The 115,343-nt window shown below is 41.9% G+C and carries 98 protein-coding genes and 1 pseudogene (1 of these 99 running past the window's edge); 20 read left to right on the top strand and 79 right to left on the bottom strand.

All coding sequences use genetic code 11. The features are described 5' to 3' along the window. Window positions 1-650, top strand: the 3' portion of a protein-coding gene (locus EG2_RS09180) for a DUF421 domain-containing protein (protein ID WP_060814458.1). 19 nt of this gene lie to the left of the window's left edge; only the last 650 of its 669 coding nucleotides appear in the window; its start codon lies off the left edge, out of view; it ends in the stop codon at window positions 648-650. A gap of 807 nt (window positions 651-1,457) precedes the next feature. On the opposite strand, the gene EG2_RS09170 is transcribed toward EG2_RS09180, so the two are convergent. Continuing rightward, window positions 1,458-1,976, bottom strand: coding sequence for a helix-turn-helix domain-containing protein (locus EG2_RS09170; protein WP_003125666.1), 519 nt, complete (start codon window positions 1,974-1,976; stop codon window positions 1,458-1,460). A 21-nt stretch (window positions 1,977-1,997) separates the two neighbouring features. Further along, window positions 1,998-2,456: a DUF5626 family protein gene (locus tag EG2_RS09165; protein WP_060814456.1), complete on the bottom strand. Its 459-nt coding sequence runs from the start codon at window positions 2,454-2,456 to the stop codon at window positions 1,998-2,000. Between the two features lie 190 nt (window positions 2,457-2,646). Between EG2_RS09165 and EG2_RS09160 the strand changes: the two genes are divergently transcribed. After that, entirely contained in the window at window positions 2,647-2,967 is a 321-nt protein-coding gene (locus EG2_RS09160; protein WP_060814455.1) for a hypothetical protein, read from the top strand. 297 nt (window positions 2,968-3,264) lie between these two features. Here EG2_RS09160 and EG2_RS09155 read toward each other — a convergent pair whose 3' ends face one another. After that, window positions 3,265-3,576 (bottom strand): YxeA family protein, encoded by a 312-nt coding sequence (locus EG2_RS09155; protein ID WP_369914311.1) that lies wholly within the window; start codon window positions 3,574-3,576, stop codon window positions 3,265-3,267. A 267-nt stretch (window positions 3,577-3,843) separates the two neighbouring features. On the opposite strand from EG2_RS09155, the gene EG2_RS09150 reads away from it, so the two are divergent. After that, on the top strand, window positions 3,844-4,284 hold the full coding sequence (locus EG2_RS09150) for a DUF1761 domain-containing protein (RefSeq protein WP_060814454.1): 441 nt from the start codon (window positions 3,844-3,846) through the stop codon (window positions 4,282-4,284). Window positions 4,285-4,513: 229 nt separating this feature from the next. Continuing rightward, window positions 4,514-5,104 (top strand): CDP-alcohol phosphatidyltransferase family protein, encoded by a 591-nt coding sequence (locus EG2_RS09145; RefSeq protein ID WP_060814453.1) that lies wholly within the window; start codon window positions 4,514-4,516, stop codon window positions 5,102-5,104. 85 nt (window positions 5,105-5,189) lie between these two features. Here EG2_RS09145 and EG2_RS09140 read toward each other — a convergent pair whose 3' ends face one another. From EG2_RS09140 to EG2_RS09130, 3 genes are all read right to left on the bottom strand, one after another. Beyond that, complete coding sequence (locus tag EG2_RS09140) at window positions 5,190-6,710, bottom strand: flavocytochrome c (RefSeq protein WP_060814452.1); 1,521 nt, start codon at window positions 6,708-6,710, stop codon at window positions 5,190-5,192. 377 nt (window positions 6,711-7,087) lie between these two features. Beyond that, the gene (locus EG2_RS09135; RefSeq protein ID WP_060814451.1) at window positions 7,088-8,611 is read right to left on the bottom strand and encodes a helix-turn-helix domain-containing protein; all 1,524 of its coding nucleotides are present in this window, start codon (window positions 8,609-8,611) and stop codon (window positions 7,088-7,090) included. 646 nt (window positions 8,612-9,257) lie between these two features. Beyond that, entirely contained in the window at window positions 9,258-9,959 is a 702-nt protein-coding gene (locus tag EG2_RS09130) for a YcjF family protein (RefSeq protein ID WP_060814450.1), read from the bottom strand. Window positions 9,960-10,320: 361 nt separating this feature from the next. Between EG2_RS09130 and EG2_RS09125 the strand changes: the two genes are divergently transcribed. Together EG2_RS09125 and EG2_RS09120 are read left to right on the top strand one after the other, a co-directional pair. Then, window positions 10,321-11,256 carry an ABC transporter ATP-binding protein gene (locus EG2_RS09125; RefSeq protein ID WP_060814449.1) on the top strand — a complete coding sequence of 312 codons (936 nt, stop codon included), beginning with the start codon at window positions 10,321-10,323 and terminating at the stop codon, window positions 11,254-11,256. After that, window positions 11,249-12,019 (top strand): ABC transporter permease, encoded by a 771-nt coding sequence (locus EG2_RS09120; protein ID WP_003125655.1) that lies wholly within the window; start codon window positions 11,249-11,251, stop codon window positions 12,017-12,019. Before EG2_RS09125 ends, EG2_RS09120 begins: the two co-directional genes overlap by 8 nt. A 76-nt stretch (window positions 12,020-12,095) precedes the next feature. Here the strand turns inward: EG2_RS09120 and EG2_RS09115 are convergent, their stop codons facing one another. The 6 genes from EG2_RS09115 to EG2_RS09090 form a co-directional block, all read right to left on the bottom strand. Next, window positions 12,096-13,406, bottom strand: a complete 1,311-nt coding sequence (locus EG2_RS09115; RefSeq protein ID WP_060814448.1) for a glycosyltransferase family 2 protein — start codon at window positions 13,404-13,406, stop codon at window positions 12,096-12,098. Beyond that, complete coding sequence (locus EG2_RS09110; RefSeq protein WP_060814447.1) at window positions 13,403-13,912, bottom strand: hypothetical protein; 510 nt, start codon at window positions 13,910-13,912, stop codon at window positions 13,403-13,405. The genes EG2_RS09115 and EG2_RS09110 overlap by 4 nt, the downstream gene beginning before the upstream one ends. A gap of 316 nt (window positions 13,913-14,228) precedes the next feature. Then, a complete protein-coding gene (locus EG2_RS09105; protein ID WP_003125651.1) occupies window positions 14,229-14,630 on the bottom strand; it encodes a VOC family protein in 402 nt (133 codons plus the stop codon). Between the two features lie 128 nt (window positions 14,631-14,758). Beyond that, window positions 14,759-15,058: an MGMT family protein gene (locus EG2_RS09100; RefSeq protein ID WP_060814446.1), complete on the bottom strand. Its 300-nt coding sequence runs from the start codon at window positions 15,056-15,058 to the stop codon at window positions 14,759-14,761. A 47-nt stretch (window positions 15,059-15,105) separates the two neighbouring features. Continuing rightward, complete coding sequence (locus EG2_RS09095; protein ID WP_060814445.1) at window positions 15,106-15,798, bottom strand: L,D-transpeptidase; 693 nt, start codon at window positions 15,796-15,798, stop codon at window positions 15,106-15,108. Window positions 15,799-16,063: 265 nt separating this feature from the next. Then, a complete protein-coding gene (locus tag EG2_RS09090) occupies window positions 16,064-16,900 on the bottom strand; it encodes a YitT family protein (protein WP_060814444.1) in 837 nt (278 codons plus the stop codon). Between the two features lie 396 nt (window positions 16,901-17,296). Between EG2_RS09090 and EG2_RS09085 the strand changes: the two genes are divergently transcribed. Continuing rightward, window positions 17,297-18,085, top strand: a complete 789-nt coding sequence (locus EG2_RS09085) for an L-threonylcarbamoyladenylate synthase (RefSeq protein ID WP_060814443.1) — start codon at window positions 17,297-17,299, stop codon at window positions 18,083-18,085. A gap of 277 nt (window positions 18,086-18,362) precedes the next feature. Here the strand turns inward: EG2_RS09085 and EG2_RS09080 are convergent, their stop codons facing one another. Continuing rightward, entirely contained in the window at window positions 18,363-18,632 is a 270-nt protein-coding gene (locus EG2_RS09080; protein WP_021150309.1) for a metal-sensitive transcriptional regulator, read from the bottom strand. Window positions 18,633-18,784: 152 nt separating this feature from the next. Here EG2_RS09080 and EG2_RS09075 point away from each other — a divergent pair, with 152 nt between their 5' ends. Genes EG2_RS09075 through EG2_RS09065 form a run of 3 tightly spaced genes read left to right on the top strand, consistent with a single transcriptional unit; the run spans window position 18,785 to window position 21,027 of the window. Beyond that, complete coding sequence (locus tag EG2_RS09075; RefSeq protein ID WP_060814442.1) at window positions 18,785-19,096, top strand: rhodanese-like domain-containing protein; 312 nt, start codon at window positions 18,785-18,787, stop codon at window positions 19,094-19,096. A 1-nt stretch (window position 19,097) separates the two neighbouring features. Beyond that, window positions 19,098-20,762, top strand: a complete 1,665-nt coding sequence (locus tag EG2_RS09070; protein WP_060814441.1) for an FAD-dependent oxidoreductase — start codon at window positions 19,098-19,100, stop codon at window positions 20,760-20,762. Continuing rightward, window positions 20,737-21,027 (top strand): rhodanese-like domain-containing protein, encoded by a 291-nt coding sequence (locus tag EG2_RS09065; RefSeq protein ID WP_060814440.1) that lies wholly within the window; start codon window positions 20,737-20,739, stop codon window positions 21,025-21,027. Before EG2_RS09070 ends, EG2_RS09065 begins: the two co-directional genes overlap by 26 nt. Before the next feature lie 85 nt (window positions 21,028-21,112). On the opposite strand, the gene EG2_RS09060 is transcribed toward EG2_RS09065, so the two are convergent. Together EG2_RS09060 and EG2_RS09055 are read right to left on the bottom strand one after the other, a co-directional pair. Next, window positions 21,113-22,882 (bottom strand): ABC transporter ATP-binding protein, encoded by a 1,770-nt coding sequence (locus tag EG2_RS09060; protein ID WP_060814439.1) that lies wholly within the window; start codon window positions 22,880-22,882, stop codon window positions 21,113-21,115. 2 nt (window positions 22,883-22,884) lie between these two features. After that, window positions 22,885-24,594: an ABC transporter ATP-binding protein gene (locus EG2_RS09055; protein ID WP_060814438.1), complete on the bottom strand. Its 1,710-nt coding sequence runs from the start codon at window positions 24,592-24,594 to the stop codon at window positions 22,885-22,887. Between the two features lie 116 nt (window positions 24,595-24,710). Between EG2_RS09055 and EG2_RS09050 the strand changes: the two genes are divergently transcribed. After that, window positions 24,711-25,367, top strand: coding sequence for a TetR/AcrR family transcriptional regulator C-terminal domain-containing protein (locus tag EG2_RS09050; RefSeq protein WP_060814437.1), 657 nt, complete (start codon window positions 24,711-24,713; stop codon window positions 25,365-25,367). Window positions 25,368-25,453: 86 nt separating this feature from the next. Here EG2_RS09050 and EG2_RS09045 read toward each other — a convergent pair whose 3' ends face one another. The 8 genes from EG2_RS09045 to ptcA all read right to left on the bottom strand — a co-directional run bounded on the left by EG2_RS09045 (window position 25,454) and on the right by ptcA (window position 34,532). Continuing rightward, the gene (locus EG2_RS09045; RefSeq protein ID WP_060814436.1) at window positions 25,454-25,837 is read right to left on the bottom strand and encodes an MmcQ/YjbR family DNA-binding protein; all 384 of its coding nucleotides are present in this window, start codon (window positions 25,835-25,837) and stop codon (window positions 25,454-25,456) included. Window positions 25,838-25,977: 140 nt separating this feature from the next. Beyond that, window positions 25,978-26,589, bottom strand: coding sequence for an aggregation-promoting factor (apf, locus tag EG2_RS09040; protein WP_060814435.1), 612 nt, complete (start codon window positions 26,587-26,589; stop codon window positions 25,978-25,980). Window positions 26,590-26,972: 383 nt separating this feature from the next. Further along, window positions 26,973-28,262, bottom strand: a complete 1,290-nt coding sequence (locus EG2_RS09035) for a uracil-xanthine permease family protein (protein ID WP_172461439.1) — start codon at window positions 28,260-28,262, stop codon at window positions 26,973-26,975. 46 nt (window positions 28,263-28,308) lie between these two features. After that, complete coding sequence (gene guaD, locus EG2_RS09030) at window positions 28,309-29,667, bottom strand: guanine deaminase (RefSeq protein ID WP_060814433.1); 1,359 nt, start codon at window positions 29,665-29,667, stop codon at window positions 28,309-28,311. A 204-nt stretch (window positions 29,668-29,871) separates the two neighbouring features. Further along, entirely contained in the window at window positions 29,872-30,801 is a 930-nt protein-coding gene (gene arcC / locus EG2_RS09025) for a carbamate kinase (RefSeq protein WP_060814432.1), read from the bottom strand. Between the two features lie 10 nt (window positions 30,802-30,811). Then, complete coding sequence (gene aguA, locus EG2_RS09020; RefSeq protein WP_060814431.1) at window positions 30,812-31,909, bottom strand: agmatine deiminase; 1,098 nt, start codon at window positions 31,907-31,909, stop codon at window positions 30,812-30,814. Next, on the bottom strand, window positions 31,863-33,281 hold the full coding sequence (locus tag EG2_RS09015) for an APC family permease (RefSeq protein WP_060814430.1): 1,419 nt from the start codon (window positions 33,279-33,281) through the stop codon (window positions 31,863-31,865). The genes aguA and EG2_RS09015 overlap by 47 nt, the downstream gene beginning before the upstream one ends. 222 nt (window positions 33,282-33,503) lie before the next feature. Continuing rightward, window positions 33,504-34,532: a putrescine carbamoyltransferase gene (ptcA, locus tag EG2_RS09010; RefSeq protein WP_060814429.1), complete on the bottom strand. Its 1,029-nt coding sequence runs from the start codon at window positions 34,530-34,532 to the stop codon at window positions 33,504-33,506. Window positions 34,533-34,802: 270 nt separating this feature from the next. Here ptcA and EG2_RS09005 point away from each other — a divergent pair, with 270 nt between their 5' ends. Next, a complete protein-coding gene (locus tag EG2_RS09005) occupies window positions 34,803-35,738 on the top strand; it encodes a response regulator transcription factor (RefSeq protein ID WP_060814428.1) in 936 nt (311 codons plus the stop codon). Between the two features lie 548 nt (window positions 35,739-36,286). On the opposite strand, the gene EG2_RS09000 is transcribed toward EG2_RS09005, so the two are convergent. The 8 genes from EG2_RS09000 to EG2_RS08970 all read right to left on the bottom strand — a co-directional run bounded on the left by EG2_RS09000 (window position 36,287) and on the right by EG2_RS08970 (window position 45,618). Further along, window positions 36,287-37,930, bottom strand: coding sequence for a peptide ABC transporter substrate-binding protein (locus EG2_RS09000; protein WP_060814427.1), 1,644 nt, complete (start codon window positions 37,928-37,930; stop codon window positions 36,287-36,289). A 32-nt stretch (window positions 37,931-37,962) separates the two neighbouring features. Continuing rightward, complete coding sequence (locus EG2_RS08995) at window positions 37,963-39,381, bottom strand: transglutaminase-like domain-containing protein (RefSeq protein ID WP_060814426.1); 1,419 nt, start codon at window positions 39,379-39,381, stop codon at window positions 37,963-37,965. 2 nt (window positions 39,382-39,383) lie between these two features. Further along, a complete protein-coding gene (locus EG2_RS08990) occupies window positions 39,384-40,466 on the bottom strand; it encodes a dipeptide epimerase (RefSeq protein ID WP_060814425.1) in 1,083 nt (360 codons plus the stop codon). A gap of 171 nt (window positions 40,467-40,637) precedes the next feature. Next, entirely contained in the window at window positions 40,638-42,431 is a 1,794-nt protein-coding gene (locus EG2_RS08985; RefSeq protein WP_060814424.1) for a glycoside hydrolase family 2 protein, read from the bottom strand. A 45-nt stretch (window positions 42,432-42,476) separates the two neighbouring features. Continuing rightward, complete coding sequence (locus EG2_RS08980) at window positions 42,477-43,121, bottom strand: carbohydrate ABC transporter permease (RefSeq protein ID WP_255210075.1); 645 nt, start codon at window positions 43,119-43,121, stop codon at window positions 42,477-42,479. Further along, entirely contained in the window at window positions 43,112-43,306 is a 195-nt protein-coding gene (locus tag EG2_RS19575; protein ID WP_249024281.1) for a hypothetical protein, read from the bottom strand. Before EG2_RS19575 ends, EG2_RS08980 begins: the two co-directional genes overlap by 10 nt. Further along, complete coding sequence (locus tag EG2_RS08975; RefSeq protein WP_060814423.1) at window positions 43,303-44,232, bottom strand: carbohydrate ABC transporter permease; 930 nt, start codon at window positions 44,230-44,232, stop codon at window positions 43,303-43,305. Before EG2_RS08975 ends, EG2_RS19575 begins: the two co-directional genes overlap by 4 nt. 12 nt (window positions 44,233-44,244) lie before the next feature. Next, window positions 44,245-45,618: an ABC transporter substrate-binding protein gene (locus EG2_RS08970; protein WP_060814422.1), complete on the bottom strand. Its 1,374-nt coding sequence runs from the start codon at window positions 45,616-45,618 to the stop codon at window positions 44,245-44,247. Window positions 45,619-45,934: 316 nt separating this feature from the next. On the opposite strand from EG2_RS08970, the gene EG2_RS08965 reads away from it, so the two are divergent. Next, window positions 45,935-46,807 carry an AraC family transcriptional regulator gene (locus EG2_RS08965; protein WP_060814421.1) on the top strand — a complete coding sequence of 291 codons (873 nt, stop codon included), beginning with the start codon at window positions 45,935-45,937 and terminating at the stop codon, window positions 46,805-46,807. A 264-nt stretch (window positions 46,808-47,071) separates the two neighbouring features. Here the strand turns inward: EG2_RS08965 and EG2_RS08960 are convergent, their stop codons facing one another. From EG2_RS08960 to EG2_RS08945, 4 genes are all read right to left on the bottom strand, one after another. Further along, complete coding sequence (locus EG2_RS08960) at window positions 47,072-48,907, bottom strand: beta-glucoside-specific PTS transporter subunit IIABC (protein WP_060814420.1); 1,836 nt, start codon at window positions 48,905-48,907, stop codon at window positions 47,072-47,074. A gap of 235 nt (window positions 48,908-49,142) precedes the next feature. Continuing rightward, entirely contained in the window at window positions 49,143-50,585 is a 1,443-nt protein-coding gene (locus tag EG2_RS08955) for a glycoside hydrolase family 1 protein (RefSeq protein ID WP_060814419.1), read from the bottom strand. A 4-nt stretch (window positions 50,586-50,589) separates the two neighbouring features. Further along, window positions 50,590-51,381, bottom strand: coding sequence for a MurR/RpiR family transcriptional regulator (locus tag EG2_RS08950; protein WP_060814418.1), 792 nt, complete (start codon window positions 51,379-51,381; stop codon window positions 50,590-50,592). Window positions 51,382-51,773: 392 nt separating this feature from the next. Continuing rightward, window positions 51,774-53,897, bottom strand: coding sequence for a glycoside hydrolase family 65 protein (locus tag EG2_RS08945; RefSeq protein WP_060814417.1), 2,124 nt, complete (start codon window positions 53,895-53,897; stop codon window positions 51,774-51,776). A 153-nt stretch (window positions 53,898-54,050) separates the two neighbouring features. On the opposite strand from EG2_RS08945, the gene EG2_RS08940 reads away from it, so the two are divergent. After that, the gene (locus tag EG2_RS08940; protein WP_060814465.1) at window positions 54,051-55,265 is read left to right on the top strand and encodes an amidohydrolase family protein; all 1,215 of its coding nucleotides are present in this window, start codon (window positions 54,051-54,053) and stop codon (window positions 55,263-55,265) included. Between the two features lie 177 nt (window positions 55,266-55,442). Further along, window positions 55,443-56,441, top strand: coding sequence for an L-glyceraldehyde 3-phosphate reductase (mgrA, locus tag EG2_RS08935; protein ID WP_060814416.1), 999 nt, complete (start codon window positions 55,443-55,445; stop codon window positions 56,439-56,441). 171 nt (window positions 56,442-56,612) lie between these two features. Here mgrA and EG2_RS08930 read toward each other — a convergent pair whose 3' ends face one another. The 6 genes from EG2_RS08930 to EG2_RS08905 form a co-directional block, all read right to left on the bottom strand. Beyond that, on the bottom strand, window positions 56,613-57,482 hold the full coding sequence (locus tag EG2_RS08930) for an ROK family protein (RefSeq protein ID WP_060814464.1): 870 nt from the start codon (window positions 57,480-57,482) through the stop codon (window positions 56,613-56,615). Between the two features lie 12 nt (window positions 57,483-57,494). After that, complete coding sequence (locus tag EG2_RS08925) at window positions 57,495-58,784, bottom strand: glycoside hydrolase family 125 protein (protein WP_060814415.1); 1,290 nt, start codon at window positions 58,782-58,784, stop codon at window positions 57,495-57,497. 208 nt (window positions 58,785-58,992) lie between these two features. Then, the gene (locus tag EG2_RS08920; RefSeq protein WP_060814414.1) at window positions 58,993-60,036 is read right to left on the bottom strand and encodes a glycoside hydrolase family 76 protein; all 1,044 of its coding nucleotides are present in this window, start codon (window positions 60,034-60,036) and stop codon (window positions 58,993-58,995) included. Continuing rightward, window positions 60,033-61,292, bottom strand: coding sequence for an ABC transporter substrate-binding protein (locus tag EG2_RS08915; RefSeq protein ID WP_060814413.1), 1,260 nt, complete (start codon window positions 61,290-61,292; stop codon window positions 60,033-60,035). The genes EG2_RS08920 and EG2_RS08915 overlap by 4 nt, the downstream gene beginning before the upstream one ends. An 18-nt stretch (window positions 61,293-61,310) precedes the next feature. Continuing rightward, window positions 61,311-62,177: a carbohydrate ABC transporter permease gene (locus EG2_RS08910; protein WP_060814412.1), complete on the bottom strand. Its 867-nt coding sequence runs from the start codon at window positions 62,175-62,177 to the stop codon at window positions 61,311-61,313. A 13-nt stretch (window positions 62,178-62,190) separates the two neighbouring features. After that, on the bottom strand, window positions 62,191-63,081 hold the full coding sequence (locus EG2_RS08905; protein WP_060814411.1) for a carbohydrate ABC transporter permease: 891 nt from the start codon (window positions 63,079-63,081) through the stop codon (window positions 62,191-62,193). 201 nt (window positions 63,082-63,282) lie between these two features. Between EG2_RS08905 and EG2_RS08900 the strand changes: the two genes are divergently transcribed. Continuing rightward, entirely contained in the window at window positions 63,283-64,377 is a 1,095-nt protein-coding gene (locus EG2_RS08900; RefSeq protein WP_060814410.1) for a GntR family transcriptional regulator, read from the top strand. A 128-nt stretch (window positions 64,378-64,505) separates the two neighbouring features. Here the strand turns inward: EG2_RS08900 and rbsK are convergent, their stop codons facing one another. The 11 genes from rbsK to EG2_RS08845 all read right to left on the bottom strand — a co-directional run bounded on the left by rbsK (window position 64,506) and on the right by EG2_RS08845 (window position 76,433). Then, on the bottom strand, window positions 64,506-65,414 hold the full coding sequence (gene rbsK, locus EG2_RS08895; protein ID WP_071870129.1) for a ribokinase: 909 nt from the start codon (window positions 65,412-65,414) through the stop codon (window positions 64,506-64,508). A gap of 4 nt (window positions 65,415-65,418) precedes the next feature. After that, on the bottom strand, window positions 65,419-65,919 hold the full coding sequence (locus tag EG2_RS08890) for a GNAT family N-acetyltransferase (protein WP_060814409.1): 501 nt from the start codon (window positions 65,917-65,919) through the stop codon (window positions 65,419-65,421). Window positions 65,920-65,923: 4 nt separating this feature from the next. Next, the gene (dcuC, locus tag EG2_RS08885) at window positions 65,924-67,294 is read right to left on the bottom strand and encodes a C4-dicarboxylate transporter DcuC (protein WP_060814408.1); all 1,371 of its coding nucleotides are present in this window, start codon (window positions 67,292-67,294) and stop codon (window positions 65,924-65,926) included. A gap of 11 nt (window positions 67,295-67,305) precedes the next feature. Continuing rightward, entirely contained in the window at window positions 67,306-68,223 is a 918-nt protein-coding gene (rihC, locus tag EG2_RS08880) for a ribonucleoside hydrolase RihC (protein WP_060814407.1), read from the bottom strand. Between the two features lie 236 nt (window positions 68,224-68,459). Further along, window positions 68,460-69,482, bottom strand: a complete 1,023-nt coding sequence (locus EG2_RS08875; protein WP_060814406.1) for a LacI family DNA-binding transcriptional regulator — start codon at window positions 69,480-69,482, stop codon at window positions 68,460-68,462. 233 nt (window positions 69,483-69,715) lie between these two features. After that, complete coding sequence (locus EG2_RS08870) at window positions 69,716-70,522, bottom strand: alpha/beta hydrolase (protein ID WP_060814405.1); 807 nt, start codon at window positions 70,520-70,522, stop codon at window positions 69,716-69,718. Between the two features lie 10 nt (window positions 70,523-70,532). After that, window positions 70,533-71,996 (bottom strand): alpha-L-fucosidase, encoded by a 1,464-nt coding sequence (locus EG2_RS08865; RefSeq protein WP_060814404.1) that lies wholly within the window; start codon window positions 71,994-71,996, stop codon window positions 70,533-70,535. Then, on the bottom strand, window positions 71,993-72,646 hold the full coding sequence (locus tag EG2_RS08860) for an SGNH/GDSL hydrolase family protein (protein ID WP_060814403.1): 654 nt from the start codon (window positions 72,644-72,646) through the stop codon (window positions 71,993-71,995). The genes EG2_RS08865 and EG2_RS08860 overlap by 4 nt, the downstream gene beginning before the upstream one ends. A gap of 125 nt (window positions 72,647-72,771) precedes the next feature. Next, the gene (locus EG2_RS08855; RefSeq protein ID WP_060814402.1) at window positions 72,772-74,523 is read right to left on the bottom strand and encodes a type 2 periplasmic-binding domain-containing protein; all 1,752 of its coding nucleotides are present in this window, start codon (window positions 74,521-74,523) and stop codon (window positions 72,772-72,774) included. Between the two features lie 20 nt (window positions 74,524-74,543). Next, on the bottom strand, window positions 74,544-75,476 hold the full coding sequence (locus EG2_RS08850; RefSeq protein WP_060814401.1) for a carbohydrate ABC transporter permease: 933 nt from the start codon (window positions 75,474-75,476) through the stop codon (window positions 74,544-74,546). 15 nt (window positions 75,477-75,491) lie between these two features. Next, window positions 75,492-76,433, bottom strand: a complete 942-nt coding sequence (locus EG2_RS08845) for an ABC transporter permease (protein WP_060814400.1) — start codon at window positions 76,431-76,433, stop codon at window positions 75,492-75,494. Between the two features lie 234 nt (window positions 76,434-76,667). Between EG2_RS08845 and EG2_RS08840 the strand changes: the two genes are divergently transcribed. Together EG2_RS08840 and EG2_RS08835 are read left to right on the top strand one after the other, a co-directional pair. After that, window positions 76,668-77,273, top strand: a complete 606-nt coding sequence (locus EG2_RS08840; RefSeq protein ID WP_060814399.1) for a YesL family protein — start codon at window positions 76,668-76,670, stop codon at window positions 77,271-77,273. Continuing rightward, entirely contained in the window at window positions 77,270-79,048 is a 1,779-nt protein-coding gene (locus EG2_RS08835; RefSeq protein WP_060814398.1) for a sensor histidine kinase, read from the top strand. The genes EG2_RS08840 and EG2_RS08835 overlap by 4 nt, the downstream gene beginning before the upstream one ends. A 151-nt stretch (window positions 79,049-79,199) precedes the next feature. On the opposite strand, the gene EG2_RS08830 is transcribed toward EG2_RS08835, so the two are convergent. The 7 genes from EG2_RS08830 to xylB all read right to left on the bottom strand — a co-directional run bounded on the left by EG2_RS08830 (window position 79,200) and on the right by xylB (window position 90,622). Beyond that, complete coding sequence (locus EG2_RS08830; protein WP_060814397.1) at window positions 79,200-80,654, bottom strand: glycoside hydrolase family 43 protein; 1,455 nt, start codon at window positions 80,652-80,654, stop codon at window positions 79,200-79,202. A 3-nt stretch (window positions 80,655-80,657) separates the two neighbouring features. Next, on the bottom strand, window positions 80,658-82,925 hold the full coding sequence (gene yicI, locus EG2_RS08825) for an alpha-xylosidase (protein ID WP_060814396.1): 2,268 nt from the start codon (window positions 82,923-82,925) through the stop codon (window positions 80,658-80,660). Then, entirely contained in the window at window positions 82,922-83,818 is an 897-nt protein-coding gene (locus tag EG2_RS08820) for an ROK family protein (protein WP_060814395.1), read from the bottom strand. Before EG2_RS08820 ends, yicI begins: the two co-directional genes overlap by 4 nt. A 784-nt stretch (window positions 83,819-84,602) precedes the next feature. Beyond that, on the bottom strand, window positions 84,603-86,006 hold the full coding sequence (locus tag EG2_RS08815) for a response regulator (RefSeq protein WP_060814394.1): 1,404 nt from the start codon (window positions 86,004-86,006) through the stop codon (window positions 84,603-84,605). A gap of 19 nt (window positions 86,007-86,025) precedes the next feature. Then, window positions 86,026-87,492: a glycoside hydrolase family 1 protein gene (locus tag EG2_RS08810; RefSeq protein ID WP_060814393.1), complete on the bottom strand. Its 1,467-nt coding sequence runs from the start codon at window positions 87,490-87,492 to the stop codon at window positions 86,026-86,028. Window positions 87,493-87,732: 240 nt separating this feature from the next. Then, window positions 87,733-89,040 (bottom strand): xylose isomerase, encoded by a 1,308-nt coding sequence (gene xylA / locus EG2_RS08805; protein WP_060814392.1) that lies wholly within the window; start codon window positions 89,038-89,040, stop codon window positions 87,733-87,735. An 85-nt stretch (window positions 89,041-89,125) separates the two neighbouring features. After that, window positions 89,126-90,622 (bottom strand): xylulokinase, encoded by a 1,497-nt coding sequence (xylB, locus tag EG2_RS08800; protein ID WP_060814391.1) that lies wholly within the window; start codon window positions 90,620-90,622, stop codon window positions 89,126-89,128. Window positions 90,623-90,872: 250 nt separating this feature from the next. On the opposite strand from xylB, the gene EG2_RS08795 reads away from it, so the two are divergent. Then, window positions 90,873-92,042 carry an ROK family transcriptional regulator gene (locus tag EG2_RS08795; protein ID WP_060814390.1) on the top strand — a complete coding sequence of 390 codons (1,170 nt, stop codon included), beginning with the start codon at window positions 90,873-90,875 and terminating at the stop codon, window positions 92,040-92,042. A 196-nt stretch (window positions 92,043-92,238) separates the two neighbouring features. Here EG2_RS08795 and EG2_RS08790 read toward each other — a convergent pair whose 3' ends face one another. From EG2_RS08790 to gnd, 15 genes are all read right to left on the bottom strand, one after another. Then, window positions 92,239-93,147, bottom strand: a complete 909-nt coding sequence (locus EG2_RS08790) for a DMT family transporter (protein ID WP_060814389.1) — start codon at window positions 93,145-93,147, stop codon at window positions 92,239-92,241. Continuing rightward, window positions 93,144-93,947, bottom strand: a complete 804-nt coding sequence (locus tag EG2_RS08785) for an AraC family transcriptional regulator (protein WP_060814388.1) — start codon at window positions 93,945-93,947, stop codon at window positions 93,144-93,146. Before EG2_RS08785 ends, EG2_RS08790 begins: the two co-directional genes overlap by 4 nt. Window positions 93,948-94,225: 278 nt before the next feature. After that, on the bottom strand, window positions 94,226-95,620 hold the full coding sequence (locus tag EG2_RS08780) for a glycoside hydrolase family 1 protein (RefSeq protein WP_060814387.1): 1,395 nt from the start codon (window positions 95,618-95,620) through the stop codon (window positions 94,226-94,228). After that, a complete protein-coding gene (locus tag EG2_RS08775) occupies window positions 95,617-96,600 on the bottom strand; it encodes a LacI family DNA-binding transcriptional regulator (RefSeq protein ID WP_060814386.1) in 984 nt (327 codons plus the stop codon). Before EG2_RS08775 ends, EG2_RS08780 begins: the two co-directional genes overlap by 4 nt. A 317-nt stretch (window positions 96,601-96,917) precedes the next feature. Further along, the gene (locus EG2_RS08770) at window positions 96,918-97,634 is read right to left on the bottom strand and encodes an HAD family hydrolase (protein ID WP_060814385.1); all 717 of its coding nucleotides are present in this window, start codon (window positions 97,632-97,634) and stop codon (window positions 96,918-96,920) included. 74 nt (window positions 97,635-97,708) lie between these two features. Further along, on the bottom strand, window positions 97,709-98,341 hold the full coding sequence (locus tag EG2_RS08765) for a bifunctional 4-hydroxy-2-oxoglutarate aldolase/2-dehydro-3-deoxy-phosphogluconate aldolase (protein ID WP_060814384.1): 633 nt from the start codon (window positions 98,339-98,341) through the stop codon (window positions 97,709-97,711). A gap of 1 nt (window position 98,342) precedes the next feature. Beyond that, entirely contained in the window at window positions 98,343-99,437 is a 1,095-nt protein-coding gene (gene uxuA, locus EG2_RS08760) for a mannonate dehydratase (RefSeq protein WP_060814383.1), read from the bottom strand. Window positions 99,438-99,452: 15 nt separating this feature from the next. After that, entirely contained in the window at window positions 99,453-99,908 is a 456-nt protein-coding gene (locus EG2_RS08755; RefSeq protein ID WP_060814382.1) for a PTS sugar transporter subunit IIA, read from the bottom strand. Between the two features lie 46 nt (window positions 99,909-99,954). Continuing rightward, a complete protein-coding gene (locus EG2_RS08750; protein WP_071870130.1) occupies window positions 99,955-100,836 on the bottom strand; it encodes a hypothetical protein in 882 nt (293 codons plus the stop codon). Between the two features lie 114 nt (window positions 100,837-100,950). Next, entirely contained in the window at window positions 100,951-101,457 is a 507-nt protein-coding gene (locus tag EG2_RS08745; RefSeq protein ID WP_003125581.1) for a PTS system mannose/fructose/N-acetylgalactosamine-transporter subunit IIB, read from the bottom strand. Window positions 101,458-101,475: 18 nt separating this feature from the next. Then, on the bottom strand, window positions 101,476-102,333 hold the full coding sequence (locus EG2_RS08740) for a PTS system mannose/fructose/sorbose family transporter subunit IID (RefSeq protein ID WP_060814380.1): 858 nt from the start codon (window positions 102,331-102,333) through the stop codon (window positions 101,476-101,478). A gap of 21 nt (window positions 102,334-102,354) precedes the next feature. Further along, window positions 102,355-103,185 carry a PTS mannose/fructose/sorbose/N-acetylgalactosamine transporter subunit IIC gene (locus EG2_RS08735; protein WP_060814379.1) on the bottom strand — a complete coding sequence of 277 codons (831 nt, stop codon included), beginning with the start codon at window positions 103,183-103,185 and terminating at the stop codon, window positions 102,355-102,357. Between the two features lie 11 nt (window positions 103,186-103,196). Continuing rightward, window positions 103,197-104,300: an iron-containing alcohol dehydrogenase family protein gene (locus tag EG2_RS08730; RefSeq protein WP_060814378.1), complete on the bottom strand. Its 1,104-nt coding sequence runs from the start codon at window positions 104,298-104,300 to the stop codon at window positions 103,197-103,199. Window positions 104,301-104,312: 12 nt separating this feature from the next. Continuing rightward, window positions 104,313-105,317 carry a D-isomer specific 2-hydroxyacid dehydrogenase family protein gene (locus EG2_RS08725; protein ID WP_060814377.1) on the bottom strand — a complete coding sequence of 335 codons (1,005 nt, stop codon included), beginning with the start codon at window positions 105,315-105,317 and terminating at the stop codon, window positions 104,313-104,315. A 16-nt stretch (window positions 105,318-105,333) separates the two neighbouring features. After that, a complete protein-coding gene (gnd, locus tag EG2_RS08720; RefSeq protein ID WP_060814376.1) occupies window positions 105,334-106,236 on the bottom strand; it encodes a phosphogluconate dehydrogenase (NAD(+)-dependent, decarboxylating) in 903 nt (300 codons plus the stop codon). A gap of 151 nt (window positions 106,237-106,387) precedes the next feature. Here gnd and EG2_RS08715 point away from each other — a divergent pair, with 151 nt between their 5' ends. Continuing rightward, a complete protein-coding gene (locus EG2_RS08715) occupies window positions 106,388-107,236 on the top strand; it encodes a MurR/RpiR family transcriptional regulator (protein ID WP_003125570.1) in 849 nt (282 codons plus the stop codon). Between the two features lie 270 nt (window positions 107,237-107,506). Here the strand turns inward: EG2_RS08715 and EG2_RS08710 are convergent, their stop codons facing one another. The 5 genes and pseudogenes from EG2_RS08710 to kdpA form a co-directional block, all read right to left on the bottom strand. Next, on the bottom strand, window positions 107,507-108,193 hold the full coding sequence (locus EG2_RS08710; RefSeq protein WP_060814375.1) for a response regulator transcription factor: 687 nt from the start codon (window positions 108,191-108,193) through the stop codon (window positions 107,507-107,509). A 15-nt stretch (window positions 108,194-108,208) separates the two neighbouring features. Continuing rightward, on the bottom strand, window positions 108,209-110,785 hold the full coding sequence (locus EG2_RS08705) for a sensor histidine kinase (RefSeq protein WP_060814374.1): 2,577 nt from the start codon (window positions 110,783-110,785) through the stop codon (window positions 108,209-108,211). A gap of 25 nt (window positions 110,786-110,810) precedes the next feature. Next, window positions 110,811-111,332: a potassium-transporting ATPase subunit C gene (locus EG2_RS08700; protein WP_060814373.1), complete on the bottom strand. Its 522-nt coding sequence runs from the start codon at window positions 111,330-111,332 to the stop codon at window positions 110,811-110,813. Between the two features lie 24 nt (window positions 111,333-111,356). Next, window positions 111,357-113,393, bottom strand: a pseudogene (gene kdpB, locus EG2_RS08695) (potassium-transporting ATPase subunit KdpB); the annotation flags it as partial. 10 nt (window positions 113,394-113,403) lie between these two features. Next, window positions 113,404-115,080 (bottom strand): potassium-transporting ATPase subunit KdpA, encoded by a 1,677-nt coding sequence (gene kdpA, locus EG2_RS08690; RefSeq protein ID WP_060814371.1) that lies wholly within the window; start codon window positions 115,078-115,080, stop codon window positions 113,404-113,406. Window positions 115,081-115,343 lie beyond the last annotated feature (263 nt).

Here is a 115,343-nt window from a genome sequence, read left to right as displayed (position 1 = left end):
TAAAATTATTCTTTGGGTTATTTGGCTTATTGTTGGTGGCAAGACTGTTAGGGAAAAAGACACTGTCGGAAATCACACCTTTTGACTTGATTTATACTCTCGTTTTAGGCGGAATCTTAGAAGAATCGATCTACGATGACAACGTTTCGGTCTTTCATGTCCTTTTCGCTATCGCTTTGTGGGCACTGTTGATTTACTTTATTGAAGAATTTGTTCAAAAAAATGAGACGATCAATCGCTGGTTGAAAGGCGAACCAGCAGTCTTGATTCACAATGGTCAGCTCAATATACAAGAGATTTCCCGCAATCATATCGAAATGGAGCAGTTGCGAACCATGTTACGGCAACAACAATGTTTCTCCCTTGCAAATGCCAAGTATGTTGTACTGGAAAACGCGGGGCAAATCAGTGTTTTAACACATTCAGAGGATGAGCAAACATTGGCAATCATGCTGGTTGACCAAGGAAATATTCAATATCCTGTCCTGCAATCCCATCATTTGAGCGAAACTTGGCTACGAGAAGAATTACAGAAACAAGGCTATTCTTCATTCAAAAATCTTATTTATGTAGAGTGGTCCCAAGACAATGGTTTTTATATCATCACCAAGGCAGAGACGATCCAGGCTCGCTACCGAATCGATGGCTAAAACAACCATTCGATTTTAAGATACTTTCCTCTTTGGGAAGAAGATACCATCCATCAAACAACTATTTTCTACGAGTAATCACTTAGCAATCAGTATGAGCAAAAAAAGGCTTACTTTAAAAACGTTATTTTTTCCTCACTGCCTCTTCATAGAGATTTCTTTGTTTTCTTGGAATTTTTTCAGATGAAAGAAGTATTCTACTGAATTAGATGGAGGTGAAGGGATATAGAGGTAATTGGTGGATTGATTTTTTGGATTCCTGTTTTATTGTTTCTTATTATCGGATCGATATTTATTACATGGCGAAAGAATGTCGTTGTACTACTCTTTCTTTTGATACCATTTTTGTTTTTTTTACTAAATGTTTTTGATCATCATCATTATGAACCCACGTCTGATTTGATGTACAACCTTTTAGGGCTAGCTCTTTCAACGATTGCTATCATCCTTTATTTGCTTTTTCAAAGCAAAAAGAAATAGAGTCTATGCCATAAGATCTTCGACAAACGGATATCCAACGGTAACGATGTCCTGCTGCACTCCAGGCGGATCTTATAACAAAAGAGCGATGATTCAACGATCAATCAGATGTTTTTTATTTTTACTAAGATTAAATAAGTGAACGAATACTCACTCAAATAAAAGATATCCCAGCACTGAGAAATAGTTAGCCCGTATTCACGATTTTATCGCGAGTATTGGCTAGCTACTCTCAGGCGGGATATCTTTCTTCGCTTGTATCTTCTCATACAAAGCAGAACTCAATTTTTTCACTAGGACCTTAGCTATTGCTATGATTGCAGGCAACTAGTCCACTTGTTCGATAGTCGTTGTCCCCCAGTTCATGACATTTGCAACATGGACATACCCATCGTAAAGATTTAACAGCAAAGCGATTGCACAGACAATATAAACAAGTCGATAAAAAGAATTTGTCTTCTTGTTGCGCCAAATGGCAAAACCGCTTAGGAGGATGCCTAAAGGAAAGATGAATGAGGATACGCCCGCTAAAAGCAGCAAAATCAATCCTTCATCTTTATCAGAAGACATTTGTTGGGTGATAAAACTCAACTTCTTCTTTTTATCTTCAATTTCCACATTATTCTTTTGAATTTGTTCTTTCAATTGTTCATTTTCCTGCAGCAATTCATCAATCGATACTTGATAAAGTTTGCTTAGTAAAACTAAATTATCAATATCTGGATAGCCACGCCCATTCTCCCATTTAGAGATCGACTGACGAGAAATCTTTAATTCTTCTGCTACGGAAGCTTGCGACAATCCGCTTTTCTCACGATATAATTTTAGTTGTTCCGCTAAGGCCACTAATTTCATCTCCTACACCTATTACTTTACAACTAGTTTACCATTAGAAATGGTTGCGGTCACGCTTGCATTTGTTGTAATCGTTCCAGCTTTTTGTTTAAAGCTGCAAGTAGCCTTAGTAGTCGTATGGGTTAATGAACTCGAAAGAATACTTCCTTTCAATGCTGTGATGCTCAAATTTGTCGCCGCTGTGATCTGTTCTTTTGAATTGATCTTTACATTATAAGAAGCAGTCCAACTTCCTTTGACTGTCTTAGACACCTTATAAGTTCCTTGAGCAATTCGTGCAAAGGGTTGAACATATTCAACAGATAGTACGACTTCATCACCCGCTTCATCAATATAAGACATCTCTTGAGAACCGACGCCAGCGGTCATTTCATAAACAAGCTCATCTGTATTCTTTTCATCCGCTGCAGCTGTGACAGACACCCCCAAAAAACCTAAAAAACAGGCTACTAAAATAACTAATTTCTTCATAAAAACACTCCTCTCTTATTTGTCTTCACTTTATCGCTTTTCTTGAAATATAAGGAGAAACTATGGGTTTACAGGGGGAAACCATTGGTTTACATCCTTCATTTCCCTTTCATTGTAAACAAAAGGTTGCTTCTTTTCTATAACAATTACTGTAATAATGGAAAAGTACGATCTGTGGGGAGGTGTCAGAATGAAAAGGCAAAATAAAATCCTATTATTCAGTTTTAGTCTGCCGCTTTTTAGTGTTTTTTTTGGTCCAGTATCTAGCCAACAATTTGGTCCCTTGTACGAATATGCTTTTGGCTTCCCGCTAAGATTCATCTGGTATAGGAGTATCAATGAACCTCTTGAAAGTCATTGGTCACTCTTTTCCTTTGAAAAGATCGCTCACTTGCAAGTTGATTTACTTGGCTACTTTCTTGCAGTGCTGCTGACTTATCTCGTTTCCCGATTTTTATTCGAACAACTCTCACAATGGCTGCATAAGTATGTGCAAAGCGGACTATTATAAAAAAAGGAATGTATTCGTTAAGAGGATAAACCCTTTCACGATCCACAAAGACAACACAACCTCAAGATGTCGTAGGCGAAAACAAGTTCCCACTATATGTTGTGGATAAAGCTGTTAATATGTGCATAACTCGGTCCTTTGACACGCTATTTTTACGAATAAAACGGCCCAACAAGTATCCTTTTCGCAGATAAATGTTGGGCTGGTATCTTAACTCATTCTCATTTTCCAGCAGATCTTCGCAAAAAAATTTTTGCCTTGCTGCTAAACTTATTTCTGTTATTCGTCATTCTCGTGCTATCCATCGATCTCTTTCAGTGCTGCTGACGGCACGTCTTCTTTGGCAATTTCTTCATATGTCTCAACATGTGCCCCTTTATTCGTCAATTTCAAAAAGCGCTCTGTCTTCAACACTTGTAAGCCTTCAAATTCTATCATTCGAGTCTGGCCATCTGCCGTGGCAGCTACTTGTTTGTAATGAGCAGTGCCATAGCCGTTGACCGATTCAGGCGCTTGCGTTTTTACATACATTTCGCTTTTTGGAACAAGTGGATTCAATTGATCTAAAATTCCTGCCACCTCTCCCGATGCTCGGTTAGTGTACAACATGATTCCCCCACACAGAAGTAAGAAAAACAAGCCAATGGATAAGATTGCTCGTACGATTTTTTTCATAATAATCTCCTTTCGTCTCTCTTTCTATCTTAGCAAAATAAAAACAGGGGAAATCGGCCTTAGGTCCCAATCCAAAATAACAAAATTGAAAGGTTGCTGTAAGAAAACTTCTACAACTTATTGATATTTGCTTAATACTGCTTATTCAGCTAGGCAACAAAGGCAAAAAAGATTACAATAATTAAAAAAAGGAGTACCTATATGCTTACACATTTCAATCTTATCGCTATTCTTTTGGCAACACTTGCTTTTATGATCAGTGGGAGCTTACTTTATAATCCGATCCATGCTTGGGGGCGCTTTTGGGCAAAAGAGTCTGGCATGCTAAATAAAGAAAGTCATCATATGTCTGCTGGCGATATCGTTTTTACTTTTGGCGGGACAGCTGTGGGCGGACTATTATTGGCATTTACACTAGGACAAGTCACCTATTGGTTCAATAAGTTTGACCATGACGGTTGGATGATGACGAGCTTGCAAGTGGCCTTTTTGCTATGGCTGGGCGTATTTGCTGTGGCAACTTTCGTAAATGCAGCCTATGCTGGACAAAGCAAAAAATTGATTGGTCTGCATTTATTAAATGGTGCAATCGAATTAGTCATTATGGGAATCATCATTGGCTTGTTTCCAGTGGTAGGTTAACAAGGCTGATACGCAATCATAAGCAAGTGTTTCTCAAGCTATCGGGGGCAGAAAAAAACAGGTGATGTAAACCAATCAGCGAAAACCTGTCGTAAGGTATGAGTGGGCTAGCATGTCTTACAACAATCCTAGTAGTACTTTATTCATCCACGACCTTCTTTCTATCTCTTTCGCTGATGTAGTTGAACTCTCGGGATTGCTTTTCCCCCTCTAGCAAGCTTGTCGTTTTTTGATTATTTTTGGGCCAAAAAAGAAAGAAGGGATCACCATCAGCTACCTACCCAATCTCTTGTCCATTGCACGGATCGCGTTAGCTGGTCTTCTATTGATCAATCAGCAGCCTTTGTTTTCAGTCTGCTACCTCATTTGCGGATTGACGGATGTTTTAGACGGATTTATCGCACGAAACTATCGATTGCAAACGACCTTGGGCTCAAAACTAGATAGTTTAGGTGATTTTGTTTTTTGGTCCATTGTCCTATTTCTTTACATTAAAACTAAGATCTATCCAGATTGGCTCATTTATGGCATTGTCTTAGTCGCTAGCATTCGATTTCTTAATTTGATTTTGACTAAAGTTAAGTTTGCTCAGTGGGGTATGCTGCACACATTGAGCAACAAGATGACAGGTCTTGCCTTGTTTCTCCTGTGTTTCGTGGCATTTACTTTTGGTGACGTATCAGGATATATTTGGGTCGTGACATTCCTGCTCGCTTTGTTTTCATCTATAGAGGAAACACTGATTGTCTGGCGTAGCACTTATTACGAACCGAATCCCAAAGGCTTTTTCACTGTTTCTCATCGATCCAGTAACTTTTAGCAACAAGAGTATCAAAAAAAACGTCCAGCTTTTATTACAGCTGGACGTTTTTTGCGTACTATCTATTATGAAAACTGATGCTTATTTATTTTTTAGCGTAGTCTGAAGCTTGGACCCCTGCTTGACGACCAAAGACCATGATATCAGCAACTGCATTTCCGCCGATACGGTTTTGTCCGTGAATACCACCAGTTACTTCTCCAGCAGCGTATAAACCATCAATAACAGAACCGTCTTTTTTCAAGACTTGTGTATTGGTATTGATTTTTACACCACCCATTGTGTGGTGGATTCCTGGTGCGATTTTGATCGCATAGTATGGACCAGTTGTTAAGTCATAATCCATTGCTGTTTCTCGACCAAATGCTTCGTCTTTTTTATCTTTAACAGATTGATTCCATGTATCCAGTGTTTTTGCCAATGTATCAGCGTCCATGTCGATTTTCTTCGCTAAGGCTTCGATCGTATCTGCTTCAACGACTACACCTTGTTCTTTGTAGAAATCAACTTGTTTTGCTCGACCAGCTAATGCATCGTCAAAGATCAAGTAAGCATAGCTTTCTGGAAGAGCGGTAATCGCTGCAGAAACATTGTCGCGGGTTTCCAATTCGTTGTAGAAACGTTCACCTTGTTGGTTGACTAAAATCGCACCTTCTCCACGGACTGTCTCACTGACTAACATCCCTGTATCTTGAACAACTGTTGGGTGAACTTGAATTTGATCCATATCGACTGTTGCACCGCCAAGAGATTCAATCATCTTGATGCCGTCACCTGTACTGCCTTCAGATGTTGTGCTGACATACCCTTTTAAATCCGGACGATATTTTTCAATCATTTCTTTGTTTGAGCCAAAACCACCAGTGGTAACGACAACTGCATTCCCATTGATCGTTTTTTCTTCATCACCGATTTTTACAGAAACGCCAGTGACTTTTCCGTCTTTTTCGTTGATTTTCTTCACATCAGCATTCACAAACAAAGGAATTTCCTTTTCATGGATATTTCTCAATAGTCCATCTACCAAGTAGGTTCCTACAGCAGAGCCGTCATGTGGACGGTGGATACGTTTGACACTTGCACCACCACTGTAGCTGATGTTGTCTAATGTGATTCCCATGCCGTCTAACCAGTCAATGGCTGAAGCTGAGTTATCGACTAAGTAGTGTAAAAGTTCTTGGTCATTCGTACCTTTACCACCTTTTAGTGTGTCGTCAAAGAACTGTTGGTTGCTGTCTTCGATTCCTTGTTCTTTTTGGAATTTTGTTTCAGAAGCATTCATCCCACCAGAAGATTTCAATGTGTTTCCGCCTGCGATTGGCATTTTTTCCAAGATGACTGGATTCATCCCAGCTTCTTTGGCAGATAAAGCAGCTGCCATTCCGGCACCACCAGCACCAACAATGACAATGTCATATTGATCTTTTAGTTCAGAAGGATCGGTATATTCTTGTTCAGATGCACCTGAAGCCACTTCTGTTTCGCTTGATGACGCTGAACTTTTTGCTGTTTCACTATCTTTTGTCGCCCCGTTACTACCACAAGCACTGAGCAATAATAAACTTGCAGCGCCAATGACCAATTTCTTTAATCCACTTGTTTTCACTTTTTTCCCCCAACTTTCTTTCTTTTGTTTGATTGTTTTTTGATTCTTCTACTGAAAAAGCAGCACTCTAGCACTATCAATTGTTACCTTGTTAACAAACAAAAATAAAAAAATATTTTGACTATTAACAATTTCAATCGCTTTAAAATCAGCGTTATCATCTAAAAAACAAACCCAACATATTTATATAAACATAAGAAAAATAGAAAATAATAAAATCCCGCTTATATTTTGTGTAAATTTTCATTAGTTGTTCTAATCGAAATTTCATTTAATGTATATATATCCCCATTGATCGGCGGTGCATACATAGAATTATATACACACCGCAGTCAAAACCTCAGGCTTTTTTGGAACGATAATTTTCTACATCTTTATTACACAGAAATATCCTTAGCGCTTTCATGATTTTCGAAAACGGCACTGACTACTTGTTGCGAAAAAACAATCACATTCTCCTGCAAGATGTGTTCTCTTCTGATGGATTCGATTTTCTTTGTCAGACGTTCGATCTCTAAACTGTCGATCGCTCCACTCATGTAGATTGCCGAACGATTCTGGTAGGTGTTTGAGATAATGATGTCTGGCTCTTCAACGAGTGATTCCGCAGCAATAAAATCAATATTATAAAGAGCGGAGAATATCTTTTTCAGCTGCATAATGAAGAACTGCTCAAATGAGAAAGGAAAATCTGTTTCTACAGAAACAACGATCTTTTTCTCAAATAAAGTAGGTGTGATCAGAGACGTGTAGGCAAGAACATATCGTAAGAGTAGAAACTCCTGTTTTTCTGTAAGTTGCCCTGTTGTGTTGCCAAAACAAATGGTACGTATTTTATTCACAAGCACTGGGTAGTAGTGTCTGTAATAGCGGATGATATCTGAATCGGAACCTACTTCCAAGAATCCTTCAAAAGCGTCATAGAAAGAATGCGCCGCCAATAAAATGCCGAAGACATTTTTCTCATTTCCGCCATTTAACGGCAGTGTCAATTTTTCTGAGAGACTGACTGCTTCTAAATACACCTCTGCTTTTTCTCTTTCCCAAAAATCGATGATTTGCTTATAGGTCGCCTTTTTAGCGTAAAACTGCGTGGAAGTTTGCATCATCAAAAATAGAAAATAAATGCTTTCATCTCTAAAAAAGCTATACTGAAAGAAAGAATCTTTGATATTTTGAAACTCTTTTTCAAATAGATCTTGAGTCATATTGATTGACCATTGAGGCATTTCCTCCATTTTCAAGCGGTTGCCTTTTTTATCTCTGAGGATATTGATCGCAATCAAGTAGCACCATTTATCCACGATCGATTGCTTCAGTTGAAAATCAAAATTAGGTAAGATTCGTTGAACGAATAATTCTCTGATATGGGCATAATTCAATTCGGGGTAGGGCCACTGACCGCCTTTACAAATCGTCCAAAAAAAGGAATGTCCAAAGTAACGAATTTGGCTTTCGGACCCTTCAATCACGATCCGTCTATTTTTGGTGCCTATCTTTAATTCAAAGCGTTGCAGACTACGGTTGATACAATGAAATTTTTTTCTTAGGTTTGAAAGGCTTATGTAATTCAATTCACAAAACTCTTCAATCTTAATTCTTTTAGACAATAGACAGTTCTCGATCACTTGATATATGACTGACTGATTATAAATTTCATGTTGTATATCAAAATAAATGTTTTTATTGCCACTAAAAGAGCACCCTAATGCTTTTTTGATTTTGATTGCTTGCGGATTGATTTTTTGCAATTCATTAAGAATACTATCCGTTGTTTTTCGATTCACATTCAGTCTTTCTGATAAATTAACGATTGTTACAAAACTATTTGACTGATAAATATAACGCAAGCAATTGACCATTAATTGGGTGCGCTTTTCAAAAAGATCCTGAATAATCATGTCTTCCTCCTTCATTAAATAGAAGTTCGTTCATAAGTTGCTTTCTTTCATACTCATATAAACTTATAAAACGATTAAATATATATATTAATTTTTAAGCTAATTTTAAACATTTGTCGAATAAGTCGCTCATTCTTCATCTGTTCTATGTAGTGCATCTCAATAAAGGAAGAACGCTCAACTTTTTACTGTTATAAAAAAAGGCATCTGACTGCCTTCTCTGACCTTAATTTTGTAGTTGATCCTCCCTACTACTTAAGTGCTTCCTTTCAGCCATCAATTTTTAATGAGAATTTAACTCCACTAACTAAAAATTATAAAGTTAATCTGTATCCTGAGAAACCCAATTCGGGAAAATGAACTCACTTTTTTTTACATTATCACTAGAAATGTTTTGGCAGGATCTCCTATAAATGCAGGAAAATTTTCGTTAATAAAGACCTTTTATCGCTACTTTCGGTTAGCCATTTACTAACGATAATTATCCATGTAACGCTTTTATACTTTTTCAGGAAAAACAAATCCCCCTATTTTATCTTACACAAGCAAAAGAGACCTTCGAGAATAGCCAAAGGTCTCTTGAAAAAATTATTGTTGATGTTTCTGAACTCATCCAATACAAACGTTCTTGCGAGCAGTATATGCTTTAAGAAGATTTGCTTCGTGTTTTTTTTAATGCTTTAAATAAGGTGTGATATTGGCCTTTAAAGGACATTGCTTGTTCAAAAATATCTTCACCATCATTCAGCATCTTAACAGTAACCCAACCTAAAGATTCAGTAATAGCACTGGCTACTCCCGCGTTAATGGAAGCGCCGGCGATCGTACCGACCCCCGGTACGAACTTGATAATATTCCCCACAGCACTTCTACCTAAACTAACAACAACTAATTCTTTAGAAATGCTTTTTGCGATTCCCTCGACCCACGATTGACCAAACAACTTGTGGAGTCTAGCCATCATCGTCATTTGAACAGGTACAAGGAGTATCGCATCTGAAAACGGAATAGGTGAACAGCCAATGATGGCCGCCGTCAGAGAAGCGGCATGGATGATTCGATGCGCTTTCTTCTTCGTAGCATCATCCACACCCATTAAAAATTCAGAGAAGACGGCATCAAATTGGGTACGGCTTTTTGCTTGGATCTTTTCTGCCGTATGTTTTGACTTCTCAAAAGATCGACGAATGATCCCTGCCGTTTTGTTTGGTAGTTTGGTTAAAACTTCTGCAAAGAATGACTGAAACTCTTCTTGTTCTGCCGATTCTTTCACTGGTTCATCCACTTGTTGCAGCAAAATCTCTTTTTGAGATTTTTTATTTTGGGGAGTGTTTTTCTTTAATTTCATAAAAACCACCTTTAATGATTAGTTGTCACAGATTGAGTTGCTTTCTCAACCTCTTATTTTCATCATACACTAACAAACAAAAATCACCTAAAGCCGCGCTTCAGGTGTTATAATTCTTAACGGAAGCGCAAGAAGTCAACTTCTTTCTATCAGAAAAGTTAACATGACCGATCCAAGGATACCCCCTTTAAACGAGAGCCACTCCCGTGGTATAATGACTACTTGTTTCTTGGGTATTATGAAAGTGTCATAACCTCTATTCAGAGAAGCATGTCTAATCGAGCGTGTTTTATTCATATAGGCAGCTGTTGCTGCCAATCCCCCACAACAAATCATCAATTGATAAGGAGAAAACAAATCAATGACCTATGCACTTGAAATAAAAGATCTAAAAAAAGTCTATGCGACCGGCGTCGAAGCATTACGCGGTATCAACTTGACAGTTGAAGAAGGTGACTTCTATGCGCTTTTAGGGCCGAACGGTGCTGGTAAATCAACAACCATCGGGATCATTACTTCACTAGTAAACAAATCTTCTGGCAGTGTCAAAGTTTTCGGCTATGATTTGGACAAAGAATTGGTTCAAGTCAAGCAACAAATCGGCTTAGTTCCACAAGAATTCAATTTCAATCCTTTCGAAACAGTACAGCAAATCGTCGTCAATCAAGCGGGCTACTACGGCGTTCCTCGCAAAGAAGCGATCGCTCGCAGTGAAAAATACTTGAAGCAATCCAATTTATGGGAGAAACGCGATGTTCGGGCCAGAATGCTTTCGGGAGGAATGAAGCGACGGTTGATGATTGCCCGGGCTCTGATGCATGAGCCGCGACTCTTGATCCTCGATGAACCAACAGCTGGTGTAGATATCGAACTGCGCCGGGAAATGTGGGCCTTCTTGCAAGAATTAAATAAAAACGGTACGACGATCATTCTAACCACTCACTATTTAGAAGAAGCAGAAATGCTCTGCCGCAACATCGGAATCATTCAATCCGGTGAATTGATCGAAGATACCAGCATGAAGACCCTTTTGTCCAAATTACAATTCGAGACATTCCTTTTTGATTTGGATACTTATGAGAAACCACCAGTGATCACAGGATACACAAGCACCTTTGAAGATGATCAGACGATCGCTGTCGAAGTTGAACGAAATCAAGGAGTCAATGATTTATTTGAGCAATTTAGCAAGCAAGGAATCAAAGTTCTTTCCATGCGCAACAAATCGAATCGTTTAGAGGAACTCTTTTTGAAATTAACTGAAGAAAAGCATGAAGCGGGGGAAAAAAATGTTTAGTCTTTATTTTACAGCATTAAAAAGTCTAGCGGTCAAAGAAACCAACCGCTATTTACGGATTTGGGTTCAAACACTCGTACCACCAGTGATAACGACTTCGTTGTACTTTATTATTTTTGGGAAAATGATTGGCGGCCGTATTGGCGAAATGGGCGGCTTCTCCTACATGGAATTTATCGTTCCCGGGCTGATCATGATGTCAACGATCACCAGTTCTTATGCGAACGTTTCGTCTTCTTTCTTTTCTCAGAAGTTTCAAAAGAATATTGAGGAACTATTAGTTGCACCCGTACCTACTCATGTGATTATTTGGGGATTTGTTTTCGGTGGTTTGGGCAGAAGTATTTTAGTTGGTATGCTGGTCACAGTGATTTCCCTCTTTTTTGTTCCTTTGCATGTTTTTTCTTGGGTAATGGTTATTCTGACATTAGTGATGACCGCAATTCTTTTCTCATTAGCTGGTTTGCTTAATGGTATCTTTGCTCAATCATTTGACGATGTATCGATCGTGCCAACGTTTGTCCTACAGCCATTGACTTATTTAGGAGGTGTCTTCTACTCCATTTCGATGCTGCCTCCTATTTGGCAAGCTATTTCTAAAGTGAATCCAATCGTCTATATGATCTCTGGATTCCGTTATGGCTTTTTGGGCACAACTGATGTGCCGATTTTAGTCTCTGTTCTGATTCTAGTTTTATTCATAATTGTTTTGTACGGTATCTGTTGGAAATTAATTGAAAAAGGCCGCGGTCTACGTAGCTAAGAAACTGACGGCTATCTTACAATAAAAAGAGGAAGGCTGTGCCGAGAACTAAGAGGGTTCTTGGCACAGCCTTTTTCTAATTCTTTTTGCCTTGTCTTTCAGGACTGACCCAAACACCGCTGCCGTGTCCCAGAATTGTTTTGACCGCTGGTATGAAGGTCGTTACGATCGTTAAAGCATTGACCATCCAATAAATCAGCATATAAAATGGTGCAAAAATGAAATACTTGATTTTTCTGCCAGCATCGTCCACCAATAAACTAGTCAACAACTGCATGATCCCAGCAACCATTTCAAAACAAACGAATAAGAAGGCCATTGTCACCATATGATACATTCGTTCAATGTTTCCTTCGAATGCAAAACGAAGAAAAGAAAAGATGAACAGTGCTGAAGAGATCCAAAAGAAGATCGACCAAATAATACTCAATGTTTGATCCACAAACATGACGGACCGACCAATATTTTGAAATGGATGAGTGAATACTTTTTTGAAATTTGTCAACCAGACCTCTGTACCGCCTTTTGCCCAACGTTTCCGTTGGCGATAAAGCATCTTCATGGTCTCAGGAACTTCCATGAAAAACATGATCCGCGGAGCAAACAAGGACAACCAGCCTTGGAATTGGTGATCCCAGGCAATACTGATATCCTCGGTGGCACGATTTTGGCGGAAGAGTCCCACATCGATCAAAGCATTTTTTCGATACATCGTGTTGGCACCGCTGTATGCATAGATAACACCTAGCACGCCTTGTTGAGTCCGCTTGATAATACCTACGATACTTGAAAATTCAACAGTTTGTGACTTGCTGACAATCGTCGTCCGATTCTGAACGTCCATGTTTGCAGTGATCGCTGAAATATTTACCGCATCTTGGCGAATAAAATAATTCACATATTTCCAGAGTGCATCAGGTTCCGGTACAGTATCTGCATCGTTACTCAAAATCAGTTCTCCATTAGCAAAACCGATCCCGATATTAAAGGCATGGGCTTTTCCTTGGTTTTTTTGGATGCGTACCACTCGTAGATTGGGGTAGGTTTGCTGCAACCGCTTAAGGATTTCTGGAGTCTGATCCGTTGAGCCATCATCTGTCACTAACACTTCGTAACGGGTATAATTCAGTTTATTCATTAAGTAATGAATGGTATCTTCAATGACTACTTCTTCATTATGAGCAGGGACCATGATCGTGATCATTGGCTCTACTTCTTCGGGAATGGAGATCCATTCAATCTGTTGATGCTTAAACAAATACGTATGACAAAGGACGCCAATGAACCAAGCAAAGCCGCCTAAGATTGGATAAGTAAATAAAATGGCCACCAATAGAAAAAGGAAGAAATCTACTATCGGGTATCCCGTATCGATTTGTTCAATCATAGAGAAACCCCCTTATCTTTATACAACTTTACTATTTCTGTTTCCGTTAGATTTTGTTCCGGTTTCACTTCATAATAACAAACAGAATGCCGCATCTCTTCAGGGCCAAAACGGTCATCAAAAAATTCTTCCAACACTTCTTTGCGCTGTTCAAGTTTTCTTTCATCATGCAAGACTTCTTTCCGCAATGTATGGCGAAAACGCCGATTGTTCCTCACGGTCAACAGAACAAAAAGAATAACTAAAAGAACGAAGGAAATTCCTAAAAATAATGCTAACAATCTAAAAATAGTGGCTTCCTCCACATAGATCCTAAATCGTATTTGAGCGGCTGTTTGCGGAAAGAAAACCGGGAAAGCGACCCAAACGAATGGTACGATCACGGCAATCCACGCAAGCAGTGTCAAAAATGATTGCCACAACGTTAACTTTAAATGTCCTTTTTCAAAAAACAAGTCTGAAACCAGCTGTTCACTGACTTCTTCTCTGGTGATTCTTTTTTTCATCCCACATCCTCCTTTTGACTGTAACTCTCTTCTCCATCCATACATCGCTTATTACTAAAAAGAAGCATCAACCCTGGTAGCGTTCACAAAAACACTTATTCAAAAAAGGGCTATATTTGACCTCTTGTAGGACTAGGCCTAAGCGAGTATACCTACATTTTAGTTGAATCGATTCGAAAGAAAAAGAAACTAGCTTGCGCCAGTTTCCTTGTGATCCTATTCTTTTAGTTTGACTTCCTTAGAAGAAAACCGCTAACAACAAGTTCAAAAGTTATCAGGCAAGTCCATTTTTTTGAATACCCACGAATCTTGCTTTTTAGTACCCTTTCATCCAGACAGATTCTAATTGATTTCCGTCCGGATCAAGCACTTCAAAACCAAGCATTTCTTCCTCTGGAATCCCCATCTCTACTTGAAATGATTGTCCCCCATTGGCTTCAGCCGCTTTAGCAAAGTCTCGAGCTCCTTCAGGTGTATCAAAGCTAAATGCGATCAAGGCAGCATTAGTCTTTTGCGTATCCGCAATCTTTCTACCATTTAAAAACTGTTCATAAAACGCATATTCTGACAGCATTACCCAAATCGTCTCATTCCACATCATTCCACTTGACGTTTCATTCGAAAATTCTTCATTCTTGCTAAAGCCCAACGCTTCATAAAAACTAGTAGCTCGCTTGATATCTTGAACAGGCAAATTGATAAAAACCATCTTTCCCATGCTGTTTCCTCCTTTGACAAACCCGAGCGACATGTCATTGCTCCTTTATTATAAAGGGCCGATCCAGATATACAAAACAATCAATTTGAAGCTATTTTCACAAAAAAAATGCAGCGGCATTTTCAGGATTACTCCTTTTCTCCATGCCAGCTGCATTGTTTCATATCGATTTTTCCGTTTGTTTTAAAGACGATCCCTTCTGCTAGCAGCCGCTGCTTTCGTTCTACGGCGGTAAAGCCCACGATCTCGCCGTCTGCTCGTACTACCCGATGGGCTGGTAATGACTCTGGACAATATTTCATGGCGCGTCCTACAGCTCGTGCACCATTCAGGCGACCTAAAGCCCAAGCTATTTGGCTGTAAGAAGCCACTTTGCCATACGGAATCTTCTTTACGAAACGATACACCTCTTCATAAAATGGATTCATACCTATCAAGCAGCTCCTTTCAATCGTTAGCGAATTTGCTTGTTCGCTCAATGCACAACAACTTGCATGCCATAAAGGGCATGTTCATAAAACCATTTTGCATCTGCAACAGTCAAACGGATACACCCATGAGAATTGGCTTTTTGTCCTAGTTCTTCTGCTTCTTCTTCAATATAATTTCCCGAAGCGTCAATCGGCACCGAATGAAACAAGTAGACGCCATGATCTTTCCAAGACACCCAATAGTTCGCTCCCTCGCCAGAAGATTCATTAAAAAAAGTTTCTCCTCTTTCAGCTTGAATGGAATAAGTTCCTGTAGGCGTTCTTCGGTCTCCTCCTGATCCGGTAGAGCAAATCATCGTATAAAGCACTCGATTCTTCCGCATGATCTTCACCCGCTGGTTTGCCAATGAGACATCGACCCAATCACCTTCTTGTAAAACAGGATAGGCTTTCTTCTCAGATGGATGACGCCAATCTGCGACAGCTACTTCTGTCGAAGAAGAATTCTCTGAGGATTTAGACGTTCCTGATCCCTCCTTTTTAGTAGTTGCATTTTTTTTCGTAGGGATCGTTGCTTCTTTATGAATGGTCTGTTTGGTGGTCTGTTTGGTGGTCTGTTCTGTAGACTGGTTCGTCTGACCGGCGGCTACGGTACGTGATAGGCTGGCACTAACGATGAATAACAGCACAGCAATCACAAACATGCCAATAGTTCTTTTAGGGTATCTTTCTTTCATTATTTCTATCCTTACTAAGCCGTCGAAAAATCTCTCAGGCATAATTTCCAGATCATTTTACCAAAGCTGCTTCTAAAACGTGATTTTAATCAGCAGTGACAAAACAAGTTAACAGCAGACTTCGTTTCAGAGTCTCTTAAAAAAACTCTTAATCAAATGATCCATTAGCAGTTTAACGCCTTTGTAACTAAAAAGCCAGTTAAAAATGAAAGAGTAGAACCAGCCTACAACATCGTACAGCGCTCCAAACGGATGCGGACAGGCCTCATTCAATCGGGTGATAACTAAACCCTCGTCCTAAAACTTCAGCTACATTGCTGGCAATTACAAATGCCTGTGGATCAATGCTTTCAATCAATTGTTTGATATGAGCAAATTCTTGATCATTGACAACGATCAATAAAACTTGTTTCTCACTTCTTCGGTGAACACCTTGTGCTTCTAACAAGGTTGCCCCTCTAGAAATTGCCGTTGCAATGGCCGCTTGAATCTCGTCAAGATGTTCCTCACTCATGATCATCACAGACTTCTTGCGGTCCATCCCGGTTTCGATATAATTCATCACGATCGAAGTAATCACAATCGAAAGAATCGCAAACAAAAATTCTTCAAACCCAAAAACCAGTAAACTCATTGTTACCACAACCGCATCTGTGGCTAAAAGCCCGATGGAAGGATTGATATGGAAATATTTCTGGAAGATCAGCGGCGGAATCGTAGTTCCGCCACTAGAAGAATTATTTTTATATAAAATAGCAACCCCAGCAGCAAAAATCGCACTCCCAAAAATAACAGACAGCAGACGATCACTGGCCAACATATATTCAGGTACTACGGCAATTGCTAACGGAAAAACTATGCTGCCGAACAGCACCTTGAAGAAAGGCGCTTTCCCCAAGAAAACATAGGCCAGAACCAACATCACACTGTTCAGAACCATGATCACAAGCGCACGGTCCCAGCCCAAAGCAGATTCCATCAAAATTCCAATGCCACTGACCCCTCCAGCTGCAATATGATGAGGACCTAAAAACATGTTGATACTCACCGCTAGAATCACCAATGCAGAGAGTATTTTACTATAAGTTATCAATTGCTTCATTGTCTTCCTCTTTTCTTTGATCATCCGAATAGAAGCTGTCATTTTTTCCGAGAACTTGTGCTTTTACTATACCCTCATCTCTTTGTTGAGACAAAATTTCTGTTCAGAAGACTGAAAATTTTTTTCTTATAGGATCAAGTACAAGTAAGAAAAATTTGCTCAAAGCTTGCTTGTTCAGGAATCTTTTGACTTGCGTTCTGACGTTCATTTTCTCACAGAATCGTTGGAAAAGAGAAGCATTTTTTTCAGCCTTCTCTGAAAATGATCATCCAGACTGTTGCTGCATTTCCACCTTTTGGCACTTGACTCTCTTTAGAGATTCCCTTATTATCAAGGTTAACGATTTTAAATCAGAATTTTCTGAATTTTTAGGCGAAATAAACAAAATGAGGAAGGATGAACCATTTGAAGACAAAAAAACAAACCACTTGGTCTGGCGAACCCAACGAAGCAGCAATCCAACTGCTCCAGCAAGAAGGCAAAGTCATCGTTTGCCCCACTAAAGTAGGCTATATTATTGCTGTCTCCGACAAGAAAGGACTAGAACGCAAGTTTTCTGCCAAAAATCGCAAACGTAATAAGCCAGGAGTTGTATTATGCAGCTCATTGGAACAATTACAAGAATTAGCGGAATGGAACGATGAAATTGCGGCAGTTTACCAAAAATGTTGGGACAACGATGTTCTTTTTGGCGCGATCCTACCATGGAAAAAATCTGGAAAAGCATATATTCCTGACGGATCGCAAGAATTGATGATGGATACCAGGGAAACGAGTTGTTTCGTCATCAAATTCGGCGTTCCTGGAGAACAAATCGCTAAAGCTCTTTGGGAGGAAAAGCAACAGCTATTGTTTGCCAGCTCAGCAAATCCTTCTGGTAAAGGCAATCGTGGTCTGGTGGAAGGAATTGGTGAACAAATCGCTAACGAAGCAGACCTCATCATTGAAAGCAATGACTATGTCGCTTCGATCCAACCAGATAAAACGACAGAGACCCGCTACGAACAAGGAGTCATGGTTTCTTTCGTAGATTCTGCTGGCAAATTGATTCCTCATCAAGGCTCTCAGCGATCGATCACCCCGGCGCCTGTGTTGATTCGGAAGGGTTTAGCTGTAGATAAAATCCAACTGTTTTTGTCCGATCACTTCAATTCCTGGGACTATCGCCACGGTGAATACTACTAAGCAATTCATAGATTAGGACATCAGTCCAAGCATTCGCTAACCTTAGCTACGGCGCTTCGACCGTAGCTGAGACTTTAGATTGAACTGCTTACAGCTGATGTCCTAATTTTTTGAGGGTAATTCTTGCATACAACAGCATTTTCCTTTCAACACTACTCTTCACAGATCAAATCATTTCTTTGATCGTCATGATAGCGTTCCAGATTTAATGATTCAGCTTACTGGTTACAACAGTCAGTCCCCTATGAAAACAGCCTCTTCCTAAAGAATAGAGCTACTATTTCTTGATGATCATCTGAATCGCTTGTTCCAGCTTCTGTGCTTGTTCTTGAGGATCTTTTTCTGGATTCTCAAAACAATCTTTCAAGTTCTCTGCAACAATCATGCCCATCACACGATCGATACTTGAACGTACCGCACTTAACTGAGTGATGATATCGATACATTCCTTCTCTTCTTCGATCATTTTTTGAACCCCACGAATCTGCCCTTCGGCACGTTTCAAACGATTCAGCACATTTTTTTGTTCACTTCTTGTCTTATCCATCGTCTCACTCCTTTTCCATTAAAATATACCCTACAACGGTATAACGGTCAAACATTCTTTTTTCACCCGCCATGTTAATCAAATTAAATCATTGACAAATATAGAAAAACGGGGTTTAATATACCCCATACCGTATATAAAGGAGAATGTCTATGTTTTCATTGTTTCGTTCTGTCCCTTCCATCTCTACTGGTGAGTTATTCGCAGCACTAACCGCAAAAACGAAAGTCATTGATGTCCGAACGCCCTCTGAATACCGGGGCGGGCATATTCGAAATGCCACCAATGTCCCATTAAATAAAATTGCCCACTATTCAGGAAAAAAAGAACCGTTATATGTGATCTGTCAATCAGGCGTCCGCAGCAAGCAAGCAGCCAAATTATTGATTAAAATGGGCTATGATGCTACAACGATTCGCGGTGGCATGAATCAATGGCAAGGACCAATTCAAGGAGGAAAATAAAATGAAAATACTGATTGTCGGTGGGGTCGCCGGAGGCATGTCTGCTGCAACTCGATTACGCCGTTTAATGGAAGATGCTGAAATCATTGTTTTAGAGAAAGGTCCTTATGTGTCCTTTGCGAACTGCGGCCTTCCTTACTTTATCGCAGGTGAAATTACTACTCGCGATCAATTACTACTGCAAACACCAGAGTCCTTAAAGGCACGTTTTGGTTTGGATGTTCGTCCAAATCAAGAAGTACTGGCTATTCACCCAGAACAAAAGACTGTGACTATCCATCGAGATTCTGAGACTTATGAAGAATCATATGACAAGTTGATTCTAGCACCGGGAGCAAAAGCAATCATACCAAAAATCCCAGGATTAGACCGTGCCACAAACTGCCGTCAGTTACGAAACGTGCCGGATATGGATGCTATTTTGCAGAAAATCGATCAACATACCCGCCAAGCCGTCGTCGTCGGTGCCGGCTTTATTGGATTGGAAATGGCAGAAAGTCTGAAAAACCGTGGCTTAGAGGTCACCGTCGTTGAGAAAGCACCGCAGGTTTTACCTTCGATGGATGAAGAAATGGCTGCCTATGTCAAAAATGAATTGATAGCGAAGGGAATCAAGGTCATTACGGGCCAATCCGCAGTTTCTTTTGAAGAAGAAGGGAAAAAAATTCGGTTAGAAGATGACACTGTACTGGACTCAGACCTGACATTATTGTCTATCGGGGTCCAACCAGAATCAAGATTAGCAGCGGAAGCTGGGATCACTACTGGTATTCGAGGAGGAATCCTGGTAGACGAAAACTACCAAACGTCGCAAAAAGACATTTACGCTGTCGGAGATGCGATTGTCACGAAACAACAATTAACTGGAGAAGATGCGTTGATTTCTTTAGCCTCACCAGCTAACCGTCAAGGCCGGCAAGTCGCAGACGTGATCGCTGGTCTGCCAAGGAAAAACCGTGGCAATATTGGAACAGCTATCCTGCGAGTCTTTGGGCTTACAGCAGCCATGACCGGATTAAGCGAGAAAGCAGCAGTATCTGCGGGTTTGCAGCCAGCTGTGATTCATGTCAGCGGAAAAGATCATGCTGGCTATTACCCTAATGCTAAAGATCTGCTATTGAAATTGATCTTTAATAAAGAGACAGGTACTCTCTATGGTGCTCAGGCCGTTGGAGAGAGTGGCGTCGATAAACGAATGGATGTATTAGCCACAGCCATCAAAAGTGGATTGACGGTGGCAGATTTAACAGAACTGGAACTGAGTTATGCACCGCCTTTTGGTTCCGCCAAAGATCCAGTGAACCTGATCGGCTATGCGGCATTGAATCTAATCGAAGGGATCAGTGAATCAATCCAGTGGCATGAACTTTCTGCAGAATTAGCTGCCGGCAAACAATTACTAGATGTCCGCAATACAACGGAAATGACTGGCCGCTTCAAAAACGCCCTGCATATTCCGCTGAATGAATTACGAGACCGACTGACTGAACTTGATCCGACTGCTTCTTATATCGTCAGCTGTCATAGCGGACTGCGAAGCTATTTAGCCGAACGGATTCTCAAACAATCTGGCTACAAGGCAAAAAATCTAGACGGGGCTTTTGCGCTTTATCAAACCGTCAGACCGGAGGAAATCATTCATGTATCGCTCGATCACAATGCCTGAATTTTATCAAGCAAGCAAAAAACAGAAGCTACACCTGATTGATGTCAGAGAAGTCGATGAATTTATCAACGGCCATGTACCAAATGCGCAAAATAATCCGTTGTCTCACTTCACTACCGCCAATTTGGTGAAAGACCTTGACTACTACGTGATTTGTCACTCAGGTGCTCGGTCAGAGCAAGCCTGTCACTATATGGACCAGCAGGGATTCAAGGCGGTCAATGTATTAGGCGGCACTTCTGCTTGGCCAGGGGAACTCGTTTAAAACACGTTACACTAAATAAAACCCAATGACTGCTACTTTGATCCAAGTAGCAGTCATTGGGTTTTGGTTTAAACTCGTCAGCTAACTATTCAAAAACAAATTGATTGTGGTAAAGTTCGGCATAAAACCCGTTTTCTGTCAGTAATTCTTGATGGCTTCCTTCTTCGATGACTTGCCCCTCTCGCAAGACAACGATTCGATCGGCATTCAAAATCGTCTTTAGACGATGGGCGATCACAAAACTAGTCCGCCCTTTGATGGCTTCATCCATTGCTTGCTGGATCTTCGCTTCCGTCACCGTATCAACATTACTGGTGGCTTCATCCAAAATCAGTAGGGATGGATTGGTCAAAATCGTGCGAGCGATACTCATCAACTGCTTTTGCCCGGTACTGAATAGATTGTTTTCTTCCGTGATCGGTGTATCATACCCTTGTTCTAACGTCATGATAAATTCATGGATGTTGGCCTGTTTTGCTGCTGCAATAATCGCTTTCTCGCTGGCATCCGGCTTACCAAAAGCAATATTTTCCCGAATCGTCCCAGAAAACAGTACCGAATCTTGCAACACGATTCCCACATGCTCCCGCAATGCATCTAAATCTAGCTGTCGAATGTCCTGACCATCAAATGTTACTGAGCCATTCGTCACATCATAGAAGCGATTCAAAAGATTCATGATGGTTGTCTTTCCGGAGCCAGTTGGTCCTACCAATGCCACCATTTCACCCTTTTTGACATGGATGGTCACATCTTTAAGGATCAAACGATCACTATCATAACCGAAATCAACATGATTCAATGCCACTTCTTGTTTGATACCAGTGATTTTTTCACCATTTGCCGGTTTTTCTTCATCCGGTTCATCAAACATCTCATTCAAACGGCGGGCGCCAGTGATTGCCAATTGTATCATGCTATAACCAGAAGAAATCTGCATCAGCGGTTGATAGTATTGTTGAGAATATTGAACGAAAGTTACCACAAGACCTAAAGCAACTGAACGTTCCAAATCCCCATTCAATGCTAACCAACCACCAAAGAAAATCACGATCGCTGTATTGACCAGCGACATTCCTTGCATCATTGGGAAAAGCAATCCGGAGTAAACTTGTCCTTTGTAAGTGGCTTCCCGAACACTTTGGTTGTGCTGCAAAAATCCATCAATCGTTTCTTCTTGAAGACCGTTGGTGATGATGATCCGTTGGCCACTGATTTTTTCATCAATGTACCCGTTTAGTTTTCCTACTTCATCTTGCTGCAGATCGACATATTTGCGAGCTTTTTGGATCACAATGACTGCAATCAGGATGGCAATTGGTGTAGACGCAATCGTCGCCCAAGCTAATGTGACATTTTGTCGGAACATCATGATTAAAATCCCAATCATCAATACCACATTGGTCAATACTTGCAACAATGCTTGATTCAAGCTGTTTTGAATGTTATCCAAATCGCTGGTAAAACGACTCAAAATTTCACCATCTTGATGGGAATCAAAAAATTTGATCGTCAATTTTTCCAATTTATTGAATAACCCGATTCGCATCCGATTGGTGGATTTCCCCACCACTTGCGTGAACAAGATACTATAAATAAAGTTTGCTCCACTTGCCAATACGTAAAACAGCAATAACTTCCAGATGACAGATACGAATTTTGACTTGTCATCTACGCCTTGCATCAAGCCACCAACATAATTTGCTAATTCCTGAAAGGCTTGCCCCACATAGACCGGTGCTTGGACTTGCAGATAAGTGGCTGCAATCACGGTAATGAAAATGAAAAAGAAAGAGAGTTTGTATCGTTTTAAATAGTGATAAAAAAACTTGCTTGCTTTGATCAAATCCGTCATGGTTATTCAGCTCCTTTCTGAGTCTCAAAAATTTCCTGATAAATTGGATTGTTGGCAGCTAACTCTTTATGGGTACCTACTCCAACCAGACGACCTTTATCCAACACCAGAATACGGTCCGCATTCACAACAGAAGCAATTTTCTGTGCAATGATGATCGTGGTAGTAGCTTGCAGTTCTTTTTCAAAGGCTTCACGAACCAGTTTTTCCGAACGAGCATCCAATGCACTCGTACTATCATCTAAAATCAAGATTTTCGGTTCCCCGATGACACCTCGTGAAATAGACAGCCGTTGCTTTTGACCACCAGAAAAATTACTGCTACGTTCCGCTACAGGTGCTTCAAAACGGTTCGTCAATTTTTGAATGAATTCACTTGCCTGCGCGATTTCTGTTGCATGGGTCATTTCAGAGACAGTGGCGTTCTTTTTGCCGTGGCGCAGATTTTGGGCAATGGTTCCGGAGAAAAGAATCGCTTTTTGTAGAACAAAGGAAACGGTTTGACGTAAACTTTGCTCATTTACTTCTCGTAAATCGACGCCTCCAACTCGCACGGTTCCTTCCGTTGGATCAAACAATCGCGGAATCAATTGAGCTAATGTCGATTTCCCTGCACCAGTTGCCCCGACGATTCCAATCATTTCACCAGGAGCGATCGAAAAACTGATGTCGGTCAAAGCATTTTTCTCATCCCCAGGATAACGGAAAGAAACGTGCTCGAATGCCACACTGCCTGCTAATTCTTGCTGTGGAACATCTTTGTAGGACAAGTCTGGTTCGGTAGCCAGAATTTCTTTCAATCGTTTGAGAGAAACTGCTGCCCGAGAAGTCATCATCATCATCATGCCGCCGATAATGATCGCCATCATGATCTGCATCAAATAATTCATGAAAGAAGCGATTCCCCCGATCAATGTCGGATCGTCTTTTGCAAGGTCGCTGACAAAGAAGATTGCGCCTACGACTGCTAAGTTGGCTGCCAGCATAAAGGACGGAATCATCACAGAAAATAGCGTACCAACGATGATGTTGTGTTTTGTTAGCTCGTCGCTGACTTTCGTGAAACTGTTCAATTGATTTTTTTCTTGAACAAATGATTTCACCACACGAATCCCTAAAAGATTTTCTTTTGCTGCACTATTGATTTTGTCGATCAAATTTTGAATGATCATGAAATGTTTGCCCATCTGTGTAAAAGAAAGACCAGTAATGATCACTACCGCAACGATCAATGCGACGATTACCCACCAAAGTTGAGGCATCGTGGTCATGGCTAAGATAAAGGCACCAATAAATAAGAAAGGAATCCGAAACAATGACTGCAAGGAGATCATCACTAAATTTTGAATTTGGGTGATGTCATTGGTCAGTCGAACCACCAGATTTCCTGCTGAGAATTTCTCAATATTACCAAACGAGAAAGTTTGGATTTTACGAAAGGCTTCTTCACGAATATCCGCACTGACTCCTTGCGCTACTTTGGCAGAGAAAATAGTATTGATGACCCCAGCCACCAGCCCAAACACGGCTAGACCGATCAATTGGACCCCAATCGATTTCATTTCATTGTCGTCTTCTTTAATGATTGCTTCCAATACTTGTTGTAGCAGCTTCGGCTGCCATAACGTAGCCAGTACCATGACAGCTACAGAAACCAGCGCAATGAAGACAGCGCCTTTGTATTTCTTTACATGGCGTAAAACAAGATCCATCTTAAAACACACTCCTTTACAGTTTGACAGGCATTATTTAACACTGTAAAATAAAGCCGGACAATAATTTACCATTTTTAGAAAAATGTTGCAAGCGAACAAAGGATGATTTTTTTATGGAACAAAAGTTATCAAAAGAATCAATTATTCATGCGGCTTTTGCCTACCTAAAGGAAACACCTGACCTTTCTCAGTTAACCATGCGCAAATTGGCAAAAGTACTTTCTGTTCAAGCACCGGCATTGTATTGGTATTTCACGAACAAACAAGAGCTGTTGCAAGGGATGGCTGAAATGATGGAAAATGATCTGCCGGATGTCCCTGCGGGTAGCTGGCAAGAACAGTTGCAAACCTTTATGGCCAATTACTACGATCTCTATCTCCAATATCCCTGTGGTGCAGAACTAGAGATTCATACGATTCCTTCCTATCCTAGCCGACTGCTGCATTTAGAGCAAATGATCACTATATTGATCGAAGCCGGCTTCACTCCTGCCCAAAGCAGTCAAACCGTTCAGGCATTGCATCATCTCTTATTGGGACACTTACTCGATCGTCAACAAGAAGAACAATTACGAGCAAAAATTGTAACTGGCGATGAAAAATTGCGGGCACATGTCTCTGCTATGCGCAGCTATGTTGTTGAGAATCATTTAAATGGGATGGCAGAAGGCATCCAACAGCGCAAACAAATCGACGAACGTCAAGTTTTTCTGGAGAGTATCGCGATTTATCTGGCTGGTTTACACAAGCGAAACACCTCTCTAAAATAAAAAAACACCAACAAACCTCACTAGGTTTCCTTAAATCGCTTTCCGATTTCGAGGCACGAGGTTCGTTGGTGTTTTTGTTGCGTTTTTTAAAGCGTTGTTAGTTCTTCTTTTTGTTTTTTCGTCAATTTCTGATAAACCAGTTCATAAGAGGTCAAAATCAACTGTTCAATTTGTTCGTCTGTTACCTCATCCGCTGCTAGACGAATAGAATTCCAGTGGGTTTTATTGGCATAATATCCGGGAATAATCGCCTCAGGGTATTGTTCACGTAATTCTTCATTGACTTCCGGTTTATTTTTCAACGTGATGATCGCATCATCATTCGCTTCAGGACTCATCATACCAAACTGTTTGCCGATTAGACCAAAATAAATCGTCCCCCAATCCTCACGATAGGCCACATTAGCACCTGCCAATGACTGACCGTAACTTTTCAGGCGATCGATGCGTTGTTGGATATGATTATTCATTGTCATCCCTCCGGTTTGAAACTGATTTTTTCTTTAGTGTACCATATCTTAGAGGGTTTCTTTCATAAGCAAACTGTTGATTTAGATAAAAAAACAGACCCGCTAAGCGAGTCTGTGATACGTATGAATGTTTGGCTTGATTAATACCAACCGTTGGCTTCCCAGAATGCTTTTGCTGCAGACCATGAACCATAACGTGAAGCAACATAATTATCGGCTACTTTTTCTTGATTGGCCGCTGAATAGTCCCCATTCAAGTAAGAGTTAGTCAACTGATAGCGTCCATAGTATTGGCCATTTGTTGCTGTATAAGAACCGCCAGATTCTTTGTTCGCGATCCATTCTTTAGCTGAAGCTTCTGAGCCTGTTGCTGCAGAACTGCTTGATGCAGATGAGCTCGGGCTTGTTTGTTGGCTGCTAGCAGGTTGTGAAGCTGGTTGTGAAGCTGGTTCTTCATAAGTAACTGATGATTCTGCAGCTGCTGAAGAACGTTCATTTGTATAGCTGGCATCATCTGTTGGTAAGACCAGTGTTTCACCAACATAGATCAAGTTTTTGTTCGTAATGCCGTTTGCTTCAGCAATTTTATCAACGGCTTCTGAGGTGCCAAAATAGTTATAGGCAATCGTAGATAGTGTATCCCCAGATTGCACCGTGTATTCTTCATCAGCAAACGCATCTTGTCCACCTAGAAACACACCCAGACCTGCAAGGACAGCTGTACTAAGCAAAACAGTTTTCAATGACTTCATAAAATAATTCTCCTCATCTTGTAGCGTTTATAGTCTGTCGCAGGAGAAATCTCCAACGCATAGACTAGTCTAACACCGGAGAATATTTCATAGGTGAAAATCTCGTTACAGATGATTACGAATGCGTCGAGATCCTTACGTTTCGTAAGCGGCGCGTAATTCCTTTCGAATCAACAACTATTATCAACTTAAAAATATAAATTAGTTATTTTATTTCAATAAAAGTGAATCCCCTCTTTTTTATTTGTGAATTGTTACAAATTGGATGAATTTACACACAGTCGTAACAAAAAAAGCTGCAGCTGAACAGCGTGTTTCCATGAATGCTTGTTGCATCGATTGGAAGCAGGCGTTCACTTGCTGCAGCATCTTTCGCTGACACTTTATCTAACCGTTTTTTTCACTGGAATCAACTTATTCATCACAATAGCAGCAATCGCACTTAATGCAATCGGTGAATCCAATAAGTATTGTAGAAATTGCGGCGTTTCTTGTTTGATCTCAGCCGGCATGAACAAAAGACCGATCGCTAAGATTAGCGGAACACCAATAATATAGAGTTCACGTTCAGAAAACTCTTCATTCTTGATCACTCGAAAGCCGCTAAGTAAAATGATCACACAGACAACTGCGAAGACACCACCGATTACCGCTGAAGGTACGGCATGGATCAATGCTGATAACTTGCCGACAAATGACAAGAGGATGAACCAGCAGGAAGCCATTACAAAGACTTTTTTACTGGCAACTCCGGTAATGGAAATGATACCGGCATTTGTTGAATACCCCGTCACTGGTGTCGTCCCTACTAAAGCAGCCACCAGACAACCGATTCCTTCACCAATGACACCTTTATTGATTTGTTCATCGGTCACAGCTTCCTCAGTGACAGAGCTGACTGCATACCAAGTTCCTGTTGTTTCTGCTAGTAATACCATATAAATCACCAGCATCGTCAAAATAGCTGAAACATCAAAATGAAGACCATAATTGACGAAAATAAGTTTGGGCAAACTGAAAAATGAAGCATCTGCAACAGACTGGAAGTCTACGCCGCCCATAAACCAAGCAATCAGCGTCCCGATCATTAAGGCAATAATCACCGAGCTAATCCGGAAATATTTACCTAAACGAGGGAAGTAATCACCTAGCATCGAGAATAAAATCAAAATCGCTGCTGTCACTGCAGCCAAAAACATGTTCTGATTAGCCGATAATGTCTCAGTAGCTGGATAAATGTTGCTGGTAAAAGCTGTAGGCAACAATGTCAGTCCTACGATCATGATAATCGTGCCACTGACGATCGTGGGAATAAAGTTGCGGACAATATACTTATAGATCCCTGTCATCCCTAAAAGAATAACAGCCAATGCCCCGACAATACTAGCTCCTAAGACAGTATCCATACCTTGCGCTCCAAAATAGATACCAATGATTGCTCCTACTGGTACAAAAGACGGTCCTTGACAGACGGGCAATTTCAAGAAAAAGAGAACTTGGATCAGCGAAGCAATCCCAGCACCTAAAAAGGTGGATTGGATCAGTCCGGCTGCATCCGACGAGCTCATGGCAACAGCAGTTGCAATAATAAAGGGTGGGACATACACATCCATTGCCAACACGTGTTGTAAGCCAAGAACAATGGCTTGTCCTAAAGGTATATCTTCATTCATTCCGATCGTTAAACGATTACTTCTGGTTTCCACAGTATCAATCTCCTCATTTTTCATGTACTTTTTTTCCTTGCACCCAGACCTGACGAATGTTTTCAGCCGTTGCTAGATACAAAATCTTTTGTAATTGTTCTTTCGGTTGGTTCAATACACCAAAAGCTGGCAATGGATTCCCAGAATAACAAGTATCGATCACTTGAAGGTCGCAAGCGTAGCCTTCCTTGATAAGACCAATCGGTAGTCGTAGCGCTTCGCCTCCTCCTTTTGTTGCCAATGAAAAAGCGTCGATGACTGAGATACGCGCATTTGCAACACCTCGGTTCGTTTGGGGCAATGTAACATCCACACCATCTTCTAACATGCGAGAAGACATAACAGCTTGCTTGATATTGTCATACAGGCTTGGAGAAAAGCCGCCGGAGATATCTGTGCCTAGTCCAATCGTTACGCCTTGTTCTTTAAGCCGTTTGATAGGGATCACACCATTGGCAAAGTACGCATTGGAAATCGGGCAGTGGGCAACAGCAGTCCCTGTTTCCACAAAGATCTCACCATCTTTTTCATCGATAAAATTACAATGAGCCATCACAGCTTTTTCTCCCAGTAAGCCAAAATCCCGCAAGACTTCTGTGTCGGTTTTACCAAATCGTTCCAAGACGTGATCGTGTTCCCATTGACCTTCACTGCAGTGGGATTGTATATGGACATCGTATTTTTGTGCGAGTTGTCCTAACCCAGCCAGACCTTCATCCGTGCAGCTTGGGACGAATCGTGGTGTCACTACTGGATAGACCCCTTGATGTGTCGTTTTTGCCAACTTTTGGACTTCTTTAATGAAGGTTTCGGTCTCTGCTAGTGCCGTAGCAGTTGAGGCATCTCGATAAAAATCAGGGTTCGCGTCGAAATCATCCATGACTACTTTCCCCACTAACCCTCGTTGACCCTTCTCAGCACAAATCTTGGCTAATTGTAAACTTGCTTCCAAATGCACGGTCGCAAAATAAAGAACCGTCGTTGTTCCTCGAGCCAGTAGTTGCGCAACTAAATCTTGGTACACTTCTGAAGCAAAACTTGCGTCCGCGTATTTTGCTTCCAACGGGAAGGTACACTCATCTAGCCATACATTCAACGGCTCATCCAATGCAACCCCTGCTTGCGGCCATTGGGGTGCATGAACGTGCAAGTCGACAAATCCCGGCAAAAAATACTGTCCCTTCTGCAATTCAACTAGCGTTCCTTGCTTGGCAACTGCCAGCATTTCTGGATAGTCTGATTGTTCTGTTGTGACGACTCTTTCGATCATCCCTTCAGCATCCACGCAAATGAGGACATCCTCTAAGTATTCCAGCACGCCATCTGTGGGTGTATGAAATACAGAACCTTTAAAATATTTTGTTATTGACATAAGTTTTCTCCTTTAACAAACTGCCTCAAACTGCTGCTTTGACATTAGCAATTTTCATTAAAATAAGCATCAATGGTTTTATTTTACATTCATTCGGAATTTTTTCAATAAAAACCGTACATTAATCCCAACAAAAAGAATCTAATGTTCGTTTTTAAGGCAAAAAAAGACATTTGGTGTGTTCACCAAATGTCTTTCCTTCACTTAAAGTTGAATTGTCGTACCACTCTTGCCAGCTAAAGTTTCCGCCGCTTTTTCCAATGAAGCGATCACTGCTTGTCGCCCATCCTTGGAAGCAGCAAATGCGATCGCTGCTTCCACTTTTGGCAACATACTACCAGGTGCAAATTGATTTTGGTCAATGTACGCTTGCATTTCAGCGACAGTGACTGTTGTCAATCCTCGTTGATCAGGTTGACCATAGTTGACAAAGACTTGGTCAACAGCGGTTAAGATAATGAAGATATCCGCATCGATCAGCGCCGCCATCTTGGCTGCAGCAAAGTCTTTGTCAATCACCGCGTCAACTCCTTTGTAGCGAGTGCCTTCATAAACCACTGGTATGCCGCCTCCGCCACATGCAATCACCACTTGACCTGCATCTACTAATGTTTTTAGACTGATTTTTTCATAAATGTCCACGGGTTTTGGAGAAGGAACGACCCGACGCCAGCCTCGGCCTGCATCTTCTATATAAGTGTCGCCGCTTTCAGTCATTAATTGCTGAGCCTTAGCTTCACTATAGTAACCACCGATTGGTTTCGTTGGATTCGTAAAAGCTGGATCAGCTGGATCGACCACCACTTGTGTCAACATGGAAACGACCGGAATATTTTCCAACCCGCGAGCAACAAGCTCTTCATCAATCGCTTGTTGCAAATGGTAACCGATGTACCCTTGACTCATAGCTGTGCATTCAGGAAATGGCATAACGTCTTCTTGCGTTTTGCTGGTTTCCTCAAATGCTAAGCGAATTTTGCCAACTTGAGGACCATTCCCGTGAGCAATCACCACGTGATGGCCGTCACTGATCAGATCAGCAATCGATTTTGCTGCCACTTGGGCTTTAGTCAATTGTTCGTGCGCAGAGTCGCCTAAAGCATTTCCACCTAATGCGATGACAATTTTTGACATAAGTCTCCTCCTATCTTTGCGGTTGTTGTTGCGTGATACAGTGAATATTCCCACCACCGTATACGATCTCAACCGTATTTACCCCGACAACTTCTTTTTCTGGGAAGATTTCTGCAATTTCCTCAAGTGCCAGCGCATCATTTTTATCTCCATACTGAGGAACGATCACACCGTTGTTTGTAATCAGAAAGTTCATATAAGAAGCAATACAAATGTCGCCATCTTCTCGCGGCATCGTTCCTTCTACGTAATCGATCTTGAAATCCCCATTGATCGTGACATTTTCTACTGGGCAACAAAGCTTATGAACTTTTAATTTGCGGCCTTTGGCATCGGTCATTTCATTCAAACGCTTGTATGCAGCTTGAGCCGCTTCATAAAATGGGCTGCTTGTATCTTCAGTATAGATACAAGCCACTTCTCCGGGACGAACAAAACATGCTACATCATCCACATGTCCATTGGTTTCTTCCGGATCGATTCCGTCACCTAACCAAAGTACCTTCTCACAGTTCAAGTAGTCACATAATTTTTGTTCGATTTCTGCTTTTGTCATATGGGGATTTCGACCTTCACTCAACAAACACATCTCCGTCGTTAACACAGTGCCTTCTCCATCGACATGGAAGGACCCCCCTTCTAAAATAAACCCCTCCGTCCGATAAGAATCCACATGCTCGATCTCACAGATCTTTTGAGCAACTAAATCATCTTGATCCCAAGGAAAATACAAGCCATCGACTAATCCACCCCAAGCATTAAATCCCCAGTCATTGCCTCGTAATTCGCCTTTGTCGTTGATGACAAAGCTAGGACCACAGTCACGAATCCATGCATCGTTATTGGACATTTCATAGACAGTGATGTCTGCAGGCAATTGACGACGGCAGTTTTGATATTGTTGTTGCGACACGACCACATTCATTGGCGTAAATTTGCTGATTGCTTTTGCGACTTCAGCAAATGCTTCTTGAGCTGGTTTGCCCCCATCACGCCAGTTATCCGGGCGCTCTGGCCAAATCATCCATACTTTCTCTTGTGGTTCAAACTCTCCGGGCATTCTAAACCCGTCTTGTTTCGGTGTGGTCTTTTCGATTCGTTTTGCCATGATACAGCACTCCTTCTTTTTTGATTTTTTTGATCCAGATAATGGCTTCACCAACGAGGGCAAATACAATTGCTCCAATCGTGATTGGTAATTGCTGACTCAGTGATTCAGCATCAAATTGCAAAGGAATCGCTGTAAAAATCAATGAGATCACGATCATGATCATCGGTAGTGCGACTAATACCTTCAAGAACAAGTCGCTGCCGCTCACTTTGAAAGGTCGAGGTGTTTCTGGATCGATTTTGCGCAATTTATAAAACGCAGGAAACACAGGTACATACGATAGTAGGAACATTACTAGGTTCAGTGAGAAAAATGCCCAGAATAAATCTTGATTTGGTAAAATTGGTGCGATGACGACGACGATAGAAGCAACGATGCCATTCATAATTGCCGCACCAGTAGGCATGCCATTTTTTTTGCTGCGTTTGGCAAATACTTTCGGCATATCGCCATTTTCGGCCGCATAGCAAGCAGTATTATTGACCCCTAACGACCAAGAAATCATGTTGCCAAACAATGTCAGCAAGAACAAAAAGGCCATCGAAATAATGAACCAGCCGCCTGTTGATCCTGTCAATAATTTAAAACTATCCATCAATCCACTGCCGGTACTGATTTGATCCGTAGGAATCGCTACACCGATCCCGAATGCAGAAAAAATGTAAATGGCGGCAATCACCAGTCCGCCGGCAATGATCGATTGAGGAATTTGCTTCTTAGGATTTTCCATGTCACTTGCAAATGTACAAATCACTTCAAATCCTAATAAGTTAAAAATGATTACCGAAATAAAGGACAAACTATTCAAATTGAAACTTGGCAGCATCGAAGAAAGAGTGAACTCATTCGCTACCCCTTTAGTAAGGGCAGTATAAAGACCCAAGCCACCGATCAAGATTGCCAACAGCATTTTGATAACAGCTGCTCCATTCAAGATCCATACGCTGTCACTGACCGGATAAAAGCTGATCCAAACGATGATCCATATAAAGATCAGTTCGATCACGATAGCAGACGCCGTTGAAAATTCGCTGCCTGTGATAGTCGTCAATAAATCAGGACAGACTACCGCTAGAGAAGCTAACCATAGTGGATAATTGATCCAATAGTACCAAGAAACGCGAGATCCCCAGCGATGGCCGAAGGCTTGTGTCACCCAATCATAGATGCCGCCATCACCGATATAAGTTGTTCCTAACTCTGATGAGATCAATCCGTAGGGCAAAAGGAAGGCAATCAATAGAAAGATCCACCAAAAAAACTGTGAATTCCCGATTGCTGCTACCGGCGCAGCCGCTTCTGCCACAAATACAACACAAATAACAGATAAGATGGCACTCATCAAACTAAATTTTTTCTTTTCTCCCATTGTTTTCTTCCTTTCTGGTACAAGGGAATAAGGATTGACCAACGATTGAATGATCTTGTAGCTAGCGGACTCAGCTCATATGAATCCTGGTGCAGGATAAAAGCTACATTGATGTCTGATCAAGCTTCTGCTAGAAAAAAACGTTTATCAAATCGTTGGCCCCTCCTCTAGTACAGAAACAATCCTCACGCATCGTCATGATACGCAGACTCTTTCCCTTCCTCATCTCTTGCGTCTAGTTTCGCCTAGCAAAGCTTCCAAGTCTTTTTTAGCCGCTGCTTTTTTGGTCTCGTCGATTGGATTCTTTTCTTCATAATCTCGCATCAAGTACACTAAGAGACCGCGAATCGAAGTCAAGCGATTTTCTGCTTCATCAAAACAGATCGAATTCGGTCCATCCATGACTTCATCCGTGACCTCTTCGCCACGAGTAGCAGGCAAGCAGTGCATAAATTTCGCTTGTTCACCAGCGCGTTTCATCAAGTCGGCATTCACTTGGTATTTAGGGTAAAAAATACGCATGCGTTCCTCTTCTGATAGTTCCGCTTCATACAGTCCATACCAAACGTCCGTATAAACAAAATCCGAACCTTCGATCACGTCGATTTGATCTGATATCGTATAGGAACCGCCAGACTCTTTGCAAATCGTATCTAATCGTGCGCGATGATCTTCGTTTAACTGGAACCCTTCTGGACCAAATTGAACAAATTCCATCCCCATTTTTGTTGCGATCAATCCTAAAGAGAAACAAACTTGGGTGGCATCCCCAATAAAGGAAACCTTGCAGTCTTCAATGTTTTTGCCTGTCGGAAGATGTTCGATCATGGTGCAAAGATCGCCAAGTTCTTGCGTTGGATGATTGAAGTCAGACATCCCGTTAATAACTGGAATCGTGGCATTCGTTGCTAAGTCATACACACTATGATGCCGTTCCACGCGAGCCATCAAAATATCAACTAGACGAGAAAGAACACGGCTCGTGTCTTCTATCGTTTCATGACCACCCAATTGAATTTGTCCTGGTGCTAGATATTCTGCATGTCCCCCTAATTGTGTCATTGCTGTTTCAAAAGAAACCCGCGTTCTGGTAGAAGACTGTTGGAAGATCATCCCTAATACTTTGTTCTTTAGTAATGGGGGATAAAAACCATTCTTGATAGCCGCTTTGATTTTCAATGACAGGTCAACGATTTGTTGGATCTCCTCCTTCGTGTAATTTTCCGTTGTAATAAAATCTCTTTTTTCCATAATGAAACCTCCTAAGTGATTTGTTTGCTTTTGCATCTTCACTTTAGGTAAAAAAGGGAGAGTTTACGATAAGCTAATAGTTGTAAACGTTATCATTGGCAATTTATACGTGATAGCGGCTGGTTTATTTTTAGATATAAACCAGTTATTTTCCAAGGGTTTACAAAAGTTTAGAGGGAAGTTTAGCGGAATTAAAAGTAAAGAGAAAACAATTGATGTTATAATTAGGATGATAAATCTGGTGTGAGAAAAAATGAAAGGGGATTCAATATGATAGCTATTTTTGTTTACAATATTCTATTGATCATTCTATATTCAATCACGATGACTTTTGCTATTTATGCTTATTTAAAAGAAAAAAAACACTTATTTCTCTGGATCAGTTTGTATTTGGCATTCTTCATTTTTGATAACACGATTATTTATATGACGGAGTTCCTCAATTCCTTTGCCCAAAGTTATGATCAAGCATTTATGAGTGCACCAGCAGTTAAAACCATTATTTTTATGGGAAACGCCTTTTTTTCCATTTCTATTCTTGCCGAACTACAAAAAGAAAAACTCTTCCCTCTCCATTATGCTTTACTGATTGCTTTGGCTGTTTGGATGATTACCACCCCACTGATGGATAATTCAGCATTTAAAGTCTGGCTCTATTACCTTGGCAATCAACTCTTCCTGTTTTATCTAGGAATTTATTGTTGGCAAGGGACCAAAAAGAAGCTCCCTTTACTGAACAAACACTATTTAAAGCAGTTGATGATCATCAATCTCTTCTTTAGTATTTTGATTATTATTGAAGATAGTTTCGTGATTTTCAATGTCGATCAATATAGCTCCTTGGCAACAAAGATTTATAATCGCAGCATCTCAGAGGATATTTTTTCGATTGTTGTCTGTATCTTATTGCTGCACTTCTTTATCAAAGAACGCCAACCACAGGAAGAAAAGCCGCAAGAGCATGACGCCTCTCTCTTGGTTCAAAACTTTTGCCGGCTTCACCAGTTTACCCAACGAGAAACAGAAATCTTTGTATTGCTGTTGTCACATCGAACCAATCAGGAAATCGCCGATCAGCTCTTTCTTTCCTTAGGAACGGTCAAAACCCATGTTCATAATATTTTTATCAAACTTGATATTAAAAAACGCACACAAATTATGATCCTTTTTGAAGAGTACAAAGAAGCCAGTGAAGCAGCCGCCTAAAAAAGGGACTGTGCCATAAGTCTCCTACAAGTAAAAATATCCGAACATTAACTAGTATTGCTTCTGCGGTGCAGAGGCTCCTCGTCGCAAAAGTCCGAGGAATCTGTAGCAATAGCATATGATTCGGTTTAGCTTGTTGGATGATGACTTATGTCACAGTCCCTAGTATTGCTCCTGCGGTGCAGTGGCTCCTCGTCGCAAAAGTCCGAGGAATCTGTAGCAATAACATATGATTCGGTTTAGCTTGTTGGATGATGACTTATGTCACAGTCCCTAGTATTGCTTCTGCGGTGCAGGGACTCCTCGTCGCAAAAGTCCGACGAATCTGTAGCAATAGCATATGATTCGATTTCACTTGTTGGATGATGACTTATGTCACAGTCCCTAAATACGTCTAGACGGCGGGAGCAGAAGCAACTCCTTCGGAAATAAGTCGAAATACCCCAAAACTTAAAAAGCAATTTCTATGTATTTCTCCTTATTTCTTGGAATTTAACACTTCTGTCCCAGCTTCTTTTTAAAGGATAAAAGCCGTCATTGCTACCAGCTTATTCTTCCATATAAGCATACTTGATGATCGTTGACGGTCCGAAAGTTGGATAGTACACACCTTTCAGAGAAGGATTGACCATAATACTACGAGCTCTTTGGTAGATTGGGACGATCCCGGCGGTTTCTTCTACTAATAGTTTTTCTGCTTTGATCATCGTATCCCAACGTGTCGCTAAATCATTGGCATAGGTCGTATTGCTATCAGCAATCAACTGGTCATAGTCTTTATTTTCATAATTCGTGTTATTCGGTGAAACGAGATTGTAAAGGTACGTCATCGGGTCTTGATAATCTGGTCCCCATGTTCCGATAGCTAACTCGTAATCGCTTTTTCGTGTCAATTCAATCGAATTATTCAATGGGACTGACTTGATTTCAACGGTCAAGCCCGGTAAGACTGTCTGTAACTGATCCTGGATGAATTCAGCCACTTTTTTATCTGCATCAGTGTCTTTGGTTAACATCTCGATGGAGATCTTATCCCCAATATCAGCAGTGGCTTTTTGCCAGTAAGCGAGTGCAGTGGCTTTATCCGGTCCTTCGAGAGGCGCATCTTCTCGAAAATCTTTGCCAGTTTCCGGATTGAAGACAAAGTTATTCGGAATAAACCCATTGATTGCTTCTGATCCATCCGATAAGACATCTTTGACTAAAGCTTCTTTATCAATCGCATAATAAACGGCTTTTCGTACATTTTCATTGGCAAAGATCGTATCTTTACCATCTCTTTTCTGATTCATCTTGAAATAGTGGATATAAGAGGTCAGCACCGTCTGTAGTTCTTCGTTAGCGGCATTTTGCTTCACGTATTCCCCATAAATATCCGCCATATCCAACTGTCCTTCGTTGAAAAGATTATACCCTGTAACAGCCTCTTTGATCACTTCATAATGGATATTCTCCAGTTTGATGGCATCACGATTGTAGTAATCTTCATTTTTTTCCAGATCCCACGTAGAGGAAGCTTGATCCCAATTTTTCATCAAAAAGGGGCCATTAGTTAAAATATTTTCACTTGATGTGCCATAAGCATCCCCTTTTTCGGTGACAAAAGCTTCATTTTGTGGAAAAAATGGAGTGAAGGCCAATATCGAAGTCAAATAAGGAACTGGTTGTTCCAATTGAATCTCGATCGTGTACTCATCCGTAGCTTTCGCACCTAGTTCCGAAGGGTCTTTTTCCCCATTGATGATTTCGGTGCCATTTTTAAATGTACCGTCCAATAAAAACATATAGTTTGCTTGATTGGCTGGCGTGGCTAGTCGTTTCCAAGCATAAATAAAATCTTTAGCCGTCACTGGCTCCCCATTACTCCAAGTAGCATCTTCTCTCAACGTGATCGTGTAAGTCAGACCATCGTCGGATATGTTGGGGAAATCTTTGGCAATAGCCGGTGCGACTTTATTGGTGTCATCGATTTGATACAATCCATCAAAGACATTGACTTGGGCATTGATACTTGCCGTATCTTGTGTAGAGAGCGTATCCATCGATCCAATTTCGCTTTGTTCCATCAAATTGACCACACTGCTCGCTTGGGCAGTAGCTTTAGATTCTTTCTGATAACTACAACCTGAAAAACCGATGACGCTAGCAACAACCAACAAAAACAGCATTCTTTTTTTCCCTTTATTCCTCATTTACGTCCTCCTTTTACATGCGTCCCAACCGCTTATCGAAGCGCTTTTTCTAAAATCGTCATCTCGATCAATTCAGCTTGCCAATCCAACTCATCATATCGATAGCCTTTCTTGGCAGACTCAAATTCTCCTCGCTGATTGTCGATGGGGTCTGCTCGTAAGAATTGCTTCGCTACGGTAAATCTCCCTTGAATACAGTTATTAGCAGGTAAGCGAAAAATATCTAGGTTTCCAAAATAATAACGCCAGCGCTCTTCATTTCCCCCTCGAAATGCGCTGCCCCCAAACGAAACATCTACATAAAGCCAACCGTACTCTGGTAGATAGAAGCGCGCCCAGTCATGAGGGCCCACAAAAAATTCTGAAACATATAAACCCGACTCCCATTCAGCTGGGATATTCGCCATACGACACAAAGTGATAAATAAAAGTGCTTGAACCCCGCAGTCTCCTTTCTGATTGACTGCGCAGTACTCACTGATATTCGGAATCGCATAATATTCTCGCATAAACGAATAGGTCACTTTGGTGGTCACAAAATGATAAATCGCATACGCACGTTCCAAGGGATTTTTTGCTTCCGGCAAAATTTCCTGCAATAATTGCTGTAGAAAAGGCGTAAATTGAATATGGGGAGCGAATTCATTGAGCGCTGATGCAAATGCGGTTTTTTCCGACTCAGTCAACTCACGAATCATGGTTTGCTCATCCAACAACTGGAATAAATCCGTATAAATAGCCGTCAACTCATAGCTGTGTTCCACAGTCGCTTCAATTGAAGAAGGCTCGTTGGTTTCAAATGCGATCGTTCGCTGTGGTGCAGTGAAGGGATCAATCTGCTTGACCTCTCCTTTTGTCTGAAGAATCTTGGCATTTGCTACCTTTCCAGTGTCTCGAGGCAAAGGAATATGCGTCAAGAAAGGACCGTCTTCTTTATTAAGCGTTAGTGGTCTAAGTGATTGTTTCAAAACGATTCGAGCAGTCCTTTGTCCGAGTTGTTTCATTTTTTCTACATTCTCATCCAGTTCTATTTGTCGGGCACTGTCAATTCCGTTTTCTTCCTCAAATAAATAGCGCGTATAATAGTCTGAGCGCGTCTTAACGAGATTAGCAATAAAGCGTTCATGGAAAACTTTTTTGCCATTCCAGTAGATCCACTCAACCTCTCCTGCTTCCACTAAACGATCCAGTTCTTCTTGCTGAAAATCGACAAAGGACTGTTGCATCATCTCCAGAGCTTTGGTTTCTTCATAGGGATATTGCTTTGCTTCAAAAACAGTCAAAACCTTTAATTCCGTTTGCAAACGATCTTTTAAGACTTCACTGATACGGGCATTGTTCAGCTTCTGATGAATGAGTCTACGTGTTAAAGAAAAATCACCAAAATCTTTGGCTCGTTGAATGTCTTCTGGTAAAGGAACCACTAGATTGGATAGATCATTAGGATCCATACTCACAGCGCCACCTCCTCTTTTTGTTTAACCCCTAATCCAGCCGTTTCATTAAGTTGAATCACCGGTGTTTTTTCTGTACCAACAACCCCTTCATACGCAAGAACTGCTAAATCAAACGTCGCATCAAGGTCAGCGAAACGAACATTTTTTTGTGCAGCAACAAAGTGAGCTGCCGCTGCGATGCTAATATTGGTCTCCCCTGCCATACAACCTACCATACAAGGGATATTCGCAGCTTCGCAAATACTATTGATCTGTAACGCTGGATAGATGCCGCCACATTTCATCAATTTGATATTGACAGCATCTACTGCATCTTTTTTGATCAATGATAACGCATCTTGAGGTACAAATGCCGCTTCATCTGCCATGATCTGTTGGGTAACCTGAGTTCTGATAAAGGCTAATCCATCAATGTCACTAGCAGGTGTTGGTTGCTCAAAAAAAGCGATATCATATTTCTGCAACTGTTCAATCATTTTTATTGCCTGCTTTGCCCGCCAACCTTGGTTGGCATCAATTCTCAGTTCGATGGCTGGACCGACAGCTGCCCGAATTTGTTTTACTCGTTCAATATCGTCTTTCTCATCCAATCCCACTTTGATCTTCAGTGCAGTAAATCCTTGTTCCACAAACAATTGAGCATTCTCTGCCATCACTTCTGGAGTATCGATGGAAATCGTCATATCTGTCTCTACTTGGTTATCCTGACCGCCTAAAAGCTGATACAAAGGAAGTCCTGTACTTTTTCCCAATAGATCATAACAAGCCATATCGAGAGCTGCTTTGGCAGACCCATTGCCTTTCATGCACTGGTTCATGATGCTATGGATCCGGCTTAATTGCCGTGGATCTTCTCCAGTTAATGCATCAGCCAATAACTTTAGAGCAGCTTCACAGCCTTCAAGTGTTTCCCCTGTCACTAAGGGTTCAGGTGTTGCCTCACCGATCCCAAAGTTCCCTGTGTCAGTGATCACTTTAATGGTCAAATTGCTGACCTCAGTAATAACGCCTAATGCAATTTTAAATGGCTTGCGCAACATTATTTTATTTGCAGCAATTTCCACACGTTCAATTTTCATATTCATTCCCCCCTCTAACTTAAAATTGACTATATCACTCCGTTTTTTTCTTTTCAACACTTTTTCTGAATTTTCTGAATTTTATTTTTATACAGATTATGCATAACACTACCAACTTATCTCCTTTGAGCAGTGGATTTAATAACAAAAAAAGAGCAAAAATTTGCTCTTTTAATCAGATAATTGTATTTTATTAACAATCATCGGATGCCAACGGACATTGATTTGTTTGATTGTATCAAGCGAACATTTTGGTTGTCGATCAGCTGTTAACAAACCGTTTTTTTCTTGTTCAACATCCGTCAACTGCGTATAACAAAAGCCGTGAAGAATTTCTGACTGATAGACAGCATCAATCACCCGCTGATAGTCCTGAATAAACTCTGCTTCATTAGCTGCATTGGTATATCCCCAGCCTTGAGCCCCGGTATCATAGCCGATCCCGCCAAATTCTGTTAATAAGATAGGAACATTTTGATGTTGAAATCCTGGACAATAAATTTTTCTGCGATTGGGTTCAGAAGCTAAAATCGTATCTTTTGTTCGCAAACTCGCCACAAAATGCTCGTATTTCTCCAGTTCTTCTTTCGTTCCATGAACATAGCTGTGAATCCCACAAATATCACTTTCTGTCATCTCCCAGCCATCATTTGAGATAACCAATCGAGTAGGATCTAAAGAATGGATCAAGTGATAAATCGCCTGCGAAAAATGCTGTTGCTGACGATCGACACTAATGTTCGGTACCCCCCAGCTTTCATTGATCGGTACCCAAGTTGTGATACAAGGATGATTGTAGTCACGGTCGATGATCTCTTGCCATTCAGCCATCACTTTCCCCCCGCTAGCTCGTGTATAAACACTTGGTGAGGCACATTCTCCCCAAACAATGAATCCTAACTGATCTGCCCAAAACAAAAAACGGGGGTCCTCTACTTTTTGATGTTTGCGACAGCCGTTGAAGCCCATTGCTTTGGCTAATTCGATATCTTTCTTGTAATCTTCATCTGTAGGAGCTGTCATGAGACTTGTGGGCCAGTAGCCCTGATCCAACACTAATTTCTGGTAATACGGACGGTTATTTAAGTGGACCATGCCATCTTGAATATGAATTTTTCGCATGCCAAAATAGCTTTTAACGGTATCGATACACTTTCCTTGTGACCAAACATCAAAGACAACATCAAAGAGATTCGGGGTCTCTGGAGTCCAAGTCCATCCGCGACCGTGAAAGTCACTGCGGTCGATCTTTTGATTAAACAGACTGTAAGAGCGTGTGAACTGGTGCTCTGTCAACTGCTGGCGATCAGAAACGATCAGCTCTGCGCCGTAATAAATTCTGGTACACAATTCTTTATCTGTCAAATCACCAGCATAATGATAGGCGATCTCTACGGATCCCCGATCAAACTCACTGGTATAAAAGACCTTTTCTAAATAGCCATTTCTGTCAACTGCCTCCAACCAGACTGTCTGCCAGATACCCGTTGTTCGGGTATACCAGATAGCAGCAGAATGTTCCTGCCAATATTGCTTGCCTCTTGGTATTTCTTCATCTGTTGATGGATCAAAGACCTTCAGTGTGAGCAGATCTTTGTCAAAGGTCAAATAGTGAGTCACATCAAAAGAAAATGAGGTGTGTCCGCCAATATGTTCCCCTACTAACTGATGGTTGATGTAGACCCAGCAATGGTAATCGACAGCGCCAAAATGTAACAATAAACGTTTGTCTTGCCAAGTATCTGGCACCACCAGCTCTCGCTGATACCAAACACCGTCATGAAAGCTTTTAATCTCAATTCCACTTTGCTTGGACTGAAAGACATAAGGAACTTCGATCATTTGTGTCAATGCTTGTGGCTGTTGTTCCTCTAGGTTGTCGGTAAAATCAAATTGCCACTTGCCGTTTAAATTCAGCCATTCCCTTCGTTCAAATTGCGGGCGCGGATATTCTGGTCTGTTCATAGTCGTCCTTTCCTTTTCAAACTATTTTTTTATCTAGCAGGCAAACTAGCCTTTGCTTCCAGAAGTAAGACTGATTCCTTGAATGAAATACTTTTGACCGAAGAAAAATAAAACTAACGCAGGAATCGTCATTAATGTAGAAGCCGCCATCATGATATTCCATTGAGAAGAAAATTGCCCTTTTAGTTGCAATAATCCGAGAGCTAATGTTTGTTTGCTAGGATCATTCAAGTAAATCAAGGGGCCAAAAAAATCATTCCAAGTATTCATAAACGTAAAAAATCCTACAACCATCATGGCAGGTTTAACTAACGGAAGCATGATCTTATAAAAAATCTGCCAGTGGGTTGCACCATCCAGGATCGCCGCTTCATCTAATTCTTTTGGGATACCAGCAAAAAATTGTCGCATCAAAAAGACATTGAAACCACCACCGCCAAAAAAGGCTGGGGCGATCAAAGGTACAAAGGAATTTACAAATCCTAATTTATTCCACATCATAAATGTGGGAATCAACGTCACTGCACCTGGAAGCATCATTGTCGCAATGACCATCGCAAACCACATATTCTTGTATTTAAAATTCAAGCGGCCAAATGCGTAACCGCATAAGCAAGAAGTAAAGACATTCCCGATAATACAGGGAATAATAATCAAAAACGTGTTAACGAGATAGGTCTTTAGATCCAAAACTTGAAAGACATCTGCGTAGTTAGAAAACAATAATTGATCAGGCAGCCACTTAGGGGGAACTCAAATATTTCATAGGAATCCATAAACGAGCTGCGTACTAGCCATAAAAATGGAACCAATGAGACCAGTCCAATCACCACTAATGGAATATACATCATGTATTTTGCTTTTCTCATGGTCATTTTTCTTGTCCTCCATAATACACCCAATTTTTTGCCGTACCAAAAACCAGCATAGTAAACAAACCAATAATCACAAATAGGATCCATGCCAATGCGGATGCATAACCAAACTGATTTTCTTGGAATGCTTTGCGGTAGATCAACAATGCGTAAAACAAGGTCGCATTATTGGGGCCGCCTCCAGTCATAATGTATGCTTGCGAGAACGTCTGGAAAGACCCAATCAACCCCATCACCAAGTTAAAGAAAATGATGGGCGAGATGGCTGGCAATGTCACATACAAAAATTTATGGCGCCAATTGCCGCCATCTACTTCCACAGCCTCCATCAGGTCTTGGGGAACATCCTGCAGCCCAGCTAAGAAAACCAGAGCGGTACCACCACATCCCCATACGGCCATTAAAATCAAAGATGGGATCGCTGTTTGTTCATCAAAAATCCAGTTAGACGGCGGCAAATGGAAAAATTGCAAAACAGAATTCAGCAAGCCAAAATCCGGGTTGAATAACCACATCCATAAAATGTTTGAAGCCACCGCTGGAACTACCACCGGCAAGTAGAACAATGTTCGAAAAAATGCCTGCCCTTTGACTTTGACATTCATCAGTAATGCGATCACTAGTGCAGCGATCAAACTACTTAGCGTACTGCCAAAAGCAAATGTGAATGTCACAACCACCGATTTTTTGAAAAACAGGTCATCCATAAAAATCGTACGGTAGTTATCGATGCCGGTAAATTTGAATGCACCGATGACATTATAATCCGTAAAACTAAGAATCAGACTAACGATCATGGGGATGATAGTAAAAATCAATAATCCGAGAATCGCAGGAGCTGCAAAAGCATACCCTGCACGATTCTCTTCTTTGTGTAAATCATATCGTTTCTTTTTAGATTGTTCATCTGTTTTAAGTGTGATCATTCCTTCGTCCACCTACTTCACATACTCGTATTTGTCCCCGAACTGTTTCTCTAGTTTTGGCAAAATGTCTTCCTCAACTACTTCTCTTGGAGCTTTCTTGCCAGTCCAGACCTGTTCTAACGCGGGGTTCACGATTTGCTCGATCGAAGCAGCATCTTCGCTGTAGAAGGCCTTGTTTTTTGTCAACGCGTGTTCTTTTGCTTCAACCAGTGCTTCTTTTTTATATTCTGGTGAACGATCGCTTACGGCCCATTTTTGGAGATACTTTTCTTCGGAAAACCAATTGTCTTGGTTAGGCAGCCAGAGTCCTGAATCGATGACATCTAAGCTGTTCTCAGGATCTAAAAGATACTCTAAAAATGTTTTGGTTTCTTCCCAATGTTCTTGTGTGTTTTCATTATCAAAAACCACGATTGGCGGACCAAAATTCATTTGAACGACTTTTCCCATTTTTGGTAAAACACCCATACCTAACGCTAACCCTTTTTGTTCGATAGCGTCCCCCAGAGAACGTAAGTCCCAAGATCCTGTGATCGTCATCGCTACCCTATCTGTCAGCATTGCGGTATCAGTTGAAGGAATCGTACTTGCCTGTGAGGGTTTCGGCATCACATAATCTTTGTACATCAAATCCTGAATTTTCTCTAACGCTTCAATCGAAGCATCTGTTCCAATCAGGATCTGTTTGCCGTCCTGACTAAGCACCCCACCGCCATTGCTGATTAAGAAAGATTCATAGCCTAGACCAGTAAAATTGGAGATCCCATAGGTTTTGATATTTTTTTCGTCAAAACCAGCATCGCCTGGATGATTGCCATTTCGGTCGACTGTCAGTTCTTTCAGAATGGATACAAATTTGTCCCAATCCCACGCTTGATTGACATCATGAGGTGGAACTTCAACCCCATTTTCTTCAAAATATTTCGTACTGTAGAACAGTGTAAGCATACCTGGCCCTGCAGGCGATCCAAAGACTTTCCCGTTGTACTCCGAGCGTGTCTCTGCGATTTTGTTCTCAAATGGTCCTCCTGATTCATACAGCTCTGTCAGATCCCTTAAATTGCCGCTCTTCCCCCATTCTGCCGTGCTTGTTTCAACCATATAGCCGACATCTGGAAGTGTTTTGGTACTAGCCTGTGTGTTTAGCTTCTCCATATAATTGTCATAAGGAATCTGCTGCGCTTTTACTTGGATCTCGTCTTGTGATTCATTAAAGTTTTTGATCAATTTATCGATCGAATCTTTCTCCAATGTATCGCCCCAAAAAGAAAAATTGAGGGTAACTTTACTCGCTTGATCACCAGCATCATCATTGCTCCCACATCCCGATAATAAAAAACTTCCGCCTATAACCAATGTGGAAATGAGTAGACCAATTTTTTTCATCTTCTTTGCTCCTGCCTTTTTATATTCCATTTGTATGCGCATACAATAGTTCAAAAAGAAAATCAGACGGATTATTTTTTACAAAATGATTGCTTCATGTTGCCAAAATAATGCTGTCTGTTTCTCTTTACAATTTATACTATACAAAACGAAAATACATATTTCTTCCCGAGTTATGTGTTCCTTATTCCCGATTTTTGTTTGTCTCTATTTTCTAAATTAGAAATCGATTACATTTATTCTATCAGGCACATCACACAGTAAAATGAAGAGAGCAACACCGCATCACTATCTATAGAACAAAGGAGTAGAATACATGAGCTTATACTTGGAAATTCCTGAAATCAATCCGCTGTTCCCTTTCAAAACCTTTACAAATGAAGGGTGGTCGATCACTTATCCTCACTGGCACAAAGAAATTGAATTTATTTATTGTTTGGAAGGAACTGTCAGATTAGGGGTGGATGACGAGATCATTCAAATGCATGAAGACGAGATCTATTTTTTTTCTAGTGGTGAACCGCACTTCTTCTTGTCTTCGCCAAATAGTGAACGAATCGTTTATCAATTTGATATCAAACTGTTTCAAGGGCATGACAATATCTCGCCAAATGATCGTCCATTGGCCAAAGTATTTGAGACCGTCGTCAATTACAGTAAAGATTGGCCTACCCCGATCCAAAAAGAGATTCAGACTATCTTGCTTTCTATTTATCATGAAAACCAGAAACAGCGTGAAGGGTATCAATACAGTATTTTGAGCAGTTTGTATAAATTAGCGAATCTCTTGTACCAACTGCCATTGAAGAACAAAAAAACAGAAAAAGCCGCTTTAGATAGTACATTAAAAAATCGCGAGACATTGTTCCAGATCGACACCATCCTCGACTATATTGAGTCCAATTATTTAAATGCGATCACGATTCAGGATGTTGCTGATCATGTGGGGTTTAGTCCTAGTTATTTCTCGCGCTTCTTCAAAAAAAATATTGGGATGTCTTTTACCAGTTATCTGGCGGAATACCGCATCCATCGGGCAAAGTATATTTTAGGAACAGAGCTGGTTCCCATGGCAGAAGTAGCTGCCCGCTCAGGCTTTTCTAGCGTCAAAACCTTTCATCACGTCTTTAAATCAATGGTTGGCACTTCTCCTATGAAATTTCAAAAAAATATTTTCGGCTTTCACTAAATAACTACGCAAGAAACCTATATAGTCACCAAATCGGCGAATTCTGCATTTATAACATTTTGTCCAAATTAAGCAACGCCCAACCATAAAAAAGAGATCTGGAAGCGTCAGATCTCTTTTTTATTCACTCTAAATTGAAGTTCTCAAAAAAGAATCAATTGGTTTTTTTACCAATTGATTCTGACAGAAGAATTACTGATTATCAGAGTGCCTAATCTACACGGAACTTACTTGTACTTAGTGAATAGAAAAAACAGCCCTCAATTAATTGATAGAAAATAAGTAGTCCCCCATTTTTACTTGCTCTTGAATGGTTTTAGCAAAACTATCATGTTCAGGAGTATTTGTGACAATGACTGGAATCGTTACATCATATCCCGCTTCTTTGATTCGTTGTCTGTCAAAAGAGATCAGCGGTTCACCAGCTTTCACGTATTGATTTTCTTCCACATGAAGTGTAAATCCATCCCCCTCCAAACGTACTGTATCGATACCAATATGGATCAAAAGTTCCACGCCATTCTCTCCTCTTAATCCGATAGCATGTTTTGTCGGTGTAGTCATAATGATGTAGCCATCGAATGGAGCAGAAACTACATCATCATCAGGAATAATCGCAATGCCATCGCCCATCATTTTCTCCGCAAACATGGGATCATTCACTGATTCCAAAGTAACAACGGTTCCTTTTATTGGGCTATTGATTTTTATGGCTGCTTTAGCCTGATTGATGTTGTTCTCTTTGATACGCTTTTTTTCTAAGAAAATAGTTAGTGTAAATGAGACACAAATCGCAAGCAGAATAACAATGATCGAAAACCAGAAGTTTGAGTTAAAGCCAGAGCCATCTGTTGGGATGAATGTCGGAATGGCAATTAATCCTGGTGACACGACTGCGTACTGCTTCAGTTGAACAAATCCTGCTAAAATACCGCCAACTGCTCCACCCGTGATTGCCCCGATAAAGGCACTGCGGTAATTGATTAAGACGCCGAAGATAGCAGGTTCAGTGATTCCCATCACACCTGTTAATCCAGAAGAAAGTGCCAAGGCCCTCTTCTCGGTATTCTTTTCACTATAAGCAATGGCCAACGCTGACGCGCCAACAGCCACATTCGCTGCTAGCATTGCTGGCATGACAAATGAGTCATAGCCATAATCTCCTAGCATTGCAAAAACAAGTGGAAACAATGCTTGGTTTGTTCCCGTCATCACAAGCAACGGGGTAGCTGCCCCCAACAAGCCTACGGAAAACCAGCCTAATTTATCATACAAAAAGCTCAAGCCATTAGCGATATATCCTCCCACTTCATTTCCGATAGGACCTAATAGAATCAAGGTTACCGGTACTGTGATCAAAATGACAAGCAATGGTTTAACAAAGTATTTGATAGACTGGGGAATCAATTTATCTGCGATTCGATCAATCACTGCCATAAATAATACCCCGAATATCACTGGGATCGTTGTGGTATTATAACTCATTGTCGGCACTGAGAGACCTAAGAAAGTAAGTCCTTCTACACCATTGATCAGTGAATGAACAAGAATTGCGCCTAAGAACATCCCCATCATTCCATTGATACCTAATTTACGCGCAGCACTAAATCCGATATAAATGGGTAGAAAATAAAAGCCTGCATCATTAACAGCATTTAAAATCGTATAAGTTCCACTTTCAGCAGACAATCCGAAAAAGGTCACACCAATAGTTAAAACAGAGGATACCAACCCAGCTGCTACAAGAATAGGCAATACTGGAACAAAGGTGCCACTGATAAAGTCAACGACTAATGCCCCATAATCTTTTATCCTTCTTTTTTTTCGATCAGTGGATGTGTTTTCACTTTTATGCTCTAATTTCTCCATAAACATTGTATATACTTTAGGGACATCTGGTCCAATGATCAATTGAACATCGTGATCTCTTTTTACTGTACCTAAGATCAGTTTATTTTTCTTCAGCTGATCATCATCGAAGACGGATGGGTCATTCAATTGGAGTCGTAATCGAGTAGCACAATGGTTCGCTGTTTGTACGTTTTCGATTCCGCCGATGTGATCGATGATATACTCAACTAGTTCACTATAATTTGTCATAGCCGATTCATCCTCATTTCATTTTATAAATCGCTTTCATTTCATTTGATAATTAAAACCGGATCATCTGTTTCTTAGCAAACTGCCTATCCGAACGATACTGATTTTGCTCCTAGGAACCGCAAGATCAGTGTCATAAAAATACGAATACTCGCACCGTTCAGTGACTATCGTTCGGATAGTATAGTGTCTACTGTTTTATGTTACAAATCTATAGTTGTCCCCCGTTTCCTTCTCACTCTGGACGTTTCAGGGACTGCCCATTTGAATGAATCACTTCTTTGTACCAATAATAGGAGTCTTTAGGAATTCTTCGTAGGTCTAGCAAGGCTTCATCGGTTGTATTGATATAGACAAGTCCGTAGCGTTTTGCCATCCCATTTCCTGTACTCAATAAATCGGTAAAGGACCATGGATTGTAGCCAAATACTTTTGCGCCATCTTCAATGGCTAATCCAACTTGATAGATTTGATCATTCAAGAAAGCAATTCGTTCTTGATCATGAACTTTGCCGTCTTCTCCTAACGTTTCATGGGCACCGTAGCCATTTTCCGTGATGACCATCGGCAAATGATAATGATCTTCCATATACCGTAATAAGTAACGCATGGCAACGGGATCAATTTCCCAATCCCAGTCTGTGGTCTCAACAAACCGATTCACTGTTTGAGCAAAAATTCCCGGATAATTTGGATAAACGAATTCACCTTTCTTCCCAGACTTATTCAACCCAATCTCCTGACGTTGCGAGTCGACTGGTGATTCTTTTGCAACATTGCTGCGATAACAATTGATACCAAAAAAGTCAATTTTTGCTTGGGCAACTAATTCCATGTCTCCAGGGCGAATATCTGGATCAATGTCGTGTTCTTTCCAGTATCGTTTGATGAATCCATTGTATTCACGATTGGCATTGAAATCATTCCAAATTTTTTCGGTTAATTCTTCTGCATTCATTGCTGCAATCTGATCTTCTGGTTTAGCAGATTCGGGATAAAACGGAACCATCCCAGGAACGGGCCCAATTTTCCCATCCTCAACTAACTCATGACAAGCAATCACTGCTTTAGCATGACAGAGATTCATAATATGGTTGACTCTCCATTTGTCTTCGAACCACGTCTCTGGATACTTGCAGACACCTAACCAATCACCATAGACGATCTGCATATTTTGTTCATTGATTGCTAGCCAGTACTTTACTCGGTCTCCAAAGGCATTGAAGCAAGTTCTGACATACTGATCGAAGGCATCGATGATCCCACGATCATACCAACCATTAAACTCTTCATCTACCCACACCGGCATGTCATAGTGATACAAGGTAACGATTGGTGTAATCCCATGAGCAACGAGTTCATCAATCAACTGATTATAAAAATCAATGCCTAATTGATTCTGAACACCAGAATTATCTGGATAAATTCTAGGCCAAGCAATAGAGAAACGATAAGAGGTAAATCCTGCGTCAGCCATCAATTGAACGTCTTCTTTGTATTTGTGATAATGATCAGCTGCAATCGAATTATCGGTATAGGGCTTTTTTTTCTTACTATTCAAGTCAATGATCGCTGTAGAACGACCATCCTCTGCCACTGCGCCTTCTACTTGCCAAGCAGCGCTTGATGCTCCCCACAAAAAATTATCTGGAAATGTTGGTTGATCCTTAAAATGCATGACCTTAGCCTTCTCTCTTATATTTAAGTAAATAACCATTGAATAATAAATCAAGGACAAAATCAATGCCATAGGTATAGTAAAGCAACTCATTGATTTCTTTCTCATGTGTTTGTGAACTTAAATGATACAATTTGTCAAAGTAACGATTGTAAATTGGGTTGCGGTTGTTGGTAAACAAGATTGCTGTTGCTGGAATCTCTTTAAATACATCTAGCATGGAAGAAACAAATAGACCCGAAAGTGAAAAAACAATGATCAGTGGCTTTTTATAAGCAGTTAATGCGACAGTTAGATCATCTTTTGAGGTTAGTAATGTGATTCGTTTGCCAAAAATAACCATCCGTTGCTGAAAAGTTTTGACGCTCCCTGCGATATTGCTGGAGCATAAAATCATTACCTCCTGATTGCTATTGATCAGTCGAACCAAGCGATCGACTTCTTGTGTATTAAAGCGTAAGCTAAGTTCTTCCATTAAAGAAACAATGTTGCTTTGAAGCTTCGACAAGAAATCCTCATACCCATAAAATTTCTGAAATTCACTGATGCCATCATCAAATGTTTCCGCGTTTCTTTTCATTTCCAAAAAATTTTCGTACCCTAATTGTTTGGCAAACCTTCTAATTGAAGCTCGCGAGACATGCTTTTCTTCAGCAATTTGATAAATGTTCCATCGTGCCACACTCTTAAAGTTATCCAAGAAAAATTTTGCCAACTCAAATTCCACTGTTCCTACTTCATTTTCGTTCACAATATGATTCAGCTTATAAATAAAATTCAATCGATTATTATCCATTTTTTTAATCTCCCTTGGCCAAGTTTGATTGTATCCATAGTATAGCGTATCCGTTTACAAAAATGGGGTGCATATCTTGCACCCACGAGGAATATCCTAGGAAATCAACTAAGTTTGTTGCCCTTCCCTTCCAGTTTATCAATCACGACTCCTTGATTAGAAGATTCATTGCATGTCACCTGAAGATAGCTTTTAGACAGTTCGTATTGATGGGGCATAGAGTTTGAATAAAATGGGGCCTTTTACGAACAAAAAAAGAATCAATTGGTTTTTTTACCAATTGATTCTTGCGAATGATCCAGCAAACAGTTGCTCACGGCTTACAACCTCGGAGCGGTTGCTGGCATCTGCTCATTATGGAATGTTGTCATGCTCTATTTACAGACCTTCTTTCAGATCTTCTTTGCTATCTTTCTCACCCAGATGCCTTTGGCAGTTTGTTCAATGAATAATCCAGATTCAGGAGCCAGCTGACACTCTACTGATCCTTCCCTTAAGATAATTCGCAATTCTTCCCCTTGATAAGAAAGCTTAAAGGCAAGTTCGTCTATTTCTGTCGGGAGGTGATTGGACAATCGGATTCCTTCATCATAATAAAGACCAGCAAAACCATAAATCAAACTTAGCCAGCTGCCCCCCATATTTGCCGCATGGATGCCATCAACGACGTTTTTTTGCAGATCCGTCAGATCCATCAGTGCGGTATCCATGAAATAGCGATACGCTTTTGCTGTTTCTCCGATACGACTAGCCATCACACTGAAAATCGAACGAGACAGCGAAGAATCATGGGTGGTGACTTTTTCATAATACTGATAATCTTGTTTTAGTTGTTCTAGGGTAAAATCACCCATAAAAAGCATTTGCGCTAATACAGTATCCGCTTGTTTGCAGACTTGATGTTTGTAAATTATCATCGGATGATAATGCAACAATAAGGGATAGTTAGCAGCTGGTGTCTCTTCAAAAGGCCAGACAGATTGTTCAAGAAACTCATCATCTTGCTTGGTAAGTCCACGAGACGCATCATAACCGAAGTACATGAGGTCTGCGGCTTGCTGCCATTGATCGATCAGTTCCATATTCTTTTCGTATCGTTTCGCCAGTTCAATGGCATAATACAAATTGTTTTGGGCCATTTTGTTGGTATAAAAGTTATTGTTGACCAATGCACTGTATTCATCCGGTCCGGTGACACCATTGATACAAAAAGAAAGTTTGCCGTCTTTTTCGATGAAATCACCATAACTCAACCAAAATTTTGCCGTTTCAAAAACGACTTCACTGCCGACTTCTTCAATAAAGCGGACATCTCCTGTGACCCGTTCATAGAGTTGAAATGCATAAACGATATCGGCATTGATATGCAGTTGTGCGGTTCCGGCAGGATAATAGGCACTCGTTTCTTGACCATCAATGGTGCGCCATGCAAACAGTGCACCGTCTTGGCTCAGCTCTTGTGCCCGTTTTTGCGCTTGCGGTAAAATAGTTGCTCGATAGGTAAGCAATGCTTTTGCAATGTCTGGATTGGTGTAAGTAAAAAAAGGCAACAAATACATTTCAGTATCCCAGAAATAATGACCTTCATAGCCTTCACCTGTCAACCCCTTGGCAGCAAAATTGGTTCTGCCATCTCGTCCTGCCCCCTGATTCAAGTGAAACAGATTGAAGCGGATCCCCATTTGTAGTTCTTGATCACCCGTGATCTCGATATCACTCGCTGCCCAAAACTGCTGATAGCTTTCCCGCTGTTCGGCAACGAACGTTTCAAAATCAACCGCGTCTTGATAAAAGGGTGCGCCCTCTGCTTCTTGTAATCGCAGTTGAAAAACCGTCGTCAGGGATTCTCCAGATTGGATTTGCCCATCGCCGCCTATCACCCGAATCGCCAGTTTTTTTTGACTATGAGGGGCTGTCCAAATGGCATAGTCGCCATGCTCTTCTTTCAGAAGCTGATGCTCTTTATTCGCAACACGAGGATCATCTGTTTGATTGACTGTGAAGCGCTGGTCCAATGGATGGGAAACAGTGATCGGCTCTGTGAAATTTGCATTTTTGATTGTGTAACGACAAACATAAAATTCACTGCGCGTCATGGAGGCAAAAGATTGCATCTCAAGATCAAAAGCTTTTCCTAATGGGGTTTCTACATGGTAAAACTCATGAAGGATGCCTTCTGCCATATTTAATGTCAGCTGGATTTGTTCCGTCTGCCAAACGCTGTCCGTCGACTGCTCTTGTCCGATACTTAAAGAAAGCCCCCGCAGGTTGGGTAACTTGCAGATGGTCTGGTGTTCTTTGGCATAGCCATAAGCCCATTCGCCATATTGGATTGGTTCACTGTCAAAAAAACCATTGACAAAAGCCCCAGGATTCCCAGGATAGTTCGCATTCACTTTAAGGGGATGCCCTGCTCGGACACCGATTTGACCATTCCCCACAGCAAACAGCGTTTCTAAATATTCCGGTTTCTGATGAGAGAGTTCTTGTGCCTGCAATAAAAATCGTTTGTCCATCTCTGTTCGTCTCCTCCGCTTTTTTCTTTCAGTTCTATCCTACACTACTAAACACCCATTGCAAAGAATCCGACTTCAGCGGGGATGGGCATCTACTTTGGTTCTTCTGACAGAGTATGGTACCATGAAACAAACTTGAAAGAAGGCGATTACTTGGATTTATGGCTAACAAATATTCGAATTGAAACAGGCTACATCAAAGAAAATGGCTGGACCTCTGGCAGCCAAACCAAACGGGTGGCAATTGGGATCAGTGAAGAAAAAATTACCGAGATCCTTCCCATGGAGGAATGGAAAGACACACCAGGAACAACTGTTATCGATGGCCATGGCCAGTTATTATTACCCGGCTTGATTGAAAAACACTGCCATTTGGATAAAAGCAAATTAGGAACCCCATGGCGTCCTGTCACACCGGCAGCCAACTTAGTAGAACGTTTTGAAACAGAGATTCCTCAATTGGATGCATTGCCTCTTTCGATTAAAGAACGGGCACAACAATTGATCGATTTGGAATTGCCTCATGGTGTCGTGTCCTTTCGCTCTCATATTGATATTGAACCAATGACTGGCTTGCGCTATTTTGATGCACTAACTGAATTGCTTGCTGACAAACCATTTGGTTCGGAACTTGTTTTGTTCCCGCAACACGGTCTGCTGCGATCAAATGCCGTCGCATTAATCGAAGAAGCATTAGCTACTGGTAAAGCATCCTTCATCGGTGGTGTCGATCCTTATACATTGGATCAAGATTATCAGCAATCATTAAAAACAACCTTTGAGCTGGCAAAAAAAGGCAATGTTGGCATAGACATTCATCTGCATGATCGCAAAGAAGCCGGTCGTGCAACGATCAAAGAAATCATTCGGCTGACCAAAGAATATGCTATGGCAGGCAACGTCTTCATCAGCCATGCCTTTGGCTTAAATGATTTTGAAGGAGCTGAACGCACAGAAGTTTTTCAAGCTTTAGCAGATCTGGACATTCACATCGTTTCAAGTATTCCAATCAGTCAAGGAACAATTCCTCCCCTTAAAGAATTACAAAGTTATGGGGTTGCTGTTCACATTGGTTGTGACAATATTTATGATTCTTGGTCATCACTCGGTGACGGCTCCTTACAAGAAAAGCTCGCTCGTTATTTAGAGATTTTTGGCGTTCAATCCCAAGAAGCATTAACCCAAGCATTAGGCTTGGTAACAGATGGCAAAGTGCCATTAGACCAAGAAGGAAATCAACAATGGCCAAAAGTTGGCGATTCTGCTGATGTTCTTTTGACCCCTGTTTCTTCAACGGCTGAATTTGTCGCCCGCAAAGGACACGTCAGCTGCAGTTTCTTCAAAGGACAACCAATCTACAACGCATAACCAATGATTACTGACAAAAAAAGCCGATTTGCTACAGAAATGTAGGAAATCGGCTTTTTACGAATCCATGGTTGCACAAAAAATGATTTGGTCACCACTCTTTTGCTAATTTTGCTTGACGCTGATCCGATTATTCGGTTTACTTATGATAGCGAATACAAAAAGTGAGGGATTACCATGTATACTGCAAATATACAACGATATGAACGCATGACATATAACCGTGTCGGCAAATCAGGTTTAAAACTTCCTGCAATTTCCCTTGGTCTATGGCACAACTTCGGTGATACGGATCCAATTGCGAAACAACGAGAAACGATCCTAGGAGCCTTTGATCTAGGCATTACCCATTTTGATTTGGCCAACAACTATGGTCCCCCTGCAGGATCGGCAGAAAAGAATTTCGGCCGCATTTTAAAAGAAGACTTACAGGCTTATCGGGATGAATTGATTATTTCATCAAAGGCTGGTTACTATATGTGGCCTGGTCCCTATGGTGAATGGGGTTCTAAGAAGAATTTGATTGCCAGCTGTGATCAAAGCCTGCAACGTCTAGGCCTAGATTATGTCGATATTTTTTACCATCATCGCCCAGATCCAGACACACCATTGGCAGAAACGGCTCATGCACTGGACTTGTTAGTACGGCAAGGAAAAGCCCTCTATGTTGGTGTGTCCAATTATTCTGCAGAACAAACAAAAGAAATCGCCAAGATTTTGAAGGACCAAGGAACCCCCTTTATCATCCATCAACCTCGCTACAATATGTTTGATCGTTGGATCGAAGATGGATTAACAGCTGTCTTAGAAGAGGAAGGATTAGGTGCGATCGTCTTTAGCCCTCTGGCACAAGGATTATTGACGGATCGTTATCTGCATGGTATTCCCGAAGACTCTCGAGCGCATCGCTCAGATAGTCCTTTTTTGACAGAAGATCGTGTAGCTCCAACCTTAAATGTAGTCAGACAATTGAATGATATTGCTCAAGAGCGAGGACAAAGTTTGGCAGAAATGGCATTAGCTTGGCTGTTGCGTCAAGAGACTGTTGCTAGCGTATTGATTGGTGCTTCTCGTTTGAGTCAACTACAAGCAAATGTCCGGGCTTTGGACCAATTAACTTTTTCTGCTGAAGAACTAAAAAAGATCGACGAAATTTTAGTGCTTTTAAAGAAATAAGCGTTTGATTTGCTCGCTGGCCTTTCCCATGGGGGAACTGCCCCGCATTGAGTAAAATGGCGGAAACTTCATTTCAAACAACAAAGAAATCAAACGACCGCAGTGTGTATTGTCCAGAAGCTATTAATGCTTCGATGCAATAACCCTCGCGGTCGTTTGGTTCTTTAAATTTTAGTTGATTGATTCTTTTTGCCAATCAATGGCTAATTGCAGGCAGCCTTTGATGCCACTTTCATTCACTAGTTGCCATGGAACAATGTACTCTTCTACGCTTGGAATCGAAATGTAGCCCCCTAGTTCCAACAAAAATTGTTCTCTGATTTTTGACAGCAAGTGGGTCTGATTCATGACACCACCGCCTAAAATAATCTTATCCGGTACAAAGGACAATGTATAATTGACCAATGCTTGCGCTATATAATAGGATTGCAGCTCCCATACAGGATGATTTTTAGGAAGGGTCTCTCCCTTTTGCCCCGTTCGTGCTTCGATGGAAGGACCGGCAGCCAGCCCTTCAAAGCAATCCTGATGATAAGGGCAAGTGCCGACATATGAATCCTCTGGGTGCCGTTTAATCCGGATATGCCCCATTTCAGGATGAGATTTGCCTTGGAATAACTGGTTATTCACGATTACGCCGGCACCGATCCCAGTCCCCACCGTCAGATAAATACAGGTATCGCAGTCTTGAGCAGCCCCTTTTTTTAATTCCCCATAGGCCGCTGCATTGACATCTGTTGTCCAGACCATTGGAATCGGATAGCGTTGTTTTAACGTCCCCAAAAAGTCAAAATTTTTCCATCCCGCTTTAGGTGTTGCCAAAACATGCCCATAGTTGGCTTGCTTGGGATCCAATCCGATTGGGCCAAAGCTGCCGATCCCCATTGCGGCCAGCTCATACCTATCAAAAAATCGGAAAATTCCGGCCAGTGTTTCTGCGGGTTCTCTCGTAGCGATTCGCTGTGAAGCAATAATCTTCCCCTCTTGATCCGCTACGGCACAGTTCATTTTTGTTCCGCCTGCTTCTATGCCTCCATACATCATTGTCTATCCCTACTTTTCTACTCGAATATCGAAATAATCCATTACAAGCTCACAAAACATCATGTTTGCCCAAGAAAACCACTCACGAGTGTAATCCGTTGGATCATTGACATTGATACCCTCATGCATCAAATGCGTTCCTGCATCGATCGATACTAACTGATCTAAAATTTGGGCTTTTTCTTCTTTGTTTGGTGTCGTCAATCCAGTCATCGCCATCGCGATTGGCCAAACAAAATTATGCGGTGTATGAGATGAGCCGATACCACTAGCAAATTCGCCTTGATAGTAATAAGGATTTTCGTCACTTAAAAGTGTTTTTCTCGTAGCTAGATAAGTTGGATCGTCTACAGTGCCATACCCTAGATAAGGTGCAGAAATCAGGTTCGGTACATTACTGTCGTCCATGACAGAGGCATTGCCTAGCCCATCCACTTCATAGGCATAAATCGTTTCACCAGCCTGATTCGTTGTATATGCATATTTTTCGATCCCTGCTTGGATCTCTTGCTTTAAATCGGCTGCTTCGGCCACTAACGTTGGCTCATCTAAAATGTCGGAGAAAATTTGCTCAAGATAACCTAAAACCACGACAGCGAACATATTTGACGGAATCAAATAGCCATAGACACAAGCGTCGTCACTTGGACGAAATCCTGACCAAGTCATCCCTGTCTTAGCAACTGGGGTTCCTTTGCCGGCGAACTTCAGCGTATCTTCTTGGCGTTCTGTTTGGCGCTCAAATCGATAAGGCGATTGTTCATGGTCTTGTTCTGTCCGAAAGACGGTTAGGACTTTTTTGACTCCTTCAATAAAGTTTTTATCAAAGTGATCGGTGCGCCCGGTGTTTTTATAAAGTAGATAGGCCAACTGGATCGGATAGCACAATGAATCGATCTCATATTTCCGTTCCCAGATCCAGCCGTTCAGTTCGGTTAGATCATCTTGATGTCCGGCGAAATTTTCTGTTTCATTGAAGGCATTAGCGTAAGGATCGATAGTGATAAACATAAATTGCTTTTTGACTAATCCGGCAATCATATCAGACAGTTCTTGATCATCTTTTGCTAAACACAGATACGGACGGACTTGAGCGGTTGAATCCCGCAGCCACATTGCCGGAATGTCACCTGTCAAAACAAAGGTACTGCCATCTTCTTGCTTCTTGACAGTGGTTAATACGGTATTGGCAAATGCCGCATTAAAGTTTTCCGCCCAATTTGCATGGTCTTCGCCACAAAGAAACGTGATTTTCTCCATAAAACTCTTAATTACATTCGGTATTTCGCTGTATCCCATCTTCTTTTCCCCTTTTACAAAGAAGAGCCGACAAAAGTAGACAAAGCCGCTGGTCTTTCTGCAACGAGAAGCTTCTGGTAGTTGATGTTCAAGACTGTTCAATCGTCCATCCTATGCCCGATTTTTCTAAGATTGAACCAACCTTCGCTGATCTTGAAAATCTGCTGCCAGTCCTTTCACTTTGTCTACTGATGTTTCTCTTCAAACTTTAAATGATTGCAGCACTTTCTAATGCCATGACCCCTGATAATTGGTCAGACAAGAAAACACTAGTTGGAATTTCTGCGACTAACCAGTCTCGGTAAGCTAACAGATGTCCTTCCTTCTGACTATGCTCTAACAAGCGTTCACAGCTGGATGTCACAAATCCTTTGATGAAGGCTATGTCTAAGCCCACTTTTTCTGCTTCTTTGACTAAGAGATTCAAATAACGGTATTCGATGCCTTTGAACAATCCAATGTCACCACCATCTCCTTCATCATTGAAGACCCCATCTTTACCAATGACTTCAAAGGATGTTTTGGCACAAGTGATTGCATCTTTTAAATAAGAAATATCGTCAGTCACATGATAAAATTCAATCAATGCTCCAATATAGACCCCTTGATTGTAGGTAAATTGCCATTGCACATCGATTTTGCCATCGCCGTTACGGTTGATACCATCTTCTACGAATTGTGTGTCAGGCTGTACCAAATATTTTTTCATCCATTCTAGTGTCTGTTGGCTTGTAGTCAGATAGCGTTCATTGGCTTCAATTTGATACAGACGTAATGCTAGAATAATAATTGGTGCATTTACAGGTGTATTCTTATAGTCAAGCTGCGTGCGTTTCCAAGCAAATCCGCCATTCATATGGTCATTCCAAGCAGTATCAAAAATATCCAGACATACTTCTCGGGCGTCAGCTAGGTATTCTTCTTTCTTAGTCAATTCATACAAACGTAATCCAGCTAATGCGTTCCACAACATGTCATCATAAAATTCATGCAGCAATGTGTTGTGATTTCTTGCTTTATTGTAATGATAGGTTTCTTCTGCTTGCTGCAAGTAAGCCGTATCGTTAGTTCGCAGGTACGCATCAATGCGTACATCCACTAGGTGGGCGATCCACCAGTAATTAAAGGTTTCATTTTCTTTCTCATCCCGCAATGGATAAACGTTGTTCATAAATTGTTCTTTGTTGTCTGTTTGATAGAAATAATCGATACTTGTTTGTGCAAGATCGGCATACTTGTTAAAATCGGTCATTCTCCTGATCCTTCTTTCAATATTTTGTCACCTTGTTGTTGAGCGTTTTCTAGTGCTTTTTGCGGCGTTGTTTTTCCAGAAAAGACATTTTCTAATTGTGGAATAAGAGCTAGTTTTTCGACATCGGAATACCCCATAACAGTTGGTCGAATTTTAGCAAAATCCATGGTTTCCACAAAAGCTTTGTACTTCTCATTTTCAGTGAAGTAGGTATTTTGCGCTGCTTCGATATTTGCTGGTAGCCAAGTGGAAATTTTTGCAAACTCGACACCGATATCTGGGTTGGTCGTCCACCATTTAATAAAGTCCCAAGCAGCTTCTTGGTTTTTGGCCGTTTTGGGAATCACTAAACCAAAGCCACCCGTCAATGCCCCTTTGTCCCCATTTGGTCCAGTTACTGGAGGGACGACCCCATAATCCAAGCCATCCACTTTATCATAATCTGCTAATGCCCAAGGTCCGTTATAGGTCATCGCAACTTTACCAGCTGCAAATGCATCAGAACCATCATTAAATCCTTGTTGATAGACCTTCGCTTGATTCATTAATTGATCCCAGAAATCAAGAACGGTCATTCCTGCCTCAGAATTAAAAGCAGTGGCAGTATTATCAGCGTTCAGCATGGTTCCGCCAGCTTGTTGCAACCACATATTGAACAATCCAACGTCATCAAGAGAAAAACCAGCTTGCACTAACGTTTTTCCATCCCATTTTGTTGTTTTCTTCGCAACATCCAACAACTCATCCCAAGTCTTTGGTGGTTCTACTCCAGCTTCTTTCAGTAATGTTTTGTTATAAAAGAGAGAGCGGTTGTCTACTAAAAGTGGGATTCCATATTGTTTATTGTCGTATTGCATTTCTTTGACAGTTTCTTCATAAAAATCGCCCATATCTATATTGTCTTTTTTGATCAAATCATCTAGATCCAATAAGGCATTTTTTTGGGCATACATCGCTGTATTGACACGATCCCACAAGATAACATCTGGAATTTCGCCACCTGCCATTCCGGTCAACAGCTTTTCTTCAACGTTGTCTTGAACTTTGTAGGTTACCTCGTATTTGTCTTGGCTATCATTGTATTGATCGATTAATTGATTGAGCTGATCGACTTGGTCACCACTCCAAGAACCCCAAAAAGTGATTTTCTGCTTTCCGCCAGCTCCACCATTGCTTGCCTGATCATTGCCTCCACCACATGCACCTAATACTGTCATCGCTGCTACTAACAGCAATCCTTTGATTATGTTTTTCATCACATTCACTCCTTCATTTTATTTGATACCGGCATCTGCCATGCCTTGTACATAATTTCGTTGTGCAAAAATGAATAGAACTAAAACAGGTAGTGTTGCCAAAATCGTTCCTGCCATCAATGGGCCATAATTTGTATTGTAGTTGTATTGGAAAGCTGCCAGTCCAACTTGGACCGTCTTCATCTCATCTGCATTCAAGACGATCATCGGCCACATAAAGGCATTCCAGCCTGCTTGGAAAGTCATAATACCTAGTGTTGTTAAAGCAGGTTTTGCTAGCGGAAAATAAACATTCCAGAAAATCTTGAACTCACTTGCACCATCGATTCGAGCACTTTCTCCGAGTTCTTTTGGTAATTGTTCGAAGAATTGTTTCATAAAGAAAATCGAGAACGCTCCTGCTGCTCCGGGAAGCAGGATTGCCCAATAGGAATTGATCAATCCTAACCCACCAGTACCGGTCAGATCATTCCCACCGGCTAAAGGAAAGCCGCGAAGGACGATAAACGTTGGAATCATCGTCACAATACTAGGAACCATCATGGATGCCAAGAAAACAAGAAAGATCGGTTTTTTGCCTTTGAATTTCAACTGTCCAAAGGAATAACCCGCTAGAGAGCCAAAAAATAAGTTTGTCGCTACACCTCCAAGTGCCAAAATCAATGAATTTTTTAAGTAGTTTAAGAAAGGCATTGTTTCAAAAACTTCTTTATAGTGATCCCATGTAAAATGACTTGGTATCAATTGCATTGAACCACTTAATATCTCACTATCTGATTTAAAGGATGTGGATAGAGTCCAGAGAAACGGTAGAACCGTTGTCAAACTGATCAGAATCACTAAGCAATACCAGATAAAGGTCCGCATGTGTTTTGTTTTAGCCATCGTTCTTTCTCCTTTAGTTCGTCTCTGTGTTTGTCAGACGCATATTTACAAGTGAAAAGATAAAAATGATCAGGAACAAGATAAATGAAAGTGCCGACGCATACCCCATTTCCAGTCCGCCAAATCCTTTGTTGTAGATATAATAAACCAGTGTAATCGTAGAATTTCCCGGACCTCCTTGGGTCAGCATATACGCTTGGTCGAAAACTTGAAAAGCACCGATGATCAATTGTGTACTAACTAAAAATGTCGTTTTAGATAACTGAGGCCAGGTGATGCTCTTGAATTTTTGCCAAGCATTTGCCCCTTCAATATCGGCTGCTTCATAGAGTGCAGGATTGATTCCTTGTAAGCCAGCTAAGAAAATCATCATGTTCCCACCAAATCTCATCCAAACACTCATGATGACGATTGCGGTCATCGCCCAATTTGAACTATACAGCCATGCTGGACCATTGATACCGATCAAGCCAAGCAATTGATTCAATAATCCATATTGGGGATTCAATAACCAATACCAGATAGTTGCTGTGGCTACCGATGAACATAAGACCGGCAAGTAAAAAAATGTTCGGAAAAGACTTGTGGTCTTCATTTTGCGATTTAGCAGCATAGCTGCCGCAAGCGATACGACTAATCCCAATGGAACATACAATAATGTATACACGATGGTATTCTTTAAAGAAATGAAGAAATATTCATCTTGAAAGATCCGTGTAAAATTCTTTAAGCCAACCCAATGAGGACTTTCGATGATCGTGTAATCGGTAAAACTATAAAAAAGTGCCATCACTATTGGGACGATCGCAAAAACAATCAGTAAAAGAACAGGAATCAAAATGAACACATAGGCGATGTTCTGTTGTTCATTGATGCCTCTCTTTTTCTTTTTTACTAATTCCAAATTGGTAACCCCCTTATTAAATATAATATAAAACAATTTAATATATTAAATATCTTTACAACCGAATTATATACAATTGAAATACCCATGTCAACGGTTTCAAGGAAATAAATTTTAGGAAAATTGCTTGCTTTATTAATATAATATATTTAATATATATATAAATAGATCTTTTATTTATTGAGAAATGGAGGCGCATGCATGAGTAAACCCTTATATCAAACAATTTATGAAGAGCTGAAGCACCAGATAGAATCTGGCTTGGTAGCGGTCAATGATACATTGCCAACGGAAAAAGATTTATCCGCTACCTATAGTGTCAGTACGATTACTGTAAAAAAAGCCTTGGACTTGTTAAAAGAAGATGGCTATATCGTCAGAAAACCGCGGAAAGGTTCTGTCGTAGTGATGAATAAAAAAGCCGAAATCGTGCCCAATAAACAGATTTTCGGCTTGGTCATCACGAATTTCACCGACTTTTTCGGCTCCCAGATCCTGCGTACCATCTTGGAAACAAATGCCGGAGATATCAACTTTATCGTCAAAATCAGTTATGGTGATCCCAACAAAGAAAACCATTTGATCCAAGAGCTGATCGAGATGGGGATCCAAGGCTTGATTTTGTTACCTACTTCATCGGAATATACTTCTCCTAAAATATTGGAATTGATTTCTAAAAACTTTCCGATCGTGGTTCTTGACCGGATGATGGCTAACCTGCCAATCTGTAGTGTCCAGACGGACAGCTTTATTGCAGCCAAAGAATTAACCAATTATCTCTTCGCAAGAAAGCATGAAAAAATCGGCTTGATTACTTCAGATAGCAGTGTGTCAACCATTGATGAACGGGTCAACGGCTTTTTATCTGCTCACGTCGATGCCAATCGTGCCGTTAGTCAAACCCAGATTCTTTCACGCATCGATTCGGTGGTTCCTAGCTCTTCCCGTAGCATTGACGAAGACGTTGCGCTGATTGTCGAATTTCTTCAAAACAATCCCGAAATGACTGCACTTTTCACTACTGAATACAACATTGCTTTACTGGCAAAAAGTGCCATCGAAACATTGGGAAAACAAGTGCCGCAAGATTACTCAGTGGTCTGTTTCGATCATCCGACGGTCAATATTTTTGACTTGAATGCATTTATCTTCACTCATATCGAGCAAGATCAAACGGCCATCGGCAAACACGCCATCGAGCTTTTGCAAACAAAAATCGCTCATCCGGATACAATCGAAAAGATCAATCTTGGCTACCGCTTGATTGAAGGCGATTCCGTCCTACCTAAGCTATAATTATTGGAGATCTTACCCGTAACGGATAAAAAAACACACCTCTCTTCTGACTCCTTAAAAGAATCAGAAAAGAGGTGTGTTTCTTAATTGGAACTGTGGAACTGTTTTATCTGCGGTTAAAACCCCTGCTAGTGCTCACTGGCGATGACTGCTGCTCTAGTAGGCATACCCGTTTGTGCACCTAATTTTTGCACCGAAAGGCCTGCCCCGCGATTGGCTAAAATGACCGCTTCTTTAAAGGACATGCCCTCGCTTAATGCGGCTGCTAAAATGCCATTGAAGGTATCTCCTGCTCCGGTCGTATCAACTACTGGCACTTTGCTTGATGGAACCGTCACGAGTTTGTCGGATTCAACGAAGCTGACTCCTTGACTCCCCCGCGTCACGATCAATCTAGTAGTGTGGGTTTGTTGCCAGGCAAGGATCGTTTCCTCCATTTCAGCTTCTGGAATTAGTTCTTTGCCAATCAATGCAGCAAACTCGGTTTCATTGGGCGTTAAAATATCGACATTAGGCAATAATTCTCCAACAATGTCATGATACGGCGCCGGATTCAGCAGTGTCGTTACCCCATTTTCTTTTGCAAGCTGCAACGCATACTGAAGTGTCTCCACCGGAATCTCGATTTGTACTAGCAAGACATCACTTTCTATGATCTGATGGGCTACCTGATCGACATACTCACGATCCACCAGTTCATTGGCACCGGAGATCACCGTGATACAATTATCTTGCGGTAACTTAAAGATGCTTGCGATCCCTGTAAAAATATTTTTTTCTTGTGCCACTGAACGGACATCCAGCTGCTCTTCACTTAAATGTTGATACACTTTTTCACCAAATGTATCTTGACCAATCTTTCCGAGAAATGTCGTCTTGCCGCCAAAACGGGCTGCCGCCACGGCTTGATTGGCTCCTTTTCCACCGACGAAATAATCGATTTGATCTCCGATGATCGTCTCCCCAACTTTTGGCATTCGCCCAGTCGTAATAACGATATCCATATTCACACTGCCCAAAACTGCTATCTTACCCACTTAATCACCTATTTCTTTTGTATATATAAAATGGGCCAAACGGTTCGCGACCCGTAATAGAAGTTGTATCAATCACCGAAAAACCAGCTTTTTCAAATAAATGCTGCATCGGTTTATTCGTATGGTTGGTCAGAGAATAAATCACATCCCCAGATTCACAAAAATCCTTTAGACAGCTCTCTAGCCAAGTAGTGCCAAAACCGTTCCCCATTTTCGATGCTTTTGTCACTAATCTGTGGATACATTTTGTATGTCCATTATACCCATGACTTTCTTCGCTTTCCAATGATTCCGAACAAAGAGTTCCTGTACTAACGATTTCGCCTGCTTCATTTTTATAGATCAGCAACTGTCTTTGAACAATGTCTCTTTCAATGATTTCCTTATTGGGGTAGTCATCCGTCCATTGACCAATCCCTTGGGTCTGCATCGTTCTTTTCGCCTCAACAAATAACTGCCAAATTTCCGCTAATTCTTCTTTGCGGGCATATACTAACTTTCCCATTGCTTTAATAAGGCAGAAGTAGTAAGGACAACACAACCACCAAGATAATTCCTACGATGGTCGGGACACTGGTCCGTTTCAGCAAACGAACAGGACTGACACCAATCGATGAAGAAACAATCATGACCACTGCGGCCACTGGTGAAATCGTCCGGGCTAAGTTGGCTATCATTTGCATTGGCAACGCAATCAAAATACCATCGATACCGGCTTTTTGAGCAATGTTAGGGATCAGTTCGATCACTGCGTAGAACATCGCTAATCCGCCACCACTCAAAATACCAAATAATGCTGTTGCACCACTAAAGATCAATGTTGTTAACACACCGGCAGATTGAGAGTTTTCAACCGCACTCATCAAGGAATCGATCACGCCAAGACTTTGAATCGCAGTGGTGAATAAAGAACCCCCAACTACCAACATTACAACTTGACTAAACCCTTGCCCCATTCCTTTAAATAATTCAACGGCACTTTCTTGGGCAATCTTGAATGATTTCTTACGGAACCCTTCAATAATCAAAGAAATAAAGAACGAGATCATCGTCAAGACAAAAATATCCATTGTCACATTCGCTCTAAAAATCCCGATAATTCCCACAATGATGATCAAAAGTAATGGCAACAATGGCAAAATTGCGTAAAAGGTCGGCACGACTTTTTCATCGGCTGCCCGTTCCACTTCTTTCATCTCAACAAAGGCATCGGCACCTTCTTTTTTATCGCAATACGTTTGCCAAAAATAATGGACAACAGCCAAAATCAGCAAGGTTGGAATGGAGACTTTCGCATGATACAGCACATAAGTTAACACATTGTAATCCAATGTTTGGGCAGCGATCACATTGTCCGCCCCTAATGGCGTTGGCATGATGGTGGCAGTCATTGCAATGACACCAGCTGCCGTCATGGAAGAAATTCCGATACCTTGTAAGAGAGGATACAAAATAGCCATTAAAATAATTGCTAAACTAGAGGCGCTCGGAACAACAAGAGACATCAAATTTCCTAACAAGAAAACAATTGGAATAAACAGCGCTTTCGATTTGATTTTCGTCATTGGTTTCACTAAAATATTGACTGCCTTTTGGTTGGCACCAATCAAGTTCATATAGCCGGAATAACCAAATAAAATCATGATTACTAATCCAGCGGAACTAACTTGAGAGATGATCGTATCTTTCAATTTTAGAAAGATATCGAAAAAGGCCAGACCGGTTCCTTCACCTTCGGGATAGAGAGGATTTCCTAATGCCACCGATGCACACAACAAGACAATCGCGCCAATAATCAAAATGAGCGCTGGATTATAACTTTTAATAATAAAATAACCGACAATTCCTAAAACAACCAAAACTAAAATTGCTTGAATCATTTTTTCCCCTCCTATTTACACTGGCTGATCGCTTGTAAAAACCAGTCCTTGAATTTGTCTTCATCAACATCGACACAAACTCGGCAATTCTTGTCTTTCCCCAATTTATTGTTCAAATCAATGATAGTTGCGCCAGCAGTGTATTCACCTGCTGTTTCTACTGCCACAAAAGTTTCTTTGATGTCAAACATTTCCGGAGAAAGCACATAGGCTAATGCACAGCTGTCGTACATTTTTAACCCCGTACCAAAACTTCCTCCTCGGTATTTTTTGAAAAGGTGGTACATCATATCTCCGGTTTGATTCATGTCTTTGATTTTTTCACTATCTTCTGGATAAACCAGTGCTTTTAATCCGACATCCAATGGTGCGACTGCGATTGAAAGTCCACTTTCAAAAACGATTTTGGCCGCTTCTGGATCAATCGCGATATTAAACTCTGATAAAATGCCAAAGTTTCCTCTGCCTAAGGCACCACCCATTAACACCAATTCTTCAATTCTTTCTTTGACTTCAGGATACGTTTTGAGCAATAGTGCAATATTGGTCAGTGGGCCAATTGCAATGATCGTCATCTTTTCTCCAGAAGCCATCAATGTGCGATGCATGGCTTCAACGGCGGTCTCTTCCAGTAGGTACTCGCGATTGGGTGCAGGAAACTCATACCCCGCCATTCCGGTCACACCATGAACATCACTGGCATCTTTTACCTCACGAAGCAAAGGTCCATCTGCCCCTTGTGCCACCGGAATGTTCATATCCCAGAATGTCAGCAATTTCAACATGTTTTCCGTCACATAATGGATGCCGACATTCCCAGCAACCGTCGTGATCAATTTCACGTCTAACTGATCACTGAACAAGCCAATGCCTAATGCTACTGCATCATCAATCCCCGGATCCGTATCAATAATCACTGCTTTTTTCATAAGTAAACCCCTTTCTTTTTATGATAAAACGTTTTATCAAATAACCAAAAAGAAAAACGCTTGATAAAACGTTTTATCATTTGTTCCCCCAAAGAATACCACTTATGTAAAGCGCTGTCAATCAAGAATTTCAAAATTCCTTCTTGAAGGAAACTGTCAGAGGGTGACCCAAGCAATCGTCTGCTAGCGAAGGACCTAGCCATGGATTAAGGCTGCCGATTGTTTGGGTCGCTTGTTTATGTTGTTGCGGAAGAACGGATGCCGACGCTGTTCTTTCGCACAATTTTAGGGGTTAATTGCAAATAACGTGGTGCTTTTTCTTCGATAGCAGATAGCAAGGAAGCCACTGCTTTTTCTCCTAAAACCGTCACATCTTGTTCGACAGAAGTCAGGGGTACTTCTAATAAATCATTTAAAAACAAATTGTCATAGCCCACGATGGACATTTCTTCGGGGATATTGATTCCTAACTCTTTGGCTCTTTTCATGATTCCTAAAGCAATCAAATCATTTCCTGCTACAATCCCAGTGATTTCTTGATTGTTCAAAAGCTGATCCGCTTTGTCATAAGCATCTTCAAATTGAAATTTTGTGACTACCCGCCAACTTTCTTGCTGAGGCAGTTGCGCTTCTTTTAACGCATCCAGATACCCTTGGTAGCGATAAATGCAGTTGATATTTTTATCAGGATTCATCATGATGCCGATATTTTGGTGCCCATTATTGATTAATTCCATAGTCGCAAGGTAGCCCCCTTGGCGATTATTATAGAACACTTGCCCTACCGGAAAATTATCCAGCCCTCGATCAACCAGCACCAATGGTACGGAAATACTGCCTAAAAACTCTTTTAATTCTTCTTCGTAAGTATAGGATTCACTCGAAAGAGCTAATAGTAGGCCATCCACATTGCGATCGATCAATAGTTGGATCAATTCTTTTTCGGCAGCAAAATGATCATTTGAATTGACTAGAATCAAAAGGTAACCAATTTTTCGCAATTGGTCTTCCAAAACTTTTGCTAATTGTGCAAAAAAAGGATTGTTGATGTCTGGTATGACCAATCCGATAGTATTTGTTTTGTTTAGCACTAAACTTTTTGCCGCAATATTAGGCGAATAATTGTTTTCTTTCGCTAATTGTTTGATCAGACGTTTTTTCTTTTCCGAGATGCGAATCGGTTTGTCATTTAAGACTTGTGAGACAGCAGCGATCGAGACGCCTACTTCTTCAGCGATATCTTTTAAGCGGATCTTCACTCTTCTTCTCCTCGCTTTCCTGTTTTTCTACGATTGTCCTCTCTATTTTAACATAGCTCTGATTATGTAAGAAATTCCTTGAAGGATTGGTCATTTTTACTTTTCAAGTCAACGTAGTTTACCTATAAAGGCTATTGCGGTTTTGAACTTCCCCACGCTTGCTATTCAACAAAGACCGGACTCTCTTGATTTTCGGAAAGTCCGGTCCAGCTCTATCCTATTTTCGCTAATGATTAAAAATTGAATCTTACCCAATCGGCAAAGAGCTCGGGCCAACGAACCACCGAGTCTTCAATGGCGTGTGCGCCACCACTAGCTGTTTCTTTGGTTCCCAGACTTAGACCGTGGCCGCCTCTCGGGAAAATGTGCAATTCATAAGGCACCTCATGGCTGCGAAGCTGTTGCGCAAACAGCAGGCTGTTTTCTGCTGGTACTAGTCCATCTTCCAATGTGTGCCACAAAAATGTCGGTGGTGTGTTTTGACTGACTTTTTTTTCAAGGGAAAGCTGCTCTTTTTGCTCTTCATAAGCATCCCCTAAAAGGGCGCGGAAAGAGCCTTCATGGGCAAATTCCCCACTCGAAAGAACGGGATAACTTAACAACAACCCATTCGGACGCCATTCGTGATTGGCTCCTGACAATGTCTCTGCTAAAAAGGCTTCTTGCCAAAACACCCCCAGACTAGCGGCTAAGTGGCCCCCAGCTGAAAAGCCGGCGACGATGATTTTCTCTGGATCAACGTGCCTCTGTGCATGATTTTGGCGAATCAACTGCACACTCGCTGCCAGCTCCTGCAATGCTAATGGGTACACATTTGGTTTGATACTGTAATGTAAAACAAACGCCTGAAAGCCAAAACTCATCATTTTGACAGCGATAGGTTCTGCTTCGCGATCCGACAAAAACTCATAGCCTCCGCCAGGACAGATAATGACCGCCGGACGCAAACGGTCCTGCTCCATCTCTTCAGAGTTCTCAATGACATAGGTAGTCAATGTGGCTTGACTGCCAGAAAGTGGTTGGATAACTTCATGGATCATAGTGATTGCCTCATTTCATGATTATTTTAAACACAATAGGTTCATGGGTCTTGATGGGACAGTCGATAAGCAGACCCTCTGTCGTTACTTGCCAAGATATTGGTGTCTCTTCATAGCCAAGAATGCTTACCTCTTTGATAATACCATGAAATTCTGGTAAGTTCTGATCAACTGATTTAGCAAGCGAACGAATCCGTGCCTGTCCATTTTCGGGACAAACCATACCAATAGCATACAATGCTGCCCCTCGAACCGTAAAGCGAAAATCTTCGCTGGTATAGTCGGTTACTTGGGCTTCTTGAAACTGACCAGATCTGATTTTTGTCGGTCCTTCCCCGGCTTTGCGCCAAGGTTTGGTTTCATAGATGGCTTCCCCGTTGCGCGTTAACCACTCACCAATTGCTTGCAGAATTTCTCGGTCCCTTGCAGGAATCGTGCCATCGGCTTTCGGTCCCACATTCAACAACAGATTGCCGTTTTTGCTGACTACTTCGATCAAGTCATGAAGGATCTCATTGCTTTCTTTGTAATCCAACGTTGTCGTATAGCACCATGAATTGCGGGCAATCGCCGTATCTGTTTGCCAATAAAAAGGCTGTGGGTCAGCAAATTTCCCGCGCTCAATCTCAACAATGCCACTGCCAAACATCATTGCATCATGTTTGTAACAAATCCCGACCTTCTTTCCCCACTCCACGCCGCGGTTGTAATAGTAAGCGGCGAACTGCTGCAAATAGGGCTTAAACGCATCGTGCTGGATCCACCAATCAAAATACAACAATTCTGGTTGATACCGATCGACTAATTCGCAGGTGCGCAACAACCAATCCTCTAAAAATTCAGTTGAGGGATAAGGTTTGCTGAACAAGTCCTGATTGTCTGGTTCAGGCATGGCTGGCCAATAAAAATCGCCTTTGACTAGCGGCTCTTTGATATCACTGACAAATTCTTTGCCGTGCCCCATGAAAAACCAATGCTCCCCTCGATGAGAAGAAGTACAAAAATGCAGATCATTGGCTTCGATGGCCGTTTTTAAATGACCGAGAATGTCTTTTTTAGGCCCCATCTCCACTGCATTCCAGTGAGACAAGTCACTTTGATACATTTGAAAGCCATCATGATGTTCTGCTACTGGAAAAACATATTTCGCCCCCGACGCTTTAAAGAGTGCCGCCCATTCATCGGCTGAAAAGTTATCCGCAGTAAACATGGGGATAAAATCTTGATAACCGAAGTCTGCTTGTCGGCCATAGGTTTCTTGATGATGGACAAACTCCGGCGAGCCTTGAATGTACATATTGCGGGAATACCATTCATTGTTGAAAGCTGGTACACTGTATAATCCCCAATGGATAAAAAGCCCAAATTTCGCTTTACTGAACCATTCAGGCAACTGAAAGGTGCCCAATGATGCCCAGTTCGGAAAAAACGGACCTTGATTTGCAACACGATCAATGGTTTGCAAGGTGATCATTGCTCCACCTTACTTTCTACTGTTTCCAGCCATGTTTTTGCAATCAAGACGTGACCGGCTAATGACGGATGGACCCGATCACTGCTTAAAACGTAGGAAGATTGCTGCGTTAAAAAACGATCGATCTCTTGTTGCACATCCCCATAGGGCAGCTGGTATTCTTGTGCTAACCGTTGTACCACTTCTTGATACTTAGCCAGATAACACCGCATTGGATCTTGCTGGTTTTGTTCTACCATAAAGGGTGCCAACAAAATGATCCCTTTGACATGAGGGAGTGTCCTTTCAAGCAACGAACGATAAACGATCTCAAATTGACTCACATCTACGAGCGGTGCTTGGCAAAATATTCCGTCAAAATGCCGCCAAACATCGTTGATACCAATCATGATCGTTACCCAATCCGGTTGAAATTCCAAGACATCTGTTTGCCAACGCTGTTCCAATTCGAGAATGGTATCGCCGCTGTTCCCCCGATTGACAACCATTAATTCTTGTTCCGGCAATAGACCAGTGGTATAGGCGTTGATCAAATTGACATAGCCCTCCCCCCATGACCCCCAGCCAGCAGGGATCGCCTCTCGATTTCGATTGCTGTCTGTGATTGAATCGCCAACAAACAATAAGCGATCCTTCTTTGTTATTAACATAGTTTCATTCCTTTCCCTAAGCAAAAAAGATCGACCGTTACATAAGTGGCCGATCTTTTTTAGCTGATTTCTCACATCGTCCTTTAGTATTGACTAGTGCTTGATTTGCCTGTTAATGCTACTCATTAATCGGCGTCACCAAACTCTTTAGCTACTTGTTCCCGTTTGGCATTTTGATCTTTGGCATTGGCCATATCAAACTCTAGAACCGTTTGATAACCTAAGCCATCGGCGGTTTTTTGCATTTCTTTCAGTAAGCTGTTGAATTCCGCTTCATCTTTTGCGAAGACCATTTTCCATGAATATTCCACGATGGTTGATTTGGCTTGATTCCGCAACGTAGATATTTCGGAAGAATCTTCGGGAGACACATAGCTGGCCCCTGGTGCCACCGCCAGTTGGTCATGACTTTCCAAATATTCGATGGTTGACTGCGCATTGTCCATATTCTTAGACCAGTCTTCTTTGACAGGATCTGTCATTTCTTTTTGGTAACTATCCCACATCGTGTAGGCATAAGGGAATCCAGTATCTGGGTTCGTGTCGATCGGTAAAACCGTGTTGACATTCAATGCCGAAACACCATCTTTATACGTGCCGCCGCCATACTCTTCTGGTACATCGCCATTGCCGTCTAACAATGCTTTTTTACCAAAATCAGTCAATACAGGTTCGCCGTCTTTCATCTCCCAAGTCAATCCTTCAGGACCGCTGCTGCCGCTAGTTTGAGAAGAGTTGGCTAACACACCTTCTGAAGAATACAGCCAGTCGATAAATGCTGCGATTCGTTCTGGGTCTTCTGCATTTGAACCGATACCGATAAATTGTTTGCCGCCATAGACTTCGGCTCCGTAAGAAAATACCGTTTGGTCTTGAATCGGTACCATCATAAAGCCTTTTCCAGCATCCAGATTCGTCGTAGTGTTGAAAGCAGCTTGCCCCAACCATGGCCACCAAGAAAACAGCACTTGGCCATCTTGGAATTTGGCAAACAATGTATCATAGTTTTGGGTAGTTGATTCTGGATCGATCAATCCCATTTGATTTGCTTGATAGTAAAATTTCAGCGCCCGAATATATTCGGAGTTGCTATCTAAAATGCTTTGATAATCAGATCCATCCGCTTTTGCTAATGCAAAACCAAGTTCGTCATAGCCATAATAAGTGACCAACTGTTTGCCGGCGTTCATCATATTGCCATCCCAGTCGCCAAACAATGAGAAACCGTAAACTTTTTTACCGGAATCTGTCGTTGGGTGGTCTTCTTGCATCTTTTGAATAACTGGCAATAAGTCTTCTAGCGTTTTCACATCAGGATAGCCTTGTTCCCCATAGAGATCCCAGCGGAGATAAGCGCCAAAGGTTGGATCCAAGCCCTCGGAAGGATCCGTTGATTTCAATGTTGAAACAGACGTAGGAAAACCATAGATTCCATCGGCATCTTTGTTTAGATTTTGAACAGCGGCATCAAAGCGGCTGACGTTTTTCATGTCTTTGTAATAATCGCTGGCATCTGCCAATAGACCGGCTTCGACTAATTCATTGTATTGCTGCCCATTGTCGACAATGATCAAGTCGCCTAAGTCTCCGGCAGCTGTTCTGGTTTGATAGAGTGTATCGCCGTTTCCTGCCACATTCGGAGCAATCACATTTAATTCCATATTGAACTTATCTTTGACGATTTTAGCAAACCAGCCTTCTTGAACACCCATATAGTTCGCTAGTCCATCGTAGACATCAATAGTGATGGTTTTGTCGTATTTGCCATCACTTGACGCCGCATCTTTTGCATCAGATGAACCGCCGCATGCGGACAACGCCCCCAACAAAGTGACACCCAAAAGACCAGTTGTTAGATATTTGGACATTTTTTTCATTTCGTTCCCTCTTTCTTTTATTAGCCTTTGACCGCGCCCAACATAATCCCTTTGACAAAATATTTTTGGAACAGCGGGTAAATAAACATAATCGGTAGAACTACAATCACGGAAACGGTCATTCGAATCGAAGTTGGTGTTTGTGTCGTGGCAGCAGAAGCGATGCTCGACAAGGATCCAGACGTGTTTTTGACCATTTGTGCCAGCGAATTGGCTTGATTGATATAGGTATAAAGAAGATATTGCAGTGAATATAGACTTTGATCGGTGATATACACCAATGTATCTTGAAATGAGTTCCACTGTCCAACAGCAGAGAAAATTGCAACAGTTGCCAAGATTGGGGTACAGTTTGGCAAGATCACGCGAAAGAATACTTGAATGATGCCAGCGCCATCCATCTCAGCTGCTTCCTGTAATGATTTAGGAATCGATTCGATATAGGTTTTGACAAGAATGATATTAAAGGGTTGTACGATTGCGGGTAAAATATACACCCAGAAGCTATTGGTTAAGCCTAACGTTTTCATGGTAATGAATAACGGAATCAATCCGGCGTTGAAGTACATGGTGATCACGACGAAGCGATACCAAAATTTGCGTTTCCACATTTTTTCTTGGGTAAACATAAATCCTAAAAAGGCAGAGGCTAAGACCGTCGCTGCCGTCCCGATCACAGTTCGGGCAACGGAAACAGTCGCAGCTAGCGGCAGTCCTTTTAGTTGTAATACCTGACTATAATTCTCCAAATGGATTCCTTCAGGAAAGAAGCGGATTTGGCCTAAGGAACTCAATTCGTTATTACTGATCGAATTGATGATCAAGTAATAGAAAGGATAGGCACAGATCAATGTGATCACGATGAAAAAACTGTAGTTGATCAACGTGAATAGAACATCTTCTTTTGTTCGGATCGGTTTGGCTTTTTTCTTGGTGCTGATTGATAATTCCATCAAATGCTCTCCTTTCTAGATAATCGACGTGCCGCGGATTTTTTTTGAAGCGCCATTGACGATGGCCAACAAAGCGACTGAGATGACGCTTTTCAGCATACTGATTGCTGTGGCAAGGGACAGGCTATTGCCTCCTAAACCTAAGTTGTAAACGTAGAGATCAAGCACTTGGATATGATTTTTGTTGAAGGCATTTTGGAAGACAAAGTATTGATCCATTCCGTTGTTCAAGAGATTGGCGATAGACAGCATCAACATGACCAAAAAAGTTGGCAGCAATGCCGGTAATGTAATATGACGCATCAGATGGAAACGATTCGCACCATCGATCCGTGCCGATTCATAAAGCTCGGGATCGATCCCGGAAATGCCTGCTAAGTACATGATGGCACCCCAGCCTAACCCTTTCCAAATATTCCATAGGCACATCATCAGCCATGTATGGTTGTCGCTATCTAAAAATTTCAGCGGGTCTGTGATGAATCCCCACTCCTGTAAAAGTGTGTTGACCAATCCTGTTGAAGAAAATAAACTAAATGCAATTGTATAGACTAAGACCCAACTGATGAAATTTGGCAATGTCGTCAACGTTTGAACGAGATTTTTAAACCATTTGCATTTGATTTCATTCAGTAAAATCGCGAAACCAACCGGTAAAATCGAAGTGGCGATTCCCAAAAAGCTCATTGCAAAGGTATTTTTCATCACTTGGACGATCTGGTCGACCTGTGTTTGACTAGAAACCAGCATCCGGAACCAACGTAAGCCAACAAACTCGCTGCGGGCTAATCCTAAAGCCGGCTTGTAATCATACAATGAATAGATCCAGCCATGCAGTGGAAAATAAGCAAATAAGAAAACCAGGATCAAAAAAGGTAGAATACATAAAAACATGATTTTCCCTTCGCGACTGATTCGCTTGTTCGGTCGGGTAGCCCCCTTCTTCCTTAATTCCATTTTCTTCCTCCTTTCTTTTGTAACCGCTTTACACATTTATACTAGCACCGGCAGAAACGTTTGCCACCCGACAAAAATAGAGTTCTATCCGTAAATTTTAGTCATCCTTTTTGAGGGATTTGACAAAAACATTGATAAATCAACGATTACAGCTATTAACACTCAGTTGATAAGGCTTTCATAAAATGGCTTTTCCGAGTAATATAAGGATAGTTTCAAAAGGAGGACAACAATATGAAATACAATCCCGATGGTCAATTATATAAGATCACTACTGTTTTTTCACAATTTATACTTTTAAATGTGCTTTACTTGCTCTTTTGTCTGCCGGTGGTGACAATCGGTGCAGCCACCTCTGCACTCTTTGAAGTGACGCTTCGCTATGCAGACGACGAACGTGGCGAATTGATTGCTGGTTTCCTACGGGCGTTTCGTGCCAATTGGAAAAAGGCAACCGGTGCATTTGTAATATTAGGACTCCCCATTGCTGCTTTAATCTATAGTGGGTTCTTCTGGTTTTCTGGTGGAACCTTCCTAACAAGTATTATTGCCGTGATCTCCTTTGTCAGCAGCGGCTATTTTTTCCTAGTATTGGTCTACAGTCTGGCACTGTTTGGCCGCTTTGAAAATACCTTTAAACAAACGATCAAAAACGCTTTTTTATTGCCTTTGGCTGAAATGGTGCGTTCTCTAGGGTTACTATTGATCCCCATCACCCTCTTTTGTCTGGTCGTTTTATTTCCACTGTTCAAATTGCTCTTTGCGTTATTTGGCTTTGCATTCGCTATGTATTGCAGTTCGTTCTTGTTACTCGCTGTCTTTCGCCATCAACGATCATGAAGCGATTCACTCCTTTTTCGCTTTTTCGCCGGCTAAGTCAGTTTTCGATTCGCAAGCAGCTCTTCATTCTCTATTTGCCAGTCGTTTTTTTATCTACGGTTACGATTGGTTTGCTGCTGGTGTATGATTCCACCAAGCAACTGACTGGAAACTATCAGCATTTGGCAGCTTTGAATGCACAACGGGTCAAGTCGGTGCTGTTCGATACCACAACGACACTCTTTAACACCGCCAGTTCACTATCCAATGATACCCATTTACGGGAACTGCTGACTGAGAATTATCCCGAAGAACAAGCGGCGATCACCGCCATCAGCGACTATGACAACATCGATGAAATCAGAAACTTGCAGACTGCGATTGCCAGTTTAACGATCTATACAACAAATACGACAATCCCACATTACAAATACTTTCAACCGTTAGATGACACCTTGAAAAAGAGTTCGTGGTATCAGCGAGCGCTAAAACAGCCAGATGCATTTTTGATGACATTATCCAAAGAGTATAAAGCCAACCGTTTGGCCCTTTACAAAATCCTGCCGTTGCCGCTATCACAGGAAACAGCAGTCCTGGAAATCGTTGTTGACTATAACTATTTGAGTAATCGTCTGCGAAATGCTTCCTACGAACTGGAACTGCAGTTGAATGACGATGTGATGTTTTACAGTGATGTGATCAAGCAAGTAGGACAACCTGTTCGCTTTCATACGGATAGTCTTTCACCAGCTGAAACTTTTCTAAAAAATGAAGGCTCCCATGTTCTATTGGCTAAAAATTCATTGACGATGAGCAATAAAGAGGACACTCTTACGATTTATTCCGCCGATCCAGAGGCTTACAGCAGCTTACGAACCAACTTGATTCGCTGGAGTACGATCGTCGTAGCGGTATTGCTGACCACCTTTTTGATCGTCTTTTTATTCGCCCGCTTTTTTACGACCCGGATTCGTCAATTGCAGCAAGCGGTCTACCATGCTGCCATCGAGAATTATGACTTTTTTCAAAATATTAGCGGCGAAGATGAGATCTCACAGATTTCACTGGACTTCCATAAAATCATTCAGCGCATCAAAAAAAATGAAGAAGAAATCTACCGTGCCCGTCTCGCCCAACAAGAATTGTTGACCCAACAACAGCAGATGGAATTCAACATCTTGGCAGGACAGATCAATCCTCACTTTTTATTCAACACACTGGAGACAATTCGGATGATGGCACTGACCTCTGGGAATTCAGATGTAGTCTACGCTATCAAATTATTAGCAAAATCGATGCGTTATACCTTAGAAGCCCATGGAACGAAACTCACAAGTTTAGAAGAATCATTGGATGCCGTCCATGTGTACGTTAAGATTCAACGAATGCGCTTTGGGGAACGAGTCAATTTTTCTTATGCAGTCTCCAATGAGATTGATCAGCAAGAAATGCAGATTTTACCGCTGCTGATTCAGCCATTGGTGGAAAATGCGATTTCTCACGGACTGGAAGGCATCACTTATCCTGGGTTTATTCGTTTGACTATCACCAAAGAAGGCCATGATGTGGTGATTGTCGTCCAAGACAACGGGAGTGGGATTCCACCGCAAAAGCTCAAGCAACTACAGAAAAAAATTCAGACCCCTTCCACTTATGCCAAACGAAATATCGGCTTGGCCAATGTCAATCATCGGGTCAAAATGTTTTATGGCGCGGACTATGGTTTAACCATCGAAAGCGTCAGCAACAGCGGCACCCAAGTGACACTGCGAATTCATGACCTAACTACTCGATAAAAAAGCCAGACAAAAGACAAGCGAATCATGCGCCCAACGTATAACGGGTACATGATTCGCTTTTACTTATTTCTTGGTTATTGTCACGCTTTTGGGTGATGGAATAGGCAAGAACTTCATTTAAACCTGTAAACCTGCTAGCGGCTTTTTCTCAAGCTTCGATCGCTACCGCTACTTGTTGATGCGGCATCTCAGAGACGGCATAGCAACCAACCATGATGCCAGTGAAGACGCCTCCCACCTCAGTCGTTAAATACTTCGTTTCACCGCTTCCTACTAAATGCTGGGTTTGCACGTGATCAAAATAGCTGAAACGATACTGGTTTTTATCCCCTTCAATCATCAGGCGAATGTGCGCACCCTCATAAGGAAGAGCTGCTTCTACTTTCCATAATGAACCGATTTGGCGTCGCAAAAGGATTTTATTTCCTTGGGGACTCGTTTCTAAAGCGATCTCGTAATGATGGGTCGCATTTAGGAAAACAGTCATGCCGGTTTCCCCCGCCGTCAGTTTTTGACAATCGAAATCCGCCATAAAACGCTGTTCTAATGCTGTCTGCCGCTGAAAGACGACCGCCATCTTTTTCTGGTTTGACAAACTGGCAGCATTCGGCTGCAGTAAAAACCCACTGACAGTTGGTTGAATCAGTGACGGATCCCATTCAAACATTGTGACCCAATCGGGATCCCTAGGGGTCACCTGAGAGACCTCTGTTTCAATGAGCAGCGTTTCTGGCAAATGGCCACCATCGCCAAAGATCGGCCATTCTCCTGACCAATCGACTGGCAGCAGACAAGTTTCACGGCCAAGGAGATGGCGTAAAGGATAGCTGATGGGGCGAACCGCCAAACAGACGCCCCACCATTGGCCTGTGGTATCTTGCACCAGATCCGCATGTCCGGCAGCTTGCAGCGGCAAGTTGCTGCTGCGATTCGTCAGCACCGGATTCATCGGGCAGTCTTCATAGGGCCCTTCAATTTGGCGACTGCGGGCCATCGTCAGCATATGCCCATAAGAGGTCCCGCCCTCTGAAATCAGCAAATAGTAATACCCATCTTTTTTATACAAGTGGGGACCTTCAGGATCTGCTGCACCGCTGCCCGTCCAAATGTTTTGCCGCTCCCCCAGTTTTCCACTCGTCAAATCAATTTTCCGCAGATAAATTTCTTTATGGGTGCCTAGGTAATAACATTGGCCATCATCGTCTTTAAAGATTGTCGGATCAATCCCGGGGGTATCTAACCAGATAGGTTGTGACCATTCCCCGAAAATGTCATCCGTCCAAATTAGAAAATTTCCTTCCTCGGCGCCATTGTCCCCAACATTGGTACAAACAATATAAAACCGTTGATCGATGTAGCGAATGGTTGGCGCGTATAGGCCAAAAGCATTCGGCATCTTGGTAGACAGGCGAAGCTGTTGTGGGCGACTGATCCCATGACCGATCAATGTCCAATCAGTCAAATTGCGACTATGATAAATCGGCAGTCCGGGGAAATATTCAAAGGTACTGGTGACAAGGTAAAAATCAGCGCCGACACGACAAATACTGGGATCAGGATGAAAGCCTGGTAATATGGGATTCTTGATTGTTCGCTTTGTCATTGACTACTCCTTGATGGTTGTTGAATTTGCAGTAAGGGAATAGGCTCGCATACCTGCTGCCGTATGAATCCGCAATTCTGCTTGCTGGATCCCTGTGAGTTCAACTTCGATGGTTTCTTGTTCCTTGACTACTTTGACAGCTCCCACCTGTTGCCCTAAATGATCATAGACCTCTGCTGTGCTCTGGCTCTGCAAATCGAATAGATGGATGATTGGCTGTTGCGTATAATCGTAGACTGCTTGCGACTGATCGTGGCCTTCAATGATGATTTGGTTTGGCCGAACCAGTAATGGCAGATGGAAGTAGTCAACGGTCTCTTGATACCATTGGCCTCCTTGATAAGCTTTACCGGTCAAAAAATCGATCCAGCTGCCAGAAGCTTTGGGCACATAGAAAGAAACCCTTCCTTCCTCATTAAAAATTGGCGCAACTAAGAGGTTTTCTCCTAGCATATACTGGCGATCCAATTGATGGGTCATTTCATCTTCAGGAAATTCCAAAACCATCGCCCGCATCATCGGCACGCCTGTCGCGGCTGTCAACACCGATTGTGCTTGCAGATAGGGCATCAGTGACAGTTTTAGTTTCGTAAAGGCTCGCGACACGGCCACGGCTTCTTCATCGTAGACCCATGGCACTTTGTATTCCCAACTGCCGTGGTAGCGGCTATGGGAGGAAAGCAAACCAAATTGTGTCCAACGTTTATAAAGATCCGGAGTGGATCCCGCTTCAAATCCGGAAATATCATGACTCCAATAGCCAAAACCTCCCAGACCAAAAGATAATCCTGCCCGCAATGATTCCGCCATTGAAGGGTAATCGGAGGTACTATCCCCGCCCCAATGGACCGGCAAGCGTTGGGAACCGACGGAAGCAGCTCGCGCAAAGACGATGGCTTCCTCTGGCCCTTTGACTTCTTTCAACAGATCAAAAACCACTTGGTTGTATAAATACGCATAGTAATTGTGCATTTTTTCCGGATCAGAGCCATCATAGTAAACGGCATCTGTAGGGATTCGTTCACCAAAGTCGGTCTTGAAGCAATCCACCCCCATTGCCAATAATGCGCGTAATTTACTGTTATACCAAGTCACTGCTTCTGGATTGGTGAAGTCTACCACGGCTAATCCGGCTTGCCATTTGTCCCACTGCCAGACATCGCCATTTTCTCGTTTCAAGAAATAACCATTGGCCATACCTTCATCGAAAAGCGGCGATTTTTGGCCAATATAAGGATTAATCCAGACACAGATCTTTAGTCCTTTCGCTTTTAGTCGCTGCAGCATTTTTTCCGGCTCGGGAAATGTTCGCTCATCCCAAGTAAAGTTGCACCATTCGTATTCCTTCATCCAGAGACAATCAAAATGGAAGACTTCCAGTGGAATATCTCTTTCCGCCATGCCATCAACAAATGAGGTGACGGTTTGTTCATCGTAGTCTGTTAAGAATGATGTGCTCAACCACAAACCAAAGGACCAAGCCGGTGGCCGAGACGGTTTCCCAGTTAAATCGGTATACCGCTGGATAACTTGTTTCAAGTCGTCACCCGCAATCACAAAGTATTGGATCGATTGTCCGGGATTACTGAACTGGACCCGAGACACCTTTTCACTACCGATCTCAAATTCCACTCGATCCGGTGAATTGACAAAAATACCATAACCTTTATTGCTTAAATAAAAGGGAATATTTTTATAGGCTTGTTCCGTCCCTGTGCCGCCATCAGCATTCCAGATTGAAACGCTTTGGCCGTTTTTAACAAAATTCGTAAATCGTTCCCCTAACCCATAGATGGTTTCTCCCACGCCTAGAGTCAATTGTTCACTAATATGGGTGTGGCCTTTAGGATCAATCACTACAGCCTTGCTTCGAGGCTTGCTTTGGGTGATCAGCTGACCTTTGTAGTAAAAATCGGTGGAAAGTGTTTCGCCTTTGGTGATCACCACCCGCAGATCGCCGGATTGAAACGAATATGAAGCCTCTTCCTCGGTAATCACTGGATCGACTGCCTCGGTGAATAAGTCAAATTCCGGTGCTTTTGCTTGGACACCTTTGTAATTGTACATGGTGACGCCAATGATATTGCTTCGTGGTGTCGTGATTTCCATGGTCAACAGACCACCGTCCAACGTCGCTCCTTTATGTCCGACATAGCTGTAAGGCATATAGAGGACTAATTTATCCTCCAGTTTGTGTGCATCATAGACATGAACAGCAAATCTCACTTCATATCCTTCACGGAATAACCATCCGCCATCTGAAAATTTCATGCGTTTCCTCCTTGTTCAATCAAATATCGTGCACCTAACAATCCTGAATCGTTTTGGTACAAACACGTTTCAATGGGTACTGAAAAATCTGGCCAATGGGGATTTTTGTTCAGTGCCTCTTGGATCAATGGGAGCAGCCGTGGTTCTGTACTGATTCCACCGCCAATCAAAATCTTTTCTGGGTTCATGGTAACGGCGAGATTGTATACGGCTAACGCCACATAATCAGCCCAATGGGTGATGATTCGCTGCGTCTCTGGTTCCTGCCATTCCTCCATGATCTTTTCTCCGAGAATCGGCTGCTCTGCTGGAATCTGTTTTTCCCGCCGATAGGCATCGATCAGACCTCTAGTCGAAGCGAGATCATGCAATGTCTTGAAAGAAGACGTTTGAAAATCGGTGATCATCATGCCGAATTCCCCGGCGCGAAAACCTGCGCCATGAATGATTTTTCGGTCTTGGATCAATGCACCACCGATGCCAGTTCCCAATGTAAGCAAAACAAAATCCTGCACTTCTTTCGCATTTCCAAAAGCCAGTTCTGCTAACGCCGCACAGTTGGCATCATTCTCGATCCAAATCGGGTAATGGGTCGGCAGCCGCTGCTGCAGTTCTTGCAAAATATTGCAGCTATGGAGGGGCGTCAGCGCACCTGCCATGATTGCAACGCCACTTGTGGGATCAATAAACCCCGGAAAACTTAGTCCGATTCCGGTAACAATTATTTTTTCTTCGACTTCAGTGATTTTCGTGACCAAAGCAGCAAAAAAAGCGTCCACCGTCTCATTCGGCGTCGGAAATTTCCCCCGCTCGAGCCACTGTCCTTTGCGGTCAAACACCCCGTACTTGATATAGGTTCCCCCCACATCAAAACACAGCTCCCCTTTTTCCATTTCATCCCTCCATTCAAAAAGCGCTTACACGTTCATTTAAATTATACAAAAGGGAAGATTGAACGCCTACCAAATAATTTAGTCTTTCTTACCCTAAAAAATAGAGGTCAGCCAGACAATTGGACACTCACAGAAAGGACAAAGAAAAAGGGACTGCGACATAAGTCACCATCCAACAAGTGAAACCGAAACATATGCTATTGCGATAGATTCCTCGGACTTTTGCGACGAGGATCCCTGCACCGCAGGAGCAATAATAAAAGACTGTGACATAAGTCGTCATCCAACAAGCTAAACCGAATCATATGCTATTGATACAGATTCCTCGGACTTTTGCGACGAGGAGTCCTGCACTGCAGGAGCAATAATAAAAGACTGCGACATAAGTCATCAGCCAACAAGCGAAACCGAATCATAGTCTATTGCTGTGGATTCCTCGGACTTTTGCGACGAGGAGCCACTGCACCGCAGGAGCAATAATAAAAGACTGTGACATTAGTCATCATCCAACAAGTGAAACCGAATCATAGTCTATTACTGTGGATTCCTCGGACTTTTGCGACGAGGAGCCACTGCACCGCAGGAGCAATAAGATATACTGTTCGGATGTTACTTGTCGGAGACTTATGCCACAGTCCCTTTTCGAATAGACGGTTAGAAGTAACTTCTTCGGAGATAAGCCGAAATTTCACAAAAATTTGAAAAACAATTTTTGGAAATCCCTTTTTATTTCTTGAATCTGACCACTGTGCAACCTCTGCTTCATCTATCTGATTTCTGATGTTTATTCTTGCTTACGAAATTCATTGGGGGAAACGTGATGGTACTGTTTGAATTTTTTATAAAAATAATCGACGTTGCTGTAGCCCACTAACTCGGCTACTTCATAGACCATCAAATTGGAATGCCGCAATATTTCCACGGCTTTTTCCATGCGCACTTCATCCAAAAATGCCAAGTAATTTTTACCGGTCTCTTTACGGAATTTTTTTCCTAAATAGGCGCTGTTGTAACTGAAAATCTCACCAATTTTTTTCAACGTTAAATCATCCCGATAATGCTTTTTTGTATACTGGATCAATTCAGTGATGATATCGACTTGATTGAAGCGATTGGCGACTGCCTCCTTCAATTGATGAAGTTTGTCTGTGATGACGGCTTGCAACATCGGGAATGTTTGCGCTAGAAATATTTGTTGGTGCAACGCTTCTGAATCCCAAGGAATGTCCAGTGCTACCTTCTCAATGATTTGATGATAGAGCCATTCCACATCCCCGTTGACTTGCCATTTGATGGCCTCTTCCAACGCCAATGTCTGATAAAAATTCTGCCAGTAGCCTGTCAAAAGTTCTGCGAGGGGCTGGTTGGCTAAAATTGCCTCCATTAGTGCCCCCCGCGGCGTCTGGGGTTCTGCTTGACTTTTTTCCAAGACATGATGGGAAATCACTTGATTGGGGTATAGAAAAATCAGCTTGCTTAATGTCTGGATATCCACCATCAACGGTTTTAAACTTTCCTGTGCTGCAAACCAGCGAGAGATTAAGACCTCGCGCTGCCCTAATACTTTTCGGCACCACTGATCGATCGTCTCATCTGGGAAACGTTCTTCATTTAATAATACGAGATAACAATGGTGGCGGTGGATCAGTGAGACTACTTGGCCGACTTGCTGCTGGAGTTTCTCGATCAGCAGATGAGGATCCGTCTCTTCTGCAAGACGCAATAATTTGATTGCTTGAGCGTGTTTGACCCCGGTGGAATCGCCTCCGAAAAGTTTTTCCATCAGCTGACTTTTCTGGTTTTTCTGCTGATCGCTTTTCGCTCTTTGATCAATTTTCGTTAAAATGGCAATCAGTTCTTCCTCATCGATCGGCTTTAACAAGTAAGTCACTGCCCCTAACTGAAGGGCTTGTTTCGCATAATCAAAATCGGAATAGCCGGATAAAATGATCGCATAAAACGAGAACCCTTCTTCGTTGGCGGCGGCTACCATGTCTAGGCCATTTTTCCCGGGCATCCGAATATCGGCAATCACTACGTCGGGTTTCAATTCACGAATCATTGCCAGTCCGGTCTCACCATTTTCTGCCGATCCGACGATCTGATACCCATAGCTTTCCCAGTTGATGATCAACGGCAGTCCGTTGCGAATCGAAACCTCATCATCGACAATCAATACCTTACGCATCTTCTCACTCCACTTTCGTCTACTTCTCGTTTTGCAGCAAGCTGGCCCCATTTGTGCGGATCACTTCTTGATACCAATAGAAACTGTCTTTCGGAATTCTTGCTAACTGCTTCTCCTGCTGATTGTCGCGATCGACATAGACAAAGCCATAGCGTTTTTGATATCCGTTCAGCCAGCTCAACAGATCAGTGAAAGACCAAGCACAGTAGCCAATCATATCCACACCATCGGTGATCGCTTTTTGTAATTCGAGAAGGTGTTCTTGTAGATAATCGATTCGATAGGAGTCATGGATCTGGCAGTCTGACAGCTGATCAAGCGCCCCTAAGCCATTTTCCGTTACAAAAATCGGCAAATCGTAGTTGGCTTGGATGCGGCGCAGTGCGACCCGAAAACCAACCGGATCGATCTCCCAACCCCAATCCGTTTTTTTCAGCATAGGATTTTCAGCTGTAGCAAACATATTTTCTTCTGGTGCCAGCGCATCAGACGTCGCTTGCATTAGGTAAGGATCGACTTTTGAAAATTCTTTTTTGGCGGTTTGCTGCTTTTGAAACTGGTTTTGCTGTGCCGTTCCCCCATGATAATAATTGATCCCCAGGAAGTCTGGTTTTGCCTGTTTCATGAGTTGCTGGTCTTCTAAAGTAACTTCCGGCGCAATCCCGAGTTTTGCTAATTGCTTGTACACAAATTTGGGGTACTGCCCCTTGCAGTAAACGTCCAAAAACCACGCGTTGTTGAAGGCTTCGCCATTTTCGGCAGCTAATACATCTTCTGGATCGCAACTAAAAGGATACATCGGTCCATAACCAAAACTGGGTCCGATCTTTCCTTGGGGTACCATTTCATGAAACAAATGAATGGCTTTAGCATTGGCAATATTGATGATATGATTTGCGGCGTACATTCGTTTTAAGTCTTTGATTCCTGGTGGATGAGCTCCCCAGCGGTAACCGAGAGCTGTGAAGACATTTTGTTCATTCATGGTCACCCAATACGTCACTTTTTCCCCTAGTCGTTCAAATAAAATACGGCAATAATTCTCGAAAGCCTCTGCTGTTTGGCGGCTTTCCCACCCTTGGTAGCGGTCTTGTAACCCTTGAGGCAGATCCCAATGGTACAGTGTCAAAACAGGTTCAATGTCATGAGCCAGCAATTCATCCACCAGATCTTCGTAAAAGCGTAATCCAGCCTCGTTGACAGCCCCTTCTCCTTCTGGCAAAATACGTGACCAAGCCACACTAAAACGATAGGCTTTTAGTCCCATCTGTTTCATCAGTGCCACGTCTTCTTTATAGCGATGGTAATGATCAATCGCGATTTTGCCATTGGTTTCTTCAAAAGTATTACCGGCAATTTGTGAATAGGTATCCCAGATGGATGGTCCTTTGCCATCGGCATCCCACGCGCCTTCGACTTGATAAGCGGCCGATGCAGCTCCCCACAAAAAATCTGTCGGGAAAGGATCTAATTTGCTGTGAAACATGGTTTATTATCCTCCTCAACAACCTTATTAAATCGGTTACATTTTATCGTAGCACATTCTTACTCAGAAACAACAGAATTTCGTTCCCACTTTGAAAAAAAGACTGCAGCATAAGTTGAACAAGGATTTCCCAATGACAGAGAGGTCTTGGTCGATCGCCATCTGAAAGCAATGTCCTAGGGACCTCTCTGATATCATTGGATTTATCACTTGTTTTGGCTTATGTCACAGCCCAGTTCATTAGAACAGGTAATCATTCAAACGAGATTTCACGTATTCAATATGGCTAGATTCCAACTCCACTTGGTCATGGGCCAACGCGTAATCCGTCAAGCTTTCAAGATCTTCTTGGTCTGCCACGATCTTCGCGCCGATTCCTTCGCTAAATGAGGCATAACGTTTTTCTTTCAATTCGTCAAAGAAACGATCTTCTTTTAACTTCGCTGCAGCTTTTAATGCCCGGGCATAGGTATCCATCCCAGCAATATGCGCCAACAACAAGTCTTCCATTTCAAAAGAAGAACGACGAACTTTAGAATCAAAGTTGATTCCTCCCGGTGCGATGCCGCCATTTTCCAACACTTCATACAAAGCAAGGGTTGAATCAAAGACGTTTGTTGGGAACTCATCCGTATCCCAGCCTAGCAGCATATCTCCTTGATTGGCATCTAGTGATCCTAGTGCATCATAACTGCGAGCAACTGCAATCTCATGTTCAAAGGTATGACCAGCCAATGTGGCATGATTGGCTTCAAGATTCAACTTGAAGTCGCCTTCCAAACCATAATGCTGAATGAAGGCCATTGTCGTTGCAGCATCAAAATCATATTGGTGCTTCGATGGCTCTTTTGGTTTAGGTTCTAATAAGAATTGCGGTTTATGACCGATTTTTTCACCGTAGGCAATCGCCATTTTAAACAGACGAGCAATATTGTCTTGTTCAAATTTCATGTCTGTGTTCAACAATGTTTCGTAGCCTTCACGACCACCCCAGAAGACATAGTTTTCGCCGCCTAATTTTTTGGAGATGTCTAGTCCTTTTTTGACTTGTGCTGCAGCAATGGCATAAACTTCGGCATTGTTCGTTGATGCAGCTCCATTGTTGAATCTAGGATGCGAAAACATATTGGCAGTATTCCATAGCAATTTGATTCCTGTTTGCTCCATTTTTTCTTTGATCAAATCGGTGATCTCATCAAGATTTTGGAAAAACTCTTCTAAAGTTTCGCCAGCTGGTGCCACATCCACATCGTGGAAACAGAAAAATTCTGCCCCTAGTTTTTCACAAATTTCAAAGAATGTCTCCACACGATTTTTGGCAGTCTCCATCTCCGTTTCACCGACCCACGTCCGTTTGTTGACTGGTGCACCGAAAGGATCTGATCCATCTTGGGTCATGGTATGCCAATACGCAATTGCAAAGCGCAAATGATCTTTCATTTTCTTGCCTAGCACGACTTCTTCTGCGTCATAGTGACGAAACGCAAACATATTCTCAGTTTGAGGACCTTCGTATTGGATTTTATCGATCGTTGGGAAATAACTCATTTTGTTTCCTCCATTTTGTAGTTTTTTAGCGTGATAAACTAACTTACTTATGAAAAATAAGTTTCGTAAAACCTGTTTTTAAGACTTACTCGGGTTGAAGAGCAGCCAGTTCCCGACACAAAGGTGCCGTTTGCGGATACACTTTTTGATAGATGGCATATACACGCTGATACTCTGCCACGTTTTCTTTCACTGGTTTGATCACTGGACCATACTTCACAAAAGCTTCTACACACGCAGCTTCATCCGGATATAACCCACTGCCGATAGCTGCTAACATGGCTGCGCCCATCCCTGGTCCTTGTTCCGTTGTTAATGTCGTGATCTCAGCATCAAAAATATCCGCTTGCATTTGCAGCCAAGCTTTATTTTTCGCACCGCCGCCAACAGAGACGATTTTGCTAAACTTGCGTTTGGCGGTTTCTTCCATGATCAGTTGCGAGTCCTTCAAAGAAAATGTGATGCCTTCTAACACGGCGCGACTGAAATGCCGACGTCGATGGTGGGTATCGATCCCGATGAAACTGCCTCGAATCGTGCTATCTGTGTAAGGTGTTCGTTCGCCAACAATATAAGGCGTAAATAAAAGGCCATCCGCTCCCGGTGAAACTTCCTCCACATCAGCAAGCAATTCGGAAAAATCGACCCCTTCAGCAAATGTATCACGATACCAGCTCAATGAATTGCCAGCAGCTAATGTGACCCCCATCGAATAGTGCTTTTTGGCAACGGCATGATGAAACACGTGCAATTTTCCTTGGTAATCAACCTCTTGTTCTTCAAAAGATAGGAATACACCGCTGGTTCCAATCGATACCATTCCAATGCCTTCATCGATGATCCCTGATCCTAATGCGGCACAGGCGTTGTCCGCACCACCGGCAAAGATTTTGACTTCTTGCTCAAAACCAAATGCTGCTTGTAATTCAGGAACCAATGTGCCCACTTCTTCCGCAGATTCAAATAGTGTTGGTAAGATCTCTGCGGGAATAGCAAACTTATTGATGATCTCTGTCGACCAGCATTTCTGCTCACTATCCAGCAATAATGTTCCTGCCGCATCCGAATAGTCCATGGAGTAAGTACCCGATAGCCATAAAGCCAAGAAATCCTTCGGTAACATCAAATGACGAACTCGCTGCCAGTTCTCCGGCTCATGTTCTTGCACCCAACAAATTTTAGGTAATGTGAAGCCTTCCAACGCAACATTTTTGGTGATAGCAAGAATCTCCGGCATTTCTTCCATGATTCGTTGGCATTGTTTCGTCGTACGCACATCATTCCATAATATTGCCGGACGAATCACCGTATTTTCTTCATCGAGTAAAACTAAGCTATGCATTTGACCTGAAAAACTGATACCAATCAACTCTTTACGCAATTCAGGAATTTTGTCGAGTAACTCAAAAATAACTGTCTGGGCCGCTTGGCGCCAATGATTCGGATCTTGCTCGCTATATCCTGGTCGTGGGGATGTCAATGGATAATCGGCGCTAGCTGTATTGATAAGCTGCCCCGATTGATCAAAAACCAACCCTTTCAAGGAACTCGTCCCTAGATCCAGTCCTAGTAAATAAGCCATATCATTCTCCTTTGCTGATAATAATTTTTTCATCGTTTACGGATATGTGATCACAATATTTAGGTTAATTTGCTTAAAAAACTAACTAATTGGATAGTAAACGACTAGCTGGTTTTTGTCAAGCGCTTTCAAACCTTTGTTTACTTTTTTTTCCCCTTATACGGGTTCTATTTTAAGGAATAAAGATAAACTTGCACAATATTAATTTGCACGGTAAACTAACACTATGATAGATCAAAAAGGAGAGCGTATGATTATTAATAAAATGGGCATTCGCGAGCAGAACGAAGCTGCCGTCCTAAAAACCATCATTGATAACGAACATATTTCAAGAGCTGAAGTCTCACATCTAACGAATCTGAACAAAGCCTCTGTTTCTCAAATCATGAAAAAATTGATCGAAACCGAGTTTGTCAAAGAAGTAGGAATTGGTGATTCCACATCCATCGGTGGCCGCAAACCGATCCAACTTCAATTTGACCATCAAAGCAGCTTAGCGGTTACTTTTGATATTGGCTACAATTATGTCAACGGGATGCTTTCCTATATCAACGGCCAGAAAATTGCTACTGCAGAAAAACAAGATATCTTGATCACCAAAGACAATGTATTCACCACCATTGATTCGATCATGCAGGAATTCACTCCGCAAATGCCGTCTGCCACTCATGGTCTGGTTGGTATCTGTTTAGCGATCCATGGCATCGTCAATCAGGAAACGATCACCTTTACCCCTTATTATGATTTGGAAGGGATCGATTTGATCACCCCTCTAAGTCAAAAATACAATACCGCCGTCTATATTGAAAATGAAGCAAACTTAACAGCTTTGGGCGAATATTGTTTTTCTTCTGATTCAACCAATTTGATCAGTGTCAGTATTCATAGCGGAATCGGTGTTGGCATTATCGTAAACGGTCGCTTGCAGACAGGCACTCACGGAACCGCCGGCGAAGTTGGCCATTCCACTTTATTTCCCCACGGCAACCTTTGCCCTTGCGGAAATCGCGGCTGTTTAGAGCAATATGCTTCCAATAAGGTGTTGTTTGATACCTACAGTCACTATACGAAAAAAGACTTTGTCAATTCGGATATTTTTGCGGAAGCTGTTCATTCAGGAGAGAAGTCCGCCATTGAATTGGCAAGGCAAAATGTTGAATTTCTCAGTATCGGATTAAACAATGTCATCACCTTTTTCGATCCTGAAGAAGTCTACATCAATAGTTCAGTTTATCGGAAAATCCCTACTCTTCTTACAGAGTTGCAACAAAAATTAACCAGCCAGTTTACCCAAAATACTAAAATCAAAACTAGTCGTTTAGGCGAACAAGCGCCTCTCTTTGGGGGAAATGTTCTGGTTGCCAAACACTTCCTGAACATCGAGGACCTTCGCTTTCCGTCGATCGATCACCGGCACTAATGAAAAATCGATTTTCACATTGGCGAAAATCACTTCAAGAAATGCGTGAAAGCACAGTCCTTCTGACAGTGCTTCTTCGCTAGCCGAAAGACTTTTTATAAACAATTCACTAGAGCGTGGAACAAAAGTGTTTTTTACTTTTGTCCCACGCTCGCTATCATCATTGAACAGGAGCCTTGGCTAAGTCGCGGTTTGTCTACTCCTCATCCTTTAACCTCACTGTTTTTATTGAAAACTTTCTTTGTCCTTCCGAAACAAAAAGACCCAATAACGTCAAGATCACGCCTATTAATTTCACAAAACTGATCGTTTCTCCCAAGATGAGAAAAGAAGCGAATAATGTCGTCACAGGAACCAAATAAATATAAAGTCCGGCAACGACAGCGCCTAGCTGTTCAACGGTATAATTCCAGAGGACAAAGCACAACGCGGAAGCACCTAAGCCAAGAAACATTAGGTAAAACAAGTTGTCTGTTTGAAGCAATTTTTCTAATGGTAGCGAACTCTTGGTCAATACAAACAGTGGCAAAATAAAGAGAATCCCATAGAGAAAGATTGCTTTCGTCGTATCGATTACTGAGTACCCCCAACTGGCGATTTTTTTGATCAATAGGGAGTAGATCATCCACATCAAGGCAGCTGCCACGGCTAAGAAATCACCTAATGGATGAAAGGAAAGATCTCCTGCAAAACTAATCAAAAAAATGCCGATAAAAGAGAGCAAAAAGCCGATAAAGAAGGTTACTTTTAATTTCGTCTGATACACAAAAGCTGAAGCTAGGCCAATGAAAAGAGGCGAAATGGAAACAATCACCGCCACATTCGATGTACTGGTATAACTTAAAGCGATGTTCTCCAAAAAGAAATAAAAACAAACTCCGGTGATGCCGGCAGCCATCAAATATAGATGCTGCCACAAACGATAATGTACGAGACTAAACTTGGAAATCACACTCAATGCCGCAAGACCAATGATGAACCGGACAAGCAATATCGCAGTGGGTGAAAAATCAACCAATAACAGCTTTGTTGCAATAAACGTCGTTGACCAGAAAAAAACCGTGATTAACGCAGTGACATGAGGATTCTTCAATAAATGATTCATTCTATACTCCTTTGATACATTCTTTGATATTGTTTCGGGGTCAGCCCAATAAAATTTTTGAATACATTGGAGAAATGGCTTTGATCAGAGAAATGGGTCATCAACGCCACTTCTGCTACAGACTGCTGGTTTGCCAGTAGTTTCTTCGCTTCAGCGATTCGAATCGATAAGAGATACCGATAAGGGGTCATGCCGTAGTTTTTTGTAAACTGATGAATGAAAGAACTTTTTTTCAAATGGGTTAATGCCACAAGATCCGTTAAGCGAATATCTGCTGTGTAATGCTGGTGCAGATAGTGGCAAACAGCTTCTAAGCCACCATTTTGTACGGCTTCCTTCTGATACCCTTCTGCCGTGTATGTAAGCAAGTGTTCAATGAGTAAAAAAATCAATTCCTCCCGATAAAGAGAGGATTTTTTTAAACGAATGGCTTGATACAATTCCTCGACTAATTCTCCTAAGCCGTCGTTTCGTAAAATCACCTGACTGAAATAAGGCAACTCGTTTTTGCCGGTGATTTCCTTTACTACATGGGCCATCATTTCCTTGGAAATGTTAAGGGCGTGGTAGGTGATTGACTGGTTCTCTATGCTTTGACAACTATGAGGCTGGTAGGGATTGAATAGGTTCAGATCGCCTTTTTCAAGGGTTTGGGTCTTTCCACAATACAGGCTCCTTTTTCCCTCTAACAAAACCCCCACCACATAATAATCATGAAAGTGAAGCGGAAAGCTCTTTGGATAGTTTTCTAAGGCATAGGCCTCAATTCCAAACATTTCATCATAGTGAACCTTTTTCATTCTGTACCTCCTTTTTATCTATTTAACTATTCTAGCATTGAACCCTTCGATTTCTTGTAAAATATTCCATGTTTTTTTCACTAAACTGCTTTTCTGCTTTTCTACTGGCTGCGTTGTTAAGTTCCTTCGCTTCCTCCTTCGCACCCCTGATCACAGCCTGATCAAGCGCCTATCAGTCAAAAAAAAATGAAGGGAAAACCTCCCTTCATCTGCTTCAACTATTCTATCTGCTCTGTTTGGATCATCCTAATGCTTGCCTTGATAGATTCATGAAAGACTCATCCTTCAAAGCCATTGTTCTCAGAGACTTGCTTGAACCAGTGTCCTGATTTTTTGATTGTCCGCTGCCGATCATTTTCCAAGTCGACGGAGATAAAGCCGTAGCGGTTTTTGTAGGCATTGGTCCACGACCAGTTGTCCATGCAGGTCCACATATGATAGCCTAGACAATTGGCGCCTTCTTGAATTGCTTGATGAACATATTTCAAATGTTCTGAAACAAATTCAATCCGATAATCATCATGAATCATCCCATCTTCACCTAAGAAACGCTGCTCATTTTCAACTCCCATGCCATTTTCCGAGATAAAGCAAGGCAGGTTGCCATAGTTATCGCGAAGGTTGAGCAATAGATCGTAAATGCCTTTTTCATAGATTTCCCATCCACGATAAGGATTCATTTTTTTCCCTGGCATATCATACACATCAAAATAATTTTCTGGCATCGGCGCAGCTGTAGAATCGACCGGCGTTTCTTTCGCCTTGATTCGCCGTGGCTGATAATAGTTGACTCCCAACAAATCGACGGTATTGTTTTTGATGATGTCCAGATCATCCCCTTGCATCTCAGGTACCATGTCTAATTCTTTCACGATTTTCACCAGTTCTTCTGGGAAAATTCCTTTGACTGCAGGATCAAGAAACGACCGATTGAAGAAGGCATCCGCGATTTCTGCTGCTCGAACATCTTCGGAATTATTACTGTCTCTTGGATAACTTGGAGTTAGATTCAGTATGATGCCGATTTGTCCAGTTTGCCCACTTTCATGGTAAGCTTTGATCGCCAAAGCGGAAGCCAATGCTTCATTGAATCCAACTTGAACAGCCTGCTTCATATTGCTTTTTTCTGGATAATGCAGCTGATACAAATAACCCGCCTCAACAGGAACGATCGGCTCATTATGAGTAAACCATTTTTTGACTTTTGCACCAAACAATTCGAAACATTGTTTGGCATATTCTGCATACGCATCTACCGTTTCACGAGCTAACCAACCACCCTTTTCTTGCAACGCCATCGGCATATCAAAATGGTAGAGGTTAATAAAAGGCTCGATGCCGTTGTTAATCAACTCATCAAAATAATCATTGTAAAAAGCAACTGCTTGGGGATTGACTGCCCCTGTTCCATCAGGAATCAACCGACTCCATTGAATCGAAGTCCGAAAAGAGTTATGGCCGGTTTGAACCATCAATTGGACATCCTCTTTGTATTTAAGATAAACTTCCGATGCTTTGTCAGGACCTACTTGGTTAAAAAATTTTTCGGGTTCTTTGGCATACCAGTAATCAAAAATATTTTCGCCTTTGCCGTCTCCGGCTACCCGTCCTTCTGTCTGCGGGCCGCTGGCTGCGGAACCCCACCAAAAATTTTCTGGAAATTGAACCTTCATGTTTCTGCTCCCTCCGCTAATCCTAGTAGTTGATTTTCCATTAAGACCACTTGCTTTTCAGTGGCCGTGTTTCCCATTTTGATTCGTTCTAAGACAAGTTCTGCAGCTTTTTCCCCCATTTTTTCTGCTGGTGGATTCACAGTGATTTGCGGCAACAAACTCTGTTCTGCTTCAGAAAGATAATCATAGTGACCAAAGGCGATGTCTTTTCCAACGATCAATCCCTTTTGATTGAAACATTCCAAAGCCCCCACTGACATGTTGTAGTTACTGACAAAAATTGCAGTCGCTCCCCATGCGACTAATTCTTCAGTTCCCCGATAACCGCTTTGTCTTGTGTAGTCCCCCACCACGATTTTCATTTCTGCTTCATTGTTTGCCATAGCAGCTTGCGCACCAAACAGTCGTTCTCTCGCAGTGTGATCCGACTGTGGGGCGGAAAGATAACCGATTTTTTTGTGTCCAGCTGCTAAATAATGGTTGATGACGTCAAAAACACTTTGACGGTCGTTCAATAAGAGAACATCGGCGATTCCTTGTGTCTCAGGATGATTCAAAAAGACAATGGGTATCTGAATGTCCTGCCATTTCGACAAATCAAACTTTTTTTCATCAGAAAAGAAAACAATCAAGCCATCGACAGCATGCTGCAATAAATAATCGAGTTTGTCATGGTCCTCTTTGCTATTCGTAAAACCACTCAGCAAAATACTATAGCCATTTTCTTCCGCGACTTTCTCGATACCAGAAACAACTTCCGAGCCAAATCGACTGGAGATGCGATTCATCAATAAGCCAAGTGAATAGCTGCGATTGTTCTTTAAACCCTTCGCAATAATATTCTCTTTGTAGTCAAGCGACTCAATAGCAGCAGCAATCTTTTCTCTATTCAATTGTTTCAGCTGATGTCCATTCAAATATCGGGAAACAGTCCCTACGGAAACACCTGCTAATTGCGCAACATCTCGAATCGAAGCCATGTTTCTCACCTTTCTCTGCTGCCATTTTTCACGATCCATTTTTTAATGATTATGAATCGTTGGATTCATTGCTTTGCTTTTGGTAATGGGTGATGATCCCCTTCACGATTTAATAGAAATCAGCAGCTTGTTAAATAATTGAACCGGTTCAATTTTAAACTATAGCACGTTTTTCCAAAATTGCAATCTTTTTTGGATACGTATTCATTTTTTCTTTGCATTTAATTACGCTAAAAATGTAAAAGATGAATGGTTGGCAATACGCTGCAAGAGCTGAATAGAACCATTCATCTTGAGCGAACCGATCAAATTTCCGATTACCTAAGTAATTGATTGGCTAGTAAAAAGTCTTTGACTTCAGCTAAATCAGTAAAGTGTTGGACACCCTGCAGCAGCGCCTCTTTATTGAGGATTGGTTGTTTGCTCAACGGGTATCTTCCTTTTCTTGTCGGTAAGTCAGTCAAATCATCTTCAATCAGAAACGCTGAGATGCCCGCTTTTTCAGCAGCAGCTATCCCGGCAAACGAGTCTTCTAAGACTAAGGCATCTTTTGGGAGAACCTTTGCCTGATGACAAGCCGTCAAAAAAATTTCCGGGTCGGGCTTTCCTTGCTTGACTTGATCGCCAGCTACGATGATATCAAAGATAGGCGGCATCTTTTCTAGCTCAAAATAGGTGGCGATTTTTTCTCGGGAAGAAGAGGAGGCTAATGCGATTTGGCAGGTATGCTGCTTCAGCTCCTTTAGTAAATCGAGCAACCCCGGCTTTTTGTAGACTCTTTTTTCTTCAGCTAAAATGGCTTCTTTGTATCGGTTCATCGAATCCCGCCATTGGTCAACAGGGACATCGCCGTACAACTCTTTCATTCCTTGACGAATCTCGGCTTCTCTTTTCCCGGTCAAATAATAATAGACATCGTGGATCAATTCAAAATCGTGTTCTTCAGCAGATTTTAGATAGGCCCGGTAGGCAAGTCGTCCTGTTTCGAACATTAAGCCATCCATGTCAAAAATTACTAGTTGGATTGTGTTCATTCGCTTTCTCCTTCTTTATTTTAAAAAAGAGCCATGCGTCTAGCATTAGATCGCACCGCTCTCTGTTTTGATACTCAGATCGATTCAAGGATTGCTTTCAAGGATGCTAAATGTGCATCCCCTTGCTCATAATCCCTGACCAGCTCTTCTGAAAGGATGAACGAACCCCCAACTGCGATCACTTGCGGGTGAGCAAGGTAGTCTCGGCAATTGTCCTTAGAGATTCCGCCAGTTGGCAAAAATCGAACATCATAGAAGGGACCGCTTAACGCTTTGATTGCCTGTAACCCGCCATAAATATCTGCTGGAAAAAATTTCACAGTTTTGATCCCAAACGATACGGCTTTCTGAATATCATTTGGTGTCGCTGTTCCTGGAAAAATCGGGATCTGATTCTTTAAACAGTGATCGACAACTTCTGGAACAATAGCTGGAGAGACAATAAACTGGGCCCCCTTTGCTACCGCTTGTTGGGCTTCTTCAAGTGTTCTCACCGTGCCGGCTCCCACGAGCAACTTCCCTGAGCGTGTTAAGTGTTCGATTGCTTTTAACGCCAGTTCGCTGCGGAAAGTCACTTCAATCAAACGAATATCGTGTTTAATCAATAATTCTTCTAGTGGATCTAGCAACGACATGTCTGTGGCGGTATAAAGCGGTAAAACTTTCGTAGCCGCTAAATGTTCGATCAATGTATCGACGTTTGCCATTCTATTCCCCCGCTTTCTGATCAATTTCTGCAGACCTTTGCGATTTGACAACCGCTTCATGCAGTCCTTGCAAATAACTAATCCCCAAAGCTCGATCATACAGACCATATCCTGGCATTGCTACTTCCCCCCAGATCGTTCGCCCATGATCTGGACGAATCACTCCAGTAAATCCTACATCCACCAAGGCTTTCATAATGGCATACATATCTAGTGAACCTTCTGTAGACAAGTGTGCAGACTCTTTGAATTTGTGGTCTCCCATAAAGAGAACGTTTCGGAAATGAACAAAATTAATTCGGTCGCCGACCTCATGAATGATCGACACTAGATCATTTTTGGGATCGGCGCCTAACGAACCAGTGCATAGCGTCAATCCATTATAAGGAGAGTCAACAATAGCCAATATCTTTTTCAAGTCAGACAAGTTTTTGGTGATTCGCGGCAAGCCGAAGATCTCCCAAGGCGGATCATCCGGATGGATGGCCATTTTAACATCCATTTCTTCGCAAACAGGAATAATTCGTTTCAGAAAATAAGCCAAGTTATCGAAAAGAACCTCTTCTGTCACTCCGTCATAGGTCTCCATCAGTTGCTTGAATTTCTTTAACCGTTCTTCTTCCCAACCAGGCAGCTTGAATCCTTTTGATTGGCTGTGGATCAATGTGTACATTTCGCTAGGTTCCATCCCATCCACCACTGCTTGGTCATACAGCAATGAGAAACTGCCATCCTCATTTTCATAAAAAAGATTGGTTTTTGCCCAACCAAAAATTGGCTTAAAACTATAACAGATCAGATGTATGCCACAAGCAGAAAGATTTTTGATCGTCTGAATGTAATGATCGATGTAGTGATCCCGTTCTTCTGTTCCTGCCTTGATCGCGTCATGGATCGCCACACTTTCGATTCCTAGTAATGTCAGTTCTTCTTTTTCGATCGATTGCTTTAATTCCTCAATTTCGGCAATTTCCCAAATATCTCCCGGCAGTTTGTTTAACAAGGTGCCGATGACCCCATTGATGCCAGGTATTTGACGGACATTTTGCAAAGGAATCGAGTCTCCTTCGCCATACCATCTAAAGCCCCATTTCATAGTCAACATCCTTTCTTAAAAATCATCATCGTCATCCTCATCGCCAACAGCTGGCGTCTCATTCGAGATATGCCAAAAAGCAACACTATCTTCTCCTTGATCGATCACTGCTTGTGCCGCTGATGCAATTGGTGTTTGCAGTAATTGATGATTGATTGCTTCTAACACCATCGGCAAGTTGGTACCGCCAATAACGTAAACTTCTTCTTGCAGCTCTTTTTCTAACTGATTGATCGTCAAAACTGACTGGTTGTAAGGGCTAGCGCTCAGTAAGTCTACTAAGATCAGCACCCCTTCTCGTTGATCGACTTGATGTACTGCGGCACTGATTTTTTCTCCCAGTGCTTGAACATCGTCTCCTTGATACAAGTTGACTGTCGCTATATTTTCGACTGCTCCCATGATGACTGTTGCCGCATCTTTCAGTCCATCGCTTAATGTGCCATGGGTAGCAAGTACGATTCCCAACATTGTCATTCCTCCTTTGTCTCCCTGCATGGGTTTCCATGCAAAACGTTTACTGTAACAAGGCAATCGTCTTGTTTACATTTTCCATATTGATGTCTTTTTGCCTTAATAATTGTTTAGGCAGATAATATCCCGCTGTTGATTCCTTATTTCCGCTGATCACATAATTGATTGCTGCATGGCTTCCTTCTTCTTGAAGGATTCCGAGTCGTGCTAATTGTTTGCGATCAAACTCTGTTCCTACTACATGTAGAGGTGCTTTGGCACCAACAGAATCCAGATAATAAATCGTAGCCTTACGCTTGACTGAATCTCGTAAAACTTCTAATCCTCGTTCGCCATAGCTCCCTTCATCCAAGAACGCAAACGCAGTGTTTTGTCGTTCATTTTCACTGATTAAAGCCAATAATGCCAAAACCGAAGAAGTATTTCTCGTTAAGTTTTTCTGGAAGACGGCCCCTTTTACCACTTTTCCCAATAAAAGAAAGTACAAACCAAATGCCAGAACTAAGAAAAATGTTTGCCAAGAAAAAAGTACAAAACCGTCAGCAGCAAATTGACTATAGAACCATGTCGCTACTGCGCCGATCCCAATCGTTATGAATGAGCTGACAAGAATAAAATTCATTGTTTGACGACCTTGCGCCTTCCGATCAAAAAAATGATAAGCGCCAAAATGTTGTGGCGGTGTATCATAATACGTACAAATGATTCGATCTGCTTGAGCGATATCTCCGATGTAAACATTTCTCGAAGCTGCTTTATGTTTCAAATCATATTCGATTACGCGAATATCTTTTCTTATTTGTGAGATATCTGTCACTAAAGCATTTAGGAATCTTTTTTTGCTGCGGTCACTTAAGCGAGAACGATAAATATAGCGGTAACGAAACAGCCAATCATTGAAGCGGTCTTTCTGCATCTTTTTCATCTCCCATTTTCCGAAGGATCCAGCACGTTTTCAACAGCCTTTGAGCTAGCAACCATCAAATGACCGTTGCTTTTTTGTTATTGATGGAACTAGCTCATTTGCTGTATTTGGTAGTTATAATCCGAATTGTTTCAAGACCTCTTTTAAAGAGGATTTAGGAGCAGAAGGTGTTGCTTGGAAATAGATGTTTTCGACCCCATAGTGTTCATTCATTTCTTTTAATCTTGCGGCATCTGCTTTATTCAAGTAGACAGATTTTGTGACTAACAGATCTTTTTCTGGATCTTTCTGTGCGATCCCGCCAATGTTCAACTCTTTCATTGGCACACCATGGGTGACCAGATCATAAATCACACTGATGGTTTTTGCGATCAGGATGCAGTTGTACTCTTTAAACGCATATTCATCCCAATAAAATTTTGCTTTTTCTGGTGTCACGACAATCGTTTTTTGTCCTGTGCGACTGCCGGCATTTTTATATAGATCTCGCATGAATTTATCCTTGGCAACCACTTCATCAACGACGAAGATAGAGTTGACCCCGCTTTTTTGAGACAACGTCATCATGACTTGCCCATGAATCAACCGTTCATCCACACGTGCTAAATTTACTACACCCATTGTTTTCCACTTCCTTTTCTATAAAATCCCTACGCCGGCGAGAATGATCAAGATCAAAGTCAGCCAGAGCAGTGCTTGCGTAACTTTTAAGCCTTTTTTCGTATAGAACCAATAAACACCCATTACGACAGCCAATGGCAAGATACCTGGAACAATCTGGTCAAGAATATCTTGAATGATAAATTCTCGTCCTGAAATATCAAATTTCAGCGAAGAAGAGACATTGACATAGTTTCCGGCTAGGACCCCCATCATAAACAACCCGAGAACAGACAATGTTTCGATTGCTGTCTGAACACCGGTGCTTTGCATCAATCCGGTCGCGTTTCGCCCCATTGCAAAAGCTTGTCGAGCAAAAAATACACCTAAAAATGCTTGGTATAAAGCAAAACAGACAAATGGGAACAATGCACCTAGCGGACTTCCCTGCTGGGCCCATGGAACAGCGATCGCAATAAAGATATACTGTACTGTTCCAGAATCGATCGCATCACCGATCCCTGCTAAAGCGCCCATCAACCCTGCTTTTGTGTTGTACATCAAATCATCTTGCATCAGAACTTCTTTGTTTTCATGTTCTTCTTCTGCCCGCTGCTGTTCCATAGAAGACATCAGGCCTGTGATCACGCCGCCCCCCCAGCTCAATTGCGTATTGAAAAAGAGCAGTTGCCGCTTATAGGCAGCCTTGAGGGCGTCTTCATTCTTATATAATTTTCGTAAGATCGGCATCATTGCGTATAAAAGTGACGGTGCCAGATAGCGTTCAAATGAATGGGGAATCTCATTGGCAAAATGCCAACGGAGATAAGCTTTCGTGACATCTTTTTTTGTGATTTCTTCTGGAGCGGCTTGCGTAGCTTTCACTGATTCTGTCATTTTTTCCTTCCTCCTTGTTTCTTAGAATCCATCATCGTAATCGTCCTCATCAAAGGATGCATTGGACGTATTCGTTTCAGCAACTGGAGCTAATTTTCCTTTTTGTGATTGTACAAAGATCAATGCGATCAGAACACCAAAGATTGCGTAAGTAACCATAGTGATTTCCAATGATTTCAGTACGACACTCATAAAATAGGCAAGGAAAAAGAAAACCATGTAATCTTTCCGACCAATGACATAAACAGTCGTTGCAATCCCGATCGCTGCCAAGCCACCGCCTACTACCTCCAGAATATGGATTACGACAGTCCCTTCAAGGGCATTGATGACATCGGCGATCAGTGGTGCACCCAGATAAAGTGCGATGAAAACAAGCGGTACAAATAAAATAAATGAGGCCAACGTTGGATACAAAATGATCGAACGAGTAATTGCTTTTGTATTCATATCTTCCACTGCTTTATCCGTATACTTCCCTAAAAATGTATTGATAAAGAACCGGAACTGATACAAATAACTGCCTAAAAGTCCCACTGGGACAGCAACTGCGATCGCTGCTTCGGGCTTCAGATTACCTAATAATGCTACCGGTACAGCAATAGCCGCAGCAATCGATGGTTCAGCTGGCATTGAGCCGCCGGGAGAGAAGACCCCCATATAAATCATCTGTAGTGCAGCAGTAACAATCATCGCTTGCGCTACATCCCCCATTACAATCCCAACAACCAACCCAGTCATCAATGGTGAGAAACGAAGGGTTAATGTTGCGCCCCCGCCAAGCCATCTAGACATGACTGCCGCAACCCATAAAGCAATCAGTAGACTCTGTGTAATACTTAAAGTTTCCATTTTTCCTCCTCCTAAACCTGCTCGATATAGTTTTCTAAATCTAAAAGTGCTTTTTTCAGCCGTTCTTTCGTTATAGAAACCGGAATCAGATGAACTTTCTCTTTTGAATCAACAAATGCCACCAACTGATCGATCACTTGCGGGTCTTCTGGATAGATCCCCATTTGATGCAGAGACATTGGCAACTGCAATTCTCGATAAAATGGCAATAACTGATCAATAACCGTCCATCTTTCTTCAATCGCTAATTGATAAAAAATACCGTAAGCAACTTTTTCACCATGCAAAAACTGATGACTTGCTGGCAGATATTTGCTGATTGCGTCATGCATCGCATGGGCTGCCGCATTGCGGGCGTATTTGTCACCCAATCCACCAACTAAACCGGCAACTGCAAACACAATCTCTGACAAGTGAATGAATTCTTCTGTCACCTTTTGCTCTTCCATATCCTGGATTGCTTGTTTTGACTGAGATACAATCGCGTTCTCGCATAGTTTGGCTGTGTAGCCAGCCAATTGTAGAAAAGGCTCATGTTGAAGCTGTGGTTGCGCCAAAATTGTTTCTGATTCATACCACTTTGCTAAGGTATCTGCTAGTCCAGCAATAAAGTAGGAAACTGGCGCATCAATCACTAGTGTCGGATCTGTGATCAAAAAAGCCGCTTGCCGCAAGAAATGCTCTGACTTTCCTTCAGATTCACCGTTTTCTTTATACATCACAGCTAACGGTGTCCATGGTGCACAGTTACTTGCTAAGGTTGGCACGACACCAAATGGCGTATTGGTCAGATGGGCTGCGTAACCGACCAAATCGGTCAATTTTCCGCCGCCGACACCGATGATAAAATCAATGTTATGTGCTTCCACTTGATCTTTGATCAAATTTGCACCGTAGTAACTGCATTCCCCAGTATACTGATGATAAAAAACATCCTGGGGCGCCTCGTTAATAAAAGTCAATTTGGGTTGCGCTTTTTGCCATGAAATCGAGCCATGAACGATCAATAATCGTTTGGCTTGATACTCTTGCAGCAGCTCTGGAATATGGGCTAAAGCACCTTCATGGTAGCGATAAAACTGAGGACCAACTTTTACTTTTAAATCAGTTAACATTTCCTTCCCTCCTTATGAGAAAACAAGAAAATCGCTTTGATCTTGAACAGCTCGTTCTGGTAATTGCCCTTGAATGATCTGTTCGATGTCCGTCACACATTTTTCTCCCATCTGTTCGAGACACTCCATTGTGTAAGCAGACGTATGAGGTGTCATGATTACGTTATCAAATGCCAAGTATGGGTGATCCTTGCGCCCAGGTTCTTCTTCTAAAACATCTGTCGCTAAGCCAGCGATCTTCCCGGATTTTAAACCGTCTACAATTGCTTGTTCATCTAAAAGTGCTCCGCGAGCACTATTTGACAAATACACTTGGTCTTTCATTATTTCAATTTCTTTGGTTGAAATCATATGATAATTTTCTTCTGTCAAATTGGCACACAGACAAATGATGTCTGAACGAGTCAGTAACTCATCTAACTCAACTTTCTTCCCGCCATAACTTTGTATGTGGAGTGCTGATTGATAGGGATCATAGGCTAATACCTCACAGCGAAACCCATTGCGCAAAATCTCCACGACACAACTTCCTGTGTTGCCTACACCTATGACACCTACTGTTTTATTGAATAATGCTCGCCCGACGAATTTGGCTCGTGACTCCCATTGATCTTGCCGAACTTTCACAGATGATTCTACGGTACACCGCAAAAGCGCCAACAGATTCGTCACATTGTTTTCTGCCACCGCATCTCGTTCCACCAATGCTGGGATGATCGAAACGATCGTTTGATGGTTACGTGCAGCTGCTAGATCGATATTGTTGTAGCCAATACCATGACGAGTGATCAATAATAGCTCATCTTTGTGTTCAAAAAATTCCTCTGTAAAGTGAGGCGTCACACTGGCGATGATCAGATTATAACCTTGTAAACGTTGTGCCAATTCCTTCCCGGAAATGTCACTTTCCACATCAAAGTGAGTCACTGTCCCGATTTTTTCGAGCCTCTGGATATGTTGAGGAAATATTTTGCCAAAACTACTAGAGTTGACTATTGCAATCTTATACTCAAGCATCCTAAGTCTCCTTCCTTTATTCCGTTTTTGTTACGATTTCGTGGCCGCCAAATCCATTTCGCAGCGCAGACACCACTTTTGCTGAGAAGCTGTCTTGCTCTTGTGATATATTTCTCATGAAAAGACTTAATGCGATCGTTGGAACGGCAACGTCCATTTCTAGTGCTGTTTCCACCGTCCATTTGGCTTCCCCTGAAGCAGCAACGATACCACGATACTCTTCTAAGTGAGGGCTATTGGAAAATTGTACTTCGGCAATCTCCATCAGCCAGCTGCGGATTACCGATCCGTGGTTCCAGACATGGGCTACTGCTGCTAAATCAAAAGCATACTCACTCTGCTCAATCAGTTGGAACCCTTCACCGATTGCCTGCATCATGCCATATTCGATCCCGTTGTGGATCATCTTCAAAAAATGACCGCTTCCTGATGCACCTGCATAAAGATACCCGTCTTCAATAGCAACATCTTTGAATATTTGTTCAATCGAATGAAAGGCATTTAAGTTGCCGCCGATCATCAGACAAGCATTCTTGCGCGCACCGGAGATTCCTCCTGAAGTGCCGCAATCCAAATAGGCAACCTCTTTGTCTGCAAACTGTTTCCCTCGTCGAATCGAATCTTTATAATTTGAATTTCCACCTTCTATCACGATATCCTCTGGTAAAACAAGTGGCAGCAAGTCTTTTAGTACCGATTCTGTGATTTCCCCTGCTGGCAGCATCAACCAGATGACTCGTTTGCCAGTAAATGAAGCGACCATTTGGCTGATAGTCTCATATGTTTCTATTCCCTCCCTTCGTGCAGCAAGTCGTGCTTGTTCAGAAAGATCCATCCCTTTTGTTTGATAGCCATGATCTTTTAAATTGCTTGCTAAGTTCAAGCCCATTTTGCCAAGACCGATAATACCAATCTCCATGATAGCGCCTCCATTTCTATCTTCATTATACAAAAAATATTTTTTTTGTAAATACAAATAATAAAAAATATTTTTTATTTGCATTTCTCTAGAAATCGTTGTACTTTAAAAATGAAGGCTTCGGAATGTATTGAAAAAGGAGAAAAACACTATGACTATATCGATTCGCTTAAAAATCAAGACCCTCTATAAAGACTTAAGCCCCAAAGAACAAGCAATCGCCGATTACATACTTGAAAACCCCAGTAAGGTTAGCCATAGTTCCATTAGTGATTTAGCAAATGAGCTAGGAATGGCGGATTCGACATTTTTTCAATTTACCAAAAAACTTGGTTACAACGGTTTTAAAGACTTCAAGATGGCCATGTTGATGCAAGAAAATGATTTATCCGCCATCTCTTTCCATGAAAATATTCAGCAATCAGATAACGAGCTGACCATGGCGCGAAAAGTCTTTGATTCCAACCTCACCACATTGACCGATACGCGGAAACTACTGCAAGAAGAAGATTTGAAACAAGCCGTCCAAATGATCGACAGTGCCAAGCGATTGTTCTTTTTTGGCGTAGGCGGTTCTGAAATCGTTGCCGCTGATGCATACCATAAATTCTTGCGCTCACCGATTTCTGTCGTTCACAGTGCGGATTATCACATTCAGTTGATGGAAGCAGCGTTACTGACCCCAGAAGATTGTGCCCTGTTGATTTCTCATACGGGTAAATCGAAAGAAACGATCGAACTTGCGCAAGTCGCCAAAGATTGCGGCGCCAAAGTTATCGTTATTACCAGTCACGCAGCATCTCCGCTAGCCAAATTAGGGGATGTCGTATTTATCTCCGTTTCCGAAGAAATCGAATTTCGTTCAGAAGCTCTTGCTTCCAGAATCTCTCAACTAAGTATCATCGATTCGCTCTATGTGATTTTGATGTTTATCAACCGCAACAAATCTCAAGACTCCATTGCGAAAGTTCGACGTACGATTTCTAAAATCAAAGAATAGCCTTCTTTAAATAGCGTAACAGCCTAATCTTCCTTTGTTTAAGAACCTTTCAATCATGTACTAATGGGCTATGAAAAAGTAATTTCCTCTGCTCTCCTTTCTTTGGACTTCAGAGGATTGATGGTTAGTCTAAATAAAAACCAAAGCTAACGATTAAAGTTCTGATACCGTCTAAGCGTAAGCGTGTTCGCTTTTTAGTCCATGACAATAGAAAAAAGCAGACTGTCTTTCCTCATAGAAAAATAGTCTGCTTTCTCTTGTTAAAAATCCTCACAAGTCGCGATGATCCCTTAAGCGATAACCGATACCGATCTCAGTGATCAAGTATTCAGGACTGATGGTATTGGTCTCGATTTTTTTTCGTATATTTGACATATTGACCCGCAATACTTGCGGATCAGTGCCATAAGGTCCCCAAACTTCTGTCGCCAATGTTTGGTAAGTTACGACTTTACCTAGATGTTGGAACAAAACAGTTAAGATTCGGTACTCATTTTTGGTTAAATGGATCTCTGCTCCGTTCTTAGTCAAAAGCTGCCTTTCAGTATCAAGTGTTAATTCACCATTCTTGATGACTAGCGGCATTGGCTCTTGCTTACGATGTCTGAATGCTGTGCGGATCCTTGCAAGCAATTCATTCATGCCAAAAGGCTTAGTCACATAATCATCCGCACCAAGATCCAACGCTTTAACCTTCTCGCTTTCATTGCTGCGAGCTGAGATCACGATCAATGGCACCGCCATCCGTTTGCGAATGATTTTCAATAACTCCATGCCGTCAATATCGGGCAGTCCTAGGTCAAGTAAAATCAAGTCAAAGGATTGTTCCTGAAAAATCGTCAGCGCAGCCATTCCAGTCTCTGCTACTCGAATATGATACCTTTCTTTTTCTAAAACGACTTCCATAAAATCGGCGATCGTCGGATCGTCTTCAATCAGCAAGACAGTTCTTCCCATGATGCCCACCTCCAGTTAATTCAAATAAATGCGTACGACCGTTTGACCATCTGCTACGGCCATCTCCAACTTGCCATGATGGGCATGAACAATGGTTTTGACGATGCTCAGGCCGATGCCGAGACCATTTTTTGAGTCTACCGGCACTTCATTGTCTGAAGACAGATTTGATTGGATCCGTTCAAACTGCTTCATAGATATTTCCCCGGTATTTTTTATTTCACATACCGTTTTTGCTCCTTCTTGAAATACAGACAAGTAGACTTTTTCCGAGTCTGAACCATGTCGAAAGGCATTTTCTACTAAATTAAAAATCGCTTGTTCCATCAAAATCGGATCTACTTCTACGAACAGGACCGATTCCGGCAACTGAACGATCAACTCTTTTTCCGGATAGACTTTCTTAGCATGTTCATAGACTGCACCAATGATCTCTTCGATTGGTTCTGGGGTTTTCTTGACTTGCATCGTGTCCATGTTGATACGAGTGATCGAAAGCAAATTCTCCACCATGCGGATCAGCCATTGGGACTCACTTTGGATGTCTGTCAATAACTTGCTGCGAGTCGCTTCTTTTAAAGAGTTATTGGTTTGTAAGAGCGTTTCCGCAATTCCTGAAATCGCCGTTAAAGGTGTCCGTAAATCATGAGAGATTGCCCGCAACAAATTGCTGCGAACTTTTTCTCGTTCATTTTCTAATTCAATTTTTTCTTTTTCATCCTTCAATTCTGTTTGTTCTAAAATCACAGCTAATTGGGTCAACACTAAGCGCAGATAATTTAGTTGGCTGTTCTCAAGTGGAAAATTACGGCTTCTGCGAATTCCTAAAACAGCCAATGTTTTGCTATTGGCAATAATCGGTAAATAAAATCCCTTAGCACCACTTAATGTATCGGTCCCATAACCAGACTCTTTCTGATTTTTGGCAGACCAATAAGCAACAGCCGCTTCTTCCGGATGACTCAATGCGGATTGTTTTTTTGCTCCATATTGACTTTGTTTTTGCGCTTGTGCATCATACAAAATCACTTCGCGATCTAACAAGCGGGCCAGATAGGTGGCTGACAAATCAAAAATCTGCTGCCGGTCTTCTGCTAGAACAAATTGTTTGTTCAACTCATAAAGTATTTCCATCTGCTGTTCTTTTTCCATTGAATGAACAGCTTGTTTTTTTAAACGAACCATTAAATTACTGATCATCAATGCGACAAGCAGCATGATGACTAACGTAATAGGATAACCTTGTTTATAGACGGTCAAGGAGTACAGTGGTTCAACGAAGAACCAGTTGAAGGCTAGGACGCTCAGGATCGAAGAAAGAGCGCTCCAGAAATAGCCTGAAGTTAGACGCGCCACAAGTAGAATAAAAAAGATGTAGACGAGCATCAAATTCTGATCACCAAAATGCAAATACTGCATCACTTCAGTCGTCAGTGTCGCTAAGAAAACACTGATCAGGGCAATCGCTAGATCCTTTCCCCCTCCTTCGATGACTTTCTTGGAAAGAGAAAAAATAGAAGCACGCTCCTCTTTGTAAGGAATCAAATGAATCTCAGTGTCAGGCAACCGTTTCAGTAGCCGCACATCAAGTTCTTCCACAAACAGTTTCTCATACCATGGCTTGGCCAGGTTTTTACCCATGATGATGTCGGTGGCTCCCACCAGCTTGGCATATTCGATGATTGTTTCAAAATAATTGTCTTCTTCAATGACAACGACTTCCGCGCCTAACTTTTCGGCTAATGTCGTTGCTTCATTTTTTTCTTCCGAACGTATATAAAGCACAGTCCATTCAGCACCTAATCCTTGTGCTAATCGCGCTGTCCAACGAATACTTTTTTCTGCCATTTTAGGGAATGCATCCTGGACAATCGTGATCAGTTTGCTCTGGATGCCATTGGTTCGGCCACTGATTCGATTGATGTGGTCAGAAGCCCGCTGAATCGCCAATCCCCGCAGTTGTTCCAGTTTTTTGGGAATAAAAAAATGCTGCAGCGCTCGCTTGGCATTTTCGTTAGCATAGATTTTCCCTTGTGCCAACCGATCGATCAGCTCATCTGGTTCGACATCGATCACTTTCAATGTTGCTTGTTGGAAGAATGTATCTGGGACCGTCTCTTTGACTTCGATCCCAGTTACTTCTTCTACAATATCATTCAAACTTTCAATGTGTTGGACATTGACCGTCGTATGCACATCAATACCGGCATTCAAGAGCTCTTCGATGTCTTGGTACCTCTTGCGGTTTCTTGAACCTTCAGCATTCGTATGGGCCAACTCATCGATCAAGACAATCGCTGGCTGTTGCTGAATGATCGCATCAATATCTGGTTCAGTCAACGTAATCCCTTTGTACTGGATTTCTTTCAATGGAATCTGCCGCAAACCAACCAACAGACTATTGGTATCTGGACGATCATGAGGTTCGATATAGCCTATCACCACATCTTTGCCGAGGGCTTTTAGTTCCTGTGCTTCTAAAAGCATGGCATAAGTTTTTCCTACTCCTGCAGCAAAGCCAAAGTACACCCGCAACCGGCCTTTTTTTCGATTTCCTGCTTTCAATGTATCCAAGGGTGTTGGTCTATCCATTTTTGCTTCTCCCATCAAAAATCACTTACAGTTTATCTAATGCTAAATTCAGTTCCAGCACATTGACAAATGTTCGATCAGAAAACCAATCTTTTTGTGTATTTTCTTTTATTATAGCACGAATGGCTGTTTCCTTACGATTGCGTTCTTTGGCGATGCGAGGGACTTGGACTTCAGCCGCTGCAACAGTAATATGCGGGTCTACTCCACTGGCTGATGCGGTCACCAGATCAACCGGTACCTCTGTGATTTGATTTTCTCTTTGAAGTGCCGTCTTTCTGTCTGATACCAGTGTCTCCTGTTCCGCAGAGACCGGAGACAATTGGGAGACCGCATCACTTCTGCCAGCAAAATAGCCTGGTTGCAGGAACTGTTGACCAATCAGTGTCGAGCCAATTATTTCTCCATCTACAATCCGTTGACTGCCGTTTGCTTGGTTGGAAAAAAGCAATTGACCGACACCAGTGATCACAGCAGTATACAATCCGCCAAAAAACAAAATACTAATAACCAAGAAACGCAATTGGGTCCCTAAAATCTTTTTCATTTCTGCATCCTTCTTTCAATTTGTTCATAGTAGGAAAAAGCTCAATACGATATCGATCAATTTGATAAAAATGAAAGGTGCGATCAATCCGCCTAGCCCATAAACCAGTAAATTGTGGCGCAAGATTTGACTTGCTGGTTTTTCTTTATATTTGACACCTTTTAGTGCTAATGGAATCAAAGCGACGATAATGACCGCATTATAGATCACGGCTGACAAGATCGCCGTCAGAGGACTGCCTAACTGCATTATGTTCAACTGTGCCAGTTCAGGATAGATACCATAAAAAAGAACAGGAATCACGGCGAAATATTTCGCCACATCATTGGCAATACTGAATGTCGTCAATGCGCCACGGGTCATCAACAGCTGCTTACCGATTCGCACGACTTGCAGCAATTTGGTAGGACTGGAATCCAGATCGATCATATTTCCAGCCTCCTTGGCAGCCTGTGTTCCGGTATTCATCGCCATTGCCACATCTGCTTGGGCCAATGCTGGCGCATCGTTGGTTCCGTCACCGGTCATGGCTACTAAGTGTCCTTTTTCTTGGTATTGACGAATCAATTCCATTTTATTTTCTGGCGTTGCTTCCGCGAGAAAATCATCGACTCCCGCTTCTGCCGCAATCGCTGCAGCGGTCAATGGATTGTCTCCTGTGATCATAATGGTTTTGATGCCCATTTTTCGCATATCGGCAAAGTTTTCCTGTACGCCATTTTTGACGATATCCTTCAGGTAGATGACCCCCATGACTTGGTCATTTTTGACAACTACCAACGGGGTACCCCCGGATTGCGCCACTTTGGCTACGATTTGGTCACACTGTGGTGGGTAGGTACCGCCACGAGCGAGCACATATTTCTTGATCGTATCCGCCGCGCCTTTACGAATTTGATCGCCACGATAATCTATGCCGCTCATCCGTGTCTTGGCACTAAAATCGATGAATTTCACTTCCGATTGTTCAAAAGCTCGTTCTCGAATCCCAAATTTTTCTTTTGCTAGAATAACAATACTGCGGCCTTCTGCCGTTTCATCAGCTAAAGAGGAAAGCTGCGCGGCATCTGCCAATTGCTCTTCACTAATACCGGCTACCGGTAGAAAAGCGCTAGCGCGGCGGTTTCCTAGCGTAATGGTCCCTGTTTTATCCAATAGTAAAATATCGACATCGCCAGCCGCTTCGATGGCACGTCCGCTCATGGCAATGACATTTTCTTTCGTCAAGCGACTCATTCCCGCAATCCCGATCGAAGAAATCAAAGCGCCGATCGTTGTAGGGGCGAGACAGACAAGCAATGCAATCACTACAATACTGGAAATCGCGGTGCCTTTTTGCGAAAGAACGCTGCTTAATTCTGTAAATGGCACCAATGTCACGGCAACGGCTAAAAAGATGATCGTCAATGTGATCAGAAAAATCTGCAGCCCAATTTCATTCGGGGTCTTTTTGCGCTGTGTGCCCTCTACCATTGAAATCATTTTGTCCAAAAATGAATGACCATTTTCTGATGTCACCCGAATGACCAAGTAATCAGAAACAACCGTCGTCCCGCCAGTGACCGCACTGCGGTCTCCACCTGATTCTCGGATCACCGGCGCCGATTCTCCTGTAATGGCACTCTCATCTACCGATGCAGCACCTTCAATGACATCGCCATCTGCCGGAATCTGCTGCCCAGAGACGACATAAACCAAGTCACCTTTTTTCAAATCTGATGACTTCATTTCAATGAACTGCTCTGATTGGATATCCTGTAAATCATTGATTTTGTAAGTCATGACATCTTTTTTGGCTTGTTTTAAGCTATCTGCCTGAGCTTTCCCACGACCTTCCGCGACCGCTTCGGCAAAATTTGCGAAAAGCAATGTGAGCCAAAGTAAGCTGGTGATCGTGATGGTAAACCACAATGGAATGTCAGATTGCTCAAAGCAGAGAACCGTCGCTGCGATGGCACCAATATAAACCACGAACATCACTGGATTTTTTATTTGTTGCCGCGGATCTAGTTTGAGAAATGCTTGCTTGATTGCCCAGCGATATATCTTTTTCATTTTATTCTTCTCCTTTTTATTTCAGCGTAAGAAAATCTGCGATCGGACCTAATGCCAATGCAGGTAGAAAACTTAATGCTCCGATCACTAAAATCACAATCATCAACATCGTGACGAATGTCGGATTGACGGTAGAAAGAGTGCCGTCATTCACAGATACTTTCTTCTTGCGTCCCATGTTTTCAGCCAAAAATAAAACGGCGATGATCGGAATATACCGAGAGAAAAGCATGAGTCCACTACCTAAGACATTCAAGAATGGGGTATCTGCTAACAACCCATTAAATGCACTTCCGTTGTTATTAGCCAATGATGTTGCTCCGTATAACAGTTCACTAAATCCGTGAGCCCCTTTGTTGGTCAACCATTCCAAAATATCCGGGTGCATCGCAAGCGCCATCGCCCCAAACAGCGTCAGCAGAAGCGGCGTCAAAATGACTAAACTTGCCATTTTGATATCAAAGGCTTCGATTTTCTTGCCTAAATATTCTGGTGTGCGTCCAACAAGCAGTCCGGCAATGAACACTGCTAAAAGCAGAAATGCTAACATCCCATAAAGCCCGCTACCGACACCACCAAAAATAATTTCCCCTAGTTGCATGAGAAACATCGGCACTGCACCGCCTAATGGAGTGAAGCTATCCAACATCGCGTTGACCGATCCATTGGAAGCTGCCGTGGTACTGACTGCCCACAAACTTGACCAGCCAATCCCAAAACGAATTTCTTTGCCTTCCATATTGGCTGAACCAACGACATCGTTGAAAATCGGTCCATAGTTTTCACTGATCAATACGCCTAAAAAAGCGGCAAATAGGAAGAACAGCGAAACAAATAAAATCGTTCGTCCTTGTTTCCAGTCTTTTACCCAAAAGCCAAAAGCAAAAATCAGCGCAGCTGGTAAAAGGAGAATGGCTAAATTCTCGATAAAGTTTGAAAAAATTGTCGGATTCTCAAATGGATGGGCCGAATTGGCCCCAAAAAAGCCGCCACCGTTCGTCCCTAACTGTTTGATAGCCACCTGACTAGCAACAGGACCAAGGTATAACCAAAGATTTTCTCCTTCCAAACTGTTGTAGGCCATTCCGCTACTGAAAGTTTGAACGACCCCTTGAGAGATCAATAAAATTGCAATGATCGTGGACAGTGGTAATAGGATATACAATAATCCGCGAACCATGTCTTGCCAAAAATTTCCTAAATAGGATTCTTTTTTCTGAACCAATCCACGAATGAATGCACAAAGAACAGCCAAACCAACTGCCGCCGACAAGAAATTTTGGACAGTCAAACCAAAGACTTGCGTACTATTGGATAGTGCCAACTCGCCAGAATATGCTTGCCAGTTCGTATTGGTGACAAAGCTGACTGCTGTATTAAGTGCTAAATCAAAAGACAGATTATCAACTTTTGCGCCCCCTGGCAGCCAACCTTGAACCATTAAAAGCCCCGTCAAAAACAGCAGCGAACAGATCCCGATCCCTAAAACACTGATCAAGTAACGTTTTGCGGACATTTTTCGCTGACTTTCAGAACCGATCAATCGATAGAATCCCCGCTCGATCGGTTGGATAAAGCGGACGAAACGGGGCGTCTCCCCCGTCATGATCATCTTGATATAAAACCCTAAAGGGGCTGCTAAAATCAGTAGTACAAAAAAGAAAAATAGCCCTTGAAAAACAAAACTCATCATAACTCTTCCCCCTTGAACAGAAACCAAAATAGATAAAGCATCAATCCAAAACTCATGAATCCTAAAAGTAGTAACATCTTCTTCCTCTCCTTTGATCTTATCTTAAAAAAAATGTTGTAAAGATAGTATCAAGGTTCGCTGGATTTCTTTATATCTTCTTTATACGATGAGCTGTAACACAATCTGTCTGCTTACAGCGAATTAGCGGATGGATCTTCTTGCCCACCCTGTTATATTTGGTTATACTTGTCTCACTTAATCTA

This window comes from Enterococcus gallinarum NBRC 100675, assembly GCF_001544275.1.
GTDB classification, from domain to species: domain Bacteria; phylum Bacillota; class Bacilli; order Lactobacillales; family Enterococcaceae; genus Enterococcus_D; species Enterococcus_D gallinarum.
This window is presented reverse-complemented; position numbering and strand designations above follow the sequence as displayed.

Bases quoted from the DNA above. Each gene is read 5' to 3' on its own strand.
- EG2_RS08700 (WP_060814373.1), bottom strand. From the start codon at position 111,332: ATGAAAAAGATTTTAGGGACCCAATTGCGTTTCTTGGTTATTAGTATT.
- EG2_RS08985 (WP_060814424.1), bottom strand. From the start codon at position 42,431: ATGAACAGACCAGAATATCCGCGCCCGCAATTTGAACGAAGGGAATGG.
- EG2_RS08705 (WP_060814374.1), bottom strand. From the start codon at position 110,785: ATGGATAGACCAACACCCTTGGATACATTGAAAGCAGGAAATCGAAAA.
- EG2_RS09070 (WP_060814441.1), top strand. From the start codon at position 19,098: ATGAAAATACTGATTGTCGGTGGGGTCGCCGGAGGCATGTCTGCTGCA.
- EG2_RS08790 (WP_060814389.1), bottom strand. From the start codon at position 93,147: ATGAATCATTTATTGAAGAATCCTCATGTCACTGCGTTAATCACGGTT.
- EG2_RS09060 (WP_060814439.1), bottom strand. From the start codon at position 22,882: ATGACGGATTTGATCAAAGCAAGCAAGTTTTTTTATCACTATTTAAAA.
- EG2_RS08930 (WP_060814464.1), bottom strand. From the start codon at position 57,482: ATGTATGGAGGCATAGAAGCAGGCGGAACAAAAATGAACTGTGCCGTA.
- EG2_RS08830 (WP_060814397.1), bottom strand. From the start codon at position 80,654: ATGACAAAGCGAACAATCAAGAATCCCATATTACCAGGCTTTCATCCT.
- EG2_RS08865 (WP_060814404.1), bottom strand. From the start codon at position 71,996: ATGATCACCTTGCAAACCATTGATCGTGTTGCAAATCAAGGTCCGTTT.
- EG2_RS08840 (WP_060814399.1), top strand. From the start codon at position 76,668: ATGAAATACAATCCCGATGGTCAATTATATAAGATCACTACTGTTTTT.
- EG2_RS09005 (WP_060814428.1), top strand. From the start codon at position 34,803: ATGATAGCTATTTTTGTTTACAATATTCTATTGATCATTCTATATTCA.
- EG2_RS08770 (WP_060814385.1), bottom strand. From the start codon at position 97,634: ATGAACACAATCCAACTAGTAATTTTTGACATGGATGGCTTAATGTTC.
- EG2_RS08970 (WP_060814422.1), bottom strand. From the start codon at position 45,618: ATGAAAAAAATTGGTCTACTCATTTCCACATTGGTTATAGGCGGAAGT.
- EG2_RS08925 (WP_060814415.1), bottom strand. From the start codon at position 58,784: ATGGGATACAGCGAAATACCGAATGTAATTAAGAGTTTTATGGAGAAA.
- EG2_RS08735 (WP_060814379.1), bottom strand. From the start codon at position 103,185: ATGGAAACTTTAAGTATTACACAGAGTCTACTGATTGCTTTATGGGTT.
- dcuC (WP_060814408.1), bottom strand. From the start codon at position 67,294: ATGATTCAAGCAATTTTAGTTTTGGTTGTTTTAGGAATTGTCGGTTAT.
- EG2_RS08845 (WP_060814400.1), bottom strand. From the start codon at position 76,433: ATGGAATTAAGGAAGAAGGGGGCTACCCGACCGAACAAGCGAATCAGT.
- EG2_RS08775 (WP_060814386.1), bottom strand. From the start codon at position 96,600: ATGGCTTCGATTCGAGATGTTGCGCAATTAGCAGGTGTTTCCGTAGGG.
- EG2_RS08900 (WP_060814410.1), top strand. From the start codon at position 63,283: ATGAGTAAACCCTTATATCAAACAATTTATGAAGAGCTGAAGCACCAG.
- EG2_RS09000 (WP_060814427.1), bottom strand. From the start codon at position 37,930: ATGAGGAATAAAGGGAAAAAAAGAATGCTGTTTTTGTTGGTTGTTGCT.
- EG2_RS09135 (WP_060814451.1), bottom strand. From the start codon at position 8,611: ATGATTATTCAGGATCTTTTTGAAAAGCGCACCCAATTAATGGTCAAT.
- EG2_RS08755 (WP_060814382.1), bottom strand. From the start codon at position 99,908: ATGTTGGGAATCGTACTTGCTACCCATGGCACATTAAGCGATGGACTG.
- EG2_RS09055 (WP_060814438.1), bottom strand. From the start codon at position 24,594: ATGGATCTTGTTTTACGCCATGTAAAGAAATACAAAGGCGCTGTCTTC.
- EG2_RS08860 (WP_060814403.1), bottom strand. From the start codon at position 72,646: ATGTTAATAACAAAGAAGGATCGCTTATTGTTTGTTGGCGATTCAATC.
- EG2_RS08990 (WP_060814425.1), bottom strand. From the start codon at position 40,466: ATGAAAATTGAACGTGTGGAAATTGCTGCAAATAAAATAATGTTGCGC.
- EG2_RS09130 (WP_060814450.1), bottom strand. From the start codon at position 9,959: ATGAAATTAAAGAAAAACACTCCCCAAAATAAAAAATCTCAAAAAGAG.
- EG2_RS09050 (WP_060814437.1), top strand. From the start codon at position 24,711: ATGGAACAAAAGTTATCAAAAGAATCAATTATTCATGCGGCTTTTGCC.
- kdpA (WP_060814371.1), bottom strand. From the start codon at position 115,080: ATGATGAGTTTTGTTTTTCAAGGGCTATTTTTCTTTTTTGTACTACTG.
- xylA (WP_060814392.1), bottom strand. From the start codon at position 89,040: ATGAGTTATTTCCCAACGATCGATAAAATCCAATACGAAGGTCCTCAA.
- EG2_RS09090 (WP_060814444.1), bottom strand. From the start codon at position 16,900: ATGAAGCAATTGATAACTTATAGTAAAATACTCTCTGCATTGGTGATT.
- EG2_RS08745 (WP_003125581.1), bottom strand. From the start codon at position 101,457: ATGGGTGTAGTAAATTTAGCACGTGTGGATGAACGGTTGATTCATGGG.
- EG2_RS08915 (WP_060814413.1), bottom strand. From the start codon at position 61,292: ATGAAAAACATAATCAAAGGATTGCTGTTAGTAGCAGCGATGACAGTA.
- yicI (WP_060814396.1), bottom strand. From the start codon at position 82,925: ATGAAATTTTCAGATGGCGGATGGTTATTCCGTGAAGGATATGAAGTG.
- EG2_RS08890 (WP_060814409.1), bottom strand. From the start codon at position 65,919: ATGGGAAAGTTAGTATATGCCCGCAAAGAAGAATTAGCGGAAATTTGG.
- EG2_RS08870 (WP_060814405.1), bottom strand. From the start codon at position 70,522: ATGATCCATGAAGTTATCCAACCACTTTCTGGCAGTCAAGCCACATTG.
- EG2_RS09120 (WP_003125655.1), top strand. From the start codon at position 11,249: ATGTTTAGTCTTTATTTTACAGCATTAAAAAGTCTAGCGGTCAAAGAA.
- EG2_RS08810 (WP_060814393.1), bottom strand. From the start codon at position 87,492: ATGTTTCACAGCAAATTAGATCCTTTCCCGACAGATTTTTTGTGGGGA.
- rihC (WP_060814407.1), bottom strand. From the start codon at position 68,223: ATGAAAAAAGCAGTGATTATTGATACGGATCCGGGGATTGATGATGCA.
- EG2_RS09085 (WP_060814443.1), top strand. From the start codon at position 17,297: ATGAACCATTTGAAGACAAAAAAACAAACCACTTGGTCTGGCGAACCC.
- EG2_RS09115 (WP_060814448.1), bottom strand. From the start codon at position 13,406: ATGATTGAACAAATCGATACGGGATACCCGATAGTAGATTTCTTCCTT.
- EG2_RS08965 (WP_060814421.1), top strand. From the start codon at position 45,935: ATGAGCTTATACTTGGAAATTCCTGAAATCAATCCGCTGTTCCCTTTC.
- EG2_RS08765 (WP_060814384.1), bottom strand. From the start codon at position 98,341: ATGGCAAACGTCGATACATTGATCGAACATTTAGCGGCTACGAAAGTT.
- EG2_RS09105 (WP_003125651.1), bottom strand. From the start codon at position 14,630: ATGGGAAAGATGGTTTTTATCAATTTGCCTGTTCAAGATATCAAGCGA.
- EG2_RS09075 (WP_060814442.1), top strand. From the start codon at position 18,785: ATGTTTTCATTGTTTCGTTCTGTCCCTTCCATCTCTACTGGTGAGTTA.
- mgrA (WP_060814416.1), top strand. From the start codon at position 55,443: ATGTATACTGCAAATATACAACGATATGAACGCATGACATATAACCGT.
- EG2_RS09080 (WP_021150309.1), bottom strand. From the start codon at position 18,632: ATGGATAAGACAAGAAGTGAACAAAAAAATGTGCTGAATCGTTTGAAA.
- EG2_RS08855 (WP_060814402.1), bottom strand. From the start codon at position 74,523: ATGAAAAAAATGTCCAAATATCTAACAACTGGTCTTTTGGGTGTCACT.
- arcC (WP_060814432.1), bottom strand. From the start codon at position 30,801: ATGTCAAAAATTGTCATCGCATTAGGTGGAAATGCTTTAGGCGACTCT.
- EG2_RS09165 (WP_060814456.1), bottom strand. From the start codon at position 2,456: ATGAAGAAATTAGTTATTTTAGTAGCCTGTTTTTTAGGTTTTTTGGGG.
- EG2_RS08920 (WP_060814414.1), bottom strand. From the start codon at position 60,036: ATGACCGATTTTAACAAGTATGCCGATCTTGCACAAACAAGTATCGAT.
- ptcA (WP_060814429.1), bottom strand. From the start codon at position 34,532: ATGGAAAAAAGAGATTTTATTACAACGGAAAATTACACGAAGGAGGAG.
- aguA (WP_060814431.1), bottom strand. From the start codon at position 31,909: ATGGCAAAACGAATCGAAAAGACCACACCGAAACAAGACGGGTTTAGA.
- EG2_RS09095 (WP_060814445.1), bottom strand. From the start codon at position 15,798: ATGAAAGAAAGATACCCTAAAAGAACTATTGGCATGTTTGTGATTGCT.
- EG2_RS09160 (WP_060814455.1), top strand. From the start codon at position 2,647: ATGAAAAGGCAAAATAAAATCCTATTATTCAGTTTTAGTCTGCCGCTT.
- EG2_RS08725 (WP_060814377.1), bottom strand. From the start codon at position 105,317: ATGCTTGAGTATAAGATTGCAATAGTCAACTCTAGTAGTTTTGGCAAA.
- EG2_RS08710 (WP_060814375.1), bottom strand. From the start codon at position 108,193: ATGGGAAGAACTGTCTTGCTGATTGAAGACGATCCGACGATCGCCGAT.
- EG2_RS08955 (WP_060814419.1), bottom strand. From the start codon at position 50,585: ATGCATTTTAAGGATCAACCAACATTTCCAGATAATTTTTTGTGGGGA.
- EG2_RS08850 (WP_060814401.1), bottom strand. From the start codon at position 75,476: ATGGAATTATCAATCAGCACCAAGAAAAAAGCCAAACCGATCCGAACA.
- EG2_RS08785 (WP_060814388.1), bottom strand. From the start codon at position 93,947: ATGAAAAAGGTTCACTATGATGAAATGTTTGGAATTGAGGCCTATGCC.
- uxuA (WP_060814383.1), bottom strand. From the start codon at position 99,437: ATGAAATGGGGCTTTAGATGGTATGGCGAAGGAGACTCGATTCCTTTG.
- EG2_RS08715 (WP_003125570.1), top strand. From the start codon at position 106,388: ATGACTATATCGATTCGCTTAAAAATCAAGACCCTCTATAAAGACTTA.
- EG2_RS08780 (WP_060814387.1), bottom strand. From the start codon at position 95,620: ATGAAGGTTCAATTTCCAGAAAATTTTTGGTGGGGTTCCGCAGCCAGC.
- EG2_RS08975 (WP_060814423.1), bottom strand. From the start codon at position 44,232: ATGATCACACTTAAAACAGATGAACAATCTAAAAAGAAACGATATGAT.
- EG2_RS09110 (WP_060814447.1), bottom strand. From the start codon at position 13,912: ATGAAAAAAAGAATCACCAGAGAAGAAGTCAGTGAACAGCTGGTTTCA.
- guaD (WP_060814433.1), bottom strand. From the start codon at position 29,667: ATGTCAATAACAAAATATTTTAAAGGTTCTGTATTTCATACACCCACA.
- EG2_RS08835 (WP_060814398.1), top strand. From the start codon at position 77,270: ATGAAGCGATTCACTCCTTTTTCGCTTTTTCGCCGGCTAAGTCAGTTT.
- EG2_RS08995 (WP_060814426.1), bottom strand. From the start codon at position 39,381: ATGGATCCTAATGATCTATCCAATCTAGTGGTTCCTTTACCAGAAGAC.
- EG2_RS08820 (WP_060814395.1), bottom strand. From the start codon at position 83,818: ATGGAAAAAGGGGAGCTGTGTTTTGATGTGGGGGGAACCTATATCAAG.
- EG2_RS08815 (WP_060814394.1), bottom strand. From the start codon at position 86,006: ATGCGTAAGGTATTGATTGTCGATGATGAGGTTTCGATTCGCAACGGA.
- EG2_RS09065 (WP_060814440.1), top strand. From the start codon at position 20,737: ATGTATCGCTCGATCACAATGCCTGAATTTTATCAAGCAAGCAAAAAA.
- EG2_RS08740 (WP_060814380.1), bottom strand. From the start codon at position 102,333: ATGACAGAATCAGTGAAAGCTACGCAAGCCGCTCCAGAAGAAATCACA.
- EG2_RS08960 (WP_060814420.1), bottom strand. From the start codon at position 48,907: ATGACAAATTATAGTGAACTAGTTGAGTATATCATCGATCACATCGGC.
- EG2_RS09125 (WP_060814449.1), top strand. From the start codon at position 10,321: ATGACCTATGCACTTGAAATAAAAGATCTAAAAAAAGTCTATGCGACC.
- EG2_RS09045 (WP_060814436.1), bottom strand. From the start codon at position 25,837: ATGAATAATCATATCCAACAACGCATCGATCGCCTGAAAAGTTACGGT.
- EG2_RS09015 (WP_060814430.1), bottom strand. From the start codon at position 33,281: ATGGGAGAAAAGAAAAAATTTAGTTTGATGAGTGCCATCTTATCTGTT.
- apf (WP_060814435.1), bottom strand. From the start codon at position 26,589: ATGAAGTCATTGAAAACTGTTTTGCTTAGTACAGCTGTCCTTGCAGGT.
- EG2_RS08950 (WP_060814418.1), bottom strand. From the start codon at position 51,381: ATGGATAATAATCGATTGAATTTTATTTATAAGCTGAATCATATTGTG.
- xylB (WP_060814391.1), bottom strand. From the start codon at position 90,622: ATGGCTTATTTACTAGGACTGGATCTAGGGACGAGTTCCTTGAAAGGG.
- EG2_RS09035 (WP_172461439.1), bottom strand. From the start codon at position 28,262: ATGAATGAAGATATACCTTTAGGACAAGCCATTGTTCTTGGCTTACAA.
- EG2_RS09155 (WP_369914311.1), bottom strand. From the start codon at position 3,576: ATGTTGTACACTAACCGAGCATCGGGAGAGGTGGCAGGAATTTTAGAT.
- EG2_RS08795 (WP_060814390.1), top strand. From the start codon at position 90,873: ATGATTATTAATAAAATGGGCATTCGCGAGCAGAACGAAGCTGCCGTC.
- EG2_RS09100 (WP_060814446.1), bottom strand. From the start codon at position 15,058: ATGAATCCATTTTATGAAGAGGTGTATCGTTTCGTAAAGAAGATTCCG.
- EG2_RS08750 (WP_071870130.1), bottom strand. From the start codon at position 100,836: ATGAAAAAGATGCAGAAAGACCGCTTCAATGATTGGCTGTTTCGTTAC.
- EG2_RS08730 (WP_060814378.1), bottom strand. From the start codon at position 104,300: ATGTTAACTGATTTAAAAGTAAAAGTTGGTCCTCAGTTTTATCGCTAC.
- EG2_RS19575 (WP_249024281.1), bottom strand. From the start codon at position 43,306: ATGACCATGAGAAAAGCAAAATACATGATGTATATTCCATTAGTGGTG.
- EG2_RS08910 (WP_060814412.1), bottom strand. From the start codon at position 62,177: ATGGCTAAAACAAAACACATGCGGACCTTTATCTGGTATTGCTTAGTG.
- EG2_RS09150 (WP_060814454.1), top strand. From the start codon at position 3,844: ATGCTTACACATTTCAATCTTATCGCTATTCTTTTGGCAACACTTGCT.
- gnd (WP_060814376.1), bottom strand. From the start codon at position 106,236: ATGGAGATTGGTATTATCGGTCTTGGCAAAATGGGCTTGAACTTAGCA.
- EG2_RS08945 (WP_060814417.1), bottom strand. From the start codon at position 53,897: ATGGACAAACGATTTTTATTGCAGGCACAAGAACTCTCTCATCAGAAA.